The sequence below is a fragment of the Blastococcus sp. SYSU DS0541 genome, from assembly GCF_054050875.1.
Genome location: NZ_JBJHAD010000003.1, coordinates 112,531 through 227,873 on the forward strand (window position 1 = coordinate 112,531; position 115,343 = coordinate 227,873).

104 protein-coding genes and 3 tRNA genes (2 of these 107 only partly in view) are annotated in these 115,343 nt (G+C 74.5%); 47 read left to right on the forward strand and 60 right to left on the reverse strand.

Features of this window, described 5'->3' with window-relative positions:
* The 7 genes from eno to ACI794_RS05015 all read right to left on the reverse strand — a co-directional run.
* Positions 1–1,245, reverse strand: the 5' portion of a protein-coding gene (gene eno, locus ACI794_RS04985; RefSeq protein ID WP_456600978.1) for a phosphopyruvate hydratase. Its footprint begins 33 nt before the window's first position; only the first 1,245 of its 1,278 coding nucleotides appear in the window; it begins with the start codon at positions 1,243–1,245; its stop codon lies beyond the left edge, outside the window.
* A gap of 63 nt (positions 1,246–1,308) precedes the next feature.
* Positions 1,309–2,595 (reverse strand): mechanosensitive ion channel family protein, encoded by a 1,287-nt coding sequence (locus ACI794_RS04990; RefSeq protein WP_456579383.1) that lies wholly within the window; start codon positions 2,593–2,595, stop codon positions 1,309–1,311.
* Positions 2,596–2,721: 126 nt separating this feature from the next.
* Positions 2,722–3,654 (reverse strand): MazG family protein, encoded by a 933-nt coding sequence (locus ACI794_RS04995; protein WP_456600979.1) that lies wholly within the window; start codon positions 3,652–3,654, stop codon positions 2,722–2,724.
* 31 nt (positions 3,655–3,685) lie between these two features.
* Positions 3,686–4,654, reverse strand: coding sequence for a peptidylprolyl isomerase (locus ACI794_RS05000; RefSeq protein WP_456601167.1), 969 nt, complete (start codon positions 4,652–4,654; stop codon positions 3,686–3,688).
* A 57-nt stretch (positions 4,655–4,711) separates the two neighbouring features.
* Entirely contained in the window at positions 4,712–8,266 is a 3,555-nt protein-coding gene (mfd, locus tag ACI794_RS05005) for a transcription-repair coupling factor (RefSeq protein WP_456600980.1), read from the reverse strand.
* 187 nt (positions 8,267–8,453) lie between these two features.
* A complete protein-coding gene (locus ACI794_RS05010) occupies positions 8,454–13,220 on the reverse strand; it encodes a PKD domain-containing protein (RefSeq protein WP_456600981.1) in 4,767 nt (1,588 codons plus the stop codon).
* 205 nt (positions 13,221–13,425) lie between these two features.
* A complete protein-coding gene (locus tag ACI794_RS05015; RefSeq protein ID WP_456615784.1) occupies positions 13,426–14,373 on the reverse strand; it encodes a hypothetical protein in 948 nt (315 codons plus the stop codon).
* Positions 14,374–14,644: 271 nt separating this feature from the next.
* Here ACI794_RS05015 and ACI794_RS05020 point away from each other — a divergent pair, with 271 nt between their 5' ends.
* The 6 genes from ACI794_RS05020 (at position 14,645) to ACI794_RS05045 (ending at position 22,590) form a co-directional block, all read left to right on the forward strand.
* Complete coding sequence (locus ACI794_RS05020; RefSeq protein ID WP_456600983.1) at positions 14,645–15,679, forward strand: sulfite exporter TauE/SafE family protein; 1,035 nt, start codon at positions 14,645–14,647, stop codon at positions 15,677–15,679.
* 163 nt (positions 15,680–15,842) lie between these two features.
* The gene (locus tag ACI794_RS05025; RefSeq protein WP_456600984.1) at positions 15,843–17,489 is read left to right on the forward strand and encodes a Wzz/FepE/Etk N-terminal domain-containing protein; all 1,647 of its coding nucleotides are present in this window, start codon (positions 15,843–15,845) and stop codon (positions 17,487–17,489) included.
* Positions 17,490–17,590: 101 nt separating this feature from the next.
* Positions 17,591–18,895, forward strand: a complete 1,305-nt coding sequence (locus ACI794_RS05030) for a hypothetical protein (RefSeq protein ID WP_456600985.1) — start codon at positions 17,591–17,593, stop codon at positions 18,893–18,895.
* Complete coding sequence (locus ACI794_RS05035) at positions 18,892–20,124, forward strand: hypothetical protein (protein ID WP_456615785.1); 1,233 nt, start codon at positions 18,892–18,894, stop codon at positions 20,122–20,124. The genes ACI794_RS05030 and ACI794_RS05035 overlap by 4 nt, the downstream gene beginning before the upstream one ends.
* 86 nt (positions 20,125–20,210) lie before the next feature.
* Positions 20,211–21,008, forward strand: a complete 798-nt coding sequence (locus ACI794_RS05040; protein ID WP_456600987.1) for a sulfotransferase domain-containing protein — start codon at positions 20,211–20,213, stop codon at positions 21,006–21,008.
* Positions 20,989–22,590 (forward strand): lipopolysaccharide biosynthesis protein, encoded by a 1,602-nt coding sequence (locus tag ACI794_RS05045; RefSeq protein WP_456600988.1) that lies wholly within the window; start codon positions 20,989–20,991, stop codon positions 22,588–22,590. Before ACI794_RS05040 ends, ACI794_RS05045 begins: the two co-directional genes overlap by 20 nt.
* Before the next feature lie 54 nt (positions 22,591–22,644).
* Here the strand turns inward: ACI794_RS05045 and ACI794_RS05050 are convergent, their stop codons facing one another.
* On the reverse strand, positions 22,645–23,517 hold the full coding sequence (locus tag ACI794_RS05050) for a WecB/TagA/CpsF family glycosyltransferase (protein WP_456615786.1): 873 nt from the start codon (positions 23,515–23,517) through the stop codon (positions 22,645–22,647).
* A gap of 171 nt (positions 23,518–23,688) precedes the next feature.
* On the reverse strand, positions 23,689–24,477 hold the full coding sequence (locus tag ACI794_RS05055) for a hypothetical protein (protein ID WP_456600990.1): 789 nt from the start codon (positions 24,475–24,477) through the stop codon (positions 23,689–23,691).
* A gap of 138 nt (positions 24,478–24,615) precedes the next feature.
* On the opposite strand from ACI794_RS05055, the gene ACI794_RS05060 reads away from it, so the two are divergent.
* A complete protein-coding gene (locus tag ACI794_RS05060) occupies positions 24,616–25,611 on the forward strand; it encodes a sulfotransferase domain-containing protein (protein WP_456600991.1) in 996 nt (331 codons plus the stop codon).
* 5 nt (positions 25,612–25,616) lie between these two features.
* Positions 25,617–26,552: a glycosyltransferase family 2 protein gene (locus ACI794_RS05065; RefSeq protein WP_456600992.1), complete on the forward strand. Its 936-nt coding sequence runs from the start codon at positions 25,617–25,619 to the stop codon at positions 26,550–26,552.
* Positions 26,553–26,580: 28 nt separating this feature from the next.
* On the opposite strand, the gene ACI794_RS05070 is transcribed toward ACI794_RS05065, so the two are convergent.
* From ACI794_RS05070 to ACI794_RS05080, 3 genes are all read right to left on the reverse strand, one after another.
* Positions 26,581–28,086 (reverse strand): sugar transferase, encoded by a 1,506-nt coding sequence (locus ACI794_RS05070; RefSeq protein ID WP_456600993.1) that lies wholly within the window; start codon positions 28,084–28,086, stop codon positions 26,581–26,583.
* A gap of 180 nt (positions 28,087–28,266) precedes the next feature.
* A complete protein-coding gene (gene pth / locus ACI794_RS05075) occupies positions 28,267–28,836 on the reverse strand; it encodes an aminoacyl-tRNA hydrolase (RefSeq protein WP_456601168.1) in 570 nt (189 codons plus the stop codon).
* 86 nt (positions 28,837–28,922) lie between these two features.
* On the reverse strand, positions 28,923–29,636 hold the full coding sequence (locus tag ACI794_RS05080; protein WP_456600994.1) for a 50S ribosomal protein L25/general stress protein Ctc: 714 nt from the start codon (positions 29,634–29,636) through the stop codon (positions 28,923–28,925).
* Positions 29,637–29,876: 240 nt separating this feature from the next.
* Between ACI794_RS05080 and ACI794_RS05085 the strand changes: the two genes are divergently transcribed.
* Genes ACI794_RS05085 through ACI794_RS05095 form a run of 3 tightly spaced genes read left to right on the forward strand, consistent with a single transcriptional unit; the run spans position 29,877 to position 32,802 of the window.
* A complete protein-coding gene (locus tag ACI794_RS05085) occupies positions 29,877–30,653 on the forward strand; it encodes a 3'(2'),5'-bisphosphate nucleotidase CysQ (RefSeq protein ID WP_456600995.1) in 777 nt (258 codons plus the stop codon).
* Positions 30,650–31,561, forward strand: a complete 912-nt coding sequence (gene cysD, locus ACI794_RS05090) for a sulfate adenylyltransferase subunit CysD (RefSeq protein WP_456600996.1) — start codon at positions 30,650–30,652, stop codon at positions 31,559–31,561. Before ACI794_RS05085 ends, cysD begins: the two co-directional genes overlap by 4 nt.
* Positions 31,561–32,802, forward strand: a complete 1,242-nt coding sequence (locus tag ACI794_RS05095) for a sulfate adenylyltransferase subunit 1 (RefSeq protein WP_456615787.1) — start codon at positions 31,561–31,563, stop codon at positions 32,800–32,802. The genes cysD and ACI794_RS05095 overlap by 1 nt, the downstream gene beginning before the upstream one ends.
* 31 nt (positions 32,803–32,833) lie before the next feature.
* Here ACI794_RS05095 and cysC read toward each other — a convergent pair whose 3' ends face one another.
* The 4 genes from cysC to ACI794_RS05115 form a co-directional block, all read right to left on the reverse strand.
* Positions 32,834–33,871: an adenylyl-sulfate kinase gene (gene cysC / locus ACI794_RS05100; RefSeq protein WP_456615788.1), complete on the reverse strand. Its 1,038-nt coding sequence runs from the start codon at positions 33,869–33,871 to the stop codon at positions 32,834–32,836.
* A 62-nt stretch (positions 33,872–33,933) separates the two neighbouring features.
* Positions 33,934–34,914, reverse strand: a complete 981-nt coding sequence (locus ACI794_RS05105; protein ID WP_456600999.1) for a ribose-phosphate diphosphokinase — start codon at positions 34,912–34,914, stop codon at positions 33,934–33,936.
* 13 nt (positions 34,915–34,927) lie between these two features.
* On the reverse strand, positions 34,928–36,436 hold the full coding sequence (gene glmU / locus ACI794_RS05110) for a bifunctional UDP-N-acetylglucosamine diphosphorylase/glucosamine-1-phosphate N-acetyltransferase GlmU (RefSeq protein WP_456615789.1): 1,509 nt from the start codon (positions 36,434–36,436) through the stop codon (positions 34,928–34,930).
* Positions 36,437–36,467: 31 nt separating this feature from the next.
* Positions 36,468–36,540: transfer RNA gene (locus ACI794_RS05115), tRNA-Gln, on the reverse strand.
* Between the two features lie 205 nt (positions 36,541–36,745).
* Between ACI794_RS05115 and ACI794_RS05120 the strand changes: the two genes are divergently transcribed.
* Positions 36,746–37,738, forward strand: coding sequence for an acyl-CoA desaturase (locus ACI794_RS05120; protein WP_456601001.1), 993 nt, complete (start codon positions 36,746–36,748; stop codon positions 37,736–37,738).
* Between the two features lie 37 nt (positions 37,739–37,775).
* On the opposite strand, the gene ACI794_RS05125 is transcribed toward ACI794_RS05120, so the two are convergent.
* The 7 genes from ACI794_RS05125 to ACI794_RS05155 all read right to left on the reverse strand — a co-directional run bounded on the left by ACI794_RS05125 (position 37,776) and on the right by ACI794_RS05155 (position 45,309).
* Complete coding sequence (locus ACI794_RS05125; RefSeq protein WP_456615790.1) at positions 37,776–38,693, reverse strand: 4-(cytidine 5'-diphospho)-2-C-methyl-D-erythritol kinase; 918 nt, start codon at positions 38,691–38,693, stop codon at positions 37,776–37,778.
* The gene (rsmA, locus tag ACI794_RS05130) at positions 38,690–39,418 is read right to left on the reverse strand and encodes a 16S rRNA (adenine(1518)-N(6)/adenine(1519)-N(6))-dimethyltransferase RsmA (RefSeq protein ID WP_456615791.1); all 729 of its coding nucleotides are present in this window, start codon (positions 39,416–39,418) and stop codon (positions 38,690–38,692) included. The genes ACI794_RS05125 and rsmA overlap by 4 nt, the downstream gene beginning before the upstream one ends.
* Before the next feature lie 142 nt (positions 39,419–39,560).
* Positions 39,561–40,652 carry a ubiquitin-like domain-containing protein gene (locus ACI794_RS05135; RefSeq protein WP_456601004.1) on the reverse strand — a complete coding sequence of 364 codons (1,092 nt, stop codon included), beginning with the start codon at positions 40,650–40,652 and terminating at the stop codon, positions 39,561–39,563.
* Between the two features lie 346 nt (positions 40,653–40,998).
* Positions 40,999–41,838, reverse strand: a complete 840-nt coding sequence (locus tag ACI794_RS05140) for a hypothetical protein (RefSeq protein WP_456579398.1) — start codon at positions 41,836–41,838, stop codon at positions 40,999–41,001.
* An 81-nt stretch (positions 41,839–41,919) separates the two neighbouring features.
* Positions 41,920–42,801: a TatD family hydrolase gene (locus ACI794_RS05145; RefSeq protein ID WP_456601006.1), complete on the reverse strand. Its 882-nt coding sequence runs from the start codon at positions 42,799–42,801 to the stop codon at positions 41,920–41,922.
* Complete coding sequence (metG, locus tag ACI794_RS05150; protein WP_456615792.1) at positions 42,798–44,594, reverse strand: methionine--tRNA ligase; 1,797 nt, start codon at positions 44,592–44,594, stop codon at positions 42,798–42,800. The genes ACI794_RS05145 and metG overlap by 4 nt, the downstream gene beginning before the upstream one ends.
* Positions 44,595–44,640: 46 nt before the next feature.
* The gene (locus ACI794_RS05155; RefSeq protein WP_456615793.1) at positions 44,641–45,309 is read right to left on the reverse strand and encodes a hypothetical protein; all 669 of its coding nucleotides are present in this window, start codon (positions 45,307–45,309) and stop codon (positions 44,641–44,643) included.
* A gap of 181 nt (positions 45,310–45,490) precedes the next feature.
* Here ACI794_RS05155 and corA point away from each other — a divergent pair, with 181 nt between their 5' ends.
* The gene (corA, locus tag ACI794_RS05160) at positions 45,491–46,594 is read left to right on the forward strand and encodes a magnesium/cobalt transporter CorA (RefSeq protein ID WP_456615794.1); all 1,104 of its coding nucleotides are present in this window, start codon (positions 45,491–45,493) and stop codon (positions 46,592–46,594) included.
* A 113-nt stretch (positions 46,595–46,707) separates the two neighbouring features.
* Here the strand turns inward: corA and ACI794_RS05165 are convergent, their stop codons facing one another.
* Both ACI794_RS05165 and rsmI read right to left on the reverse strand, forming a co-directional pair.
* Positions 46,708–47,019, reverse strand: a complete 312-nt coding sequence (locus ACI794_RS05165) for a hypothetical protein (RefSeq protein ID WP_456615795.1) — start codon at positions 47,017–47,019, stop codon at positions 46,708–46,710.
* Between the two features lie 39 nt (positions 47,020–47,058).
* Entirely contained in the window at positions 47,059–47,898 is an 840-nt protein-coding gene (rsmI, locus tag ACI794_RS05170; RefSeq protein WP_456601010.1) for a 16S rRNA (cytidine(1402)-2'-O)-methyltransferase, read from the reverse strand.
* 103 nt (positions 47,899–48,001) lie between these two features.
* On the opposite strand from rsmI, the gene ACI794_RS05175 reads away from it, so the two are divergent.
* Positions 48,002–49,537, forward strand: a complete 1,536-nt coding sequence (locus ACI794_RS05175) for a dolichyl-phosphate-mannose--protein mannosyltransferase (protein ID WP_456615796.1) — start codon at positions 48,002–48,004, stop codon at positions 49,535–49,537.
* 71 nt (positions 49,538–49,608) lie between these two features.
* Here ACI794_RS05175 and ACI794_RS05180 read toward each other — a convergent pair whose 3' ends face one another.
* From ACI794_RS05180 to galU, 6 genes are all read right to left on the reverse strand, one after another.
* Positions 49,609–50,253, reverse strand: a complete 645-nt coding sequence (locus ACI794_RS05180) for a ScbR family autoregulator-binding transcription factor (RefSeq protein ID WP_456601012.1) — start codon at positions 50,251–50,253, stop codon at positions 49,609–49,611.
* 136 nt (positions 50,254–50,389) lie between these two features.
* A tRNA-Ala gene (locus ACI794_RS05185) sits at positions 50,390–50,463 on the reverse strand.
* A gap of 117 nt (positions 50,464–50,580) precedes the next feature.
* Positions 50,581–51,291 carry a hypothetical protein gene (locus tag ACI794_RS05190; protein WP_456601013.1) on the reverse strand — a complete coding sequence of 237 codons (711 nt, stop codon included), beginning with the start codon at positions 51,289–51,291 and terminating at the stop codon, positions 50,581–50,583.
* Positions 51,292–51,469: 178 nt separating this feature from the next.
* Entirely contained in the window at positions 51,470–52,102 is a 633-nt protein-coding gene (locus ACI794_RS05195; protein ID WP_456601014.1) for a GNAT family N-acetyltransferase, read from the reverse strand.
* Between the two features lie 11 nt (positions 52,103–52,113).
* Positions 52,114–53,544 carry a molybdotransferase-like divisome protein Glp gene (gene glp / locus ACI794_RS05200; protein ID WP_456615797.1) on the reverse strand — a complete coding sequence of 477 codons (1,431 nt, stop codon included), beginning with the start codon at positions 53,542–53,544 and terminating at the stop codon, positions 52,114–52,116.
* A 115-nt stretch (positions 53,545–53,659) separates the two neighbouring features.
* Entirely contained in the window at positions 53,660–54,580 is a 921-nt protein-coding gene (galU, locus tag ACI794_RS05205; protein ID WP_456601016.1) for a UTP--glucose-1-phosphate uridylyltransferase GalU, read from the reverse strand.
* A gap of 27 nt (positions 54,581–54,607) precedes the next feature.
* On the opposite strand from galU, the gene ACI794_RS05210 reads away from it, so the two are divergent.
* From ACI794_RS05210 to mscL, 17 genes are all read left to right on the forward strand, one after another.
* A complete protein-coding gene (locus ACI794_RS05210; protein WP_456601017.1) occupies positions 54,608–55,198 on the forward strand; it encodes a 5-formyltetrahydrofolate cyclo-ligase in 591 nt (196 codons plus the stop codon).
* A gap of 42 nt (positions 55,199–55,240) precedes the next feature.
* Entirely contained in the window at positions 55,241–56,578 is a 1,338-nt protein-coding gene (locus ACI794_RS05215) for an SLC13 family permease (RefSeq protein ID WP_456601018.1), read from the forward strand.
* A gap of 85 nt (positions 56,579–56,663) precedes the next feature.
* Positions 56,664–57,851 carry a CaiB/BaiF CoA transferase family protein gene (locus ACI794_RS05220; RefSeq protein ID WP_456615798.1) on the forward strand — a complete coding sequence of 396 codons (1,188 nt, stop codon included), beginning with the start codon at positions 56,664–56,666 and terminating at the stop codon, positions 57,849–57,851.
* On the forward strand, positions 57,848–59,368 hold the full coding sequence (locus tag ACI794_RS05225; protein WP_456601020.1) for a carboxyl transferase domain-containing protein: 1,521 nt from the start codon (positions 57,848–57,850) through the stop codon (positions 59,366–59,368). The genes ACI794_RS05220 and ACI794_RS05225 overlap by 4 nt, the downstream gene beginning before the upstream one ends.
* A 71-nt stretch (positions 59,369–59,439) precedes the next feature.
* Positions 59,440–59,910 carry a DUF5313 family protein gene (locus tag ACI794_RS05230; protein ID WP_456579415.1) on the forward strand — a complete coding sequence of 157 codons (471 nt, stop codon included), beginning with the start codon at positions 59,440–59,442 and terminating at the stop codon, positions 59,908–59,910.
* 32 nt (positions 59,911–59,942) lie between these two features.
* Positions 59,943–60,392, forward strand: a complete 450-nt coding sequence (locus tag ACI794_RS05235) for a helix-turn-helix transcriptional regulator (protein WP_456579416.1) — start codon at positions 59,943–59,945, stop codon at positions 60,390–60,392.
* Between the two features lie 5 nt (positions 60,393–60,397).
* A complete protein-coding gene (locus tag ACI794_RS05240) occupies positions 60,398–60,808 on the forward strand; it encodes a VOC family protein (RefSeq protein WP_456615799.1) in 411 nt (136 codons plus the stop codon).
* A 94-nt stretch (positions 60,809–60,902) separates the two neighbouring features.
* Positions 60,903–63,281 carry an ATP-binding cassette domain-containing protein gene (locus ACI794_RS05245; protein WP_456615800.1) on the forward strand — a complete coding sequence of 793 codons (2,379 nt, stop codon included), beginning with the start codon at positions 60,903–60,905 and terminating at the stop codon, positions 63,279–63,281.
* 35 nt (positions 63,282–63,316) lie between these two features.
* Positions 63,317–63,664: an ArsR/SmtB family transcription factor gene (locus tag ACI794_RS05250; protein ID WP_456601169.1), complete on the forward strand. Its 348-nt coding sequence runs from the start codon at positions 63,317–63,319 to the stop codon at positions 63,662–63,664.
* A complete protein-coding gene (locus ACI794_RS05255) occupies positions 63,661–64,359 on the forward strand; it encodes a cation diffusion facilitator family transporter (RefSeq protein ID WP_456601023.1) in 699 nt (232 codons plus the stop codon). Before ACI794_RS05250 ends, ACI794_RS05255 begins: the two co-directional genes overlap by 4 nt.
* Complete coding sequence (locus ACI794_RS05260; RefSeq protein ID WP_456579421.1) at positions 64,356–65,279, forward strand: cation diffusion facilitator family transporter; 924 nt, start codon at positions 64,356–64,358, stop codon at positions 65,277–65,279. Before ACI794_RS05255 ends, ACI794_RS05260 begins: the two co-directional genes overlap by 4 nt.
* A 42-nt stretch (positions 65,280–65,321) precedes the next feature.
* Positions 65,322–66,578: an APC family permease gene (locus tag ACI794_RS05265; RefSeq protein WP_456615801.1), complete on the forward strand. Its 1,257-nt coding sequence runs from the start codon at positions 65,322–65,324 to the stop codon at positions 66,576–66,578.
* A gap of 108 nt (positions 66,579–66,686) precedes the next feature.
* Positions 66,687–67,190, forward strand: a complete 504-nt coding sequence (locus ACI794_RS05270) for a DUF2243 domain-containing protein (protein WP_456615802.1) — start codon at positions 66,687–66,689, stop codon at positions 67,188–67,190.
* Positions 67,191–68,096, forward strand: a complete 906-nt coding sequence (locus tag ACI794_RS05275; protein WP_456615803.1) for a cytochrome c oxidase assembly protein — start codon at positions 67,191–67,193, stop codon at positions 68,094–68,096.
* Between the two features lie 112 nt (positions 68,097–68,208).
* Positions 68,209–68,535 carry an FmdB family zinc ribbon protein gene (locus ACI794_RS05280; protein ID WP_456601027.1) on the forward strand — a complete coding sequence of 109 codons (327 nt, stop codon included), beginning with the start codon at positions 68,209–68,211 and terminating at the stop codon, positions 68,533–68,535.
* A gap of 96 nt (positions 68,536–68,631) precedes the next feature.
* Positions 68,632–69,261, forward strand: a complete 630-nt coding sequence (gene cpaB / locus ACI794_RS05285) for a Flp pilus assembly protein CpaB (RefSeq protein WP_456615804.1) — start codon at positions 68,632–68,634, stop codon at positions 69,259–69,261.
* 23 nt (positions 69,262–69,284) lie between these two features.
* Entirely contained in the window at positions 69,285–69,734 is a 450-nt protein-coding gene (gene mscL / locus ACI794_RS05290) for a large conductance mechanosensitive channel protein MscL (RefSeq protein WP_456601029.1), read from the forward strand.
* On the opposite strand, the gene ACI794_RS05295 is transcribed toward mscL, so the two are convergent.
* Positions 69,731–70,426 carry a YbaK/EbsC family protein gene (locus ACI794_RS05295; protein WP_456615805.1) on the reverse strand — a complete coding sequence of 232 codons (696 nt, stop codon included), beginning with the start codon at positions 70,424–70,426 and terminating at the stop codon, positions 69,731–69,733. The two genes, mscL and ACI794_RS05295, sit on opposite strands and share 4 nt — an antisense overlap.
* A 107-nt stretch (positions 70,427–70,533) precedes the next feature.
* On the opposite strand from ACI794_RS05295, the gene ACI794_RS05300 reads away from it, so the two are divergent.
* Together ACI794_RS05300 and ACI794_RS05305 are read left to right on the forward strand one after the other, a co-directional pair.
* Positions 70,534–70,893 (forward strand): VOC family protein, encoded by a 360-nt coding sequence (locus ACI794_RS05300; RefSeq protein ID WP_456579428.1) that lies wholly within the window; start codon positions 70,534–70,536, stop codon positions 70,891–70,893.
* A complete protein-coding gene (locus ACI794_RS05305; RefSeq protein ID WP_456601031.1) occupies positions 70,890–71,297 on the forward strand; it encodes a PaaI family thioesterase in 408 nt (135 codons plus the stop codon). Before ACI794_RS05300 ends, ACI794_RS05305 begins: the two co-directional genes overlap by 4 nt.
* On the opposite strand, the gene ACI794_RS05310 is transcribed toward ACI794_RS05305, so the two are convergent.
* Together ACI794_RS05310 and ACI794_RS05315 are read right to left on the reverse strand one after the other, a co-directional pair.
* A complete protein-coding gene (locus tag ACI794_RS05310; protein ID WP_456601032.1) occupies positions 71,294–72,208 on the reverse strand; it encodes an MSMEG_6728 family protein in 915 nt (304 codons plus the stop codon). The two genes, ACI794_RS05305 and ACI794_RS05310, sit on opposite strands and share 4 nt — an antisense overlap.
* A gap of 225 nt (positions 72,209–72,433) precedes the next feature.
* The gene (locus tag ACI794_RS05315; RefSeq protein ID WP_456615806.1) at positions 72,434–73,279 is read right to left on the reverse strand and encodes an NAD-dependent protein deacetylase; all 846 of its coding nucleotides are present in this window, start codon (positions 73,277–73,279) and stop codon (positions 72,434–72,436) included.
* Between the two features lie 156 nt (positions 73,280–73,435).
* Here ACI794_RS05315 and ACI794_RS05320 point away from each other — a divergent pair, with 156 nt between their 5' ends.
* Positions 73,436–74,449, forward strand: coding sequence for an ion channel (locus tag ACI794_RS05320; RefSeq protein WP_456601034.1), 1,014 nt, complete (start codon positions 73,436–73,438; stop codon positions 74,447–74,449).
* Between the two features lie 7 nt (positions 74,450–74,456).
* Here ACI794_RS05320 and ACI794_RS05325 read toward each other — a convergent pair whose 3' ends face one another.
* From ACI794_RS05325 to ACI794_RS05360, 8 genes are all read right to left on the reverse strand, one after another.
* The gene (locus ACI794_RS05325; RefSeq protein ID WP_456601035.1) at positions 74,457–74,903 is read right to left on the reverse strand and encodes an SRPBCC family protein; all 447 of its coding nucleotides are present in this window, start codon (positions 74,901–74,903) and stop codon (positions 74,457–74,459) included.
* Between the two features lie 29 nt (positions 74,904–74,932).
* Positions 74,933–75,289: a hypothetical protein gene (locus ACI794_RS05330; protein ID WP_456601036.1), complete on the reverse strand. Its 357-nt coding sequence runs from the start codon at positions 75,287–75,289 to the stop codon at positions 74,933–74,935.
* Positions 75,290–75,341: 52 nt separating this feature from the next.
* Positions 75,342–76,040 (reverse strand): LuxR C-terminal-related transcriptional regulator, encoded by a 699-nt coding sequence (locus tag ACI794_RS05335; protein WP_456601037.1) that lies wholly within the window; start codon positions 76,038–76,040, stop codon positions 75,342–75,344.
* Positions 76,041–76,316: 276 nt separating this feature from the next.
* Entirely contained in the window at positions 76,317–76,931 is a 615-nt protein-coding gene (locus ACI794_RS05340; RefSeq protein ID WP_456615807.1) for a response regulator, read from the reverse strand.
* A complete protein-coding gene (locus tag ACI794_RS05345) occupies positions 76,928–78,949 on the reverse strand; it encodes a sensor histidine kinase (protein WP_456615808.1) in 2,022 nt (673 codons plus the stop codon). Before ACI794_RS05345 ends, ACI794_RS05340 begins: the two co-directional genes overlap by 4 nt.
* 25 nt (positions 78,950–78,974) lie before the next feature.
* Positions 78,975–79,691, reverse strand: coding sequence for a hypothetical protein (locus ACI794_RS05350; protein WP_456615809.1), 717 nt, complete (start codon positions 79,689–79,691; stop codon positions 78,975–78,977).
* A gap of 405 nt (positions 79,692–80,096) precedes the next feature.
* Positions 80,097–81,068, reverse strand: a complete 972-nt coding sequence (locus ACI794_RS05355; RefSeq protein WP_456579440.1) for a hypothetical protein — start codon at positions 81,066–81,068, stop codon at positions 80,097–80,099.
* A gap of 980 nt (positions 81,069–82,048) precedes the next feature.
* The gene (locus ACI794_RS05360) at positions 82,049–82,531 is read right to left on the reverse strand and encodes an AAA family ATPase (RefSeq protein ID WP_456601041.1); all 483 of its coding nucleotides are present in this window, start codon (positions 82,529–82,531) and stop codon (positions 82,049–82,051) included.
* A 13-nt stretch (positions 82,532–82,544) separates the two neighbouring features.
* Here ACI794_RS05360 and ACI794_RS05365 point away from each other — a divergent pair, with 13 nt between their 5' ends.
* On the forward strand, positions 82,545–84,530 hold the full coding sequence (locus tag ACI794_RS05365) for an anti-sigma factor RsbA family regulatory protein (protein ID WP_456615810.1): 1,986 nt from the start codon (positions 82,545–82,547) through the stop codon (positions 84,528–84,530).
* Between the two features lie 24 nt (positions 84,531–84,554).
* On the opposite strand, the gene ACI794_RS05370 is transcribed toward ACI794_RS05365, so the two are convergent.
* The 3 genes from ACI794_RS05370 to ACI794_RS05380 form a co-directional block, all read right to left on the reverse strand.
* Positions 84,555–87,167 (reverse strand): SpoIIE family protein phosphatase, encoded by a 2,613-nt coding sequence (locus tag ACI794_RS05370; RefSeq protein WP_456579443.1) that lies wholly within the window; start codon positions 87,165–87,167, stop codon positions 84,555–84,557.
* Positions 87,168–87,278: 111 nt separating this feature from the next.
* Positions 87,279–87,542 carry an ANTAR domain-containing protein gene (locus tag ACI794_RS05375; RefSeq protein WP_456601043.1) on the reverse strand — a complete coding sequence of 88 codons (264 nt, stop codon included), beginning with the start codon at positions 87,540–87,542 and terminating at the stop codon, positions 87,279–87,281.
* Between the two features lie 527 nt (positions 87,543–88,069).
* On the reverse strand, positions 88,070–88,480 hold the full coding sequence (locus tag ACI794_RS05380) for a DUF2511 domain-containing protein (protein ID WP_456579445.1): 411 nt from the start codon (positions 88,478–88,480) through the stop codon (positions 88,070–88,072).
* 75 nt (positions 88,481–88,555) lie between these two features.
* Here ACI794_RS05380 and ACI794_RS05385 point away from each other — a divergent pair, with 75 nt between their 5' ends.
* The gene (locus ACI794_RS05385) at positions 88,556–90,355 is read left to right on the forward strand and encodes a SpoIIE family protein phosphatase (RefSeq protein ID WP_456579446.1); all 1,800 of its coding nucleotides are present in this window, start codon (positions 88,556–88,558) and stop codon (positions 90,353–90,355) included.
* A 558-nt stretch (positions 90,356–90,913) separates the two neighbouring features.
* Here ACI794_RS05385 and ACI794_RS05390 read toward each other — a convergent pair.
* Together ACI794_RS05390 and ACI794_RS05395 are read right to left on the reverse strand one after the other, a co-directional pair.
* The gene (locus tag ACI794_RS05390) at positions 90,914–91,048 is read right to left on the reverse strand and encodes a hypothetical protein (RefSeq protein WP_456579447.1); all 135 of its coding nucleotides are present in this window, start codon (positions 91,046–91,048) and stop codon (positions 90,914–90,916) included.
* Positions 91,049–91,124: 76 nt separating this feature from the next.
* A complete protein-coding gene (locus tag ACI794_RS05395; RefSeq protein ID WP_456601044.1) occupies positions 91,125–91,517 on the reverse strand; it encodes an ATP-binding protein in 393 nt (130 codons plus the stop codon).
* Between the two features lie 421 nt (positions 91,518–91,938).
* On the opposite strand from ACI794_RS05395, the gene ACI794_RS05400 reads away from it, so the two are divergent.
* Complete coding sequence (locus ACI794_RS05400; RefSeq protein WP_456579449.1) at positions 91,939–92,694, forward strand: response regulator transcription factor; 756 nt, start codon at positions 91,939–91,941, stop codon at positions 92,692–92,694.
* A complete protein-coding gene (locus ACI794_RS05405; protein WP_456601045.1) occupies positions 92,691–94,445 on the forward strand; it encodes an ATP-binding protein in 1,755 nt (584 codons plus the stop codon). The genes ACI794_RS05400 and ACI794_RS05405 overlap by 4 nt, the downstream gene beginning before the upstream one ends.
* Before the next feature lie 49 nt (positions 94,446–94,494).
* Here the strand turns inward: ACI794_RS05405 and ACI794_RS05410 are convergent, their stop codons facing one another.
* Positions 94,495–94,617, reverse strand: coding sequence for a hypothetical protein (locus ACI794_RS05410; protein WP_456579451.1), 123 nt, complete (start codon positions 94,615–94,617; stop codon positions 94,495–94,497).
* Between the two features lie 360 nt (positions 94,618–94,977).
* Here ACI794_RS05410 and ACI794_RS05415 point away from each other — a divergent pair, with 360 nt between their 5' ends.
* Positions 94,978–95,574: a hypothetical protein gene (locus ACI794_RS05415; RefSeq protein ID WP_456615811.1), complete on the forward strand. Its 597-nt coding sequence runs from the start codon at positions 94,978–94,980 to the stop codon at positions 95,572–95,574.
* A gap of 54 nt (positions 95,575–95,628) precedes the next feature.
* Here ACI794_RS05415 and ACI794_RS05420 read toward each other — a convergent pair whose 3' ends face one another.
* The 7 genes from ACI794_RS05420 to ACI794_RS05450 all read right to left on the reverse strand — a co-directional run bounded on the left by ACI794_RS05420 (position 95,629) and on the right by ACI794_RS05450 (position 104,263).
* The gene (locus ACI794_RS05420) at positions 95,629–97,296 is read right to left on the reverse strand and encodes a 3'-5' exonuclease (protein WP_456615812.1); all 1,668 of its coding nucleotides are present in this window, start codon (positions 97,294–97,296) and stop codon (positions 95,629–95,631) included.
* Positions 97,293–98,816 (reverse strand): hypothetical protein, encoded by a 1,524-nt coding sequence (locus tag ACI794_RS05425; protein ID WP_456615813.1) that lies wholly within the window; start codon positions 98,814–98,816, stop codon positions 97,293–97,295. Before ACI794_RS05425 ends, ACI794_RS05420 begins: the two co-directional genes overlap by 4 nt.
* Positions 98,817–99,243: 427 nt before the next feature.
* Entirely contained in the window at positions 99,244–99,822 is a 579-nt protein-coding gene (locus tag ACI794_RS05430) for a hypothetical protein (RefSeq protein ID WP_456579452.1), read from the reverse strand.
* Positions 99,819–100,649 (reverse strand): ImmA/IrrE family metallo-endopeptidase, encoded by an 831-nt coding sequence (locus ACI794_RS05435; RefSeq protein WP_456579453.1) that lies wholly within the window; start codon positions 100,647–100,649, stop codon positions 99,819–99,821. The genes ACI794_RS05430 and ACI794_RS05435 overlap by 4 nt, the downstream gene beginning before the upstream one ends.
* Positions 100,646–101,002, reverse strand: coding sequence for a helix-turn-helix domain-containing protein (locus tag ACI794_RS05440; RefSeq protein WP_456579454.1), 357 nt, complete (start codon positions 101,000–101,002; stop codon positions 100,646–100,648). The genes ACI794_RS05435 and ACI794_RS05440 overlap by 4 nt, the downstream gene beginning before the upstream one ends.
* Before the next feature lie 188 nt (positions 101,003–101,190).
* Positions 101,191–101,439: a hypothetical protein gene (locus tag ACI794_RS05445; RefSeq protein WP_456579455.1), complete on the reverse strand. Its 249-nt coding sequence runs from the start codon at positions 101,437–101,439 to the stop codon at positions 101,191–101,193.
* 43 nt (positions 101,440–101,482) lie between these two features.
* Positions 101,483–104,263: a hypothetical protein gene (locus ACI794_RS05450; protein ID WP_456601046.1), complete on the reverse strand. Its 2,781-nt coding sequence runs from the start codon at positions 104,261–104,263 to the stop codon at positions 101,483–101,485.
* Between the two features lie 174 nt (positions 104,264–104,437).
* On the opposite strand from ACI794_RS05450, the gene ACI794_RS05455 reads away from it, so the two are divergent.
* Positions 104,438–104,914, forward strand: coding sequence for a hypothetical protein (locus tag ACI794_RS05455; protein WP_456579457.1), 477 nt, complete (start codon positions 104,438–104,440; stop codon positions 104,912–104,914).
* Between the two features lie 132 nt (positions 104,915–105,046).
* On the opposite strand, the gene ACI794_RS05460 is transcribed toward ACI794_RS05455, so the two are convergent.
* Positions 105,047–105,394 (reverse strand): helix-turn-helix domain-containing protein, encoded by a 348-nt coding sequence (locus tag ACI794_RS05460; protein WP_456579458.1) that lies wholly within the window; start codon positions 105,392–105,394, stop codon positions 105,047–105,049.
* A 125-nt stretch (positions 105,395–105,519) separates the two neighbouring features.
* Here ACI794_RS05460 and ACI794_RS05465 point away from each other — a divergent pair, with 125 nt between their 5' ends.
* The 3 genes from ACI794_RS05465 to ACI794_RS05475 all read left to right on the forward strand — a co-directional run bounded on the left by ACI794_RS05465 (position 105,520) and on the right by ACI794_RS05475 (position 109,097).
* The gene (locus ACI794_RS05465) at positions 105,520–105,747 is read left to right on the forward strand and encodes a hypothetical protein (RefSeq protein WP_456579459.1); all 228 of its coding nucleotides are present in this window, start codon (positions 105,520–105,522) and stop codon (positions 105,745–105,747) included.
* Between the two features lie 195 nt (positions 105,748–105,942).
* Positions 105,943–107,178, forward strand: a complete 1,236-nt coding sequence (locus ACI794_RS05470; protein WP_456579460.1) for a hypothetical protein — start codon at positions 105,943–105,945, stop codon at positions 107,176–107,178.
* Complete coding sequence (locus ACI794_RS05475; RefSeq protein ID WP_456579461.1) at positions 107,175–109,097, forward strand: hypothetical protein; 1,923 nt, start codon at positions 107,175–107,177, stop codon at positions 109,095–109,097. Before ACI794_RS05470 ends, ACI794_RS05475 begins: the two co-directional genes overlap by 4 nt.
* Positions 109,098–109,376: 279 nt before the next feature.
* Here ACI794_RS05475 and ACI794_RS05480 read toward each other — a convergent pair.
* Positions 109,377–109,449 (reverse strand) — tRNA-Arg (locus tag ACI794_RS05480).
* Positions 109,450–109,631: 182 nt separating this feature from the next.
* On the opposite strand from ACI794_RS05480, the gene ACI794_RS05485 reads away from it, so the two are divergent.
* From ACI794_RS05485 to ACI794_RS05495, 3 genes are read left to right on the forward strand one after another with little or no spacing between them, the layout of a single operon-like run.
* Complete coding sequence (locus tag ACI794_RS05485) at positions 109,632–109,952, forward strand: GNAT family N-acetyltransferase (RefSeq protein ID WP_456615814.1); 321 nt, start codon at positions 109,632–109,634, stop codon at positions 109,950–109,952.
* Between the two features lie 34 nt (positions 109,953–109,986).
* Positions 109,987–110,796 carry an Fpg/Nei family DNA glycosylase gene (locus ACI794_RS05490; RefSeq protein ID WP_456579463.1) on the forward strand — a complete coding sequence of 270 codons (810 nt, stop codon included), beginning with the start codon at positions 109,987–109,989 and terminating at the stop codon, positions 110,794–110,796.
* A 37-nt stretch (positions 110,797–110,833) separates the two neighbouring features.
* Positions 110,834–111,688, forward strand: coding sequence for a hypothetical protein (locus ACI794_RS05495; protein WP_456615815.1), 855 nt, complete (start codon positions 110,834–110,836; stop codon positions 111,686–111,688).
* On the opposite strand, the gene ACI794_RS05500 is transcribed toward ACI794_RS05495, so the two are convergent.
* The gene (locus tag ACI794_RS05500; protein ID WP_456615816.1) at positions 111,685–111,993 is read right to left on the reverse strand and encodes a putative quinol monooxygenase; all 309 of its coding nucleotides are present in this window, start codon (positions 111,991–111,993) and stop codon (positions 111,685–111,687) included. The two genes, ACI794_RS05495 and ACI794_RS05500, sit on opposite strands and share 4 nt — an antisense overlap.
* Positions 111,994–112,075: 82 nt before the next feature.
* On the opposite strand from ACI794_RS05500, the gene ACI794_RS05505 reads away from it, so the two are divergent.
* Positions 112,076–113,485 (forward strand): NADP oxidoreductase, encoded by a 1,410-nt coding sequence (locus ACI794_RS05505; protein WP_456615817.1) that lies wholly within the window; start codon positions 112,076–112,078, stop codon positions 113,483–113,485.
* Between the two features lies 1 nt (position 113,486).
* Here ACI794_RS05505 and ACI794_RS05510 read toward each other — a convergent pair whose 3' ends face one another.
* Entirely contained in the window at positions 113,487–114,560 is a 1,074-nt protein-coding gene (locus ACI794_RS05510) for an inositol monophosphatase family protein (protein WP_456615818.1), read from the reverse strand.
* Positions 114,553–115,343: the end of a phosphoenolpyruvate carboxylase gene (gene ppc, locus ACI794_RS05515; RefSeq protein WP_456615819.1), read on the reverse strand. The gene runs 2,032 nt beyond the window's last position; 791 of the gene's 2,823 nt are visible here — the last part of the coding sequence; its start codon lies off the right edge, out of view; the stop codon is at positions 114,553–114,555. The genes ACI794_RS05510 and ppc overlap by 8 nt, the downstream gene beginning before the upstream one ends.

A 115,343-nucleotide genomic window follows, 5' to 3' on the forward strand; every position in this document is an offset into this window, starting at 1 on the left:
GGCATAGCGGGCGGCGTCGTCGAGCTCCTCCTCGATGCGGAGCAGCTGGTTGTACTTGGCCACGCGCTCGCTGCGGGCCGGGGCACCGGTCTTGATCTGCCCGCAGTCGGTGGCGACGGCGAGGTCGGCGATCGTGGTGTCCTCGGTCTCGCCCGAGCGGTGGCTCATCATGCAGCGGTAGCCGTTGCGGTGGGCCAGGTTGACCGCGTCGAGGGTCTCGGTGAGCGTGCCGATCTGGTTGACCTTGACCAGCAGGGCGTTGGCCGCGCCGCGGGCGATGCCGTCGGCCAGCCGCGTCGGGTTGGTGACGAAGAGGTCGTCGCCGACGATCTGCACGCGGTCGCCGAGGGCGGCGGTCATCGCGATCCAGCCGTCCCAGTCCTCCTCGTCGAGCGGGTCCTCGATGGAGACGATGGGGTAGGCGTCGACCAGGCCGCGGTAGTAGTCCACCAGGTACTCCGCCGAGCGGGTCTGGCCCTCGAAGTCGTAGCCGCCCTCGGTGTGGAACTCGGTGGCGGCGACGTCGAGCGCGAAGGCGATGTCGGTCCCGACGGTGTAGCCGGCCTTGTCGACGGCCTCGGCGATGAGATCCAGGGCGTCGCGGTTGCTCGGCAGGTCGGGCGCGAAGCCGCCCTCGTCGCCCAGGCCGGTGGAGAGGCCGCGGCCCTTCAGCACCGCCTTGAGCGCGTGGTAGGTCTCGGTGCCCATCGCCAGCCCCTCGGCGAAGGTGGCCGCCCCGATGGGGGCGATCATGAACTCCTGCACGTCGACGTTGCTGTCGGCGTGCGCGCCGCCGTTGAGGATGTTCATCATCGGCACCGGCAGCATGTGCGCCGAGGGCCCGCCGACGTAGCGGAACAGCGACAGGCCGGTGGAGTCGGCGGCGGCCCGCGCGACGGCGAGGCTCACGCCGAGGATCGCGTTGGCGCCCAGGCGCGACTTGTCCGGCGTGCCGTCGAGGTCGAGCAGGCGCTGGTCGACCAGCCGCTGCTCGGTGGCCTCGTAGCCGACGAGCTCGGGGCCGATGACGTCGAGGACTCCGTCGACGGCCTTGGTGACACCCTTCCCGCCGTAGCGGTCACCCCCGTCCCGCAGCTCGACCGCCTCGAAGGCGCCCGTGGAGGCGCCGCTGGGCACGGCGGCCCGGGCGATCGTCCCGTCGTCGAGGGCGACCTCGACCTCCACGGTGGGGTTTCCGCGCGAGTCGAGGATCTCCCGCGCGCCTACGGCATCGATGCTCGGCACGGGGAGCAGCCTAGCCAGGCGAACCGCCCGGTGTGGTGCTCCCCCGGCTTCGCCCCGCCCGGATCAGCGCGCCGGCGGTACCGGCCGCTGCTCCGCGGTGCCGCCGTCGGCGGCCGCCCGGTCGTGGCGGGCCCGCTCGGCCTGGTCCTCCTCGCTCGGCCCGCTGAACGCCTGCGAGCGCTTCCGGGCCTCCAGGCTGCCGGTGAACAGCCCCTCGTTGGTGGTCGGCCCCCGGTCGGCCGGCCTCGCCGGCCGCGGGGCGGTGCGGGGGTCGGGCGCCGGCCGCGGTCCGCGCCGCTCCGGCGCCTCGTACCCGGCGGCGCCCTCGTTGCGGACCCGCGGCAGGGCGTGCGGCGCCTCCCGCTGCAGCCAGCCGACGAGCCCCTCGCGGACGGCGCAGCGCAGGTCGAACAGCGTCCCCGCGTCCTGTGCGCTGACCAGTACCCGCACCCGCACCAGCGAGCCGACGGCGTCCGTCACCTGCAGGACCTTGACCCGCTGGTCCCAGTTCTCGTCGTCGGCGACCAGCCGGTCGAGCTCCTCGCGCATCCGGTCGAACGGCGTCGTCCAGTCCACGTCGAGCTCGACGGCGCCGAGGACGGCGGACTCCTTGCGGGTCCAGTTCTCGAACGGCGTGGTGGTGAAGTACGTCGAGGGCAGCACCAGGCGCCGGTCGTCCCAGATGTGCACGACGACGTAGGTCAGGGTGATCTCCTCGATCCGCCCCCACTCGTCCTCCACGACGACGACGTCGTCGACCCGGATCGCGTCGGTGAAGGCCAGCTGCAGGCCGGCGAAGACGTTGGCCAGCGAGGTCTGGGCGGCCAGGCCGGCGACGATGGATATGACGCCCGCGCTGGCCAGGATGCTGGCCCCGGCGGCGCGGGCGCCGGGGAAGGTCAGCAGCATCGCCGCGACGGTGAGCACGGCGACGAGGACGGCGGCCAGCCGGCGCAGCAGCGAGATCTGCGTACGCACCCGCCGGGCGTGCCGGTTGTCCGCGACGTCGACGTCGTACCGGGCCAGCCAGGCGTCGGCCGCGACGAAGACGGCGACCGCGACCAGCCAGCCGATGGTCGCGATCACCGCGAGCACCAGCACGTGGACGACGACCTCCGACCAGTCGCCCAGCTCGTTCGCCGCCTCCAGCACGACGGTCACCGCGCCCAGCACCAGCAGCGCACGCAGCGGGGTGCGGCCCCGGCGGGAGAGGTCGGCGGTCACCGGCGAGCCGCGGCCCACGCGCCGGACCACCACGCCGATGAGGACGCCGAGCAGCCAGGCCACCAGGGCGGCGCCGGCGAGGACCAGCAGGACCTGCCAGGTCTCCGACGGCAGCAGGCCGGACACGCCCTCGACGGCCTCGTCGGGGCCGACGGGGTCGGTCGCGGGGGCGGACAGCGTGGCGGGCAGCGGACCGGCTCCTCTCGAGGCAACGGCGCAGGTGCACCACGCTAGCCAGCCGGGGGCCCTCCGTCAGGCCGGCGTCCCCGCATCGGGTCGGTCCGCGGCGGCGGCGTCCAGCTCCCCGGCGTACCGGCGCACCGCCTCCCGCAGCGCGTCCTCCACGTCCCACCCCCGGGCCTCGGCGGCGGCGACGACGCCCAGCAGCCGCTCGCCGAGCGCCTCCGGGCTCGTGTCCGGCAGCTCGGCCGGCTCCGGCGTGGGCAGACCCACCCGCCCGGCCCGGCGCACGAGGGCCGCGCCCCACGAGGCGGCGGGCTGCGAGCGGGAGACGCCCTCGGTGGGCGAGCGGCGCTGCTTCTCCGCCTTCTTGATCTCCTCCCAGCCGGCCTCGACCTGCGCGACATCGCGCGGCCCGGCGTCCCCGAACACGTGCGGGTGCCGGCGCACCAGCTTGTCGACCAGGTCGCCGGCGACGTCGTCGACGTCGAAGCCGCGCCCGTCGTCCTCCTGCGCCACCCGGGCGTGGAAGACGACCTGGAGCAGCACGTCGCCGAGCTCCTCCCGCATGGCCGGGTAGTCGTCGTCGACGATCGCGTCGTAGGCCTCGTGCGCCTCCTCCAGCAGGTAGCCGCGCAGTGAGGCGTGGGTCTGCTCGGCGTCCCACGGGCACCCGCCGGGCGAGCGCAGCCGGTCCATGACGGCGACGACGTCCAGCAGCCGCGCGCCGGGCGGCGCCGGCGCCCCGGCCACCGCGGGGACCCCGGGGAGCGCGGTCGCCTCGTCCGGCGACGCCAGGCAGACGACGTCGTCCTCGCGGGCGCTCGCGGCCTCGGCGCCGGGCAGCTCCTCGACCGCGACGCCGGCGGCCCGCAGCATCGCGGTCCCCGCGGCAGCGCCGGGCAGCGCGACGACGGGCCGGGGGCCGGTCACCGCCGTCCAGCCGTCCGCGCCCAGCAGCGCGGGGAGACGGGGGTCGACGGTGACGACGAGGGCGACGGGCACCCGCCCAGTCTCCGGGTACCGGACGCCGGGGCTACTCGACGGGGGTCGTCCCGTCCTCGAGGATCTCGACGACCCCCGTGCCGCCCGGCAGCAGCCGCCCGTCCTCGTAGACCGCGTAGCGGGGGTTGACCGTGATGTCGAGGTCGGCCCGCACCTCCTCGAGGAGCGGTGCGGCCGCCGCCTCCACCTCCTCGCCGGCCGCCTGGACCAGCTGCGGCCGGAGCTCCTCGAACGACGGGTAGACCGTGCCGGCGCGGAAGGCGACGACGACCCCGCCGGCCTGGGGCACCGGCACCGCGACCGCCGTCCCCGGCGCCGCAGAGGCCAGTGGCTCGGCGAGCGGGGCGGGCAGCTCGCCCGGTGCCGAGCGGGTGAGTTCCGGCAGCGTGAACTGGCCGGGGAACCGGGCGGCCACCGCGGGATAGCTCGCCGGATCGGCCGCCAGCTCCGCGCCGACCGCGTCGGCCGTCGCCTGGTCGGGCACGGTGACGACGCCGTACTCGACCTGGCCCACCTGCTCCCGGACCTCCTCGTAGCGGGCGCGCAGCGCGGCCTCGTCCACGGGTTCCGCCGCACCCTCGCCGATGGCGATCTCCTGGCGCACCAGCTGCTGGCGCACGCTCTCGCGGACGTCGGCCGGGGAGATGCCCTGCGGGGCGAGCCGGGCGTAGACGGCCTCGGGGTCGCCGAACAGCTCCTCGATCCGGCGGGTCAGCTCGGCGTCCGTGATCTGCACGTCGAACCGCTGCGCCGCGGCGTCGTGCACCTCGCCCTCGAGGAGCAGGCCGAGCACCTGGACGGTGAAGTCGTCCTCCCGGCCCGCGACGGCGGCGGCGATCTCGGGGTCCTCCAGGCGGTCGTCGACCTGGGCCTGCAGCTCGTCGACGGTGATCTGCTCGTCGCCCACGTAGGCCGCGACGTCCGGCGCCGACCGGCACCCGGCCAGGGCGAGGACGGCCAGGAGCGCGGCGGTGCCGGCACGAACGGCGCGGTGCTGCATCACGCGGCGAGACTGCCACACCGCATGTGACCTGGACCGCAGGCCGCCCCGGCCCGGCTACGCGGCGACGGGCTGTTCGAGCACGGCCCGCAGGACCGAGTGCAGGTTCTCCAGCAGGGCGACGTCCCGCAGCGGGGTCCGGCGGTCGGGGCCGACCGGCACCTTGAGCGAGATCATCCGCACGGCCGCCTTGTACGAGGCGCCGTCGGCCAGCCGGGCCAGCCGCATCTGCTTGGACTCCGGCAGGTCGACCGGGCCCACCCGGACCGTGCGGCCCTGCAGCGAGACCTCGGTGATGCCCAGCGCCCGCATCGCGACCCGGAACCGGGCGACCGCGAGCAGGTTCAGGACGGGTGCCGGCGGGGCGCCGTACCGGTCGGTGAGCTCGTCGAGCACCGCCTGCGCCTGATCCTCGTCCTGGATGGCGGCGACCTTGCGGTAGGCCTCCATGCGCAGCCGCTCGCCCGGCACGTAGTCGTGCGGCAGGTGCGCGTCCACCGGCAGGTCCACCCGCACCTCCACCGGCTCGGCGGGCGCCTCCTCGCCGGTCACCTGCGCCCGGTAGTCGGCCACCGCCTCCCCGACCAGCCGCACGTACAGGTCGAAGCCGACGCCGGCGATGTGCCCGGACTGCTCGCCGCCGAGCAGGTTGCCCGAGCCGCGGATCTCCAGGTCCTTCATCGCCACCGCCATGCCGGCGCCGAGGTCGGTGTTGTTCGCGATCGTGGTGAGCCGGTCCACCGAGGTCTCGGTCAGCGTGCGGGTGGGGTCGTACGTGAAGTACGCGTAGGCCCGCTCCCGCCCACGCCCGACCCGGCCGCGGATCTGGTGCAGCTGGGAGAGCCCGAAGGTGTCGGCGCGGTCGACGATCAGCGTGTTGGCGTTCGGGATGTCCAGGCCCGACTCGACGATCGTCGTCGCCACCAGGACGTCGTACTCCTTCTCCCAGAAGCCGACCATGATCCGCTCGAGCTCGTGCTCCTTCATCTGGCCGTGCCCGACGGCGATGCGGGCCTCGGGCACCAGGTGGCGGATCTTCGCCGCGGCCTTGTCGATCGACTGCACCCGGTTGTGGATGACGAACACCTGGCCGTCGCGCAGCAGCTCGCGGCGGATCGCCGCGGCCATCTGCTTGTCGCTCCACGCACCCACGTAGGTCAGCACCGGGTGCCGCTCCTCGGGCGGGGTGAGGATCGTCGACATCTCGCGGATGCCGGTGAGGCTCATCTCCAGGGTGCGCGGGATCGGGGTGGCCGACATCGACAGGACGTCGACCGCCGTCCGCATCGTCTTCAGGTACTCCTTGTGCTCGACGCCGAAGCGCTGCTCCTCGTCGACGACGACCAGGCCGAGGTCCTTCCACCGCGTGGTCGGCTGCAGCAGCCGGTGGGTGCCCACCAGGATGTCGATCTCGCCGGCGGCGAGCTGCCGGAGGATCTCGGTGGTCTCGCGGTCGGACTGGAACCGGGAGAGCACCTTCACCGTCACCGGGAACTGCGCGACCCGCTCGGAGAAGGTCTTGAAGTGCTGGTTGGCCAGCAGCGTCGTCGGCACCAGGACGGCGACCTGCTTGCCGTCCTGGACCGCCTTGAACGCGGCCCGGATGGCGATCTCGGTCTTCCCGTAGCCGACGTCGCCGCAGATGATCCGGTCCATCGGCACGGTCTGCTGCATGTCGGCCTTGACCTCGTCGATCGCGGCCAGCTGGTCGGGCGTCTCCTGGAACGGGAAGGCGTCCTCCAGCTCGCGCTGCCAGACGGTGTCGGGGCCGAAGGCGTGGCCCTGGGTGGCCATGCGCGCCGAGTACAGGCGGATGAGCTCACCGGCGATCTGCTTGACCGCCTTGCGGGCCGAGCTCTTCGTCTTCTGCCAGTCGGCGCCGCCGAGCTTGGACAGCGCCGGGGCCTCCCCGCCGACGTACCGGGTGAGCTGGTCGAGGGCGTCGGTGGGCACGAACAGCCGGTCCGGCGGCTGGTTCCGCCGCGACGGCGCGTACTCGACGATCAGGTAGTCCCGCTGCCCGCCGTTGACGGTGCGGCTGATCATCTCGATGTAGCGGCCGACGCCGTGCTGCTCGTGCACCACCAGGTCGCCCGGCTGCAGCTGCACCAGGTCGACGGCGTTGCGCCGGCGGGCGGGCATCTTCACCGCGTCGCGCATCGTCGTGCCGCGCTGGCCGGTCAGGTCGTGCTCGGTGACCAGCGCCAGCCCGACGCCCGGGAAGGCGAACCCCGCCTCGAGGTTGCCCTGGGTGACGTGGGTGAGCCCGGCGTCGGGGGCGGTGGCGAGATCGGGCACCAACCGGACGCCGAGCTCGGCCTCGGTGAGCTGGTCGGCGGCGCGCTCGGCGGGGCCGGGGCCGGCGAAGGTGACGACCACCCGCCACCCGTCGCGGTGCCAGCCGCGCATGCGCTCGACGGCGGCGCCCTGGTCGCCGTGGAAGCGCTCGACGGGCGTCGCGTCGAGGGTGACCTGCCGCTCGTCGGCCGTGTCCTCGTCCCCCAGGCCACCCCCGAGCGCGAACACCCCGGTGGTCCACCAGGGCAGCCCGCGCGTGCGGGCGGCGGTCTCCACGTCGGCGAGGTCGCGGAAGGAGGACGCCCCCAGGTCGAGCGGGGCCTCCCCCGCCTCCGCGGCGGTCGCCCACGAGGCGGCGAGGAACTCGTCCGCGGTGCGCACCAGGTCGGCCGCGCGGCTGCGCACCCGCTCGGGGTCGCAGACGAGGACGTGGGTGCCCGCGGGCACCAGGTCGGTGAGCAGCTGCATGGCGGCGTCCCCGATGAGGGCCGGGGTCAGCGACTCCATGCCCTCGACGGCGATGCCCTCGGCCAGCTTGCCCAGGACCTCGATCAGGCCGGGGTGCTCGACGGCGAGTGCAGCGGCGCGGGCCCGCACCTCCCCGGTGAGCAGCAGCTCGCGGCACGGCGGCGCCCACAGCCGGTCCGGCCGCTCGTCCAGCGAGCGCTGGTCGGCGGCGGAGAAGTACCGCAGCTCGTCGACCTCGTCACCCCAGAACTCCACGCGCACCGGGTGCGGCTCGGTCGGCGGGAAGACGTCGAGCAGCCCGCCGCGGACGGCGAACTCGCCGCGCTTCTCGACCAGCTCGACGCGGCTGTAGGCGGCGTCGGAGAGCGCCTGGGCGATGTCGTCCAGCCCGGCGGAGTCACCGGGCTTCAGCTCGACGGGCACCAGGTCGCCGAGCCCCGGCGCCAGCGGCTGCAGCACGCTCCGCACCGGGGCGACCAGCACGTCGATCGTGCCGTTCTGACCGGGGTGGGTGAGGTCGCGCAGGATCGCGAGGCGCCGGCCGACGGTGTCCGCCCGCGGGCTGAGCCGCTCGTGTGGCAGCGTCTCCCAGGCGGGGAAGGTCTCGACCCGGCGGTCGGGCAGGAAGCAGCGGAGCAGATCGGCCGCCGCGTCGGCGTCGCGCTCCCCCGCCGTCACCAGGAGGACGGGTACCCCCGCGCCGCCACGCGCGGCGAGCGCAGCGGCCACCAGCGGCTGCACGGGCGGCGGTGCGGTGACCGCCAGCTCGGCGTTCCCGGCCGCGGCCACGACGCGGGCCATGCCCGGGTCGGCGAGGACGACGTCGAGCACGCCGCGCAAGGTCACGTCTGTTCTCCCGGGGGTCCTTCGATCACGGAGGTCGGCCGCGTGCAGCACAGCGGTCCGCCACCGACCAGGCTAATCCGCCGAGGGATGTGTCCCGGCCCGCGGCCGGTGACCCCTGGAGACGCCGAACGGCCGGCCGGCGGGATCGATTCCCACCGGCCGGCCGCCCGAGCGCCGCGCCGCCCCGTCAGACCGCGGGGGCGAGCACCACGGTCAGCATCACCGCGCGGCTGCTGGGCGCCGACACGGTGGCCGTGAGCCCCCCGACCGGGCCACCGCCCACCGGAGCGCCGCTGTCGGCCACCAGCGTGGCGACGTCACCGTTGCCGGCACCGGCGATGTTGCTGCGCTCGCTCAGCTCCGCCGGCGGCGTGAACTGCCGCCCCTCTGGCCCCTTGTCCGACCAGATCGACAGCACCCAGCTACCCGCCGCCGCCTCGGCCACCGGCGTCGTGTGGGCCGTCCCCGGCGACCACCCGCCGGCGGCGCCCGCCACCGACGCCACCGGGCCCGTGGCGGCCGTCCCCGAGTAGGCCAGCAGCTGGAGCGTGACCGCCGACGACGTCCCCCCCAGACTCACCGTCACCACGGACCCGGCATCACCGGCCGCCGCCACCCGGGAGAAGACCTGGGTGGTCATCGCGGTGGCGTCGGCCTGCTGACCGCTCAGGGCCCAGCCGGCCGGAGGGGTCCCCGTCACCGCCGAGTTCGTCGACAGCACCAGGACCAGCCCGTCGCCGGGCCGCACCGCCGCAGGCACCTCCACCGCGACCTCCGTCACCGGACGTGCCGCGACACCGGCCGAACCACGCAAGCCGATGCCGGCGCCGACCGGGGCGGGGGCCACCGTCACGGTCGCCTCCGCCGTACCGATGCCCCCGGAGGCGTCGGTCACCGTCAAGGACACCAGGTAGTCCCCGGCCGCGGCGTACGCGTGCTCCACCACCGGGCCGGTCGCCGTGGTCCCGTCACCCAGGTCCCACGCCCACGAGGTCACCGGCCCGTCCGCGTCCGACGACGCCGACCCGTCGAACTCGCACGTCAACCCGGCACACGTGGAGGTGAGCACCGCCTCCGGCGCGGACCCGACCGGCTCGGCCGGATCGCCGGGGTCGGCCGGGTCGACCGGCTCGGCGGGCGGAGCCACCTCGTCCGCCGCCAGCACCACCGTCAGCATCACCGCGCGGCTGCTGGGCGCCGACACGGTGGCCGTCAGCCCCCCGACCGGCCCACCGCCCACCGGAGCGCCGCTGTCGGCCACCAGCGTGGCGACGTCACCGTTGCCGGCACCGGCGATGTTGCTGCGCTCGCTCAGCTCCGCCGGCGGCGTGAACTGCCGCCCCTCCGGCCCCTTGTCCGACCAGATCGACAGCACCCAGCTACCCGCCGCCGCCTCGGCCACCGGCGTGGTGTGCGCCGTGAGGCCCGCCCCGTCGGCCGCACCCGTGACCGAGGCCACCGGCCCCGAGACGGCGGTGCCCGAGTACGCCATCAGCTGCAGCGTGAGCGCCGACCAGGTGCCGACCGAGACCTCGACGGTGGAGCCGGCGTCGCTCGCCGTGGCCACGCGGGTGAAGACCTGCGTGGTCATGGCGGTGCCGGCGGCCTGGCCACCGGCCGGCGTCCAGCCCTCCGGCGCGGTCCCGGTCGCCGCGGAGTTGGTGGAGAGGACCAGCACCAGGCCGTCGCCGGCGCGCACGGAGTCCGGGACGTCCACCGACGCCGCCGTCACCGGCCGTGCCGCCACACCGGCCGAACCGCGCAGGCCGATGCCGGTGCCCACCGGAGCAGCCGTCACCGTGACCGTCGCCGTCCCGCCGTCGGCTGCACCCTGGGCGTCGGTGACCGTCAGGGCCACCGTGTACTCACCGGCCGCCGCGTAGGTGTGCACCGGCGCCGCCTCGGTGCTGGTGGCACCGTCCCCGAAGTCCCACGCGTAGGAGAGCGGTCCACCGTCCGGGTCGGTCGACTCCGCGGCGTCGAACGAGCAGGTGAGCTCGGCGCACGAGGAGGAGATGACCGCGGCCGGCGCCTGGTTCGCCGTGCCGGAGGCGGGCTGCAGCAGGAGCGTCAGCATGGTGGCGCGACTGCTCGACGTGGGCACGGTCGCGGTGACCCCGCCCACCGGGCCCGCCGGCACGGGAGCGCCGCTGTCGGCCACCAACGTGGCCACGTCGCCCCGGCCCCCGCCGGCGAGGTTGCTGCGCTCCGTCACGCTCTGCGGGGCCGTGAACTGCCGCGCCGAGGGCCCCTTGTCCGACCAGACCGACAGGACCGTCTGGCCCTCGGCAGCCATGGCCGTGGGAGTCGTGTGCGAGGTTCCTCCGAGGTTCGCGGCCCCCACCACGGTCGCCACCGGCCCGGAGGCGGCGGTACCCGAGTACGCGAGGACCTGCAGCGACACCGCCGACCACTCGGGCAGCGACACCGTCACCGTCGAACCGGCGTCCCCGGAAGCGGCGACCCGGGTGAAGACCTGGGTGTTCATCCCGGTGCCCGCTGACTGCGCGCCGACCTGCGTCCACCCCTCGGGGGCCGTGCCGGCCGCGGCCGAGTTCGTCGACAGGACCAGCACCAGCCCGTTCCCGGCCTCCACGGCGGCCGGCACGGTCACCGAGGCCGCCCGCACCGGCCGCGCCGTCGTGGCGGCAGCGTCCACGAACGCGATGCCCGGCTCCTCGGCCGGGGCCACGACGAGCTGCTGCGCCGCCGACCCGGTGGCACCGTCGTCGTCGGTCACGGTGAGCGTCACGGTGTACGTGCCGGCCTCGGCGTAGGTCTTGGCCGGAGCCACCCCCGTGCCGCTCGTCCCGTCCCCGAAGTCCCACCGGTGCTCGACCACCGTGCCGTCGGCGTCCGTGGAACCCGACGCGTCCAGCGCGCAGGCGAGGCCCAGGCAGTCCGTGGCGATCGCGGCGACCGGCGCCTGGTTCGGCGTCGGACCGAGGAAGAGGGCCTTCACCCGCCAGTCCGCCCCGTCCCGGGACGGGCCGCTGACGACCGTCGCCTCCCCTCCGGGCACCCCCCCGGTGAACGCCGTACGACGCAGCTCACCGTTCGACGAGCTCGCCACGTACAGCTGGTCACCGTCGACGAGGAGCCCGGAGACGGACGAGAAGCCGCTGCCGGCCGCCGAGAACCGGGTCTCGGAGACGACCCCGCTGTCCGGCGAGAAGTACCGGTAGAACAGCTGGCTGCTGTTGGTGCGCGTGTAGTACAGCCGGCCGCCCTGGTAGGCCATCGCCGTCACCGAGGACAGTTCGCTGTAGAAGCTGGGGCGCGCACCCTGGAACGTGGTGCCCGAGCCGGAGTCGACGCTGCTCCAGACCGGGTCGAAGTAGGGGTCGACCTGCGTCGCGGGGCCGAACGTGGTCCCGTCGAAGCTCCGGCGGAAGAGGGAGAACGAGCCCCCGCTCGAGGCGCCGTAGTAGAGGCTGCCGTCGACGAGGAACGAGCCCTTGACCGACCGCCAGTCCAGGCCGCCCGTCGGCATGGAGCGGTCGGGTCCAGCGGTCGTGCCGTCGAAGCTCCGGCTCCGCAGGTCGTTGGTGACCTGGAGCCCGAGCATGGAGACGCTGCCCCCGAGGTAGACGTTCCCGGGGAGGGCGCCGGTGTCCTCGAGCGGCAGGGCGGCGCCGCCGGCGAGCGGGAACCAGCCCAGCCGCGGGCGGTAGTGCTCGCGGGCGCCGAAGAACTCGGTGTCCGAACCCACGTAGAGACCGGTGTCGGTCGCCAGCAGCGACTCCGCACCGATGCCGCGGGGGTGCCGCCCCGGGTTCCAGGACAGCGGGAGGCCCGTGCGCGGGTCCAGCGCGGCGATCCCGGGGCGCGGGACCGCACCGGCGAGCGCCTGATCGGAGCCGTGGGGGTTGTTGAGCCAGCGCTGGTGGCCGCCGACGTACACGGCCGCGCCGGTGACCGCGGTCGAGTGGAGCGTGTCGCCCCCGGTCTCGGCGACCCAGGCCGGCTGGACGTCGTCCCCGGTGGTCCCGACGTCCCAGCGCGCCGCGGTGTCGCACAGCGTGCCGCTGTACTCCCCGCCCGTGGTGACGACGACGAAGTAGGAGCCGTCGGGCGCGAAGTCCACCTCCCGCACGTAGGAGTCCATGTAGTCCTTGGCGCAGGCCGGCTCGTAGCGGCGGGTACGCCACCCCGGGTCCACCGTGGCGCCCTGGTCCTGCAGCAGCACCGCGACCGCCTGGTCCCGCGGCAACCCGTCGGCGATCTTGAAGTTGCCGATCGCCACGAGCCGGGTGCCGTCCGGGGAGACGGCGAGGTCCTTCACGCCCACCGAACCGCGGCTCGCGCCGCTGGGCCAGTTGTGGTTGACCGCGACGTCCACGCCCAGGTACTCGTCGGTCGCCCCGGTGGCGGGGTCGAGGGTGGCCAGACCACCGTGCGGCACCCCGCCGATGGCGTTGAAGTAGCCGCCGACGTACAGCCGGCCGCCCGCCAGCACGAGGTCGGTCACCGCGCCGTTGATGCCGGCGGGGCGGAAGCCGTCCACTCGTGCGCCCGACGCCAGGGAGACCTGGACGAGGTTGCGGGTCCCGGTCGCGCCGTTGACGGTCGCGAACGTGCCGCCGAGGTAGACGGTGCCCTCCGGGCCCGCCTCCACCGCCTGGACCATGCCGTTCAGCGCGGGGGCGAACGCGCGGTCGATGGCCCCGGTCCGCGCGTCGAAGGCGAAGACGTAGGGCTGGTCCCACGCGCCGCTGCCGTTCGCCGGGGAGTCCCGGACCGCGGTGAAGTCGCCGACCACCACGATGCGGTCACCGACCTGCGCCATGTCGAGCACCCGGTTGTCGAGCACGTACGGCGTCGACGCACCCGGCTGTGCCGAGACGACCCCGCCCTGGGCGGTGGCGGCCGATGCCGGCCCGACCCCCGTGACGAACGTCGACATGATCGCGACGACGATCGCCGCCCACAGCCCGCGCCAGATCCTTGCCATATCGCCCGTGCGTCCCTCCGCGACGGAGGGGCTCCCCCCGTGAAACCGAGCCCCAAGCCCGCCGAGGATCACAGTGCGTAGTGTCGATCTTCCACGCCGAGGCCGGTTTCTCGCCCGGACGGGTGGCGACGACGGGCGACGACCTCGCCATGCGGAGCAGGTCGATCACGGAGAGTGGTGATGCGGCCCCGAGGCGGCGTGCCTCTCAGGGACGGCAGCCGCTCTCGGCGACCTCCCGCCATGCCTGCCGGGACGGCTCGTCGCGCAACTGCCAGTCCCCGGTGGGCCCGGGTCCCTGCCAGTACATCCACATGGCCACCTGCGGGTGGTGGGCGATCCAGGCGGCGTCCTGCCTGATCGCCCGGGCACGGGCCCGTTCCATCGCCGGGTCCGACACCTCCCCCGGCCTCAGCTCGTACTGGCCGTACTCCACGACGAAGAGCGGTAGGCCGGTCGGTGCCATGAAGTCGTACCAGTGCCGGAAGGAGGGACTGGTCGTCATGGCCACCGGCTCGAAGGCGTACCAGTCCACGCCCACGAAGTCGGCGTAGGCAGCTCCCGGCCACCACGCCCGCGGGTCGCCCACGTAGTGGTCGGGCTCGGCCGGGTCCCACCAGTAGGCCATGTACACCGGCCCCCACCGGATGGACGGATTCGCCCCGGTGACCACCTCGTGCAGATGGCGGTGCAGGGCCACGAACTCCTCGGCCGACATGTCGTTCTCCGGCTCGTGGAAGGCGGTGGCGAAGACGCCCTCGGGCACGGTCCGGGCCCAGGCCCGCACCTCGTCGTCGTAGCGTCCCGCCGCGGCTCCCCGGACGTCACGACCGGGCGGCTTCCACGAGACGAACGACCGCAGGCCCGCGCTCGGGTCCTCCGCGGCCGCGGAGCGCTCGAAGCTCTCCGGGAGCGACGGGTTGAACGACCGCCGGATCGTCAACGGCCCCAGCTCGTCCGCGCTGGCCCGGAAGGCCTCCAGCGCCGGACCGGGCGCCGTGTCCGCCGAGACGACGTAGGCACCGACCGCCAGGCAGCGGTGGGCGTAGTCGGGGACGTTCGTGCGTGCGGACGTCCCCGCCGCGGAACCGGACACCGGCGTCACCAGCAGGACGGCGGCGACCAGGCACCAGGAGCGACGCCCCGTCCTCAGCATGTCCACCACCCCTCGGTCCGCCGTGGCCGGCCCGGTCTCCTCGGGAACCGGCCCTCCGGCCGGCCGACGCTACGGCGGCACGCCGGCCCCGTCCGGCGGATGCCGGCCGTCCCGCCCCATCGGATGACCGGTCCCTCCTCCATGGGGGGAGGGACGCGACGTCCGCAGGCCCCGCCGCCCTCCCCCGCACCTAGGTTCGGGAATCCGGGCGGTGGCATTCCCGGTCACGCACGGGTGCGCGTCGCGCCGGGGACAGGAGGGGAGGGGGACCGTGGACCTGCAGTTCACGCTGGTGCTGGCGGGCCTCCTCATCGGTGTCGTCGTCGGGCTGACGGGCATGGGCGGAGGTGCGCTCATGACCCCCGCGCTCGTCCTCTTCTTCGGCGTGCCACCCCTGGCCGCCGTCTCCAGCGACCTGGTCGTGTCGGCGGTGACGAAGCCGGTCGGCGGCGCCGTCCACCTGCGGCGCGGCACCGTGGACCTGCGCCTGGTGGCGCTGCTGTGCATCGGTTCGGTACCGAGCGCCTTCTGCGGCGTCCTGGTCTCCCGAGCCCTCGGCTCCGGCAGCGGCGTCCAGGCGTGGACGAAGACGGCCCTGGGCGTCGCGCTGCTCCTGGCAGCCGCCGGCCTCATCGTGCGCGCCTACCAGTCGATGGTGGCGCGGGGCCGGCGAGCGGCCGAGCGCCGGGCCCGCGGTGCCTGCGGGCCGCTCCCGGCACCGGGTGATCCCGACCTCGCGGTGCCCCGGCTGCGGCCGGTCGCCACGATCGTCGTCGGCGCCATCGGCGGGCTCGTCGTCGGCATGACGTCGGTCGGGTCCGGCTCGCTGATCATCATCGCCCTGCTCTGGCTGTACCCCCGGCTGTCGGCCGCCGGCGTGGTCGGCACCGACCTGGTCCAGGCGGTCCCGCTGGTCACGTCCGCCGCACTGGGGCACCTGCTGTTCGGCGACTTCCGCCTCGACCTCACCACCTCCCTGCTGGTGGGCTGCCTGCCGGGCGTCTACCTGGGCGCCCGGCTCTCCTCCCGGGCGCCGGGGGGCCTGGTGCGGCGCGCGCTCGCCCTGGTCCTGCTCGCGTCCGCGCTGAAGCTGCTCGGACTGCCCGACCTGGCGATGGTGTCGACGCTCGCGGTGGTCGTCGTCGTCGCCCCCCTGCTGTGGATGGCGGCTCGCGCGCGGCACGGCCTGCCGCCGCGCGCCCGCATCCTCACCGCGCTCTGGGAGCAGTGGCGGGGCCGACGGCAGGAGGAGCTCCCGCAGCCCGCGATGGCGTCGACCGGGTCGGAGCGGCCGGCTCGTCACTGACGGCCGGCTACCGCCACGCCCTGCACCGCGGGCCGCCCGATCCGCGGTGCGCCACCTGCCCCCTACGGGTGGTGGCACCGGGTGGAGGGGTCGTTGCACGGACGCGCCGCTGGTACGACTGGCACACCGGTCGGACCACCTCGAGACGACGACAGGTACACGAGTGCCCAACCGGGTGCACCGGCTCCGGGAGCCGGTCGACGAGGGGACCAGGAGAACATTGTCCAGCCAGAGCACCCCGAACGCCGTGCGCCTGTCCGACTACTGGGTCCTGCTCCGCCGCGAGTGGGCCGCGGTCGTGATCTGCGGCGTCCTGGGACTCGCGGTCGCGGGCCTCTACCTCCTCGTCGTACCGCGGGAGTACACCTCGGCCACCTCGGTCCTGGTCACCGCCCCGACGCCGGTCTCGACGCAGTCGGCCGCCAGAGCGGCCGACATCAACCTCGACACCGAGGCGCGGCTGGTCACCTCGACCGCGACCGTCCTCGACGCGGCCGTGCTGCTCGACCTGCCCCAGGAGCAGGTCGACGACCTCGGCGACCGCGTGACCGTCACGGTCCCGCCGAACACCGACATCCTCACCATCTCCTTCGTGGCACCGACCGCGCAGGAGGCGCAGGAGGGGGCGCGCGCGTTCGCCGACGCCTACCTGCAGGCCCGTGAGAACTCGACCGAGGCAGCCCTCGACGCGGAGTACCAGGCCCTGCAGACCCGCATCGACCAGGTGAGCGAACGGCTCGGGGTGGTCACCGAGGCCGTCCGCACCCTGCCCGAGGGCTCGCCGGAGCGCGCCAGCCGCAGCGCCGAGGCCAGCTCGCTCAGCAACCAGCTGACCGGTCTGGGCGCCCAGCAGAACGAGGTCCGCGCCGCTGCGGTCCTGCCCGGCCGCGTCGTCACGGAGGCGGAGCTGCCGCCCTCGCCCAGCAGCCCGGACGTCGTCCTCTCCCTCCTCGCCGGTGGCCTGCTCGGGCTGCTGGTGGGCGTCGGTGCGGCAGCGCTCCGCCACCGGTCCGACGACCGGATCCGCACCGCCGACGACCTGCACCGGCGGTCCGGGGCGTCGGCCATGGCGACGCTGGTCGCCCCCCTGCGGGAGGGCGAGGTCTCCGTGGTCGCACCGACCTCCCCGGACGGGCGCACCTACGCCCGCCTGCGCAACCTGGTCATGGCCGAGCTCGGGCAGGGCCCGTCCCGGAAGGTGGTCCTCGTGGCGGGCGTCCACCGGGGCGGAGGCCCCGTGGCCGCGAACCTCGCCGCCGCGCTCGCCCGTGCCGGGGAGGACGTCTGCCTGGTCTGCGCCGACGTCTTCGCCGGCACCGCGGACGCCGTGCTCGGCTACTCCCGCGAGGCGGGCCTGGCCGACGTGCTGGACCGGCAGAAGACGCTGGAGGACGTCGCCGTCCGTTCCCGCAGCCTTCCCACGCTGCGGGTCCTGGGCGCCGGCTCGGATCCCGACCGCGCCGAGGCGCTGCTGCAGACCCGCGGCTTCCGCGACCTGGTCGACCAGCTGCTCGCCACCGTCTCCTACGTCGTCGTGGAGGCTCCGGCGACGCAGGGCGGCACCGGTGCGCAGACCCTCGTCGGTGCGGCCGAGCACGCCCTCCTGGTCGTGGAGACCGAGCAGACCACCGCCCGCCAGGTCGCCGACGCGCTCGACCAGCTGCAGGCCGTGCGCCGGCCAGTGCTGGGCGCCGTGCTGGCGCGGTACGAGCCGGCCGGACCGGGTCCGGAGCTCCCGCCGGCCGCTGCCGCCCCGCGCCGTCCGGATGCCGCGGAGGCGGCCGTCGGCAGCGGCGCCGCACGACGATGACCCTGGCGGCGCCCGCCGCCACACGGGCTGCCGGGAGCGTCCCCCCGGGGTCGCGGCAGCCGGTGTCCCGGCACCCGGGATGGCCGATCACGGCCCTCCTGGTGCTCTACCCGCTGTGGTGGATCCTCGGGCTCGGGACGCTCGTCGTCTTCGCCCTGGCCGTGCCGATGGTCGTGCACCTCTGGCGCCGGCGTCCGCTCCAGGCGCCACCGGGCTTCGGCCTGTGGTTGCTCTTCCTCCTCTGGGTGGCGCTCAGCACCACCATGCTGGGGGTCGATCCGCCCGGGACCCTGCCCGGTGAGGCGACCGACCGGCTGATCTCGGTCGCGTTCAACCTGGCGGGCTACCTCGTGGTGGCCGTCGCGCTGCTGTACGTCGGCAACCTGACCGAGGAGGAGTTCCCCCGCGAGCGCCTCGTGCGGCAGCTGTCCTGGCTGTTCCTGGTGGTCGTCGGCGGCGGCCTGCTCGGGACCTTCGCACCGACCTTCTCGGTCACCTCACCGGTCGAGGTGCTGCTGCCGGATGCGATCGCACGGAACCAGTTCGTGCAGAGCCTGGTCCACCCGGCGGCCGCCCAGTTGCACGAGGTGCTCGGTTACACCTCGGGCCGGCCCGCGGCGCCGTTCGGCTACACCAACACGTGGGGGATGGTCCTCACCCTGCTGCTCGGCTTCTTCGCCGTGCGCTGGCTGCGGACGCCCGGCCCCCGCCGCGTCGTGGGCCTGCTCGTGCTGGTCCTGGCCGTGGTCCCGGTGGTCGAGTCGCTGAACCGCGGGGTCTGGCTGGCGCTGGGGCTCACCGTCGCGTTCACCGCGCTGTGGCTGGCCCGCAGCGGCCGGTTCGCCGGCGTCGCCGCGCTGGCCCTCGGCCTGGTCGTGGCCGCCGTCCTGGTCGTCGCCTCGCCGCTGGGCACCGTCGTCCAGGGCCGGATCGACAACCCGCACAGCGACGGGGTCCGCGCCTTCACCATCACCGGGACGCTGGAAGCCACGAAGCACTCGCCGGTGCTCGGCTTCGGGTCCAGCCGGCGACCGCTGGGCAGCAACAACTCCATCGCGGTCGGGCGCGACGAGAACTGCCCGACGTGCGGCAACCCGCCGCTGGGCAGCACGGGCCAGCTGTGGCTGCTGCTCATCTCCCAGGGCGTCGTGGGCGCGGCGCTCTACCTGGGTTTCATGCTGCGGACCCTGTGGGCCTTCCGCCACGACCGGAGCCCGCTGGCCGGCGCAGCGGTGCTGGCGATCGGCCTGCCGTTCCTCTACATGCTCCTCTACAACGCGCTCGTCATCCCCCTGCTGATCACGTTCCTGGCCATCGCCCTGCTGTGGCGCAACGACCGGCACCGCGGGTCCGACACCGCAGCCGTGCCGCCCGGGGCGGTCGCGGCGCCGGGAGGTGCGCGGTGACCGACGACCGGCTCGCGCACCTGGCGGACGTGACCCCCCTGCTGTGGCCGACGTCGCGGACGCTGGTGCCGGGCTCCGCACCGCGCCGGGACCCCGGCGCCGGCACGGTGGAGGAGTACCTCCTCCTGCCCAGCCGCCGGCGGCCCCGGCTGCTGGCCCCGGCGGGCCGGCGAGCGGCGGCCGCCGTCGTCCGCCACCACGCCGAGGGGCGCGGTCGGGCCGACCGGCTCCGGGCCGGAGCGCTCGCCCTGGGCCTCCGGGCGGGGCTCGGGACGGCGCTGCGGCGGGAGCGGCTGCACGTCGTCTCCCCCGCGAACGCGGTCCCCGGCGACCTCCGGCAGCACCTCGCCGGCCTGCTCGGCTGCGACGTGCGGGTCGGCATGCACCTGGGGCCGCCGCGGGCCAACCGCAAGCCGGTCCTCCAGCTGGTGAGCCCTGCCGGGAAGACGCTCGCCTACGCCAAGGTGGGCGTGGACCGGCTGACCGACGGTCTGGTCCGCGCCGAGGCGGCGGCCCTCACCCGACTCGCGGGCGCCGTCACCGGGACGGTGCAGGTGCCCACGCTCCTGCACGCCGGGGACTGGGAGGGCCACGCCCTGCTGGCGCAGGCGGCACTCCCCGTGTGGTCGTCCCGCCGGTCGCTGACGGACGACCGCCTGGTGGCTGCCGTCGGGGAGATCGGCTCCGTGGACCGCGTCGACGGCATCGAGCTCTCCGCCGCGCCGTTCTGGCGCGACCTGCGGGCCCGGACGGCGGGCCTGCCCGCAGGGGAGGCGGCCGACCGGTTGGCCGGCCTGGTCCACCGCGTCGACGCCGCCGCCGGGCACACCCGGCTGTCGCTGGGTGGCGCCCACGGCGACTGCACGCCCTGGAACATGGCGTGCCTGCCCGACCGCATCCTGGTCTGGGACTGGGAGCGCTTCCGCCGGGGCGTTCCCGCGGGGCTCGACCTGCTCCACCACGTGCTGCAACGGGACCTGGTGACGCGCCGGCACGAACCCGCCCCCGCCGCGCACCGGCTCGTGGACGGTGCGGCACACCTCCTGGCTCCGCTGGGGCAGGACCGGAGGGCCGCACTGGCCACCGCGACGGTCTACCTCGCCGACCTCAGCCTCCGCTACCTGGCCGACCGCCAGGTGGACGCCGGCGCCCCGCTCGGCGATCCCCGCACCTACCTGCTGCCGGCCCTCGACCGAGGGCTGGGGCTCCTGGAAGAAGAGGAACGATGATCGAACGCCTGCGCCGCTCACCCACGGTCCACCGGGCACTCCAGACAGCCGCCCGCTCCGTCGGGCGACCGTTCAGCCGGGCGCGGATGCGGCCCGATTTCCTCATCATCGGAGGTCAGCGCTGCGGGACCACGTCGATGTACCGGACGCTGCGCTCGCACCCCAACGTCCTGCCGCCGGTGCTGCACAAGGGCGTGCACTACTTCGACACCGCGTACGGGCGCGGCATGAGCTGGTACCGCGCCCACTTCCCGCTGCGCTCCACCGCGGCAGCGATCGGCCGCCGGACCGGCAGCCGGGCGCTCACGTTCGAGTCGAGCCCGTACTACATGTTCCACCCGCTCGCCGCGGCCCGGATCGCGCGCGACCTCCCGGACGTCAAGCTGGTCGTCCTGCTGCGCGACCCGGTGGAGCGCGCCTACTCCGCGCACGCGCACGAGCTGGCGCGCGGCTTCGAGACGGAGGACTTCGAGACCGCCCTCGCCCTCGAGGAGTCCCGGCTGGCCGGTGAGGCCGACCGCATCCTCGCGGACGAGGGCTACAACAGCCCGAGCCACCAGCACCACGGCTACCTGCAGCGGGGCAGGTACGTCGAGCACCTCGAGCGGCTCGAGAGCATCTTCGGCAGGGAGCGCCTCCACGTCGTCGACAGCCACCGATTCTTCGCCGAGCCCGAGCCGGTCTACGACGACGTGCTCCGTTTCCTGGACCTGCCGCACACCGGCTACCCGGCGTTCGAGCGGCACAACGCCCGCCCGCGTTCCCCGATGGACCCGGGGCTGCGCGCGCGGCTGGAGGAGCACTTCGCGCCGTTCGACGCCGAGCTCGCCCGGTGGCTCGGCCGCCCGGTGAGCTGGCGCGAGCATGAGGTCCGGCCGCGCTGAGGCGGTCGGCCCGGCGGCGACGGCCGTCGGGCCGACCGGCGAGGGCGTGGCGGGCGGCGCACCCGGTGGCGACCCCCGGTCAGGCCTGGCCGGGCTGGCCCGGCGCGGCATGGCCAGCGTCGCCGGGTCGGCGGTCTCCGCGGCGGCGGGGATCGGCGTGGTCCTCGCCCTCACCCGCACCCTCCCGGCCGACCTGGCCGGCATCTTCTTCGCGCTGACCTCCGTCCACCTCGTCGCCGAGGCGACCGCCCGGCTCGGTGCCGGCACCGGCGTGGTCTGGGCCGTCTCCCGCGCCCGGGCGCTGGGCACGGCGGGGAAGGTGCCCCAGATCCTGCGGGTAGCGCTCACGCCCGTCGTCCTGCTGGCGGGTGCGCTGGCGCTGGTCCTGCTCCTGGGCGCCGGCAGCGTGGCGGAGCTGGCGACGGGCTCGCGGTCCGGCGAGACCGTCGACGCGATCCGGGTCCTCGCCCTGCTGCTGCCCGTGACCGCGGTCTCGGAGGTGCTGGTCGGCGCGACGCGCGGCCACGACGTCATCCTCCCCACCGTCGTCGTCGACCGCCTCGGCCGCTCGCTGCTGCAGCTGGGAGCGGTGGCGCTCGTCGCCGCGGCGGGCGGCTCCCTCCCCGCGCTCGCCCTGGCCTGGGGCGCCCCGTGGGCGCTCTCGGCCGTGCTGGCCGGGGCGTGGCTGGTCAGGCTCCAGCGCGCCGCCACCGCCGGCGCGCCGCGGGCGGCGCGGGACCCCGGCGTGCGGCGGGAGTTCTGGGCCTTCACGGCCCCGCGGGCGGTGACCGGCATCGTCCAGCTGGTGCTGCAGCGCCTGGACATCGTCCTGCTCGCGGTGCTCGCCGGACCGGTCCAGGCGGCGGTGTACACCGCCGCCACGAGGTTCCTGGTGATCGGCCAGTTCGTCAACCAGGCGCTGGCCGCGGTGGTCGAGCCTCGGGTGGGAGCGCTGTTCGCGGTCGCCGACCGGTCGGCCGCACGCACGGTCTACCGGACGGCGACCGGCTGGCTGGTGCTGCTCGTCTGGCCGTTCTACCTCGTCGTGGCCGCCGCCGCGGACCCGCTGCTCGGGCTGTTCGGCGCCGGGTACGACGCCGGTGTCACGGTCGTCCTCGTGCTGAGCGCGACCATGATGGTCGCCTCCGCGATCGGCATGGTCGACGTCGTCCTGATCATGGCCGGCCGGACCCGGTGGAACCTGGGCAACGCGCTCGCCGCGCTCGCCGTCAACGTCGTCGTGGACGTCGCCCTGATCCCGTCCCTCGGGCTGCTCGGCGCCGCCGTCGGCTGGTCCGCCGCCATCCTCGTCAAGAACCTGCTCGCCCTCGCCCAGGTCTGGCGGGCGCTCGGCATGAACCCGTTCGGCGCCGGGACCGGCATCGCGATGGGCGCGTCGCTGGTGTGCTTCGGGCTGGTGCCGCTGGTGGGGCGCGCCCTGCCGGTCGACGGCGCGGCGCCGACGTCGGCGGCGCTGCTGGTGGGCGGCCTGCTGTACGTCGCAGCGTGCCGGCGCTGGCGGCACCCGCTGGCGCTGGACGCGCTCCGTTCCGCACGACGGGGCGCGGCCGGGGCCGCCTGATCCCGGCGGCCCGGGCCGGCACCTCCGTGCGGCCGGGTCGGGCGCCTCCCGAGCTCAGACCGCGGGCGAGGGGTCGTCGGGGGTGGCGAAGAGCTCCCGCCGCGGTAGCGGCAGGACCAGCCCGTCGATCCGGCGGGCCGTCGCCGCACGAGCGGGCGCGGTGCCGCGGCCGCCGCCGGCGCCGCACAACCAGGCATGGGCGTCGACACCCGGGACGTCGCGCACCGCGCGGCGCCACCTCGCGCTGCAGGTGAGCGCGCGCACGGCCCCGACGGTGTACCGGCGCCACAGCCGCCGCGGTTCCCGCGCCAGCCGGACGAGCCAGTTCAGCCGCAGCGGATAGGCCCAGGCGGGGTAGTAGCCCGGCTGCAGCACCTGGTCGAGGAATCCGCCGCACGTCATCGCATAACCGCCGGCCATCGCGTCGGCCGCCTCGAGGAGGACCTGCTCCTGCAGGCCGGCCCCGAGCCCGATCAGGACCATCTCCGGCTCCACGGACCGCACCAGCCGCGCCAGCTCCGCCCCGCGCAGGAGACCGTCGAAGCCGTCCACGTGGACGACGCGCACCGGTCGCCCGGCGAGGCCGCTGAGGGCGGCCGACAGCCCCCCGGCCCGATCACCGTGCCCGCCGATGGCGAGCACGGTGCGAATGGTCCCGTCACGCTGCAGGACGCGCGGTACGACGAGGTCGGCACTGGTGCGGGTGGGATGACGCAGCAGCCATTTGAGGAATTGCCCGTCGATTCCGCAGACATCCATCCGGGCGAGTGCGGAGGCGGCGTCGGAGAGCACGATGCGGATCGTGTGGTGGTTCAGCCACGTCGCGCGCACGCAACGGCCGGTGGCGACCCGTTCGTCCTTCATGGCGACCAGGGCGTCGACCAGCAGGTCCGGTGCACGATCGACGTCCGGCGCGAGCAGCAACATGACGAACCCCTTGCTCCGAAATGGCCGCCGACAATGACTGGAATGGCGTCCGGGCAATTCCGGGCTTGCGACCGGCATTCATTGAATGGGTCGCGGGGATCCAATGCGAGCGAATGGGTGGTCAGTCGCCCCCATGGGGTGAGGCGGCCGGGGGCGCCTCACCCGCCGCGCTCAGCCGCGGGTGGCCGGCTCCGTGGGCGCGAGGCCGGCGACGACCGGCGCACCCGCCGGCGGGTCGGCGCGGCCGGTCCGGCGGAGCAGCACCGCGAACCACAGCTGGACGAGGAGGAGGCAGACGAACGCCTCGGTGATGCGCACGCCGTAGCGGACCGCCTCGCCCGCGACGCCCGGCAGTCCGACCTGCTGCAGGACGGTCAGGAGGACCGGGGTCACCACCAGGGCGCCGTACCACGCGGCGCGCCGGACGGCCGAGGTCCGCCCCGCCGGGTCGAGGATGCCGCGATCGACGACATCGAAGGCCACCGGGGCCAGGACCAGCACCCCGAGCGCCTCCGCCAGATCGGTCACGACGCCCGTGCGGTTGAACGCCACGACGAGCACCAGGACCCCGGCCGAGAGCCACCCCGCGAGCCGGGCCGGCAACGGCCGCCGCAGCTGCAGGTAGGGCACCAGCAGCGCCGCGGCGAGGAAGGTCTCGTTGAGCGTGCGGACCCGGCTCGGCAGGTCGCCGGCCAGCAGAGCCAGGCCGATCGCCACGCCGACGACGGCCGCGAGCGCGGTCAGGGGCCACTGCTGCCGGTGCCGGGCGAGTCGCGGCCGGGCGTACTGCACCCACAGCAGGAGGAGGAGCGCCAGGAGCACCCCCTCGCTGTTCCGAGCGACGCGGGAGGCGACGACGTCGGGCAGCACGGCCGGCAGCAGCTCCAGGAGGACACCGAGGAGCAGCACACCGAGGAGGACGCAGAAGACAGCCGTGAGCCGCCGGGCGGAGGATGGCACGCAGGCAGGCTGGCACCGGGGTGCGCCCCGACCAACCTCGCTCACCCCTCCGGGGTGGGCCACCCTCCACCGCACGCATCACCCCCATGGGGGTGACGCTGGGTAACGGGCCACGACTCCGGCTGGCATCCTCGCAGCGTGTCCACCAGCCGCGCACCCGCCCCCGGCACGCCCGCCTCGTCGACCCCTCCGGCAGCCACCCGGGTCCTCTTCCTGGGCGGCCTGGGGCGCAGCGGCACCACGGTGCTGGAGCGCGTCCTGGGCGAGCTGCCGGAGACCGCCCCCGCTGGTGAGCTGGTGCACCTGTGGCAGCGCGGCGTGCTCGACGACGAGATGTGTGGGTGCGGTGAGGCGTTCGGCCGGTGCCCCTTCTGGACCGCCGTCGGCGCGCGGGCGTTCGGCGGGTGGGACGAGGGCACCGCCAGGCGCATGCGGCACCTCCAGTCCCGGGTGGACCGCACCCGGCACGTGCCCCTCTGGGCGCTCGGCCGCCTTCCCCGCCGGCGCCGCGCCGAACTCGCCGAGTACGTCGGCACCTTCGCGCGGCTCTACCGGGCGATCGCCGACGTCTCGGGGCGCCCGGTGGTCATCGACTCGAGCAAGCACTCGTCGCTCGCGTTCTGCCTGCGCCACTCCCCCGGGGTCGACCTCCGGGTGGTGCACGTGGTCCGCGACAGCCGGGGGGTGGCCTACTCCTGGACCAAGGAGGTCCAGCGCCCGGAGGCGACCACGACCGGGGACCTCATGGCCCGCTACTCGCCCGCGCGCTCCTCGGCGCTCTGGCTGGGGCACAACCTGCTCTTCGCGCTGCTGCGCCGGCTCGGCACGGCCACCCTGGTGCTGCGGTACGAGGACTTCGTCGCACACCCGCGGGAGCGGGTCGCCGAGATCGCCGACTTCGCCGGCCTCTCGGTGGACGGTTCCGCGACCCCCTTCTCGGACGACAGGACGGTGCAGCTCACGCCGTCGCACACCGTGGCGGGCAACCCGGTCCGCTTCCGCAACGGGCCCCTGACGCTGCGGCGCGACGACGCCTGGCGGGCACGGCTCCCCTGGCGCGGACGCCTCGCGGTCACCCTCCTGACGCTGCCGCTGCTGGCTCACCACCGGTACCTGCGGCGGTCGGCCCGGTGACGGGCGTGGCCGACGGCACCGTCGGCGCCCGGCCCACCGTGGGCGTCGTCGTCCCGACGCACGACCGGCCGGCGATGCTCCGGGAGACCCTCCGGTCGATCCTCGACCAGGACGCACCCGTCGGGCTGGACGTGGTCGTGGTCTTCGACCGCAGCACTCCGGACCGCTCCCTGGAAGAGCTCGGCCGGGACGGCCGCCGGGTCCGCGTGATCGCCAACGAGCGCACACCCGGGCTGGCCGGCAACCGCAACACCGGGATCCTCGCCCTGGACAGCGAGTGGGTCGCCTTCTGCGACGACGACGACCTGTGGGCACCGGGCAAGCTGCGGGCCCAGCTCGAGCGCGTCGCGGAGCACCCCGGGGTGGACGTGGTCACGACCGCCATCCGGGTGTCCTACGAGGGCACCGAGGTCGACCGGCTGGCGCACCGGGAGGAGATCCGGCACGCCGACCTCCTGCGCAGCCGGATGGCGATGCTGCACAGCTCGACCCTGCTGCTGCGCCGCTCGGCCCTCCTGGGCCGGCTGGGGCTGGTCGACGAGCAGATCCCGGGCAGCCAGAACGAGGACTGGGACCTGCTGCTGCGCGCCTCCGCGGCCCAGCCACTGCAGCACGTCGACCAGCCGCTCGTGACCGTCCGGTGGGGCCGGTCCTCGCACTTCTCCCGCAGGTTCACGACGCTGGTCCGGTCGCTCGAGTACATGCTGCGGCGTCACCCGGGGATCACCGAGGACGATGCCGGTGCGGCCCGCGTCTACGGGCAGCTGGCATTCGGCACGGCTGCCCTGGGCGAGCGCCGGGCCGCACTGCGGTGGGCGTTCCGGGCGCTGCGTCGTCGGTGGCGGGAACCCCGCGCGGTGCTCGCCCTGGCGGTGGCGGGACGGCTGGTCTCGGCGGAGCGCGTGCTGTCGGTCCTGAACCGGCGAGGTCGCGGGGTCTGAGCCCCCCGGTCGGGGGACCGCGCCCGGCTCAGTAGGCGCCGGAGCGGCTCAGCACGGCGCGCACGGTCTTGGCCAGGATGAGCACGTCGGTCGCCAGCGACCAGTTCTCGACATAGCGCAGGTCCAGCCGCACGGACTCCTCCCACGACAGGTCGCTCCGCCCGGAGATCTGCCACAACCCCGTCAGCCCTGGCTTCACCAGCAGGCGGCGGCTGACCGAGGTGTCGTAGCGGGCGACCTCGGCGGGCAGCGGCGGTCGCGGGCCGACCAGCGACATGGAGCCGCCGAGCACGTTGAGCAGCTGGGGCAGCTCGTCGAGGGACAACCGGCGGAGCAGCCGCCCGACCGGCGTCACGCGGGGGTCGGCACGGAGCTTGAAGAGCGGGCCGTCGGAGATGTTCTCCGCGCGCAGCCGCTCCAGCTGCTGGTCGGCGTCGACCACCATGCTGCGGAACTTCAGCATCGTGAAGGTGCGCCCGGCGAGGCCCACCCGCTCCTGCCGGTAGAGGACCGGGCCGGGGCTGGTGCACCGGACGGCGAGGCCGATGACCAGCAGCAGCGGGGAGAGGACGAGCAGCGCCAGCGCCGCGACCGCCCGGTCCATGCCGCCCTTCACCACGCGCCGCCAGCCCTCGAAGCAGGGCTCCTCCACCGCCAGCAGCGGCAGCCCCTCGAAGGGGCGGATGCGCAGCCGGGGTCCGGCCACCTCGATCAGGCCGGGGGCCACCAGCAGCTCGATGCCGCTGCCCTCGAGCTGCCACGACAGCCGGCGCAGGTACTGCGCCGCCGTCTCGCTGGCCGAGGTGACGGCGATGGTGTCGGCGTCCCAGGTGTCGGCGAGGAGGAGCACGTCGTCGAGCCCGCCGACGGGCACGCCGGCGCGCTCGGCGACCCGCAGCCGGTCGTCCGGGGTCACGGCGGCGGCGACCACCTCCAGCCCGCCGAAGCGCTCGCGCTGCAGCCGGGTGACCAGCTCCAGCACCGCCCCGCCGCGGCCCACGACGACGACCTTCTTCGTGCACCGCCCCTGGGCCCGCAAGCCGCGCAGCCGGGTGCGCGCGGCGTACCGGCCGAGCAGCGTGGCGAGGCCGAGGGCCGGGATGGCCACGACGACGAGCGCGCGGCTGAGCTCGAGCGCGGCGGCGTAGGACAGGAAGCTGGTGATGCCCAGGAGGAGCAGCGCGGCACGGCCGACGCGGCGGTACTCGTCGCTGCCGGTGCCGTACACCCGCTCGGAGTAGGCGCCGGTGGACCCCAGCAGGACCGGCCAGGCCACCACGAGGGCGAGGGCGCCCCAGAAGAGGGGGGTGTCCGGGCCGGCCGGGACGTCCCGCCCGACCACCACGGTGCCGCCCGCGGCAGCGGCCAGCACGGTCTCCACCGCGACCAGCGTGCGGGTGTAGGACCCCACCCAGGCCGGTGCGGCGCGCCGGGCCATCGCCCGGGCGCGCGGCGCGGAGGCGGCGGCGGATCCGCCGGCGGCCCCCGGCTGGATCACCGCGCCCGAGCTCGCCTGGTGGCGATCCAGCAGCATGCGTCCCCCGAACGTTACGCACCGTAGCCGGCCCGGTGTCGCAAGCCCGGGCGACGGCGACCCCGGGCAGTGGCTCCCCCGGGCGGCACGGTGCTGATCACCGCCACACTCACAGCGCCCCGACCGAGGCGTCAACACGCAGCGTCACGCTTCACCCGATAGGGCCGTGCGGCGGCGCCGTCAGGTGCGGGGGTGCACCTGGTTCTGCGCGGCCTCCAGGCCGGAGGTGAGGAGGAGCTCGGTGGCGTCGGCGGCCTCGACCAGCAACAGGTCGAGCTCCTTGCGCTCGGTCGCCGAGAAGTCCTTGAGCACGTAATCGGCGGGGTCCTGCCGGCCCGGCGGGCGGCCGATGCCGACCCGCACCCGCAGGTAGTCCTTGGTCCCGGTCGAGCGGGTGACCGAGCGGAGCCCGTTGTGGCCGCCCTCCCCACCGCCGCGCTTGAGCCGCACGACGCCGAAGTCGATGTCCAGCTCGTCGTGGATCACGACCAGCTGCTCGGGCGGCAGCTTGTGGTAGTCCAGCAGGCCCCGCACCGGGCCGCCCGACTCGTTCATGTAGGTCGACGGCACGGCGAGCACGACCCGCCGCCCCGCCAGTCGGCCCTCCCCGGAGAGCGCGCGGGCGCGCGCGCCCTTGCCCGCCGCGAGCCGGATGCCGGCCCGGCGGGCCAGCTCCTCGAGGACCATCGCGCCGACGTTGTGCCGGTTGCCGGCGTAGGTCGGACCGGGGTTGCCCAGGCCGACGACCAGGTACGGGCCCTCGGGAGGCGGGGACGCCGCAGGGGCGCCGGCGGTGCCGGCGCCCCTGCGGTCCGTGCTCTCGGTCAGCGGATGCCTCAGTCGTTCTTGCTGTTCTCGGCGGCGTCCATCGACTCGCCGCTGCCCTGGTCGAGGGGCTCGGGGACGACGTCGCCCTCGCCGGCGCCCTCGGCCGCCTCGTCGGACTCCTCGCGCTCGATGCCGGCCTCGGCCTCGGCCTCGGCGAGCTCGGCCTCCAGGGCCTCGGCCGTGGGCGCGCCCAGGAAGCCGATGACGAGGGCCTCGGGGTCGGTGATCAGCGTGGAGCCCGCCGGCAGCGCGAGGTCACCGGCGGTGATGTTCTGCCCGGCGTCGCGGCCGGTGACGTCGACCTCGATGCTGTCGGGCAGCCTCGTGGCGTCGGCCTCGATCTGGACGGTGTTCAGCTGGTGGTTCGGGATGGCGTCCGGCGCCGGGGTGCCGACGACGACGATCGGCACGTCGACGGTGGTCTTCTCACCGCGGCGGACCAGCAGCAGGTCGACGTGCTCGTGCACGCGGGTCAGCGGGTCGCGCTGCACGGCCTTGGTCAGCGCCAGCTGCTCCTTGCCCTCCAGCACGATGGTCAGCAGGACGTTGCCGCCGCCGTTGCGCAGCGCCGCGGCGAACTCGCGCGCCGGCAGCGAGAGGTGGACGACGTCCTGGCCGTGCCCGTAGAGGACGGCGGGGACGCGGCCGGCGCGCCGGGTGCGGCGGGCGCTGCCCTTGCCGAACTCGGTGCGGGTCTCGGCCTCGAGACGGAAGTCAGCCACGGTGGTGTGCTCCTCGGGTGGTGGATCGGTCTGCGGTCCGGCGACCGGGCGCAGCACACCCCACGGGGCACACGCACGTCGATCACGGAGTACGGGTGGACCGTCTCCCTCGCCGGGCAACGGGAGACACGGTACCCCAGCGCGGTGGCGTGGCGGCGCCTGCCCCGGAGGGATGAGGGCAGGTGCCGCCGTGGCGACCGAGCGCCCAGTATCGGGAGACCGCCGGTGAACGGAGGAGACATGCACTCAGAATCCGACCACGCCCTCGCACACGCCCTGGCCACCTCGGCCGGCGAGGTGCTCCTCCGCGTCCGGGCCGGCTCCCACCCCGGCACGGAGGCGCTCAAGGACGCCGGCGACGCCGCCGCCCACGCGCACCTGGTGACCCGGCTGGGGGCGACGCGCCCGAGGGATGCGGTGCTCTCCGAGGAGGGCGCGGACGACCCCGCGCGGGCGGGCGCCGAGCGGGTCTGGATCGTCGACCCGCTGGACGGCACCCGGGAGTTCGCCGAGCTGGACCGCGCCGACTGGGCGGTGCACGTGGCGCTCTGGGAGCGCGGCGAGCTGGTGGCCGGCGCGGTCGCCCTGCCGGCCGAGGGCGTCACGCTCGGCACGGTCGCGCCCGCGACGCTGCCGGCGCGCGCCGAGGGGCCGGTGCGACTGGCCGTCAGCCGCAGCCGCCCGCCGGCGCTCGTGCAGGAGCTGGCGGCCGCGCTCGGGGCCGAGCTGGTGCCCATGGGCTCGGCCGGGGTCAAGGCGATGGCGGTGGTGCGCGGTCGGGCCGACGCCTACGTGCACGGCGGCGGCCAGTACGAGTGGGACTCCGCGGCGCCGGTCGCCGTCGCCCGCGCCGCCGGTGCGCACACGAGCCGGCTCGACGGCTCGCCGCTGGCCTACAACCAGGCCGACCCCTACCTGCCGGACCTGGTGGTCTGCCGCCCGGAGCTGACCGAGCGGCTGCTCGGCGCCCTGGCGGACCTGGGCCCGGCCCGCACCGCCGAGGGGGAGCGGGCATGACCACGCGCTACGAGCTGGGTCACCTCGACGCGCTCGAGGCCGAGGCGGTGCACGTCCTCCGGGAGGTCGCCGCCGAGTTCGAGCGCCCCGTGCTGCTGTTCTCCGGCGGCAAGGACTCGATCGTCATGCTGCACCTGGCCGAGAAGGCGTTCTGGCCGGCCCGCATCCCCTTCCCGGTGATGCACGTCGACACCGGGCACAACTTCCCCGAGGTCATCGAGCACCGCGACCGCCGGGTCGCCGAGGCCGGCGTCCACCTCGTCGTCGCCTCGGTGCAGGAGTCGATCGACGCCGGTCGGGTGCGGGAGCAGAGGGGCCCCCGGGCCAGCCGCAACCCGCTGCAGACGGTGACCCTGCTCCACGCGATCGAGCGACACGGATTCGACGCCGCCTTCGGCGGCGCCCGCCGCGACGAGGAGAAGGCCCGCGCCAAGGAGAGGGTGTTCTCCTTCCGCGACGAGTTCGGGCAGTGGGACCCGAAGAACCAGCGGCCGGAGCTGTGGTCGCTCTACAACGGCCGCCACCACCGCGGTGAGCACATCCGGGTGTTCCCGCTGTCGAACTGGACCGAGCTCGACATCTGGCAGTACATCGGCAGGGAGGGCATCGAGCTCCCGTCGATCTACTTCGCCCACCGCCGCGAGCTGTTCCTCCGCGACGGCATGCTGCTGTGGCCGAACGAGCACGTGACCCCGGCGGAGGGCGAGGACGTCTTCGAGGCGACGGTGCGCTACCGCACCGTCGGGGACGTCACCTGCACCGGCGCCGTGGCGTCCGCGGCGCGCACCGTCGAGGACATCGTCGAGGAGGTGGCCGCCACCCGGGTCACCGAGCGGGGGGCGACGCGCGCCGACGACCGGGCCAGCGAGGCCGCGATGGAAGACCGCAAGCGCGAGGGGTACTTCTGATGGAGATGCTGCGGGTCGCCACGGCCGGCTCGGTGGACGACGGCAAGTCGACGCTCATCGGTCGGCTGCTGTACGACACCAAGTCCATCTTCAGCGATCAGCTGGAGGCGGTGGAGCGCACCAGCGCCGCGCGCGGTGACGAGTACACCAACCTGGCGCTGCTCACCGACGGTCTGCGGGCCGAGCGGGAGCAGGGCATCACCATCGACGTGGCCTACCGCTACTTCGCGACTCCCAAGCGGAAGTTCGTCGTCGCCGACACCCCCGGGCACATCCAGTACACCCGCAACATGGTGACCGGTGCGTCGACGGCCAACGCGGCGCTGATCCTGGTCGACGCCCGCAAGGGCCTGCTCGAGCAGAGCCGCCGGCACGCGTTCCTGGCCAGCCTGCTGCGGGTGCCGCACCTGGTGCTGTGCGTCAACAAGATGGACCTCGTCGACTACGACCGTGGCGTCTTCGACGCGATCGCCGACGAGTTCCGCGCCTTCGCCGCGAAGCTCGACGTGGGCGACCTGACGGTCATCCCCGTGTCGGCGCTGGCCGGCGACAACGTCGTCACCCGGTCGGCGAACATGCCCTGGTACGAGGGCACCTCGCTGCTGCACCACCTGGAGGAGCTGCACATCGCCTCCGACCGGAACCTGATCGACGCCCGGTTCCCGGTGCAGTACGTCATCCGCCCGTTCTCCGCCGAGCACCCCGACTACCGGGGCTACGCCGGCCAGGTGGCCGGCGGCATCTTCAAGCCCGGTGACGACGTCGTCGTGCTGCCCTCGGGGCTGCCGTCGCGGATCGCCGCCATCGAGACCAGGGACGGACCCGTCGCCGAGGCCTTCCCGCCGATGTCGGTGACGATCCGGCTCGAGGACGAGATCGACGTCTCCCGCGGTGACATGATCTGCCGGCCCCACAACCAGCCCGCCGTCTCCCAGGACGTCGAGGCGATGGTCTGCTGGCTGCACGAGGAACCGATGCGGCCGGGCGGGAAGTACGCGGTCAAGCACACGACGCGGTCGGCCCGCGCTCTGGTGAAGGACCTGCGCTACCGGCTGGACGTCAACTCGCTGCACCGCGACGAGGGCGCCGCGACGCTGGCCCTCAACGAGATCGGCCGGCTGCGGCTGCGGGTCACCGCGCCGCTGTTCACCGACCCCTACCGGGTCAACCGGACGACGGGGAGCTTCATCCTCGTGGACGAGGGCAGCAACGCGACGGTCGGCGCGGGGATGGTGCTGTAACCCCTCCCGCGCGAGGAGCGCCTGCTGAGCGCTACGACCGTCGAGCGCCCTCCATCGCCGAGAGCACCAGGCGGGCGCATGCCTCGACGTCCGTGCCGCTGGTGTGGACGGTGACCTCCGCGTCGGTGGGCGCCTCGTAGGGATCGCTGATCCCGGTGAACGCCGGGATCTCGCCGCGGCGCGCCTTCGCGTACAGACCCTTGCGGTCCCGGGCCTCGCACTCGGCGAGCGGCGTGGCGACGTGCACCAGCACGAAGCTGCCCCGCCCTGCCTGCGCCTCCACCTCCCGCCGGACGTCGGCGCGCACCGCCGCGTACGGGGCGATCGGCGCGCAGACGGCGATCCCGCCGTGCTTGGCGATCTGCGCGGCCACCCAGCCGATCCGCCGGACGTTGGTGTCCCGGTCCTGCTGCGAGAAGCCGAGCCCCGCCGACAGGTGGTGGCGCACCTCGTCGCCGTCCAACAGGGTGACCGCCGAACCGGACTCGAGCAGCAGCTCGACCACGCGCCCGGCGATCGTCGACTTCCCCGCACCCGACAGCCCCGTGAAGAACAGCACCGTGCCACCCGTCCGGGCGGGCTCGGGGTCGGCCCGCTCCCCGAGCAGCGTCGCGCCGTACCGGGCGGCCAGCTCGCCCCAGGGCAGCTCCGGGTGGGCGGCGGTGACCGGTACCAGCACCAGCTCGACCTCGCGGCCGGTCGCGCGCACGCCCGCCCAGGCGGCGGCGCCGGTGGAGACCGAGGCGGAGTCCGCCGGCGCACCGGCCACCGGCAGCAGCGCGAGGACGCGGTCGGGCAGCTCCGCGGGGTCGGCCGGGGGCCGGCCGACCCAGGCGGCCGGCGCCACCCAGCCGAGGTCGGTCAGCCGCCGGGCCACCGCCGCGGGCGAGCGCCAGCGCGGGATCTCCGCCACCGCCAGCCCGTCGCCCTCGCGGACGGCGACCGGCACGCCCTGGGCGTCCTCGAAGGCGTCCCCGGGCGGCAGGTCGGGCACCGCGGCGCCCAGGCCGAAGTGGTAGCGGGCCACGGCGGCCACCTGGGCGTCGGTGAGTCGGGCGCGAGCGGGCACGCCGGCCATCCTCCCAGGGGACCGGCCGGGGACCACCCGGCCGCTCCCCCGGCGGGATGAGCTCAGCTGGCGCCGTCGAAGAGGCTGGTGACCGAGCCGTCCTCGAAGACCTCCTTGATGGCCCGCGCGAGCAGCGGGGCGATCGAGAGGACGGTGAGCTTGTCGAACTGGCGGGCCGGCTCGATGGGCAGCGTGTTGGTCACGATGACCTCGCTGATCTTGCTGTTGGACAGCCGCTCGACGGCGGCTCCGGACAGCACGCCGTGCGTGGCCGTGACGATGACGTCCGCCGCCCCGGCGTCGAAGAGGGTCTCGGCGGCCTTCACGATCGTGCCACCGGTGTCGATCATGTCGTCGACCAGGATGCAGACCCGGCCCTCCACCTCGCCGACGACGCGGTTGGCGACGACCTCGTTGGCCACCATCGGGTCGCGGGTCTTGTGGATGAAGGCCAGCGGGGTGCCGCCGAGCTTGTCGCTCCACCGCTCGGAGACGCGGACCCGGCCGGAGTCGGGCGAGACGACGGTGATGTCGCGGTCGCCCCAGCGCTGGCAGACGTGCTTGACCAGCAGGTCGAGGGCGAAGAGGTGGTCGACCGGGCCGTCGAAGAAGCCCTGGATCTGGGCGGTGTGCAGGTCGACGGTCATCAGCCGGTCGGCGCCCGCGGTCTTGAACATGTCGGCGACCAGGCGGGCCGAGATCGGCTCGCGGCCGCGGTGCTTCTTGTCCTGCCGGGCGTAGGGGAAGAAGGGCGCGACGACGGTGATCCGCTTGGCCGAGGCGCGCTTGAGCGCGTCGACCATGATCAGCTGCTCCATGAGCCAGGTGTTGATCGGCGCGGTGTGGCTCTGCACCACGAAGGCGTCGCAGCCGCGCACCGACTCCTCGAACCGCACGAACAGCTCGCCGTTGGCGAACTCGTAGGCGGCGGTGGGCGTCGGGGTGACCCCGAGGTGACCGGCGATCTCGTCGGCCAGCGCGGGGTAGGCCCGGCCGGAGAAGAGCATCATGCTCTTGTTCGTCGTCTGCCGGATCGCACTCATCGGCTCGCTGTCCCTAGCTGTCGTGGGCCGCACGGGAGGACTCGGACGGGTCCGTCCCGGGTGCCTCGGTCCGGCCCTCGGCCGCTGCCGCGGCCTCCGCAGCGGGCGTTCCGGACCGTCGGCGACGCACCCAGCCTGCCACATTCCGCTGGGGTGCCCGAGCGACGGCCATCGCCCCCGGGGGGACGTCGGAGGTGATGACCGACCCCGCGGCGGTGTAGGCGCCGTCCCCCACCGTGACCGGCGCCACGAACATGTTGTCGGCACCGGTGCGCGCGTGCTCCCCGATGGTGGTGCGGTGCTTGGCCACGCCGTCGTAGTTCACGAAGACCGTGGCCGCCCCGATGTTGGTGCCGCGGCCGATCGTCGCGTCGCCCACGTAGGAGAGGTGCGGGATCTTCGCCCCCTCCCCCACCTGCGCGTTCTTGGTCTCGACGAACGTGCCGACCTTCGCCCCGGCGCCGAGGTCGGTGCCCAGGCGCAGGTAGGCGAACGGACCCACCGAGACCCGCGCGCCGATCCGCGCCCCGACCGCGTGCGCCCGCACCACGGTGGCGCCCTCGCCGACCTCGGTGTCCTCCAGGGTGGTGTCCGGGCCGACGTGGGCAGCATCACCCACGGAGGTCACCCCGCGGAGGTGGGTGCCGGGCTCCAGGACCGCGTCCCGGCCGACGGTCGCGGTGACGTCGACCCACGTGGTGAGCGGGTCGACGACGGTGACGCCGCTGCGCATGAGCTCCTCGAGCAGGCGGTCGTTGAGGGTGCGGCGGCGGGCGGCGAGCTCCACGCGGTCGTTGCAGCCGAGGACGTCGTCGGGGTCCTCGGCCAGGACGGCGGCCGTGGGGGCCCCGCCGGCGACGAGCGGCGCGAGCGCGTCGGTGAGGTACTGCTCGCCCTGCGCGTTCGACGTCCCGAGGCCGGCCAGGACCCGCCGCAGCGTGGCGGCGTCCGCGACGTAGACGCCGGCGTTGACCTCCCGGATGGCGCGCTGCTCGTCGGTCGCGTCGCGCTCCTCGACGATGGCCTGCGGGGTCCCGCGGTCGTCGCGGACGATCCGGCCCAGACCGGTCGGGTCCTCGACCTCGGCGGTGAGGACGGTGAAGACGCTCCCGGCGGCGTCGTGGGCCGCCACCAGCCCGGTGAGCGTCCGGCCGGTCAGCAGGGGCGAGTCCCCGTTGACGACGAGGACGGAGCCCTCGAGGTCCGGGACGGCGGCCAGCGCCACACCTGCCGCGTGGCCCGAGCCGAGCTGCTCCTCCTGCACGACCGCCCGGGCGTCGGGCGCGATCTCCGCGAGGTGGGCCTCCACCTCCTCCCGGCCCGAGCCGACGACGACCACCGTCCGGCCCGCCGAGAGCGGCGCGGCCGCGGCGAGCACGTGCCCGAGCATGCTGCGGCCGCCGAGCGGGTGCAGCACCTTGGGGGTGGACGAGCGCATCCGGGTGCCCTGCCCGGCGGCCAGGACCACGACGGCGGCCACCGTCGGCGCATCGGGGGCGGGAACCGGCTGCGGGTGGGTCACGGAACTCCTCGGGAGGCGTCGGCGGGTTGCGCTGGGGGACTCGGACTCGAACCGAGACTTCCCGGCTCCAAAGGCCGGCGGGCTGCCGATTACCCCATCCCCCATCCCCGGGCCGGTGCGGGCCCGGGAGGCGCCGGCGGAGGGCGCCCGACGGCGAGCCTAGGGCCCCGCCGGTGCCGGGAGCACGCGCGCGGGGCCGCGGTCGCCCCGCGGTCCGGTCGCCGGGTCCCCCACGGTGGCGTACGTTACGGCCACGTAGCCGGGCCGCGCGCACCGGCCAACACCCCCCTCGGTCGCCTCGGAGGCCCCTTGTCCGCTCCTGCCCGCACCCGGCCCATGGCTCCCCCGCGCCCCGCGGACCCGCACGCCGGGCTCCCGGAGAACGCGATCGGGCGGCGCAAGAGCGTCCTGGAGATCGTCACCCTCTACGTCTTCGTGGTGGTGCCCTTCCTCGCTCTGGCCGCGGTCGTGCCGGCGGTGTGGGGCTGGGGGCTCTCCTGGCTGGATGTGGGGCTGGCGGTCGGCTTCTACTTCTTCACCCTGCTGGGTGTGACGGTGGGCTACCACCGCTACTTCACCCACGGCTCCTTCAAGGCGAAGCGGCCGCTGCGGCTGGGGCTGGCCGTCGCCGGCTCCATGGCGATCCAGGGGCCGGTCATCCAGTGGGTGGCCGACCACCGGCGCCACCACGCGTTCTCCGACCGCGAGGGCGACCCGCACTCGCCGTGGCGCTACGGCACGGGCGCCGGCGCGCTGCTGAAGGGCATGTTCCACGCCCACCTGGGCTGGCTGTTCGAGCGGCGCAAGACGAACGCCGAGCGCTACGCGCCCGACCTGCTCAAGGACTCCGCCCTGGTCACCACCGGTCGGCTGTTCGTGGTGTGGGCCGCTGTCAGCGTGTTCCTGCCCGCGCTCATCGGCGGCCTGGTCACCGGCACCTGGGCCGGCGCGTGGACCGCCTTCTTCTGGGCGGGACTGGTGCGCATCGCGCTGCTGCACCACGTGACCTGGTCGATCAACTCGGTCTGCCACGTGGTGGGCGACCGCCCGTTCGTCTCCCCCGGCCGTGACCGGGCGACCAACTTCTGGCCGCTGGCGGTCCTCAGCGCCGGCGAGTCGTGGCACAACCTGCACCACGCCGACCCGACCTGCGCCCGGCACGGCGTGCTGCGCGGGCAGATCGACATCAGCGCCCGGGTGATCTGGGCGTTCGAGAAGCTCGGCTGGGCCTGGAACGTCAAGTGGCCCGACCCGGTGCGGCTCGCCGCCAAGCGCCGCGTGCCGGCGACCACCGCCGCCTGACCACCGCTGCCTGAGCGCCCCGCCCGGTCCCGGCCGGTCAGCCGACGGGCCGGGCCCCCGGGACGGGGCCGCTGACGGCCCGGACGGTGCGGAAGACCCCGACGCCGCCCAGCTCGGCGGCGAGGCGGACGGCGGACCGCTCGTCGTCCGCCAGCGCGGCCACCGTGGGCCCCGAGCCGCTGACCAGCGCGGCGCGGGCGCCGGCGTCCTCGGCGGCGCGCAGCGCCCGGCTCAGCTCCGGCCGGAGGGCCAGGGCGGCCGGCTGCAGGTCGTTGGCCAGCGCCCCGGCGAGCTCGTCGACCGAGCCCGAGCGCAGCGCGGCGAGCACGGGCCCGGCCTGCGTCGGCTCGGTCACGTCCGGCGCCCGGCCGTCGGCGCGCATGCGGTCGAGCTCCCCGTAGACCGCCGGCGTCGAGAGCCCCTCCCCGGCGATGCCGAGCACCCAGTGCCACCGCCCGGCGGCGAGCACCGGGGAGACCTGCTCCCCCCGGCCGGTGCCGAGAGCCACCCCGCCGACGAGGCCGAACGGCACGTCGCTGCCGAGCCGGGCGGCGAGCCCGAGGAGCTCCTCCCGGCCGGCCCGGGTCCCCCAGAGGGCGTCCAGCGCGACCAGCGTCGCCGCGGCGTCGGCGCTCCCCCCGGCCAGCCCGGCGGCGACCGGGATGCCCTTGACCACCTCCAGGTCGGCGTCGGCGCGGACCCCCGCGTGCGCGGCGAGCAGCTCCGCCGCCCGCCAGACGAGGTTGGTGCGGTCGGCGGGCACCAGCCCGGGGCCGTCGGCGCCCTCGCCGCTCAGCCGCAGCGAGAGCCCCTCACCCGGCCGTGCCGTGACCGTGTCGTGCAGCGACACCGCGAGGTAGACGGTGTGCAGCGCGTGGAAACCGTCCTTGCGCAGCGGGCCGACGCCGAGGTGCACGTTGACCTTCGCCGGCGCCCGGACGACCACGGCGCTCACGGCTGCACCGCCTCGGTGGCGGCCAGGCGGGCGAAGTCGGTGACGGAGAGCTGCTCGCCGCGGGCGGTGGGCTCGAGGCCGGCCGCCCGCAGGCGCTGCTCGGCCGCGGCCGGGCTCCCCGCCCAGCGCGCCAGCGCCGCGCGCAGGCCCTTGCGGCGCATGCCGAAGGCCGCGTCGACGGCGGCGAAGGTCGCCACCCGGTCCCCCGGCGGCGGCGGACGGCGGACGAGGGCGACCAGGCCGGAGTCGACGTTCGGCTCGGGCCAGAAGACCCGCCGCCCCACGTTGCCCGCCCGGCGCACCTCGCCGTACCAGGCGGCCTTGACCGACGGGACGCCGTAGGCCGGCGTCCCCGGCGCGGCGGCCAGCCGCTCGGCGACCTCGGCCTGCACGAGCACCAGCGCCCGGTCGAGCGTGGGTAGCAGCTCGAGGAGGTGCAGCAGCACCGGGACGGCGATGTTGTAGGGCAGGTTGGCCACCAGCGCGGTGGGCGGGCGGCCGGGCAGCTCGCGGATCCGGAGCGCGTCGTCGCGCACCACGGTGAGCCGGTCGGCGAGGTCGGGCCGGCGGGCGGCGACGGTGCCGGGCAGCAGCTCGGCCAGCCGCGGGTCGATCTCCACCGCCGTCACGTGCGCGGCGGAGGGCAGCAGCCCGAGGGTGAGCGAGCCCAGCCCGGGCCCCACCTCGAGCACGACGTCGTCGGGCCGCAGGTCGGCGGTGCGCACGATCCGCCGGATGGTGTTCGCGTCGTGGAGGAAGTTCTGGCCGAGCGTCTTGGTGGGACGCAGGTCGAGCTGCTGGGCCAGGTCGCGGATCGCGGCCGGCCCCAGCAGCCCGTCGGTCGGCTCCGGTGCGGTGGTCAGCGGATCAGCTGAACAGGCGGGGCCCGCAGTGCGGCCACTGGCCGGCGCCGGAGCGCTGGTACAGCAGCTGCGCGCGGTAGGTCTGCTCGTCGGCCGAGGCGGCGGCGGGGTCGCCGGTGCCGCCGACCGAGTTCCAGGTGGCCTGCGAGAACTGGTACATGCCCCGGTACTTGCCCGTCGAGCTCACCGCGTCCGGGCGACCGCCGGACTCGCACCCGGCGAGCGCGGCCCAGTTGAGGCCGTCCGCGGCCGGGCGGTTGGTCGGGCGGGTCTTGGTGCCGACCGCGACCTGCTCGTCGACCGGCTGGCGGGTGACGCTGCTCGACAGCGTCTCGCGGCTGGTCTCGGCACCGTCGACGACGGTCACCCGGTAGGTGGTCACCTGCTCCCCGTCGACGCCCGGGACGGTCACCGTCTCCTCGCCCTGGAAGGCCTCGGCGTCCTGGGTCTCCACGCGTCCGTGCGCCACCGGGGTGGTCTCGCTGATCTCGGAGACCTGCACCCGGTACACCTGCAGGCGCATCCGGTTCAGCAGCGCCTGGGACAGCCGCAGGCTGGTGCGGTCGGTCCCGCTGAGGGCGATGCCCTGCTCGGCGAGCAGGTCACCGGCCGTGGCGGCGGTGGTGGTGACCACCCGCTCCTGGCCGTCGGCGACGAGCACGACCTCCTTGGGCGTGGTGATGCTCAGCCGCATCCCCTCCAGCGGAAGGCGCTCGCTGCGGCTGGCGGAGACCACCAGGCCGTCGGTGCGGAAGCCGAGCTGGTCGAGCGCCTCCTGGACCGACAGGGCGGTCACGAGCACCTCGCGGGAGACGCCGTCCACCGTGAGCTCGATCGGCCGCGCCCGGTTGAGGACGACGGTGTCGCCGTCGGCCACCACCTGGTCGGCGGCGGGCAGCACGACGTCGTGCGCCGCGAGGGAGAGCCCCTCCTCCTCGAGCACCTCGGCCACGGTGCCGGCGTAGGTGCCGACGTCCCGGCTCTGCCCGTCCACGGTCAGCGTGACGGACTTCTGGGCGAGGAAGAAGGCCAGCGTCCCGCCTACCAGTCCGAGGAGGACGAGGGCGAAGAGGCTGAACTGCAGGGAGCGGCGCACGACACTTCCAGGGGTCACAGAACCCGGGCAGGAGAGCGTCGGGACCGCCGGAGCGGCCCGGTCGCGTCGGCGGCTCGAACGGCAGCCGCCGGGTTGCCCCGGTGCGGCGCCGCCCGGGTCGTCGCTCCACCCCGGCTGTCGGTCACGACACGATAACGAACACTCTGCGGATGGCTCTGGTGCACGAGGAGTGAAGCAGAGGGCACCTGCTCCGCTGTGTCGACTCGCCGACACGCCGAGTCATCGCCACGCCGCGACGGGACGCCGGCTGGGCCGCCCCTCCGGCCGGCGACGGGTGACCAACCCCACGGGGTGGAGACCCCCGTCCGGGGGAACGGCGGGGTGCTCAGCCGGCCAGCGCGGGCGCGCTCGAGGGCACGGGCCGCAGCCAGCTCCAGAGGAACACGGCCACCGCGACCCCCGCGGCCAGCGCGGAGAACCCTCCGGCGACGAAGGCGACCGGCAGCACGTCGAACCCCTCGCCGACCTCGTCGCCCAGGTCGAGCCCCACCCGCAGCAGGAGGGCGCCGAGCGGCAGCAGCGCGCTCACGCTCGCGGCGGCGACCACCAGGTGCGCCGTCCAGGTGCGCAGCGCCTCGTCGACCGGCACGTCGGCCCCGTCAGCCGGCATCGGCCGGAGCAGGGCCCGCAGCAGCGCGACCTCGGCCAGCAGCCAGGCCGCCGCCGGCACCGCCACCAGGGCCCAGGCCACCGGACCGCCGAGGTCACCCGTGGACCACGACCAGCCGGCGAGGAACAGCTCCGCGGCGACCACCACGCGCATCGTCCACAGCAGCCAGGCCGAGATCTGCTCCCCCTGGCGCGGGCGGCGCGGCGGCGCGCTCAGCTGCCAGCGCGGTCGCGGCCGGGTCGCCTCGGCGAGCAGGACGCCCGCCAGCGAGCCGACGACGAGGATCGGCACCCACAGGAAGACCGACGCCTCGGCGAGCACGACGACGCTCGCCACCACCCCGGCGATGCCCAGGAGCAGGCCCAGCCACCGCCAGCGGCGACCGTGCGCCGCCTGGCGCTGCAGCGTCGCCGTCCCCTCCCGGCTGGGGTCGGCCAGCTCGACGGCGCCACCGGCGACGGCGCGACGCCCGCTCGCCAGCGCCCATGCGCGAGCCAGCAGCACACCGGGCACCAGCACGGCGATGAACACCACGACGGCGATGAGACGACCCACGAGTGCCAGTGTCCCCCGGAATGCCGGGCGTGGGGCAGGCGCCGGTCACGCTCCGGTAACACCGGCGTCCCGGCGGCGGCGCTAGTGCCAGGTGCCGAAGACGCGTTCGGCGGTGGCGGTGAGCGCGTCGCAGAACTGCGCCAGGTCGGTCCCGGTCACCTCGGCGAGGGCGCGCACCGTGTGCGGCACCAGCCGCGAGGCGTTCGGCCGGCCCCGGAGCGGCACCGGGGTGAGGAACGGCGAGTCGGTCTCCACGAGCAGCTGCTCCAGCGGGGTCAGCGCCGCGGCCTCGCGCAGGTAGCCCGCGCTGCCGAACGTCACCGTGCCGGCGAAGGAGAGCACGAACCCGCGCTCGACGCAGGCCCGGGCGAACGCCGCGTCGCCGGAGAAGCAGTGCATGACGACGTGCTGGGGCGCCCCCTCGTCGTCGACCACCCGCAGCACCTCGTCGTGCGCGTCGCGGTCGTGGACGACCAGCGCCAGCCCGTGCCGCTTGGCGATGCGGATGTGCTCGCGGAAGGACGCCTCCTGCGCCGCCCAGCCCTCGGGGCCGGTGCGGTAGCGGTCCAGGCCGGTCTCCCCCACCGCCCGCACCCGCGGCAGCGCGGCGAGGCGGTCGATCTCGGCGAGGGCGTCGTCGTCGGCCTCCCCGGCACCGGCTTCGTTGGGGTGCACGGCGACCGCGGCGAGGACGTTCGGGTGCCGTGCGGCCAGCTCCGCCGACCACCGGGAGGAGGCGACGTCGACCCCGACCTGCACCAGACGCGGGACGCCCACCGCCACGGCGGCCGCGATCTCGGCGTCGACGTCGGCGTCCGTCGCCGTCGGCCCCCCCTCGGGACGGAAGCCGTCCAGGACGATGTCCAGGTGCGTGTGGCTGTCCACCGCCGGTGCCGGCAACGGCTCCGGGGACGGCGGCGGCTCGTCCCGCCGGTTCGCGCGGGACGCGGCGCTCCGGCTCACTCTCCTTCTTCCAGCCGCCGGAGCTCCTCCTCGACGACCGATTCGTCGAGCTTGGTGAAGATCGGCGTCGGCGGCGCCAGCGGCGTGCCCGGCGCGGCGAGCGGGGTGGACGCCCACACCGCCTGCCCCTGGTCGTAGGCCCCGGTGATGATCGGGTACGGCGAGCCGTCGTCGAGGTCGGTGACCTCCTGGATCTCCGGCGCCACCGACCACGTGCCCTCGCCCCCGAGCAGCTCGTGCACCTTCTGCGCCGAGTGCGGGAGGAACGGGGTGAGCAGGGCGTTGCAGTCCTTGATCGCCTGCAGCGCGGTGTGCAGGACGGTGTCCCGGCGGGCCGGGTCCTCCTTGAGCTTCCACGGTGCCTGGTCCGACAGGTACTTGTTCGCCTCGCCGACCACCCGCATCGCCTCGCCGATGGCGGCCTTCTGGCGGTTGCGCGACAGCAGGTCGCCGACCGTGCCGAAGGCTCCGGAGGTGGTGCCCAGCAGCGCCCGGTCGTCGTCGGTGAGCTCACCCGGCATCGGCACCGCACCGACGTTCTTCGCCGCCATCGAGACGCTGCGGTTGACCAGGTTGCCCCAGCCCGCGACGAGCTCCTCGTTGTTGCGCCGGCGGAACTGCTCCCAGGTGAAGTCGGTGTCCTGGTTCTCCGGGCCCGCGACGGCGATGAAGTAGCGCAGCGCGTCGGCGTCGTACCGGGCCAGGAAGTCGCGCACGTAGATGACGACCTGGCGGCTGCTCGAGAACTTGCGGCCCTCCATGGTGAGGAACTCGCTGGAGACGACCTCGGTGGGCAGGTTCAGCCGGCCGAGCGGCCCCGGCGTCCCGCCCTTGTCGCCCTCGCCGTTGTAGCCGAGCAGCTGGGCGGGCCAGATCTCGGAGTGGAAGACGATGTTGTCCTTGCCCATGAAGTAGTAGGCGTCGGAGTCCGGCGTCTGCCACCACTGCCGCCACGCGTCGGGGTCACCGGAGCGGCGGGCCCACTCGATGGACGCCGACAGGTACCCGACGACGGCGTCGAACCAGACGTAGATGCGCTTGTCGGGCCGGTCGCGCCAGCCGTCGAGGGGGACGGGCACGCCCCAGTCGATGTCGCGGGTGTAGCTGCGGGGCTTGAGGTCCTCGAGCAGGTTCACGCTGAAGTTGAGGACGTTGGGGCGCCAGCTCTTGCGGGTGCCCAGCCAGTCGCCCAGCGCCCGGGTGAACGCCGGCAGGTCGAGGAAGTAGTGCTCGCTCTCGACGAACTTCGGCGTCTCGCCGTTGATCTTGCTGACCGGGTTGATCAGGTCGATCGGGTCGAGCTGGTTGCCGCAGTTGTCGCACTGGTCGCCGCGGGCGCCGTCGTAGCCGCAGATCGGGCAGGTGCCCTCGATGTAGCGGTCGGGCAGGGTGCGGCCGGTGGAGGGGCTGATCGCGCCGAGTGTCGTCTTCGGGAAGACGTAGCCGTTCTTCAGCAGGCCCAGGAAGATCTCCTGGCTGATCTGCGCGTGGTTGGCCGTCGACGTCCGGGTGAACAGGTCGTAGCTGAGCCCGAGCGACTGCAGGTCCCCGACGATGATCCGGTTGTTGCGGTCGGCGATCTCGCGGGGCGTGATGCCCTCGGCGTCGGCGGCGACCGTGATCGGGGTCCCGTGCTCGTCGGTGCCGCTCACCATCAGCACCCGGTCCCCGGCCATCCGGTGGTAGCGGCTGAAGACGTCGGAGGGGACGCCGAAGCCGGAGACGTGGCCGATGTGCCGCGGGCCGTTGGCGTAGGGCCACGCGACGGCGGTCAGGATGTGCCGATCACTCACGCGTTGAGACTAGGCGGACCCCGCGGCCGGTCGCCGGGGAACCCGCTCAGGGCTGGGAGACCACGCTGCCGACCGGGCCGGGCGGGCCGGCCTCGACCGGGCTGAGCACGGCGAAGCCGCCCAGGACGAGGGCGATGCAGCCGAGGGTGAGGGCGCACAGCGAGCGGTGCACGACCACCGGGTCGGGGCGGCGCACGCGGACCCGCGGGCCCTGGAGCACCCACTCCCGGGCCGACGGCGCGTCCACGAGCAGCAGCTTGCCGATCGTGAGCCCGAAGGCGCCGGCGAACAGCAGCGGGAGCGGCAGGCCACCGGTGAGCGCGGTCGGCAACGGCAGGAGGACCGCCATGCCGCCGAGCACCGACACCGCCGCCAGCTCGGCCACCGAGGTGACGACGAGCAGGGTGCGGGTGGAGCCGTCGACCAGCGCCGCCCCGGCGCCGGCGGTGAGGACGACCCAGGCGGCGAGCACGACCAGGGCCAGTCCGACGACCCAGCCCGACGGCCGGACCGGGGAGGCCAGGACGACGTCGGCCCGGGCGAGCCCGAACGCGAGGAGACCGACGGCCTCGATGACCGAGAGCGCAGCGGCCGCGAGCGCCGGCACCGGGATGCGTCGCAGCCCGCCGCCGACCGCGACGTCGGGGGCCGGCCGCTCCGGGCGGAGGTGGGACGACCCGACGGTGCTGCGGACGTCGAGGACGGTGCTCGCCACGAGGGTTCTCTCCCTGACCGGTCGGAGGTGTCTCGTGACTCGACGGCCGGTCGGGGCGGTGGCTGGAGCACCGGTCCCGGCCGCCTCACCCCTCGGGGTGGGACACCCGCCCGATCCGGGAGCTGCGCGCGCTTAGGCTGCTGATCCCGGACGACGACCCGCGAGGAAGGCGGCACCCGCGATGACCACCCGGGACGAGCACCCCGCCACCCGCCTCGGGCCGAGCGACCCGCCGACGCTGCGCCCGCAGCCGGCCGGCCCGCAGCACCGCCGCCCCACCCGCCGGCCGGACGAGGGCGCCGTCGTCGACTGCGCGGTCTACGTCGGCGGGGAGCGGCAGGAGCCGGTGACCCCGCACGAGGCGCTGCGCGTCGCCGAGGAGCGCGACGGCTTCGTGTGGCTGGGCCTGTTCGCGCCCACCGAGGAGGAGCTGGGCGCGATCGCCGAGCGGTACGACCTGCACCCGCTCGCCGTCGAGGACGCCGTCTACGCCCACCAGCGCCCCAAGCTCGAGCCCTACGACGACGCGCTCTTCATGGTGCTCAAGACCGCGACGTACGTGGAGCACGAGGAGCTGACCGCCACCAGCGAGGTCGTGGACACCGGTGAGGTGATGGTGTTCCTCGGCCCCCGGTACGTGATCACGGTGCGGCACGGCGAGCACGGCGGGCTGACCGGCCTGCGGGAACGGCTGGAGGAGCAGCGCGACCTGCTGTGCCTGGGCCCCTCCGCAGTGCTCTACGCGGTCGCCGACCTCGTCGTCGACACCTTCGTGGAGGTCACCGCGGCCGTCGAGCAGGACGTCGAGGAGCTCGAGGCGTCGGTCTTCAGCCCGGAGCGCACCGACGACATCGGCCGGCTCTACCAGCTCAAGCGCGAGCTGCTGTCGCTGCGCCGGGCCGTCTCACCGCTGGAGGTGCCGCTGCAGAAGCTCGCGGAGCGGCCGATCGACGTCGTCCCCGAGGCGATGCGCTCCTACTTCCGCGACGTGCTCGACCACGCCATCCGGGTGCGGGACCAGGTCGGCGGGCTGGACGAGCTGCTCACCTCGATCCTGCAGGCGTCGCTGGCCCGCACGACCATGGCCGACAACGAGGACATGCGGAAGATCTCGGCCTACGCGGGCATCATCGCCGTGCCCACCGCGATCGCCGGCATCTACGGCATGAACTTCGAGCACATGCCCGAGCTCGAGTGGCGGTTCGGCTACCCGCTGGTGCTGCTGGTGATCCTCGGCGCGATCGTGCTGCTCTACCGCGGCTTCAAGCGCAACGGCTGGCTGTAGGCGGCGCCGACTGTGCGCTCGTCGGGGTCACCGACGGCCGGGTTGACCCGGGAACTGCACGACGGCGGCCAAGCGGGCGAGGAGTTCGGCCGGACGGTGGAGATCGGCGGCGGTCACGAAGACCACGCGCCGTCGTCCGGCGGCAGGGCGGCGGCCACCCGGACGGCGGTCGCCTCGGGCAGGGTCACCCGCGCGCCGAAGCAGGGTCGGACGTCGTCCCGCGCGAGCGCCGCCCGGCGCACCCCGATGCCCGCGACGCGGACCGGCCGCCGGGACGGAGGAACGGTCAGCTCCACGTCGTCACCCGGACCGGCGAGCTCCACTCCCCACAGCACGGCGGCGCTGCACCCGGTGACGACGGCGTCCGCGAAGACGAGCGACGCGGCGGCCAGCGCGCGCAGCCGGTGTGCACTCCCCGGGGTCACCTGCCGCCCGGAGACCCCGGGAAGCGCAGAGGCGAGGGCTCAGGGGCGCTTGCCGGCGACCACGGCGTCGTAGACGGTCCGCTTGGGCAGCCCGGTGCGCTCCATGACAGCCCGGATCGCGTCCTTGCGGGTCGCGCCGGCTGCCTCCTCGTCGGCGACTGCGGCGGCGAGCTCAGGCGCGGTCAGCTCCACGGCGCGCGCCGGCGCCCCGGCGACCACCAGCGTGATCTCGCCCTTGACCCCGTCGGCCGCCCACGCGGCCAGCTCGCCCAACCCGCCGCGCCGGATCTCCTCGTAGGTCTTGGTCAGCTCGCGGCACACCGCGGCCGGCCGGTCCTCGCCCAGCACCCCCGCGGCGTCGGCCAGCGCGTCGGCCAGCCGGTGCGGCGACTCGAAGAAGACCATCGTCCGCCGCTCGTCGGCCAGCGCGGTGAAGGTCGACCGCCGCTCGCCCGCCTTGCGCGGCAGGAAGCCCTCGAAGCAGAAGCGGTCCACGGGCAGGCCCGAGACCGCGAGCGCCGTCGTCACCGCCGAGGGCCCGGGCACGGAGGTGACCTCGATCCCGGCGTCGATGGCCGCCCGCACGAGCGAGTACCCCGGGTCGGAGACCGACGGCATCCCGGCGTCGGTGAGCAGCAGCACCGTGGCACCCGAGGAGAGCGCATCGAGCAGCCCGGGCAGGCGCGCCCGCTCCACCGACTCGTGGAAGGTGACCACCCGGCCGGTCAGCGTCACCTCGAGGTCGGCGGCCAGCCGGTGCAGGCGGCGGGTGTCCTCGCACGCCAGGACGTCGGCGCCGGCCATCGCCGCCCGCAGCCGCGGGCCGACGTCCCCGGGCTGCCCGAGGGGCGCCCCACCCAGCACCAGCCGTCCGCTCACCCGCCGAGCCTGTCACGCCCCGCCTCCGCGGCACGCCTGCAGGGGCCCGGCGCGAGCCTGCACGTGCCCGAAAGCAGGCGGGTCCTGTGTCTACCCTGACCGCATGGCGGTGCTGGCACCCGGGCGGGCGGAGCACGACCCGCAGGGGCCCCCGCGGCCGGCCGGGCCCCGGCTGCGCCGCCCGCCGTTCCCCGCCCGCCGCCGCGACGTCGTCCCGCCGCTGCCGGACGACCGGCGGACGGCGTGGACGATCGCCGCCGTCCTCGGCGCCGTGGCGCTGACCCTCCGGCTCTGGGGCATCGGCTACCCCCGCGAACTCGTCTTCGACGAGGCGTACTACCCGCCCGAGGCCCGCGAGCTGCTCGTCTGGGGCTTCGAGTACAACCGCGGCTACTCGTTCATCGTGCACCCGCCGCTGGGCAAGTGGCTGATCGCGCTCGGCGAGCAGCTGTTCGGCTACGACTCCTTCGGCTGGCGCTTCCCCTCGGCCGTGGCGGGCTCGATCGCCGTCGTCCTGCTCTTCCGGCTCACCCGGCGGCTCACCGGCTCCACCGTGATCGGCCTCTTCGCCGGGGTGCTGCTGCTCGTCGACGGCTTCCAGTTCACGCTGTCGCGGATCGGGCTCCTCGACATCTTCCTGCAGGTCTTCGTGCTCGCCGCCGTCTCCTGCCTCGTCGTCGACCGGGACGTCGTCCGCGCGCGGGTGCGGGCGGCCGCGGACGTCGGCGCGACCGGTTTCCGGCTCGGCCGGCGGGGCTGGCGGATCGCCGCCGGCGTCCTCTTCGGCTGCGCCTGCGCGGTGAAGTGGAGCGGCGTCTGGTTCCTCGCCTTCTTCGCCGTCCTCTCGCTGTTCTGGGACCGCTCCGCGTGGCGCGCGGCGGGCGTCCCCCGGCCGACCCGGACGGCGGCCCGCCGCGGGCTGCCCGGCGCGCTGTGGGCACTGGCCGCCGTGCCGGTGCTGACCTACCTGGCCAGCTTCACCGGCTGGTTCCTCGGTGAGACCTCGCAGGGCAAGGCGTGGGCCCAGCAGAACCCTGAGACGGCGTTCCCGTGGGTGCCCGACGCCCTGCGGTCGCTCTGGCACGAGCACGCCGAGTGGCTGCGCTTCCACAACGGCCTGTCCAGCCCGCACCCGTGGGAGTCCGGGCCGTGGTCGTGGCTGGTGACCGGCCGGCCGATCCTGCTGTGGAACCCCCAGGGGCTCGTCGACGCCGAGGGCGAGCAGGTCATCCGCTACATCCTCATGGTGGGGACGCCGACCCTCTGGTTCCTCTTCGCCCCCGCCACGCTCTGGCTCGCCTGGCGGATCGTCGCCCGGCGGGACCCGGCCGCGGTCCCCGTGGCCGTCGGCATCGCGGCGGGCTGGCTCACCTGGTTCCTCAACCTCGAGCGCACGATGTTCCTCTTCTACATGGCGCCGGTGCTGCCGTTCTTCGTGCTCGCGGTCGCCCTGCTGCTCCAGGACGTCGTCGGCCGCCCGGGCTCCGGCGAGTGGCGCCGGCGCGCGGGGCTGGCCACCGCCTGCGGGTACATCGCGATCGTCGCGGCCACCTTCGCCTTCTTCTGGCCCGTGCTCACCGGGCAGCCGCTCTCCCACCCCGAGTGGGCGCAGCGGATGTGGTTCCCGTCCTGGTTCTGAGCGCTCACCGCCTGCCCGCAGCCGGCACGGTGACGACGACGGCGTCACCGATCGCGCAGCCGGCGGCCGGGTCAGACGACCGGTTCGGGACGCAGCTGCGGGAGGACCAGCGCCCAGAACGAGTCCAGCCGGCCCTCCAGGTCGCGCCGCGCGCTGAGCTCCTGGGAGACCTGCTGCATGCCGAAGAAGCTCGCCACGATGACCTGGGCGGTGCCGACCGGGTCGGCGCGCTGGTCGATCTGCCCGCGGGCCTGGCCCTGGGTGATCAGCTGCGCGAGCGCGTGCTGCCAGCCGACGTAGGGCTGCGGCAGCCTCGCCAGCGCCTCGGGGGGCAGCTCCGCCATGAGGCGCTTGGCGGCGCGGGTGACCGGGTCGGTCGCGAACTGCCGCCCCGCCACGTAGGTGACCGCCACGAGGGCGTCGAGCGCGTCGTCGTGGGAGTCGATGACGCCGCGCAGCAGTACCGGCCAGGTCTCGAACATCTGGTGGACGACCGCGACCGCCACGCTCTCCTTGGACTCGAAGTGCCAGTAGAGCGCGCCCTTGGTCATGCCGGTGCCCGCGACGATGTCGTTCAGCGAGGTGGCCGCGTAGCCGCGCTCGCCGAACTCCCGGGCGGCGACGTCGAGGATGAGCTGCCGGGTGGCGGCGCTGTCGCCGGCCCGCCCGCGGGCGCGCCGCGGCGCCGGGGAGGCCCCGACCGGTGACCCAACCATCGCAGCGCCTCCCGTGGGGGCCGTCCCGCCCCGTGTCGCCGGGCAGCGTAGCGGTCTGGGCGGCGGATCGGGCCCCGTCGGAACGACGACGGCGCCGCCGGGGAGGAGTCCCCGGCGGCGCCGACCACCGTGTGGGTGGAGCTGAGGGGATTTGAACCCCTGACCCCCTCGATGCGAACGAGGTGCGCTACCGGTCTGCGCCACAGCCCCCAGTGCTGGGTCGAAGAGTACCGCCCGCCCGCTCCGGCCCCGCCACCGGGGGCGGGGCCGGCCCCGTGCAGGCCCCGCCGCGAGCGCGCGAGCGGCGGGGGGGCGGGGGGTGCTTCCTCAGCCGTTGGCCGCCCGGGCGGGGCGGTACTCCTCGATGTCGGCGAAACCGATGTCGTCGTCGTCCAGCCCGACCACCGCGCTGTTCTGCCAGCCGGCCGGCGCGGGGGTGCGCGCGGCGACCACGCGCCCGGGGCGCAGGGCGTGCACGGGGGCGAGCGGGACGCTGGGGTGCGGCAGGACGGGCAGCGCCTCCTGGGCGACGGTCTCGTGCACCTCCGGCGACGTGCGCTGGGCCGGTGCCGGCCGGGCGGCCGGGCGGGCCGGCGCCCGGAGGGACTCCCGCGCCGCGGCACGGGCGGCGCGGCGCGCGGCCAGCCGCTCACGCCGGGCGACCTTGCGCAGCACCAGCACGTAGCCCGCGGTCGCGACGGTGGCTATCGCCTGGAGGATCCACAGCCACGGCGTCAGCAGCAGCGCGCCGGCCAGCGACGCCAGGGTGAGCAGCACCAGGCCGCCCAGCACCCGGCGGCGCAGCGCGTGCACGTCCACCTTCAGCTCCCCCGTGGTGCGCAGGACCTCGCGGTCGATGGACACCCGCTCGGTCGCCGCGTGACGCACGGGGTCCACCGCGCGACGCCGCTGCAGGGTCCGCCCCGAGTCGGCAGGTTCGAGCCGGCCGTCCTGCCCGTCGCCGCGGGTCACCACCATGGGCACCAGCACGACGAACCACAGCACGACCAGAGCGGCCAGCAGCACACCCGATCCCATACGACACCACCTGTCACATCAGTCACTCGCCGGGCGAGGTTATGCAGGCCGGAGGTCGGTGTCCGGGAGGCGCGCGGGTGTGTCGCCGATGTGTTGTGGGACCGGTGTGACGGGAGACGGCGTGTCACCCGCGGCCACCTCCGCACCGGCCACCGTGCGTGCTATGCCGACGAGCCGATCAGTCGACGGGTCGACCCGGGGCGGACCGCTCCCAGCGCTCCAGCACCCCGCGCGGCAGGTCCTCGGCGAGCAGGGCGTAGCTGAGGTGGTCGCGCCAGTCGCCGTCGATGTCGAGGTAGCGGCGCAGCAGCCCTTCGCGCTGGAACCCCAGCCGCTCCACCAGCCGCTGGCTGGGCCCGTTCTCCGGGCGGATGTCGGCCTGCAGCCGGTGCAGCCCCGCCGGCCCGAAGGCGTGGTCGCACACCAGCGCCACCGCCAGCGAGGCGACGCCGCGGCCGGCCACCGAGCGGTCGATCCAGTAGCCCAGGTACCCGGTGCGCAACGCGCCCCGGACGATGTTGTCGACCGTCACCTGACCGGCCAGCCGCCCCTCGACCCGGATGGCGAAGGGCAGCGAGGTGCCCGCGCGGGCGCGGCGGGCCATGACCCGCCGCATCGCCCGGTAGGCCGCCGGGCTGTGCCGGGCCTGCCAGGAGACGGCGGCGGTCGGCTCCCAGGGGCGCAGCCAGTCCTCGTTGGCCAGCCGCAGGGCGCTCCACTCCGCGGCGTCGCGGCGGCGCAGCGGGTGCAGCTCCACCGGCCCCCGGGCGAGCTGCGCCGGCCAGCCGGGGTGCAGCAGCGGATCGGTCACGGCGGGCGCGGTCAGCCGCCGAGCAGCAGCGGCATGACGGTGACCAGCCCGCCGGCGGCCACCTCGGTGACGTCCTCGTCGATGACGATCAGGCAGTTGGCGCGCGCCATCCGCGCCAGCAGGGCGTCGGTGGCCTCGCCCACGGGTTCGACGACGTAGCCGCCGTCGGGGTGGCGCATGACGCTGCCGTGCAGGTACTGGCGGTAGCCCAGCGGCGAGAGCAGCTGCTGGCCGGAGATGGCCTGCACCGTGCGCCGGAACAGCTGCCGCTTGCCGAGCATCAGGCGGATGGCGGGGCGGACGAAGACCTCGAAGGAGACCAGCGCCGCGACCGGCTCCCCGGGGATGCAGATGACCGGCACCTCGTCGCGCCCCAGCCGGCCGAAGCCCTGCGCGGGGCCGGGGTGCATGGCCACCTGGCGGAAGCGCATGTCCCCGAGCGCGCCCAGCGCCTCCTGCACCATGTCGAACCCCGAGCCGGTGAAGGTGCCCGAGACGAGCACCAGGTCGCTGCGCAGCAGCTGGCTCTCGAGCACCTCGGCCAGCCGCCGCTGGTCGCCCGGCAGGATCCCCCACCGGTAGGCGTCGGCGCCGGCGTCGCGGGCGGCCGCCGCCAGTGCGTAGCTGTTGACGTCCACCACCTGGCCCGGCGCCAGCGGAGAGCTGATGTCCACCAGCTCCGTGCCGGCGCTCAGCACCGCGACCCGGGGTCGGGGACGGACGAGGACGCGGTCGCGCCCGACGGCGGCCAGCAGGCTGATCTGCGCGGGCCCGATCGGGGTGCCGACGTGCACGGCCGGGTCCCCCGGGGCGACGTCGTCACCGGTGAGCCGCACGTAGCTGCCCACCGGCGGCCCGGCCTGGACGGCGACCCGCGCCGCGCCGTTGTCGGTCCACACCGCCGGGACGACGACGTCGGCCCCGGACGGCAGCATCGCTCCCGCGGCGACCCGCATCGCCAGCCCCGGGCCGATCGACGACGGCCCGCTGGCCCCCGCCACGCTCTCCCCCACGACGGGCAGCTCCGCCGGGCGGGCGACGGTCGCGTCGGCGACGTCCTCGGCGCGCACGGCGTAGCCGTCGAGGGCCGCCTGGTCGAAGGCCGGCAGCGCCCGCTGGCTGACGACGTCCTCGGCGCAGAGCAGGCCCTGCGCGTCGAGGACGGCGAGCTCGATCGGGTCCGGCTGCGGCACCGCGGCGAGGATCTCGTCGAGGTGGCGCTCGACGGTGCGCACGTGGGGGGAGGCGTCGGAGCGGCCGTCCGCCGGCAGCGGCACCGGTCCGGTGAGCGCCCGCTGCGCCGGCACCGGCTCGGCGGCGGCCGGCGCGCCGGCGACCGGGCCGGTCCGCCGGGGCGGGGCCATGGGCATGTCGACCTGCGCGGTGTCCCGGTGCCCCCGGAACTCCCCGCCGCTGCTGCCGTCGTCGCTCTGCCCGAGCATCCTCACCACCGTCGTCCCGCCGTGCCGTCTCCCGGCACCGGCCCCCGCGGCAGCGCCGGCCCCGGACGGGGCCGGCGTCGTGCCACGGGTCCGATCGTGCCCTCGCGGGCGCCGGTCAGGACGACGACGCGCCCTCGGCGGGCAGCTCGGTGACGAACTCGCGCAGCCAGCCGCGGAGCGACGGACCCAGGTCCTCGCGCTCGCTGGCCAGCCGGATGACCGCCTTGAGGTAGTCCAGCTTGTCGCCGGTGTCGTAGCGGCGGCCACCGAAGACGACGCCGTGGACCGGCTCACCGCGCTCGACGAGGGTGGCCAGGGCGTCGGTCAGCTGGATCTCGCCACCCCGCCCGGGCGCGGTCTCGCGGAGCACGTCGAAGATCTCCGGCGCGAGCACGTAGCGCCCGATGATCGCCAGGCTGCTGGGGGCCTCGTCGACGGGTGGCTTCTCGACCAGGCCCGTGACGGCGACGACGTCGGTGCCGTCGACGGTCGGCTCGACGGCCACGGCGCCGTACTTGTCGATGTTCTCCCGGCCGACGTCGAGCAGGGCGATCACCGAGCCGCCGTGCTCGGCCTGGACGGCCAGCATCTGCTCCAGCAGGTGGTCACGGGCATCGATCAGGTCGTCGCCGAGGAGCACGGCGAACGGCTCGTCGCCGACGAAGGCGGCCGCCTGCAGCACGGCGTGACCCAGCCCGCGAGCCTCGCCCTGGCGCACGAAGTGCACCTGCGCGACCTCGGTGGACTCGTGCACGGCGGCGAGGCGACCGGCGTCGCCCTTCTTCTCCAGCGCGGTCTCGAGCTCGGGGGTGCGGTCGAAGAAGTCCTCGATGGCCGCCTTGCCGCGGCCGGTGACCATGAGCACCTCGGGCAGCCCGGCGCGGGCGGCCTCCTCGACGATGTACTGGAGGGCCGGCCGGTCGACGACCGGGAGCAGCTCCTTCGGGACGGCCTTGGTGGCCGGCAGGAAGCGGGTGCCCATTCCTGCGACGGGGATGACCGCCTTCCGGGCCGTACGGGTGAGGGGCATCGACATGTGGGGCAGCCTATCTAGGCTGCGCCGGTGAGCACCTCGCCCGCGGAGGCCGCCGCCAAGGCCGCGCTCCGCGCCGAGCTGCTGGGACGCCGCGCGGCCCGCCCCGCCGACGAGCGGGCGGCGGCCGCGCGGGCGGTCGCCGCCACGCTGGCCGACCGGCTCGCCGGGGTTCCCACCGTCGCCGCGTTCGTGCCCGACCCGGCCGAGCCCGGGCACGGCCTGCTCCCGGCCGCGCTGGCCGGCCGCGACCGCCTGCTGCTCCCCGTCGTGCCCGCCCGCGGCCGGGAGCTGGACTGGGCGGTGCACACCGGCGAGCTCGCGCCGGGCCGGTTCGGGCTGCTGGAGCCGGTCGGGCCGCGGCTGGGCCCGGCCGCGCTCGCCGCGGCCGGCGCCGTCGTCGTCCCCGCGACGGCGGTCGCCCGGGACGGGACCCGGCTGGGCCGCGGCGGCGGGTACTACGACCGCGCCCTGCGGCATGCCCGGCCCGGGGCGGTCCTGGTGGCGGTCGTGTTCGACGACGAGGTGGTCGACCGGCTGCCGGGCGAGCCGCACGACCTGCGGGTGACGGCGGTGGTCACGCCGTCCGGTGGATGGCAGGCGCTACCGGCGAGTCACTGACACAGTGAGCGAGCCGCAGCCCCGGACCTGGTGGGAGTGACCGTGTCGCCCGAGATCGTCACCATCCTGGCGCTGGTCGTGATCTTCGCGATCGCGACCTTCCTGCCGATCAACATGGGGGCGCTGGCGTTCGTCGCCGCCTTCGTCGTGGGCACCCTCTCGGTGGGGTTGACCACCGACGACATCATCAGCGGGTTCCCCGCCGGCCTGGTGCTGACCCTGATCGGGGTCACCTACCTGTTCGCCATCGCGCAGAACAACGGCACGGTGGACCTGCTGGTCCGGGGCGCGGTGAGGATGGTCGGCGGCCACGTGGCGGCCATCCCGTGGATCATGTTCGCCGTCACCGCCGTCCTCACGGGCATCGGCGCGCTGTCGCCGGCGGCGGTCGCGATCATCGCCCCGATCGCGCTCACCTTCGCCGCCCGGCACGAGATCAGCCCGCTGCTGATGGGGATGATGGTCATCCACGGCGCCCAGGGGGGCGGCTTCTCCCCCATCAGCGTCTACGGCGTCACGGTGAACACCATCGTCGAGGACGAAGGGCTGCCGGGCAGCCCCCTGGCGGTGTTCCTCGGGGCGCTGCTCTTCAACATCGCGATCGCCCTGGTCCTGTTCTTCGCGCTCGGCGGCCGGAAGCTGCTGGGCCGCAAGGTCGCCGCCGAACCGATCCCGCACGGCGAGCACGCCCACGGCACGGTGGTGCGCGGCCACGGCGCCGCGCCCGGGCCCGCCGTCGGCGGGGACGACGACGAGCACATCCACCCCGACCGCCCGTCGCCGGTGCGCTTCGAGCAGGTGCTCACGCTGGTCGGGCTGGTCGTCGTCGCCGTCCTGGCGCTCGCCTTCGACCTGGACATCGGCTTCGTCGCGATCACCGTCGCCGTCGTCCTGGCGCTGTTCTCCGCCCAGCAGCACAAGGGCGCGGTCACCCAGATCAGCTGGTCGACGATCCTCCTGATCGCCGGCGTCCTGACCTTCGTGTTCGTCCTCGAGGAGGCCGGCACCATCGACTACGTCGGCGACGCGGTCATCGGCCTCGGGGTCCCGCTGCTCATCGCGCTGCTGCTGGCCTACATCGGCGGCGTCGTCTCGGCCTTCGCGTCGTCGACGGCGATCATCGGCGTCGCCATCCTCCTCGCGGTGCCGTTCCTCGAGGCCGGGGCCATCAGCGCGATCGGCGTGGTGGTCGCCCTGTCGGTGGCCTCCACGATCGTCGACGTGAGCCCGTTCTCGACCAACGGCGCGCTCGTGCTGGCCAACGCGCAGGACGTCGACCGCGACCGCTTCTACAAGCAGATCCTGGCCTACGCCGCGATCGTGGTGGCCGTCGGACCGCTGCTGTCGTGGCTGGTCTTCGTGGTGCCCGGCTGGTTGTGACCCGGCCGGCCACCGATGTCTCAGCGCTGAGACACTTCCGGGGCGCAGCCATCGGAGCCGCACCCCCCGAGCGAGGGAGCACACCATGCCCGGACCGCTGGACGGCGTCCTCGTCGTCGACCTCACCCGCGCCCTCGCCGGGCCGCACGCCGCGATGATGCTCGGCGACCTCGGCGCCCGCGTGATCAAGGTCGAGACGCCGGGGACCGGTGACGACACCCGCAGCTGGGGGCCGCCCTTCGTGACCCCCGAGAGCGGGGACCGGGAGTCCACCTACTTCCTCTCGACCAACCGCAACAAGGAGTCGATCACCCTCGACCTCAAGGACGAGGGCGACAAGACCGTGCTCACCGGGCTGCTCCAGCGCGCCGACGTGCTGCTGGAGAACTTCCGCCCGGGCACGCTGGCCCGCCTGGGCTTCGGCACCGACGTGCTGGCCGAGCTGAACCCGCGGCTGGTGACGCTGGCGATCAGCGGGTTCGGCCACGACGGCCCCGAGGGCGGTCGCGCGGGGTACGACCAGATCGCCCAGGGAGAGGGTGGGCTGATGTCGCTCACGGGCTCGGGGCCCGACGACCCGCAGCGGGTCGGCGTGCCCATCGGCGACCTGCTGGCCGGCATGTACGGCGCCTACGGCGTCCTCGCCGCGCTGATCGAGCGGGGCCGCACCGGCCGCGGGCAGGTGGTGCGCACCTCGCTGCTCGCCGCGATCGTCGGCGTGCACGCCTTCCAGGGGACGGCGTGGACCGTGGCCGGCAAGGTCGGTGCCGCGCAGGGCAACCACCACCCCTCGATCGCCCCCTACGGGCTCTTCCACTGCCAGGGCGGCAGCGTCCAGGTGGCGTGCGCCAACGACTCCCTCTGGCGGAAGCTCTGCGCCGAGTTCGGCTTCGACCCCGAGGCTCCCGGGATGGCGACGAACGGCGACCGGGTGGAGCACCGCGAGGAGGTGATCGCCCTCCTCGAGGGCGCGTTCGCCGACATCCCCGCCGAGGACCTGCTGGCCCGGTTGGCCAAGGTCGGCATCCCGTCGGGCAAGGTCCGCACGATCGACGAGGTCTACCGCTGGGACCAGGCGCTGTCGCAGGGGCTGCTGGTCGACGTCGACCACGCCACCCTGGGCCGGCTGCAGCTGCCCGGCCCGCCGCTGCGCTTCTTCGCCGCCGGGGCCGACGGCGAGACCGAGACCACGCGCCGGGAGCACTCGGCTCCCCCTGTGCTGGGCGCCGACGGCGAGGCCATCCGCGCCTGGCTGAACGGCCCCGCCACGTGACCGCGCGGCCGGACGCCCGGACGCTGCGCGACCTCGTCCTCGACCCGGGGTCGTGGCAGTCGTGGGACTCCCCCGTCCCGCCCCGCGACGTGGCGGACGACTACGCCGCCGAGCTGGCCCGCGCCGCGGAGAAGTCACGGCAGGACGAGTCGGTCATCACCGGCGAGGGCAGGCTGCGCGGCCGCCGCGTCGCCGTCGTCGCCGGCGAGTTCGGCTTCCTCGCCGGCTCCATCGGGGTGGCCGCCGCCGAGCGGCTGATCGCGGCGGTGGAGCGGGCCACCGACGAGGGGCTGCCGCTGCTGGCGGCGCCGGTCTCCGGGGGCACCCGCATGCAGGAGGGCACGGTCGCCTTCCTGCAGATGATCGGGATCACCGCCGCGATCGCCCGGCACAAGGAGGCGGGGTTGCCCTACCTGGTCTACCTCCGCCACCCGACCTTCGGGGGCGTGCTGGCCTCCTGGGGGTCGCTCGGTCACGTGACCATCGCCGAGCCCGGCGCCGCCATCGGGTTCCTCGGGCCGCGGGTCTACGAGGCGCTCTACGGCGAGCCCTTCCCCGAGGGCGTGCAGACCGCGGAGAACCTGGCCGCCCGCGGTCTCATCGACGCCGTGGTCCCGCACGACCAGATCGCCGACGTCGCCGACCGCGCGCTGCGGGTGCTCTCGGCCCGGCAGACCTGGCACCTCGACGTCCGGGACGCCGAGCGGCCGACCGCCGAGGACGGCACCGACGCCGACGACCCGGAGGACGGGCGCAGCGCGTGGGAGGTCGTGACCGCGTCGCGGAGGGAGGACCGCCCTGGCGTCCGGCGGCTGCTGCGGACCGCGGCCACCGACGTCGTCGGTCTCTCCGGCACCGGCGCCGGCGAGAAGGACCCCGGGCTGCTGCTGGCGCTGGCCCGCTTCGGCGGGGCGCCCTGCGTCGTTCTGGGGCAGGACCGGCGCGGCCAGTCGCTGTCGGCGCCGCTGGGGCCGGCGGCGCTGCGCGAGGCGCGCCGCGGGATGCACCTGGCCGAGGAGCTGCGGCTGCCGCTCGTCACGCTCATCGACACCCCCGGCGCGGCGCTGTCCCGCGAGGCCGAGGAGGGCGGGCTCGCCGGGGAGATCGCCCGCTGCCTGCACGACCTGGTGGTGCTCAAGGCACCCACCCTCGCGGTGCTGCTGGGCCAGGGCACCGGCGGCGGCGCGCTGGCGCTGGTGCCGGCCGACCGCGTCCTCGCCGCGGCGAACGGCTGGCTGGGCCCGCTGCCGCCGGAGGGCGCGAGCGCCATCGTGCACCGCACGGTGGACCGCGCCGACGAGATGGCCGCGCACCAGGGCGTGCGCGCCACCGATCTGTGGCGCGCCGGGATCGTCGACCGGGTGGTGCCCGAGCGGCCCGACGCGGCCGACGAGCCGGTCGAGTTCTGCCTGCGGCTGGGCCGGGTGCTGGGCGAGGAGCTGGCCGGGCTGCTCGGCCGCGACGACACCGAGCGGTTCCGCACCCGGCTGCACCGCTACCGCCACCTGGGCCGTTGACCTCCCGGGAGCTGAGCCAGGACGGCGCGGGGGGCGACCACCGGCGCCGGTGACCCTGGGACGATGGCGGGGTGAGCGACGGCGACGCGGGTCCGAGGACGCCCGGGGACGACGGCCGCGCCCCCGTCGTCCGCCCGGCTCCCCACCGGTGGTTCTGGTACGCACTGGGCGGCCGCCTGCCCGAGCGCCACCGGGGCTGGGTCCTGCACGACACCACGACCGGGACGTGGTGGGCCCGGCACGTCCTCCGGACCCTGGTCCAGCTGGCCGTCCCCATCGCGCTCGTCGTGGCGTTCCTGCCCGCGCCGCTGGGGCTGCGGCTGGCGGTCGCGGGCGGTGGGATCTTCCTGGGCCTGATCTTCTCGCTGGCCTACATGCCCGAGACCACCGAGAACCGCGTGGTGAAGGCGGGCTACCCCGCCGGCACCGCGACCGCCGCCCGGGAGCGCGCCGGGCTGGTCGCCCAGCAGCGCGAGACGGAGCGGAAGCGGGCGGCGGCGGCCCGGCGGGCCGCCCGCTACCGGGAGCGCCAGGACCGCTGACGCGGCGGCGAACGCGTGGCACGATCCGGCCCGTGACCAGCGGACCGGCCGCCGACCCGCACCTGCGCGACCTCGTGCGGCTGCGCCGGGTCAAGGACCGGATCGACCGCGAGTACGCCCGGCCGCTGGACGTCGCCTCGCTCGCCCGTGGGGCCCACATGTCGGCCGGCCACCTCAGCCGGGAGTTCAAGCGCGCCTACGGCGAGTCCCCGTACGCCTACCTGATGACGCGGCGCATCGAGCGCGCGATGGCGCTGCTGCGGCGCGGCGACCTGACCGTCACCGAGGTCTGCTTCGCGGTGGGCTGCTCGTCGCTGGGCACCTTCAGCACCCGGTTCACCGAACTGGTCGGCGTACCGCCGAGCACCTACCGGCGGGAGGCGGCGGAGGCGACCTCCGGCATCCCGTCGTGCACGGCGAAGCAGGTCACCAGACCGGTCAGGAATCGAGAAGCGCCGGCACCCGCCGCGTCCCTAGCGTGATCGCCATGGATCTCACCGTGCACCACGCCTTCCTCCCCCACGACGACCCCGAGGCCTCGCTGGCCTTCTACCGCGACGCCCTCGGCTTCGAGCTGCGCAACGACGTCGGCTACGAGGGCATGCGCTGGCTCACCGTCGGCCCGGCCGACGAGTCGGCGACCTCGATCGTGCTCCACCCGCCAACCGCCGACCCCGGGATCACCGAGGACGAGCAGCGGACCATCGCCGAGATGATGGCCAAGGGCACCTACGCCTCCGTCGTCCTGGCCACCAAGGACCTCGACGCCGCCTTCGACCGGATCCAGGCCACCGGCGCCGAGGTGATGCAGGAGCCGACCGAGAAGCCCTACGGCATCCGCGACTGCGCGTTCCGCGACCCGGCCGGCAACACCGTCCGCATCCAGCAGCTCCGCTGAGAAGCGGGCGTGCCCGCAGTCATCCCTGTCGGACATCGTTGGTAGACACCGGGCCCTCGCCACATCGGCGGGGGCCCGGACGGACGGAGGCACGATGAGCACGGTGACCGAGCCGGATGCGGTGCGCGCCGCCGCCGACAGCCACGACCTGATCCGGGTGGTCGGGGCGCGGCAGAACAACCTCAAGGACGTCAGCGTCGAGATCCCCAAGCGGCGGCTCACGGTGTTCACCGGCGTCTCCGGGTCGGGCAAGAGCTCGCTGGTGTTCGGCACCATCGCCGCCGAGTCGCAGCGGATGATCAACGAGACCTACAGCGCGTTCGTGCAGGGCTTCATGCCCTCGCTCGCCCGGCCCGACGTCGACGTCCTCGAGGGGCTGACGACGGCGATCATCGTCGACCAGGAACGGATGGGTGCCAACCCGCGCTCCACCGTGGGCACGGCCACCGACGTCAACGCGATGCTGCGGATCCTCTTCAGCCGGCGCGGGGAGCCCAGCCTGGGCTCGCCGAACGCCTACTCCTTCAACATGCCGTCGGTCTCGGCCAGCGGGGCGATCACCGTCGAACGCGGGGCAGGCAGCAAGGCGGAGAAGGTGACCTTCACCCGCCTCGGCGGCATGTGCCCCCGCTGCGAGGGCATGGGGTCGGTCAACGACATCGACCTGACCGCGCTGTACGACGACTCGAAGTCGCTCGCCGACGGCGCCCTGACCGTGCCCGGGTTCAGCATGGACGGCTGGTACGGCCGCATCTTCGCCGGCGCCGGGCTGCCCATGGACAAGCCGATCGCGAGGTTCACGAAGAAGGAGCTGCACACGCTGCTCCACGCCGAGCCGACCAAGGTCAAGGTGGAGGGGGTCAACCTCACCTACGAGGGCCTGATCCCCAAGATCCAGAAGTCGATGCTCAGCAAGGACGTCGACGCGATGCAGCCGCACGTCCGCCGGTTCGTCGAGCGCGCGGTGACCTTCGAGACCTGCCCCGACTGCGACGGCACGCGGCTGAGCGCCGAGGCCCTGTCGTCGAAGATCCGCGGCAAGAACATCGCCGACCTCTGCCGCATGCAGATCAGCGACCTCGCCGCCTGGCTGCGCGAGCTGGACGACCCGGGGGTGGCGCCGCTGCTGGCCGGGCTGCAGCACACCCTCGACTCCTTCGTCGAGATCGGGCTGGGCTACCTCTCCCTGGACCGCCCGGCGGGCACCCTCTCCGGCGGCGAGGCCCAGCGCACCAAGATGATCCGCCACCTCGGGTCCTCGCTCACCGACGTCACCTACGTCTTCGACGAGCCGACCATCGGCCTGCACCCGCACGACATCCGGCGGATGAACGACCTGCTCCTGCGGCTCCGCGACAAGGGCAACACCGTGCTGGTGGTCGAGCACAAGCCGGAGACGATCGCGATCGCCGACCACGTCGTCGACCTCGGCCCGGGCGCCGGCACCGCGGGCGGCGAGGTGGTGTTCGAGGGCAGCGTCGAGGAGCTGCACCGCAGCGGCACCCTGACCGGCCGCCACCTCGGTGACCGGGTGCGGCTCAAGCCGGAGGTGCGCACCTCCACCGGCGCGCTGGAGATCCGGGGGGCGCGGCAGAACAACCTGCGCGGCGTCGACGTCGACATCCCCACCGGGGTGCTGACCGTCGTCACCGGCGTGGCCGGGTCGGGCAAGAGCTCCCTCATCCACGGCAACCTCGCCGGGCGGGAGGGCGTGGTGGTCGTCGACCAGTCGGCGATCCGGGGGTCGCGCCGGTCCAACCCGGCCACCTACACCGGCCTGCTCGAGCCGATCCGCAAGGCGTTCGCCAAGGCCAACGGCGTGAAGCCCGCGCTGTTCAGCGCCAACTCCGAGGGCGCCTGCCCGACCTGCAACGGCGCCGGCGTCATCTACACCGACCTCGGGGTCATGGCCACGGTCGAGTCGACCTGCGAGGAGTGCGAGGGCAAGCGCTTCCAGGCCGCCGTGCTCGAGTACCGCCTGGGCGGCCGGAACATCGCCGAGGTGCTCGCGATGAGCGTGGCCGAGGCCGAGGAGTTCTTCGGCGGCGGGGACGCCCGCACGCCCGCCGCGCACGCGATCCTCGACCGGCTGGCCGACGTCGGGCTGGGCTACCTCACCCTCGGCCAGCCGCTCACCACCCTCTCCGGGGGTGAGCGCCAGCGGCTGAAGCTGGCCACCCGCATGGCGGAGAAGGGCGGGGTCTACGTCCTGGACGAGCCGACGACCGGCCTGCACCTGGCCGACGTCGAGAACCTGCTCGGCCTCCTCGACCGGCTGGTGGACTCCGGGACGACCGTGATCGTCATCGAGCACCACCAGGCGGTCATGGCGCATGCCGACTGGATCGTCGACCTCGGCCCGGGCGCCGGATCCGAGGGCGGCCTGGTGGTGTTCGAGGGGGCCCCGGCCGACCTGGTCGCCGCCCGGTCCACGCTCACGGGGGAGCACCTCGCCGAGTACGTCCCCGCTTGACGACCGACCTTGAGCGCTATCATCGCCGAGTGACGATGATCGAGGTCGACGAGGCGGCGGCGCTGTCCGCCGCCTCGTGCCTGTTCCGGAGCCTCGGGGACCCCAACCGGCTGGCGATCGTGCGCCATCTGGCCCTCGGAGAGCACAAGGTGGTCGAGCTGACCCGCCACCTGGGGTTGGCGCAGTCGACCGTGTCGGCGCACCTGGCGTGCCTGCGGGACTGCGGCCTGGTCACCTCGCGGCCGCAGGGGCGTGCCTCGCTGTGGTCGCTGGCCGCCACCACCGAGGTCCTCGGCCTGCTCGCCGCCGCTGAACGGCTGCTCGCCGGCACCGGCGATGCGGTCACCCTCTGCCCCGCCTACGGCGAGGTGGCGGCCCGGTGAGCGCGACGACCACCACTCCACCGAGCGCGGCCGACCGCGCCCGACTCGGGCGCCGGGCGCAACTCCTCGCCGGCACCGCCGTCGCCTACAACGTCGTCGAGGCGGTGATCGCCATCGCCGCCGGGCTGGCCGCCGGGTCGGTCGCGCTGATCGGGTTCGGCCTGGACTCGGTGGTCGAGGTCTCCAGCGGCCTGATCATCCTGTGGCAGTTCCGGCACCACCTGCCGGAGAGCCGGGAGCGGCAGGCGCTGCGGCTGATGGCCTGCTCCTTCTTCGCCCTGGCCGGCTACGTCACGTTCGAGTCGGTGCGCGCGCTCGTCGCCGGCGGCGACCCGGACGCCTCGCCCGTGGGCATCGCGCTGGCCGCGGTCTCCCTGGTGGTCATGCCCTTCCTCTCCTGGGCGCAGCGCCGCACCGGCCGGGCGCTGGGCTCCGGTGCCGTCGTCGCCGACTCCACCCAGACGCTGCTGTGCACCTACCTGAGCGCCGCCGTCCTCGTCGGGCTGGTGCTCAACGCCTGGCTCGGCTGGAGCTGGGCCGACCCGGTCGCGGGCCTGGTGATCGCCGCCGTCGCCCTCCGCGAGGGGGTCGAGGCGTGGCGCGGCGAGGGCTGCTGCGCGCCCGGCCGCCCGGGCCCGGACGCCGCGGTGGACACGTGCTGCGGAGCCGCTCCCGGGCCGCAGGACGACCGGTGAGCGGCGGGCACGACCACGGCCACGCCGCGGCGTCCGGGAACCGGCGCCGCCTGGCCGTGGTGCTGGCCCTGACTGCGGGCGTGCTGGTCGTCCAGCTCGTCGGCGCGCTCGTCTCGGGATCGCTGGCCCTGCTCGCCGACGCCGCACATGCCGCCACCGACGCCGCGGGCCTGGCGATCGCGCTGGTCGCGGCCACCCTGGCGGCGCGGCCCGCGACGGCGCAGCGCACGTGGGGCTACCGGCGCGCCGAGGTGCTCGGGGCCACGCTGCAGGCCGCCGTGCTGCTGGCCGTCGGCGGTTGGATCGCGGTCGAGGCGATCGGCCGGCTGGCCGATCCGCCGGAGATCGCCACCACCGCCGTGCTGGTCTTCGGCGCGATCGGACTGGCCGCCAACCTCGCCGGCATCGTGGTGCTCACCCGGGGCGGGCACGGCGGGAACGTGAACATGCGCGCCGCGACGCTCGAGGTGGTCAACGACGCCCTCGGCTCGGTCGCCGTCCTGGTGGCCGCCGCCGTCGTGGCCCTGACCGGTTGGCTGCAGGCGGACGCGATCGCCTCGCTGGTGATCGTGGCGCTGATCGTGCCCCGCACCGTCCGGCTGCTGCGGGAGACGGTGTCGGTGCTCCTGGAGAGCACGCCGCCGGGGGTCGACCTCGACGCCGTCCGGGCGCACCTGCTGGCGCTGCCGCACGTCATCGGGGTGCACGACCTGCACGCCTCGCAGATCACCAGCGGGCTGCCCGTGCTCTCGGCGCACGTCGTCGTCGAGGACGGCTGCTTCCACGACGGGCACGCCCCGCAGGTGCTGGACCAGCTCCAGGCCTGCCTCGCCGAGCACTTCCCGGTCGGCATCGAGCACTCCACCTTCCAGCTCGAGACCGCCGCGCACGCCCACCACGAGCCCGCCGCGCACCGCTGAGCAGCCCCGCTATCGTCGGCCGACGCCGCCGCGAGGAGCACCGTGAGCACAGGCCCTGCACTGGCCCGCCGGCTGGGCACCACCGACGCCGTGGTCCTCGGGCTCGGCTCGATGGTCGGGGCCGGGGTCTTCGCCGCCTTCTCCCCCGCCGCACAGGCCGCCGGCGCAGGGCTGCTCATCGGGCTGGCGATCGCGGCGGCGGTCGCCTACTGCAACGCGACGGCCTCGGCACAGCTGGCCGCGGAGTACCCCACCTCCGGGGGCACCTACGTCTACGGCCGCGAGCGGCTGGGCCCGTGGTGGGGGTTCCTCGCGGGGTGGGGCTACGTCGTCGGGAAGACGGCGAGCTGCGCGGCGATGGCGCTGACCTTCGCCGCCTACGCGGCACCGGCCGGGTGGCAGCGACCGGTGGCCGTCGCCGCGGTGCTGGCCCTGACGGCGGTGAACTACCGCGGCGTGACCCGCACCGCCGGGCTGACCCGCGTCGTCGTCACCGTCGTGCTCGCCGCGCTCGCCGTGGCGGTGACCGCGAGCCTGCTCGGGAGCGGGGCGAGCCGGGACGGGCTGGCGACCTGGACGTTCACCGACGGCGGCGTGCACGGGGTCCTGCAGTCGGCCGGCCTGCTGTTCTTCGCCTTCGCCGGGTTCGCGCGCATCGCGACGATGGGCGAGGAGGTCCGCGACCCGGCCCGGACCATCCCGCGGGCCATCCCCCTGGCCCTCGGTATCGCCGTCGCCGTCTACGCGGTGGTCGCCGTCGCCGTGCTGGTGGCCCTCGGGCCGGACGGCGTCGCCGCCACCTCGGCGCCGCTGGCCGCGGCGGTGGACGCCGGCGGGTGGGCGTGGGCGGAGCCGGTGGTGCGCGTCGGCGCCGCCGCGGCCTCCCTGGGCGCGCTGCTGGCGCTCGTCGCCGGCATCGGCCGCACCGGGCTGGCGATGGCCCGGCACGGTGACCTGCCCGGGTTCCTGGCCGCGGTGCACCCGCGGTTCTCCGTGCCGCACCACGCCGAGCTCGCCCTCGCCGCCGTGGTCTGCCTGCTGGTGCTCACCGTCGACCTGCGCGGGGCGGTCGGCTTCTCCTCCTTCGGCGTGCTGCTCTACTACTTCGTGGCCAACACCGCGGCCTTCACGCAGGACCGCGCGCACCGCCGCTTCCCCCGCCCCCTGCAGGTGCTCGGCGCGGTCGGCTGCCTGGTCCTGGTCGTCGCGCTACCGGTCGAGGCGGTGGTCGGCGGAGTGGTCGTCTTCGCCGTCGGCATCACCTACCGGGCCATCCGCCTCCGGCCCACCCGGAGGTAGGCGGGACGGACGGGGCCGGCGGGTGCGCCCTGCGGCCGGTCCGTGCCCGGTACAGGATGGACCGGGCAGCAGGGCGGAGCGGGTCCGGCGGCCGAGGAGGCAGGCAGCATGGCGGTGAACCCGGGCCGGACGCGCACGGACGTGGCCGGTCCGGACCGCCGACGGTCGATGCTGGTGGCAGCGGTCATCGGCGTCGGGCTGATGGCGGCGATCGACGAGATCGTCTTCCACCAGCTGCTCGCCTGGCACCACTTCTACGACCGCTCCAGCGGCAGCGTGGCCCTGATGTCCGACGGGCTGCTGCACGCCGCCGAGCTGATCCTGCTGGTCGCCGGTTTCTTCCTCTTCGCCGACCTGCGACGACGTCAGGCGCTCGCACCCCGCTCCGCCTGGGCCGGGCTGTTCCTGGGTCTCGGCGGGTTCCAGCTGTTCGACGGCCTGGTCGACCACAAGGTCCTGCGTGTGCACCAGATCCGCTACGGCGTCGACCTGCTGCCCTACGACCTCGCCTGGAACGTCGGCGGCGGCGTGCTGGTCCTGATCGGCGTCGTGCTGGCCGTGCGCAGCCGGGACGAGGGCCGTGCGGTGCGAGCCGCCGGCCCGGTCGGCTGAGTGCCGCACCAGCACGCCCCGGCGGCCACCGACGCCACCGGGCACTGGATCGCCACCGTGCTCCTCGCGGGTGCGGCGATCGCGGTCTACCTGGTCGCGACCGGCCGTGCCCGGCACCGGCTGCAGCGGCCGTGGCCCGTCGCGCGGACGGCCGGCTGGACGGTGGGCGTCGTCCTCCTCGCCGCCGCCGTCTCCCCGCCCCTGGCGGCGTTCGCGCACCAGGAGCCGGCCGGGCACGTGGTGCAGCACCTGCTCCTGGGCATGTTCGCGCCGCTCGGGCTGGTCCTGGCCGCGCCGGTCACGCTCCTCCTGGGTGCGTCCTCGACGCCGGTGCGCCGGCGCATCGGCACGGTGCTCGGCAGCCGGTACCTGCACGTGCTCGGCCACCCGTTCACCGCGGCCCTGCTGGCCACCGGCACCCTCTACCTGCTGTACCTCACGCCCCTGTACGCAGCGGCGCTTGGGGACGCCCTGCTGCACACCCTGCTGAACGTCCACTTCCTGCTCGCCGGCTGCCTGTTCGTCTGGGCCATCGCGGGCCCCGACCCGGCGCCGGGGCGGCCGGGCATGGGAACGCGGCTGGCGGCCCTCTTCGCGTCCACCGCGGCGCACGGCTACCTCGCCAAGCTCCTCTACGCCCACGCCGCCCCCCTCCCGCCCGGAGCGGAGCAGGGAGTGGCGGGCAAGGAGCTGGCGGCCCGGTGGATGTACTACGGGGGGGACCTCGCCGAACTGCTCCTGGCGATCGCCCTCTTCGTCGCCTGGTACCGGGGCCGCGTTCCCGCCGGGCGGGTCGTGGCGCGACCGGCGCCCGCGCCCCGGCCGGCCGGCCGTGCAGGACGGCGGAGGCCTCCTCCCGCGCCCGGGTGGCCGCACCGACTCCTCGGCCTCGCGCTCCGGGAGTGACGTTGAGCGGCAGACGTGGACGACCGGTCCTCGCATGGCGCATCATTGGCAGTCTCCGGGTGCGAGTGCCAACCCGGGCCCCTACCTCCGCTCGACCAGGGAGAGCCACGCCGTGCCCACGTACCAGTACGCCTGCACCAACGCCGAGGGCAAGCACGAGTTCGAGGTCGTGCAGTCCTTCACCGACGCCCCGGTGACCGAGTGCCCCGAGTGCGGCGCCGCGGTGCGCAAGGTCTACGGCTCGGTCGGCGTGGTCTTCAAGGGCTCGGGCTTCTACCGCACCGACAGCCGCTCGGGCGGCAAGACGTCCGAGACCGCGGGCAGCAGCAACGGCTCCTCGTCGGGCACCTCCTCCACGCCGGCCAAGGAGAGCTCCACCTCCGCCCCCGCCTCGACGCCGGCGGCGACCTCCGGCAGCGGGGCCAAGGCCGCCAACTGAGGAGAGGCGGCCGGGCCTCGTCCACAGGCTCGCCGCCCCTCCACAGCTCCGCCCGACCGCTTTCCGGCCCGGCCCGACCCGGGAAGGGTCGGCGCCGTGCTCCGACTGCGCCGACCCCCCTTCCCGCTGCTGACCGCCCGCCGACTGGCCGCCGCGCTGCTGACCGCGCTCGCCGTGGGGCTCGCGCTGCGCCCCGGCCCCGCTCCCGCCGAGCGCACGTCACCGCGCGACGTCGCCGTGGTCGTCGCCGCCGCCGACCTGCCCGCCGGCACCGTCCTGGCGCGCGGCGACCTGGCGCTCGTCCGGCTCCCGGCCGGTGCGGTGCCCGGCGGCGTGGTGGCCGCCCCGGAGGAACTGGAGCGCCGCGTGCTCGCCGGGCCCGTCCGCCGCGGCGAGCCGCTCACCGACGGCCGGCTGGTCGGCGCCGGGCTGACCGCCCTGCTGCCGGCCGGCCAGGTGGCGGCCCCCGTGCGGCTGGCCGATCTGGCGGTCGCGGCGCTGCTGCGCGCCGGCGACCGGGTGGACGTGCTGGCCGCCGAGCCGGGCGGCGGCCCCGCCGAGCGGGTGGCAGCGGGGGCCCTGGTGCTCGCGGCCCCCACCGGGGACGACGGCGACGCGGGCGCCGGGCTGCTCGTTCTCGCCGTCGACGCGGAGACCGCGGCGCGGCTCGCGGCCGCCGCGGCCGCCGCCACGCTCACCGTCAGCCTTCCCCCACCCCCGGCCTGACGCGCGGACCGCGGTGTGGCTGGATGGTCCCCGTGCTCAGGGGCTTCAAGGACTTCCTCTTCCGCGGCAACGTCGTCGACCTCGCCATCGCGGTGGTCATCGGCGCGGCCTTCACCGCCGTGGTCAACACGTTCGCCGAGTCGTTCCTCACCCCGCTGATCGGCCTGGTCGGCGGCGGTGGCGAGCTGGGCGGGACCTTCGAGGTGGACGGCCAGATCTTCACCTGGGGTGCCTTCCTCAGCCAGGTGATCACCTTCGTGCTGACGGCGGCGATCCTGTACTTCGTGGTGGTGCTCCCCATGCGGCGGCTGTTCGACCGGCGGGCTGCCGGTGAGGAGCCCGGCCCGGTGGCACCGACCCAGGTCGAGCTCCTCGTCGAGATCCGCGACCTGCTCCGCGCCCAGCAGCAGACGGACCCTCGTGCCCCCCACCACCCGCAAGCTCGCGGCGGGACCCTGCACGAGGGCCGTTAGTCGCTGCCCCAGTGCGGCGGCCGGTCCTCGTAGTAGCGCCGGTCGTCGTCGGCGCCGTCGGCGGGCCGCTCCCCCCAGCCGACGTCGGTGTCGTCCGGCGCCCGGCCCAGCCGCAGCGGCGGCGGTGCGGGTGGCTCCGCGGGCAGCGGCTGCCCCAGCCCCTCGAGCACCTGCGCGGCGGGGAGCCCGGCGAGCACCGCGCCGGGGACGGCGAGCTTGCTCCCGCGGGTGCCCGAGCCGATGACCACCAGGTCCGCCGCGGCGACGGCGGCGTCGACGAGCACCGGCCAGGCGGCGGGCAGGCCGACCGGGGTGATGCCCCCGAAGGCCATGCCGCTCTCGGCGACGGCGACGTCCTGCGGCGCGAACGACGCCTTGCGGGCGCCCAGGTGCCGCCGCACCAGGCCGTTGACGTCGGCGCGGGTGGTGGCGAGCACGAGGCACGCGGCGAGCGTCGTCTCCCCCGCCCGGCGGGCGGCGACGACGACGCAGTTGGCCGAGGCGGCGAGCGGCACCCCGTAGGCGTCGGTGAAGGCGGCGGTGTCGGCGAGGTCGTCGGCGATCTCCGCGACCCACGCCGGCCCGGCCAGCACCGGCAGCGCAGCGGCGACCGGCGGGGCCAGCAGCTCGGGCCGGTCGGCGGCGGGCGACCAGGTCAGCGAACCGAGGACGGGTGCAGCGGGGTCGGGCATGCCCCCGATCCTGCGGCACGGGTCCCGGCGGCGCCGTGGCGGGATCCTGGCGGGAGCCGACCGGGATCCGGCTGTCGGCCCGCCCGGCCGCGCGCCAGGATGGCCCCATGATCGGTCAACTCCACTCCGTCGTGCTCGACGCACCGGACGCGCACGCCCTCGCCGGGTTCTACGCCGACCTCCTCGGCATGGAGATCAGCCGGGGCGAGCCCGGGGACGACTGGGTCGTCGTCACCGGCGCCGGCTACCGGCTGGCCTTCCAGCAGGCCCCGGACCTGCGGCCGCCGGACTGGCCCGATCCCGAGCGCCCGCAGCAGTTCCACCTGGACGTCCGGGTCGCCGACATCGAGGAGGCGGAGCCGAAGGTGCTGGCGCTGGGCGCCCGGAAGCTCCCCGGCGGCGGGGGCGACTTCCGCGTCTACGCCGACCCGGTGGGCCACCCGTTCTGCCTGGTGTGGGACGCGTGAGCGACGGGCCGGTGGACCCGGCGACGGCCAGCCGCTTCGTGGCGGCGGCGGGCTTCCAGGTCACCGAGGCCACCGGCACCCGGGTGGCCGGCCACGTGGAGCTCGGCCCCGACCAGCACACCCCCTGGGGCGTGGTGCACGGCGGGCTGTACTGCACCGTCGTCGAGTCCGCGGCCAGCATCGGGGCCAGCCTCGCGGTGCGCGAGCTCGGCCAGTTCGCCGTCGGCGTCAACAACAGCACCGACTTCCTCCGCAGCGTCACCGCCGGGCGGGTCGACGTCGTCGCCGAGCCGGTGCAGCAGGGGCGGACCCAGCAGCTGTGGCAGGTCGCGCTCACGCGGGAAGACGGCAAGCTGGTCGCCCGCGGGCAGGTGCGGCTGCAGAACGTGCCGCTGCCCGGCTAACGCAGGACGGCGGGGTCCAACGTCACCTGGAACAGCGCGCGCGGGTCCTGCAGGGTCGCGGGCGGCCGGGCGGCCGCCCGCGGCACCACCCGGTCCCAGCGCGCCGGCCGGCGGTGCGGCAGCAGCTCCCGCCCCTGGAACAGGTAGTCCCCCACCACCTCGCCGAGCAGCAGCCCGGCCCCGTGCTCGACCGGCAGGGCGACCGGGTCGCCCGGCCGCACCTGGTCGAGGAAGGCCGACAGCTGGCGCAGGTCCTTGGCCGGGCGCCGGCCGGAGATCTCCTTGGACAGCGCCCGCAGCTCGGCGGGCTCCATCCCGGTCGCGTCGACGTCGATGCCCGACTGGGTGCCCAGGCCCACGACCCCGGCCGCCAGGCAGGCGCCGAGCTCGTTGTGCGCCCGCGGCCGCACCACCCACACCCGCACGCCGTCGGGCTCCGGCGCCGGCGGGAGGTCGTCCGGCCCCGGCCAGAGGTAGGGCAGGTCGTCGGGCTCGGGGCCGAAGCGTTCGGTGAAGCGGCCGCGGTAGAACTCCGGGTCCTTGGCGATCAGGTTCGACCGGTGCGAGCGGTGCAGCGCCTCGTCGCCGAGCCAGGAGGGCAGCAGGCCGGCCGCGGCGAGCTCGGCCTGCGACCGGCCGACGACGTCGGGGGCGAACTCCCCGATCAGTGCCTCGGTCGTGTCCGCGAAGCCGCGCTCCCGCCAGACCCGCACCATGGCCAGCCCGTAGCTCACCAGCGCCGGGGTGCGCCCGCGCCACATCGCGACCGCCGGGTGGCTGGCCCAGCCGTAGTCGGGCAGCTCCAGCGCGCGCAGAATCTGCAGGGTCTCCACGCGCTGCTTGCCCAGCCGCGGGGAGTCGAGCAGCCGGGCGCTCTCCTCGAAGTCCGCCACCGGCACGAAGGTCTGCATCGCGGGGCTACCTGCCCCTGCGGGCATACGGTGAATCTTCCGATCTGGTCGGCCTCCCGGCACGGTCCCGCTGAGAGCCTGCGCGCAGCGGGGGCCGGGAGGTCCTTCTCAACCACCCAGCGCCCGCAGCGCCGCCTCCCAGCGCTCGCGCCGCGCGTCGTCGTCCTGCTCCCACCAGGGCGCCCCGCGCTCGCCCAGGCCGGTCGGTGCCCCCGACCCCCTCCGTCACGACAGCCGGCGGGCCAGCTCGGGCAGGACGACCCCCAGCGGGGCGTCGACCTTGAGCGACGCCTTGGCGTCCCCGCGGGTCGCACCGGAGTTGACGATCATGACCGGGATGCCCCGCTTGGCGGCGTGGATGACGAACCGGTAGCCGCTCATCACGGTCAACGACGAGCCGAGCACCAGCAGGGCCCGGGCGTCGTCGACGAGCGCGAAGGAGGCGTCGACCCGATCCCGCGGCACCGTCTCGCCGAAGAAGACCACGTCGGGCTTGAGGGGACCGCGGCCGCAGGCCAGGCAGTCGACCATGACGAACCCGTCGAGCTCCTCGTCGGGCAGCTCGACGTCGCCGTCGGGGTTGACCTCGTCGGTCGGCTCCGGCCGGAAACCCGGGTTGGCCGCCCGCAGCCGCACGTCCAGGTCCGCGCGCGAGGCGACGTCACCGCAGGCCAGGCAGACGGTCCGGTCCAGCCCGCCGTGCAGCTCCAGGACGTCGCGCGCCCCGCCCGCCTGGTGGAGCCCGTCGACGTTCTGGGTGATCACGTGGGTCACCGCGCCGGCCTGCTGCAGCGCGGCGACGGCCCGGTGCCCGTCGTTGGGCCGGGCCTCGGCGATCTGGCGCCAGCCGACGAAGCTGCGCGCCCAGTACCGGTGCCGGCCCCGTGGGTCGCGGGTGAACGTCTGGTACGTCATCGGGGTGTGCCGGCGCAGCGAGCCGGTGGCACCCCGGTAGTCGGGGATGCCTGAGTCGGTGGACAGCCCCGCCCCGGAGAGGACCAGCGTCCCGCCGGCGGCGAGCAGTCCGGTCAGCTCGGTCAGTCCCTGGACGGCGGGTGGCGCTGCGGTCACCGGCCCATGGTCCCTGCCCGACGGCGCGCGCGCCGTCGGCGGCGGTGTGTACTGCACAGCCTTCCCGGTCACCCTCTGCGGGACCGCCCGTCCCCGGGCCCGATCGAGGAGGCCGACCGTCGACCGCCGCGCGCACGCACGATGCCGGATCACCCCGTGACCGGGGGGTGGTGGTGGGACGTCATCGGCCTGGCGATCGTGTCCTTCGCCGTGGTGGACGAGGTGCGGACGACGCTCGCCGTCGCCAGCGGTCCCGGCCCGCTGACCCGGCTGGTCACCGACGCCGTGTGGCGGCTGGCCCGGCGGCCCGCCATCGCCGACGCCGCACCGGTGCGCGCGGTGGGAGGCCCGGGGGTCATCGTCATCGGGCTGACCGTCGGCGCCTGGTTCACCCTGCTCTGGCTGGGGTGGTCCCTCGTCTTCCTCGGCGACGAGGAGGCGGTCGTCGGCTCGTCGAGCGGGGCAGCGGCGTCGGTCTGGGAGCGCTTCTACTTCGCCGGGTACAGCATCGCCACCCTGGGCAACGGCGGCTTCCAGCCGGCCGGCCCCGGCTTCCAGCTGGCCACCATGGCGGCCTCGCTGAGCGGGATGCTCCTCATCACCCTCGGGGTCTCGTACCTCACCTCGGTGATCTCCGCGGTGGTCGTCAAGCGGAGCTTCGCGTCCCAGGTCACCGGGTTCGGCAGCACCGGCGCAGAGGCGGCGGCCGGCCTGGCCACGCCCGGCTCGGTGGTCCCGGCGGTGGTGCCCCTGTCGTCGCTGTCGTCCACCTTGTCGACGCTCGCCCAGCAGCACCGCGCGTATCCGCTGCTGCACGCCTACCGGCCCCGGGCGCCGGAGCTCGGCACCGCCCCAGCGGTGGCGGTCCTGCTGGACGCGACGCTGCTGCTGTCGTCGTCGGCCGACCCTGCCTCCCGGCTCCCTGCCGGGGTCCGCCGATCGGTCGTCTCCGCCGTCCAGCAGTACGTCGCGCACGCCCCCGCGACCGGTGGTGCGCACGCTGGAGGGGCGCCCGCGCTGGTGCCCGCCGACATCGAGCGCACGGGGCTCCCCGTGGACCCGGCGCAGCTCGCCGAGCGGACCGCGGAGTGCGCGGACCTGCGGGACGAGCTGTCCCGGCGGATCCGGGCGGCCGGCTACCGCTGGCCGGGTGACGAGCGCGCGTCCTGACAGCCGGTCAGGCCGGGGTGAGGGTCTCCTCGAGCCGGGCCAGCATCGCGTCCTGGATGCGGCTCAGGCCCTTGGGTGCGAAGGTGCGCTCGAAGAACCCGCCGATGCCGGTGGCACCCGTCCAGGTGGTGCGCGCCCGCACCGTGCAGACCCCGGCGTCCGCGGGCGTGACGGTCCAGGTGGTCACCATGCTGGAGTTGGTGTCGGTCTCCACGAGCGCCCCGTCCGGGGTCTCGGTGACGACCACGTCCTGCTCGCGCACCCGCTTGGAGGTGGCCTGCAGCCGCCAGTGCACCTTCGTGCCGGCGCCCTGCCCGCCGGCGTCGACGCGGTAGTCGCTGTACTGCTCGGGGAGCACCCGTGGCCGCGTGACGGCGTAGTCGGCGAGCGCGGCGCGGACGACGTCCGCCGGTGCGCGCAGGACTCGTTCGGTGGTGGCGACGACCTGACCCATGCCGCCCATCCTGCCCTCCGGCGGATCGGCTACGCCTGCCCCTCCTCGTTGTTGAGGTAGGAGCAGCGGAAGCGGGCACCGGCCATCGCCTCGGTGAAGCGGGCCTCCCACATCGGGTCGTCGGCCGGGAAGGTCTCGAACACCCGCTCCTCGAGCACTTCCGGGTGCCCGTCGAGCCCGGGGCAGCTGCGCCGCAGCAGGACCCGCGTCGTCCCGTCGACCTCGTCGTGCGCGGCGCCCCAGCGGGCCGCGGCGACCGCCCGCTCCCGCAGCACCCGCTCCCGGGCGGGCAGCGCCCGGCCGGCCGGCTGCGGCACCGAGACCCACCAGACGACGATCCCGGCCAGCAGCACGACCAGCAGCACAGCCGTCAGGACGCCGACCATGCCCAGCACGGTAACCCCGCGTGGGGCCACCGGGCCGGGCCCGCCGGCCGGGTCAGACCTCGGCGGGGGCGGAGGTCAGGTCGTGCGCGCCGCAGGTGCAGCCGTTGCGGGCCGAGAGCACCATCGAGACGGCGTGCGCGCGGTCGCGGGCGCCGAGCTTGCGCAGGATCGCCTTGACGTGCGACTTCACCGTGTCCTCGGAGATGAACAGGTTCTCGCCGATGCGCCGGTTGGACTGGCCCTGGACCAGCTCGTCCAGCACGTCGGACTCCCGGCGGGTCAGCGGCACCTCGGGGGTCAGCTCGCGGGCGACCGGCGCGGCGGACCCGGGCTGGACCCGGCGGATCTGGGGGTCGACGACGGTGCGCCCGGCGCGGGCGGCCAGCACGGCCCAGCCCAGCAGCGTGGCGGAGGCGTTCATGAGCAGGTAGCCGCGGATGCCGGCGGCGAGCGCCTCGTTGACCACGGCCGGGTCCTCGGAGGTCGCCACGGCGACGATGGCGGTGCGCGGGAAGCGGCGGCGCAGGTCCCGGATGGCGGTGAGGGTCGCGCTGCGGCCGGAGCCGAGCTCCACGATCACCGCGTCGGGTCGGGCGGACTCGGCCAGCACCAGGGCACGACGCGGCTCACCGGGTGCGCCCACGGCCTGCAGGCCGGCGGTCTCGTCGACCATGCCGACGAGGCCGCGACGCAGGACCGGGGCGTCGGCGAGGACGAGGACCCGGGTGACGCCGGCAGTGGAGATGGACACGCTGGTTGCTCCGCTCACGTTCGGTGACGACCTGACCTGCATTCCATCGGTCGGGTGAACCGAGTGCTTGAGCAGCCCGTTCGAGGTCGTGTCCCAGCGCTCCGCAATCGGCGGCGGAGCGATCCGGGGAGGGGGGCATCCAGCCCGGCCACTCACCGGCAGACGCCTGCCACGTCCGGAGCACCGGGCCCAGTGCCCGCCGACGGCCCCGCTCGGGCGCAATGGCCTCGGACGCCTCGGGCGGTAGCCGTCGTCGTCGCACCTGCGCGAACGTTCTCACAGGCCCCGCATGCGCAGAGCGGCCTGGGTGCGGTCGCGGACCTGCAACTTGGTCAGCACCCGCGAGACATGGTTCTGCACGGTCTTGAGACTGACCTGCAGTTCGCGGGCGATCTCGGCGTTGCTCTGGCCGTCGGCGATGAGGGCGAGCACCTCGGCCTCGCGGTCGGTGAGCTGTTCTCGACCACCGAGCGCGGCCGGACCGCGGGAGAGCAGGCGGGCGGCCACTCCGGCGCCGAATACCGCGCCCCCTGCAGCCACGGTGCGGATCGCGCCGAGCACATCGTCCTGCCCGGCTCCCTTGAGCACGTAGCCGCGGGCCCCCATGCGCATCGCGGCGGTCACCGCGTCGTCGTCGTCCACCATCGTCAGCACCAGGACGGCGGTCCCGGGCAGCTCGCGGACGATCCGGCGGGTCGCCTCCAGTCCCGGGACGCCAGGCAGGTTCAGGTCCATCAGGACGACGTCCGGCCGGTGCTCGCTGGCCAGCAGGACCGCGCTCGCGCCGTCTCCTGCCGTGGCCAGCAGGCGCACGTCCGGGACGGTCGCCAGCAGGGCGGCGAGCCCGTCCCGGAACAGCGGGTGGTCGTCGACGACGAGGACGCCGATCACAGCAGGGCTCCGTCCGAGCGTGGTGCCGCGGCTTGGGCGCGGGGAATCGGCAGCCGTAGGCGCACCGTGGTACCCCTTCCGGGACGGGCATCGATGGCCAGGCTTCCGCCGAGGTCGGATGCGCGCTCCCGCATGCCCGGCAGCCCGGAGCCCCCGGCGCGAGGTCGGACCATGCCGGAGCCGTCGTCGGCGATCTCGGCGCAGAGCTCCTCGCCGTCGGTTCGGAGGGTCACCCGGCAGGTGGACGCCCCGGAGTGGCGCACGGCGTTGGTGAGGGCCTCCTGGATCACGCGGTAGCAGGCCACCTCGGCCGCCGCGGGCAGCGCAGGCAGTTCGTCGTCCGCGTCGACGTCCGTGCCGTCGGGCAGCTCTGCTTGCAGCCGTTCGGCCAGCTCGCGCACCGCGCCCACCAGGCCGAGCTCGTCGAGGGACGGTGGACGGAGTCCCTCCACCACGCGGCGCACGTCCTGCACCGTGTTCTGGATGCCGGCCCGCAGGTCGAGCAGCGCTGCGTCGGCCGCCGTGGGGTCGTCGAGGAGGTTGCGGGCGGCGTCGGCCTTCAGCGTCAGCCCGGCGAGCGCGGAGCCGAGCCCGTCGTGCAGGTCGCGGCGGAGCCGTCGGCGCTCGTCCTCGCGGGCGAGGATCAGGCGCTCGTGGGCAGCACGCAGCCCGGTGAGGAGGGACGAGGCGTGCACCAGTGCTCCGAGCTGGCCGCTGATGTCGTCGAGGAGTCGGAGGTCGCGGTCCCGCAGCGGCCGCGGGGGCATCGTCCAGCGCAGCACTCCCACGGCGCGGCCGTAGCCGGTCAGCGTGGTCTCCCGGTCGGCAAGGTCAGCGGCGCCGTGCACGGCGAGTGGCCGGCCTGCTCCGTCGAGCACGACGATCGCCGGCAACTCGAGCACCTCGGCCAGTTCCCGGACCAGGTCCTGGAGCAGCCCGTCGACGTCCGTCGCATCGGCGACCCGGCGTCGCACGGCGGCCAGCACCTCCTCCGGCTGCGCCCACTGCCCGTAGGTCAGCCGGTTCGCCGCTCGCTGCAGCGCCTGACGCAGGGGTGAGAAGGACAGTGCCACCAGGCCGGTGGCCAGCCACGGCAGCCACCGCTCCCGTCGTGCGTCCAGCAATGCCCCGACCCCCGCGACGGCCAGCACGTACACGGCGGCGAGGGCGGCGGACAACCCCACGGAGGCGATCGTGCGGCTCACCGCCGGCTGCACGTCGTACAGCCGGTGCTGCAGCACCGCCACACCGATGGCGACCGGCAGTGGGAGCACGGCGACTCCGAAGACCAAGGTCTCCGCTGCGCCGACGAGGATCAGCGGCAGGACCGCCGCCGGCACGGCGGCCGCCCAGGTCAACCACAGCAGCTGTTGACGCAGCAGCGGTCCACCCCCGCGCCACCGCGAGACGAGGCTGCCCACCGCCCCCGCCACCGCCGCTGCCACCGCGCCCAGGGCGAGCACGGCCAGACCGTCGACGACTCCGCCGAGACCGGCAGACAGGCCCACGGGGCTGTCGATCGCGGCCAGCCGCTCGTCCATGGGGGCAGGGGCGAGGACCGACGTCGCCGTGAACAGGAACAGCGCCGTTGCCGACGCCGCGATCGCCCATCGCCATGGCCGCCCTGGCAGGCGCCCATCGGGGAAGACCAGCGGGACCAGCAGGACCAGCACCAGCCAGCCGAGCCCCCGCAACACCGTGCCGGCCACGGCCAGCAAGGCCGCGGCCGACCCGGTCATCGGGGTCGTGACCAGTCCCTGGACACCCACCGCCAGGATGGCCTCGCCGAGCCCCCACACCGCTGCTCCGCCCAGCAGCACGAGTCCGACCCGGTGCCCCGGGCGGGCCAGGCAGATCAGCACGCCCACCCCGGCGTACACGACGATCACCAGCGCCACGACCCATGCGCCGGCAGGGAACTCGCCGACCTGCGCGGCCGTCAGGACCGCCGACGTCGCCGCGCCACCTACCGCCACCGCGGCGGCGCCCGAGACCACGCTGTGCCGAGGCGTCCTCATGCTGCATCGTCCTGGTGTGCGACGGTCAGGTACCGGCCCCGGGGCGAGGCGTCGTGGTCAGCGGGTCGCCCGACGCCCCGGAGAAGACCGGTGGCGCTGCCGCATCCGGTCCGCCGGGTCGGTACCTGAGCATGACGGTCGCAAGGGCGAGGAACCAGACCATCCACGCCACGGTGGCCCAGTCGACGGCGCCCAGCCGCGCGGCGGGCACCGAGGCCACCAGGACGAGCCCCGTTCCGAGGCCGGCCCAGCCGAGCCACGGGGGCAGCTCCCCGTCGGCCAGCACGGCGATCCCGACGCCGGCGGCGTGCACCCCCAGCAGCAGGACGCTCAGGAAGAAGGTGAAGTTCCGGACGTCGTTGACGAGCGACACCGTGACCATGTCGGCACCGTGCTGAGCGCCGTACAGGGCGGCCGCGCCCGCGGCGAGCCCCGGAGCCAGGCTGAGCGCCACGTAGGCGATGCCTGCCGCGAAGGCGGTCTGCGACGCCCAGCCGCCGGTCTCGGAGCGGCTCAGCGCCCGGGCCAGGAAGGCGAGCACCGGGAGCAGCAGCAGGAAACCGACGGACTCGACGTAGCCGCCGGCCATGATCCGGGCCAGGTCGCCGTCGACGTACTCGGCGGCGACCGCTTCGGCGCCGTCCCCGAGCCGCGGGGACCGCTGCTGGCTGATGCCGACGAGGATGAGCACCACATGCGCGAGCGCGAGGCTTCCCGCCACCCGCCATGCCGTCCGGGACATGGCGTCCTCCGTTCGTTCGAGACCGGGCTCTCCGATCCCCGGACCCAACGGTCCTGCGTCGACACGGAGTTGCCATCAGGCGCCTTCCCGCGACCGCCGGGAAGATCTCCCACCCGACCGCGTCGGGGCTCCCCTTCCCCCCGACAGGGGGATGCGAGTGGTGCGCCCCTCGGCCCAGATGCCCGTCAGGCGGCTCGCTGCAGAGGCCGATGAGCCGTCCACCTGCAGATCTATGGGTGGGGTGCTAACCGTTGCTCTGACCAGCAGCGAAGCCGGTCGGCCGGCGAAGTTCTTACACGATTTCGGCCGACTTCTTACACACTCGCCGCCGGGCGCGAGCTGACCCGGCCCGGCAGCGGCCCGCCGCCGGCCAGTACCGGCGTCCGGGCCACCCCGCGAGGCCGGCTAGGCCGCCAGCGGCTCTTCGTCACCGGCCACGACCCGAGGCAGCAGAACGGCGGGCACCGCGGGACAGGCCCGGCACCGAGGTCGGAGCCCGACCACGTGGACGGAGACGTGCCGCGGGTGCCCGCAGCGGGCGCAGGCGATCCGCCAGCGGTCCGTCGATCGGCCCGGGTAGGCCTCCTGGGGCACCCAGCCTGCGGCGGTGAGCCGGTCCATGGCCACCTCGGCGCTCAGGCTTCGCTTCCGCGCGCTCTCCCGGGCGCCGCACGGCACGCAGCCGCCCTTGCCGTCACGCAGGTTGGCCAGCATCGGCGCACCCTCGGTTCGGCAGGTGTCGCAGCGGGCGCGCCAGGGGTCGGTGACACGGCCCGGATAGGGCTCCAGCGGGGTCATCCCGTGCTCCCTGAGCTTCTGTTCCGCGGTCTCTGAACTGAGCGCGCGCGGCCACCGGCTCGGGTCCCGGCGGCGCACGTACGCGTCCAGGTCGGCCCGGTCGGGCGGCAGCGACGCCACCTCCTGCTCCACGCGGGCCCAGATGGTTCGGGCGGAGACCGTCGCCGCGTCGACAGTCTCCGTCGCGCCGTCCTCACCGTCCAGAGCTGCCGGAAGACCCCGGTCCTCGCGCAGCCAGCGGAGCACGGCCCGCTCGACCTCGAGCGCGTGCGCGCCGGTCGGCACCGCGACGGTGTGCAACACCGTCCAGCCGCGGCGCCGGTGCAGGGCCAACCGGGTGCTGTCGGCCGCGGTCACGCCGATCTTGTGCGCCCCCCGGCGGGGATCGGTGAGCAGGTACACCACCGCCGGTGCCGCCGGGTTGAAGCCGCTGACCGCACATGCCGAGCAGCCGGCATGGCCTTTGCGCACGTCCGAGTGCCGGATCGGCTTCACGAAGTCGCAGGCGGTGCACCGGCACAGCCACGGTTTGTCGGATCCGGGATAGGGCTCCTGGGGTTCCAGCCCGGCGTCGCGCATGACGGCCTCCGCCGCCGCAGCGTGCGCGGCGAGACGGCGGCGGGCTCTATCGCGGTGGAAGCAGGCCCTGCAGCGCTTACCTTCCCGGAGGCGGCGCAGGGTCTTGACCGCGGCCGCACCGCAGGCCCTGCAGGTCACCTTCCACGGGTCCAGAGCGGAGCCGGGGTACGGCTCGGCCGGGTCGAATCCGACGCTCCGGCACTCCGCGGCCGCAGTTTCCGGGTCCAGGCGGCGGGCCTGCCCAGTGGCCTGGTCGGTGCACTTCCGGCAGCCAGAGCCCTTGCGGTGCTTCCCCGCAGCGACCGTGACCTCTGCGGCACAGCCGGCGCACGTGACCGTCCATTGCTCGTGGAACGGCGGCGGCAGCGGCTCGGTCGGGATCAGTCCGGCGGCACGCAGCCGCTCGGCGGTCTGGACGGGATCGGCAAGGCTCGGCACCCGAGGGGACCGTCCGATGGATCTCGATAGCGGCAATCACGCCGGTCGGTGTAGAGAGGCCGGGTAATACGCTTGCTGACCTGCGGTGTAAGACGATGCCGGATTTCGTGTAAGAGGTCGGAAACGTCAGAAGCGCCGACCAACGGTCGGCGCTTCTGGGAGCAATGGTTAGCTCCTGGTGGTGGGGTGCTAACCGTTGCTCTGACCAGCAGCGGAGCACCGGCATCGGTGGAGTTCTTACACGTTTCCGGCGGAGTTCTTACACAGCCCCGTCCTCGGTCAGCGCCAGCCTTCCAACAGCTGCGCCGGGCTCAGGACGTGCGCACCCTCGATGGAGCTTCCGGAGCGGGACACGACGAGCAGCGGGGTGTCGGACGATGCGCCGGGCAGCTGCCCGCGGTGGGTCACGAGAGCGGCGAAGTCGCGGTCGTCGAAGGGCTGGTTCTCCAGCCATTTGATGCGCGCTGGCCGCTGACCACCAGCGCCGAGGTGGAGTGCGACAGCGCCTCCTCCAGGTAATCCCACATCGGCAGGCCGCGGGGTCACTCCTCGCAGACCAGCGGCAGGCCGCCGGTGACCAGGTAGGCGTCGAAGGTGTCGGCCGGGTCGAGGTCGAGCATGGCGCCGAGCTCGAGCGGGCTCAGCGGTGGCACGATCATCTCCACGGCGCGCTGGTGAAAGGGGCGCCCGTAGGCGTTGAGCGCTTCCATCATCGCCAGGTCTGACCCGACGCCGATGAGCAGCACCGGGTGGCGAGCGATGACCCGGTCGAACACCTTCTGCAGAGCGCCCTCGAAGGCGTTGTCGGGGCCGGTCAGGTACGGCAGCTCGTCGATCACCACGATGCTGGGGCCGTCGGTGGGCAGGGCGGTGGCCAGCAGCCGCAGTGCGGCCTCCCACGTCGCCGGGGTGATGCCGGCGGATGTGGTCGCGTCGGACAGGTCGGAGGCGGCGACCTCCTCGGCGAACAGCCGCAGCTCCTCCGCCGGCTGCTGCATCGACGCGGTGAAGAACACGTGCGGCACGCCGGCACGCTCGATGAACTCCTCGATCAGGCGCGACTTCCCGACCCGTCGACGAACGCGAACGATTTCGGAGTTCAGCACCACCACTGACCGTGGTTCCCTGCGGCAGTCCTTGGTGTCGGCCATCCGCTCGGCGGCGAGCCCCGGCGTCTGGGCCGACGCTGTCGCCATGACCTTCGGCGTGTTGCGTGGCAGGGCGCTGCACCGCGTCGTGCGAGAGTCCGGCGGTGTGCCCCTCGCCGTTGCCACCCTGACGGTCGGGGGTGCGGTTCTCGCGGCTGACAGTCTGCGCACCGAGCTCCGGCCGGGGGCGCCGATCGTTGCGGCCAAGGTCGGTCAGCGCGGCAACTGCGCTGTGCTGCTCACCGGGTTGGCGACCGTGGAGGGCAATGATCTGCTCGACGACGTCCTGGCCGCCCTCGACCTGCGGCACGACGTCGAGTCGGCGATGCGGGCGGTCAGTGACGTGCTGCTTTGGGCCTGCAGTCCACTGCTGCCCCACGTGCCTGAGCTGCTGGCGGTCAACGACTCCCTGTGGGACGTCGTGCTGGCGGTCCAGACACGGCACGGGAGGTGGCAGTACGCGCGCTTGCGTGGGTTCCGCGGCACGGATGACTTCGCGTTCGAGACGCAGATGCTGCAGCCGAGGGCGGATGAAGTTCTGACCGTGGTTCTCGGGGCGTGGCATCCGGAGCTGGGCCGGCTTGACTCCGCGTACGCCGAGGGCTACGCGGACATGGTGTTCACCGCACGCGCGGTTCGCATGCCTGCCCCGCCGCCACCGCAGGCGCTGCCCGTGACCGACGTGGTGGCGGCCGTGGCGGCCGAGCTTGACGCGGCGATCGCCACCGAGGAGCTCGCGCGGCGGCCTGTGGGCTGGCCGGCGCGGGTGAAGTGCGCGCCGAGGCCGGCGCCGGGTGGCCAGATTCGGGACCGCGGCTACCGTGGGACGGACCGCCCCTACCCGAACGTGAGCGGCACGACATGGGGGTTGGACGCGTTGGGCCAGCAGATCCCGAGGTGCACGGACGGCCACGGCGGCCCGGCTGGCACCGTGTCGGGCGGCTGCGCGGGGCCGGGTTTCCGGCATGACGCCCTGTTCTACGACTCGGTCGAGGAGTTGGCCGACCTCGCCGCTCCGTTCCTGCTCGAGGGCCTGGCAGCTGGAGACGGCGCGGTGATCGCCGCCGGCCCGGCAGTCACCGCCGCCCTGCACGACGCGGTTGAGAACCACTCGCTGGTGCTGGTGCTCGAGCGGCACGCGCTCTACCGGTCCCGCACGCCGACGGCGATCACCACCTTCCGCGGACTGGGTGAGCAGGCAGGCCCAGGCCGGCGGGTCCGGGTCGTCGGCGAGGTCGACTTCGGCACCACCGCCGCGGACTGGACCGAGTGGCAGCGCTACGAGGCGGTGATCAACGCCGCGTTCGCGTCGTCACCGCTGTGGGGGCTGTGCGTGTTCAGTACCGCCCTGCCCGAGCCGCTGCTGACTGCTGCCCGGCGCACCCACCCGCAGCTGGTAAGCCGTGACGGCCGGGCGACGAACGCTGACTACGTCGACCCGGCGACCTACCTGGCCGGTCTCTCGGTCCCCGACGAGCCGCTGGAGCGCACGCCGCCCGCGCTGGTCGCCGACGACGTCACCGACTTCATCGGGCTCCGGCGGACCATCCGCCGCCATCTGAGCAACCTCGCCGGACCGGCCGACCTGCTGGAGGACTTCCAGCTGGCTGTGGACGAGATGACCTCCAACGCTGTCCGGCACGGCCACCGGCCGGTCAGCCTGCGGCTGTGGACCGCGCCGGGTCAGCTGGTGTGCACCATCGGCGACGCCGGAACCGGCCCGGCCGACCCCTTCGCCGGGTACGGGCCGGCGCACGGCGAGGACCTGTCGGCCGGCGGGATGGGGCTGTGGCTGGCCCGCCAGCTGTGCGACCACGTGGCCCTGCGCCGCGACGCGCACGGCAGCAGCGTCCGGCTCACTACCCGCTGGGTCTGAGCCGACCCCCGCGCTGTCCTGGGGTCAGTCCCTCGGGAAGCCCGGCGGCACCCGGTGCGGGCCGGCCTCCGGCGGGCGCGGCCGGTCCTGCGGGTGCAGCCGGACGGCGACCAGGGCGACGTCGTCGTCGGGCGCGTCGGGCAGCATCCTCGCCAGCAGCTCATCGCACAGCTCGTTCAGCTCCCGGCCGGCGAGCTCGGCCAGCACAGCCTTCAGCCGAGCCGTTCCCGCGTCGAGGTCGGAGTTCCGGCGCTCGACGAGCCCGTCGGTGTACAGGAGGACGACCACGTCCCGCTCCAGCGTCACCTGAGACTCTCGCCGGAGCGCGTGGGCATCCACACCGAGCAGCAGGTCGGTGCGCTCGGTGGTCAGCGCGGTCACCGTGCCGTCAGCGGCGATCGTCATCGGCGGCGGATGGCCGGCGTTCGACCAGCGCAACCGGGTCAGCCCGGCCTCCCGCTCGTCGTCGGTCTGCTCCAGCCGCGCGATCAGCGTCGTGGCCAGGATTCGCGACTGCAGGGTCTCCATCACCTGGCCCACCTGGCGCAGCACCGCAGCCGGCCCATTCTGGTCCAGGGCGCCGATGGTGCGCACGATGCTGCGGATCTGCCCCATCGCCGCTGCGGCAGCCACGTCGTGCCCGACGACGTCGCCGATGACCAGCTGGGTCGCGCCGCCGGGCTGCATGAACGCGTCGTACCAGTCGCCGCCGACCTCCGCCGACTGAGCTGCGGGCACGTACCGGACGGCGATCTGCAGGTGGTCGGGTTCGGGCGGAGCGGTGAGCAGCGACCGCTGGAAGCCCTCGGCCAGCCCACGCTGCTGCCGGAACAGCCGGGCGTTGTCCAGCACCAGCCCGGCGCGGGCGGCGACGTGCCGGGCGGTGACCAGATCCTCGGCGCTGAACGCGCCCCGGTCGGTGCCGTTGGCCAGGGTGAGCATCCCGACCGAGCCGTCCCGCCCAGGTAGTGGGAGCACCACCACCGCTTCGGGTGCCAGCGCCCGGAGCGCATCGTGCATCGGCCCGGGGGGGAGCCTCGTGAGGGCTCGCGCGGTCGCGTCGGCGTCGAGGAGCTGCAGTTGACCTGTCCGCATGGCCCGCTTCAGCACGGCGTCGTTGGAGAGGGCAGCCAACCGGACCCGGGCGTAGTCATCCAGGACCTCCTGCATCGCGGGGTCGACGTGCTGGGCGGCGGCGTGGCGCAGGCCGCGCCGGACGCCCGCGGCCTGGTCGTCCACGCTCAAGGTGACGATGCACCAGTCGGTCAGCGCGGGGACGAGCAGCCGGACCAGCCGGTCGGCGGCCTCGTCGGGGTCCAGGGTGCCGACCAGCTCCTCGGTGATCCGGCCCAGCAGCCGCTCCCGGCCGGCCGCCCGCTCCGCCTGCTGCTGCGCCACGGCGCGGGCGGTGACGTCGACGAAGTGCAGCGCCACCCCGGTCGGGTTCGGCACGGCGCGCACCTCGACCCAGACGTCCAGCGGCTGGGGGTAGTACGCGTCGAAGGACACCGGCTGCCCGGTGTCGGCGGCGCGGCGGTAGTGGTCCTCGAACTCGGTGCCGACGGCGGCCGGGAACGCCTCCCACAGCGGGCGGCCCAGCACCTTCTCCCGGGGGAAGCCGGTGATCCGCTCGACCTCGGCGTTGACGTGCGTGATCACCCAGTCGGTGTCCACCGCGAGGAAGCCGACCGCCATCGACTCGACCGCCTGAGCTGCCAGGGCCAGCGGCTCCCGTTGGGCGGTGGTGTCGTGCACCACGCCCACGAGACGCGAACCGGCGCCGTCGCCACCGCCGATCACCTGCCCCCGGGCGGCAAGCCAGCGGTGCGCGCCGTCGGCATGCACGATTCGGTACTCGGCGTCGTAGGTCGCGCCGGTGTCGACGGCGTACTGCACCGCCGCGACGACATCGGCGAGGTCGTCGGGGTGCACGTGGGCGTACACGTCGTCGGGGCTGCCGGAGAAGCCTGCCCGATCCATGCCCGACAGCCCCAGCAGGCGGTCATCTACGGTCAGCGCGCCGGTGTCCAGATCCAGGTCGAAGGTGCCCACCTGCCCGGCAGCCAGCGCCAGCGACCACCGGGACCGGTCGAACTCGCGTTCGACGAGCAGCTGCCGGGCGTGCGCCGCGGACTCCTCCGCCCAGGCCACGGCGGCGTCGGCGCGCAGCTGGGCCGCCCGCATCCGCAGCTCCGAGCCGCACGCACCGGCCAGGTCGGTCAGCACCGCCACGTCTTCGTCCGACCACTCCCGTGGCCGGCTGTCGATGGCACACACCGACCCCACGACCTTGCCGTCGGCGTCGGTGATCGGAACGCCGGCGTAGGCGATGACATGCAGGTCGGGGATGGCCAGGTTGTCGGCGACCAGCGGATCGGTGCGCGCGTCGGTGATGACCAGCGGCGCGGCCGAGCGCACCACGTGCTGGCAGAACGAGTGGCTCAGCGGTGTCTTGCGCGTGGACTGCCACGGCTCGGGCAGCCCCAGCGCGCCGGGGAACACCTGCTCGTCGTCCGACACCATCGTCACCAGCGCCACCGGGACGTTCAGCTGGCGGCGCACCAGGCGGGCGAAGCGCTCGAACGCCGCATCCGACTGCGCCGGCAGCGCGGTGCCCGCAGGTAGCGAGCCAGTCACAGAGACCCCCTTGGACAGGGACGCGGACGTGAGGTCCCACGGAGTCGGCCCACCGATGGTACCGGTCCGCGCTACGCCCACCGTTCCTTCGATCCCGTGCGGGGGCCGTTGCTAGTCGTCGAGTGAGCCGCTCACGGTCATCCGGTCAGCCAGTTCGCGCAGCTTCAGGTTCTGGCGCTGGCTTGCGTCGACCAGGAGCGCGAACGCCTGGTCGGAAGTCAGCCGGTGGCGCTCCATGAGGATGCCGACCGCCATCCCGATGCGGCGGTTGGACTCGAGGCCCGCTTCTAGGCTTGCAGCCTGCGCGCGCGCAGTCTCAAGGTCAGACAGCGCCCTGCGCAGCTGCTCGTCGACCGACCGGCGAGGCTCGAGCATGTGGGCAGTGTCCCAGCGCGAACCGCTGCGGCAGAACGAGGGCCGGACGCCGCCGCAGACCAGGCGGCCGGCCGTAGCCCGTCGTCCTGCGGGGCCGGTGTCTCGGCGGTGGCCCGCAAGCGCCGGTGGGTCAGCTCCACGTCCATCAGCCGCCGCATCAGGCTGTGCTCGGCCAGGTTGAACGGGCTGTCCCTGCTGTAGACCGCCCGCAGGTCGTTGCCGAGCCGTCCCAGGCCGGTGGTGTCCTCGGCAGCCTCCGCCAGATCCAGCTGCACCGCCTCGACCTCCTTCACGAACCGGGCCATCGCCTGCTGCGTACCGGCGACGTCCTGGCGGTACCGCTGCCGCACCGCCTCGAGCACCCAGTCCCGAGCCGGGATGTCGTCGGGGTGGAGGTACCAGTGGCCGCGTTCACCCCTGCGTGCCAGACCTTCCCCGCCTCGCACAGCTCGCGCAGCACGTCGGTCGGCACGCCGGCGAGCTTGGCCGCCTGCCCGACCGTCACCTCGGTCATGCCCGGTCCCGGCTCAGTCGCACAGCGCCAAGCCAGCCTCGATGAGGTCACCGATGCTCACCTTGAGGTCCAGACCGCTGCCATCGTCGGCCCAGATCGGGTCGATGTCGGCCCACTCGCCGGAGCCCTTCGCGGTGCCGTTGACGGCGTACGTCGTGCCGTCGGCGGTGAACGTGACCCGGCTGCCGGGTTCGCAGTCGAGCGTGCCGCGGTCGACGGTCAGCGGCCAGGTCCGGCCCTCGCCCTCGAACTCGGCGCGGGACACCTCGCCGACCTCGCCGGCCGACGAGCCGCTGGAGTCCCCGCCTCCGATCCGGGTGCAGCCGTACACGACGGCCGCGACGACCAGCAGGAGGATGAGGAAGCCGCTGCACGAGTCCCCGGCGACGGAGGGGTGCCGGGGAGTGCGATTCCCCGGGCGCATTCCTTCACCGGGTGGGCTGGGACAATCGGGCCGGAGCTTCGCCGCGACCCCGTGGTGGGCGGGAGACGGGACCAGATGAGCACGCACGACGGCGATGGCACCGAGCCTGAACTGTCACGCCTGATCAGCGGCGACGAGGCACGCCGCTCGCTGCTGGACATGGCCGTGGCGGCGGCCGGCATCGGCACCTTCGACTGGGACCTGACCACCGGGATTCTCACCTGGGACGACCGGCTGCTCGAGCTGTTCGGGTACGGGCCGACCGAGTTCGACCAGACGATCGAGGCGTTCAACGACCGGCTGCATCCCGAGGACGTCGGCCCCGTCGGCGTGCAGATGCAGAAGGCGATCGACGGGTGTGGCGACTACGCCGCGGAGTTCCGGGTGCTGCTGCCCGACGGCGGGCTGCGCTGGGTCGCCGCGCGCGGGCGGGCGCTGTGCGACGAGGGCAACGCCGCGGTCCGCCTGCTGGGTTCCGCGTGGGACATCACCGGTCGCCGCGCCGTGCAGGAGCAGGGTGAGCAGGCAGCGGCGCGGGAACGGCTGCTCAGCCGCATCACCGAGGACCTCGCCGCCGACCTGGACGCGGAGACGGCCGTCGGCCGCCTCGCGCGGCTGGTGATTCCCGCGGTCGCGGATCTGGCCATAGTCACCCTGATCGGCGACGACCGCGCCGCCGGGTCCCGGCGCGGTCTGCGCACCTCGGAGTCCTGGCACGCCAATCCGGAACTGCGGCCGGCGACCGAGGCCTACGCGCAGGCGCGGCTGGCCGCGCTCCGCGACGACGCCCTCATCGTCGGCGCCCTGCGGACCGGGCAGCCGCAGCTGCTCAACGGCAACGCGACCGCTCAGGCGCTGTCGATGGTGCAGCCCGGCCCGACCCGCGAGCTGCTCACCACCCTGGCGCCCGAGGCGGTGGCGGTGCTGCCGCTGCCCGGCCGGACCGGCCCGGTGGGCATGCTCACGCTGGCCAACGGCCTCGAACGCGGCACGTTCAGTCCCGAGGATCTGGTCACCATGCGGATCGTCGCCTCCCGGGCCGGGCTGGTGCTGGACAACTCGCGGCTCTACCGACAGCAGCGGAATCTCGCCGAGGGGTTCCAGCGGTCCCTGCTGACCCCGCCGCCGGAGCCCGACCACCTGCAGATCGCTGTCCGCTACGTGCCCGCCGGGCAGTCCGCGCAGGTCGGCGGAGACTGGTACGACGCGCTGATGCAGCCCGCCGGGGCCACGGTGCTGGTCATCGGTGACGTCGTCGGCCACGACGTCGAGGCCGCCGCCGCGATGGGGCAGCTCCGCAGCATCGTGCGCACGCTCGGCGCGATCGACGGGGACGGGCCGGCCGCGATCCTGCGACAGGCCGATGAGGTCATGCAGACCCTGCAGTCGGGAATCCTCGCGACCGTGGTCGTCGCCCGCCTCGAGCAGAGCGCCGCCGACCGCGACCTCGGCGTGACCCGGCTGCGCTGGTCCAACGCCGGCCATCCGGCGCCGGCCGTCATCGCTCCCGACGGCACGGTGACGCTGCTGACTGCCGGCCACACCGACCTGATGCTCGGCGTCGACCCCGGGACCCGGCGCCGCGACGCGCAGGTGACCCTGGACCGCGGCGCCGTCGTCATCCTCTACAGCGACGGGCTGATCGAACGGCGCGGCTCCGACCTCGACCACGGCGCCGCCCGGCTACAGGCCGCGCTGGCCGACCTCGCCGGCCACGACCTCGACGAGCTGTGCGACGAGCTGCTGGCCCGGATGCTGCCCGACCAGCCCGATGACGACGTCGCGCTCGTCGCGGTGCGGCTACACCCCCAGGACCGGCCGCGGCCGCCGGAGGCCGGCCCGAACCGGGTGCCACCTACCGTCCCCGCCGACTGACGTTCAAGCAGCACATGGGGGGCCAGGGCCGCGGTGGCGTGTGCGGCCAACGCCGCAGCTCACGCGGCCCGGCCCGGGGCCGGGGCGACGATCACCGCCATGTGAGCACGTGACCCGCACCGAGTCGGGAACGGCCAGCGGCCTGGCGCGCCATGGAACCTCCAGTCCGGGCGGTCCGGCGGTGCGGTCGGCCACGTCGTGGTTGCCGCCGCGGCAGTCAGCACATGCAAGAGAGTGCCCCGGCAGTTCGGGCAGCGGCTGCCCGCCGGCCGCCCGCCGGCCGGAGCCGATGCCGCCTCGCAGGTGCGAATCAGGTGCTCGACGAGGCGCGACCGGGGTCCCGTTGGCGCAGCTGGTGGCGGAAGCACAGGCCTCCCCGCCGCGCGGCGGCGCTCAGGCTGCCGACGAGTTCCCCAGCACGCTGCTGGGGATCTCCCGCAAACCTGTGGGGGCAGTCGCCAACAGGCTGTTGGACAACTCGGGCAGCGGCGTTCGCACAAGGAGCTCCCTGGACACCGCGGACTACGCCCCCGAACTGCTCCCGCAGCCGCTCGGCAATCATCGCGATGCCCACGGGGTACGGGGGCCGCCCCGCAGGACCAGCTTCCCCGTCGACTTCGGTCCCTCCAGCCGGACGTCCTCGATCTGGTCGGGCGGGAACAGCGGCCAGTCGGCGTCGAAGAACGCGAGCACCCCCGGTCACCGGGACGTCGGCAGGCAGCCACGGATCGCCGGGGAGCGCGTTCACGGACGAGCTGAACTCCGGGGTTCAGGACAGCGAAGGGGGCGCCTCCTCGCGCGTGTAGTCCACACGCGCCCACACCGTCTTGCTCCCGCTCCCGAGTGGCTCCCAACCGTGGGCACCGCTGATCTCGGCGACCAGGGCCAGACCCAGTCCTCCGAGCGCGGCGTCCCGGCCCGGGTCGGGAGTCGGCGGCACGTCGCCGGCGGCGTCGACAACCTCGAGCAGCCAGCACTGGCCGTGGTCGGTCACCATCACCTCGACCGGCGACCGGCCATGCCGCACGGCGTTGCTGACCAGTTCCTCGAACGCCAGGAGGAGCCGCTCGACGCCTCCCTCGGTCGCCCCCCGGGGGCGCACGCCGTCGTGCAGAGCGGCACCGAGCTGCCTGCGGGCGGCCGTGACGTCCGACGGCCGCATCGGGCGCCAGCGCCCCAGGATGCGGCCGTCGGACCGAGGCGCCGGGCGCGGGCTGAGCACCCAGGGCGTCCCCGCCACAGGGGCGGGAGCCGTCACCGTGGCGAGCACAGGATCACCGCTGCCGGTCATCCCCGCCGCCGCGTTCTCGGCGACCCGCGGGGCCGAGCCCGTCAAACCCGGCGGGGCCTCATCGGCAGGCGCGGGGAGGCCGAGGTCAGCTCGGGGTGGGGGGACACGATCGTCTGGCACGGGGATTTCCTGTCGTCCTGACCGGTTGTTTTCAGTCACGGCTGCGGGCCACTCTTTGACCGCGCGTTGAGACAATGTTGAGGCTAGGTCCAGGTGGTGACGTCCCGCCGCCACGCGACGGTGTGCCCTGCGCCACATTCGCCGACAGTAGTTCCCTTGGTAGGTTCGAGACATGGTTGAGACCCGACTTCCGGATCAACGGGGGGTCAAGGATCCGGCCGTCGAAGGGACGTCGCACCGGCCGCTCCCGCGCCCGGTCGTCCTGCTGATCGACGACGAGGTGGACTTGGTCGCGATGGCCGGCAACTACCTCACCCGGAGCGGCTTCGAGGTGCTCACCGCCGGCGACACGCGGACCGGGGCGGCGCAGCTGCGGGAGCGCCCGGTCGACCTGGTGGTCCTCGACCTCGGGCTGCCCGACGGCAACGGCCTGGAACTGCTCCGCACCCTGCGCCAGGACGACCACCCGGTGCCCGTCGTCGTCCTGAGCGGCCGCGGGCTGGAGGGCGACCGGCTGCTCGGCCTCGAGCTCGGCGCCGACGACTACATCGTCAAGCCGTTCTCCCTGCCCGAACTGGCCGCGCGCATCCGAGCGGTGCTGCGCCGCTCCGCCCCCCCGTCCGCCGGCCCGCTCGTACCGGTGGGCGAGCTCGTCATCGACACGTCCGCGCACGAGGTGAGCGTGCACGGCACCCCCTTGGCGCTCAGGCCCCTGGAGTACGACCTGCTCACCCTGCTCGCCCTGTCCCCGCGGCAGGTCCACTCCACCGCCCAACTGCTCGAGCAGGTGTGGGGCTCCGCCGCCGGGCGGGCCGACGCCACCGTGTCCGAGCACGTCTACCGGATCCGGCAGAAGCTGACCCACGCCGGCGCCGCCAGCCCGCGGATCGTGACCGTGCGCGGCGTGGGGTACCGACTGGACCCATGAGGCGCACCATGACTCCCGACGAGGTCGACTACACGGCGGTGTTCGACGCGCTGCCGGCCCCATTCCTGGTTCTCACGCCGGAGCTGGTGATCGTCGGGATGAACCGAGCGCGGGAGCGGGTCACCGGGACGCGTCGAGCCGACCTGGTCGGGCGCCATCTGTTCGAGGCATTCCCCGACAACCCGGAGAACCCGCGAGCCAGTGGGGTGCGCCACCTGCGGGCCTCGCTGGAGCGGGTGCTGTCCACGGGGGAACCGCACACGATGGCGGTGCAGCCCTACGACATCCTCGACCAGTCGACGGGCGAGTTCGTGGAGCGGTACTGGAGCCCGGTCAACGTCCCGGTGCTCGATGAGCACGGCCGCGTAGTGCTGCTGCTGCACCGGGTGGAGGACGTCACGGACTTCATCCGGGAACGGCAGCTGCGGCAGGTCGAGCAGGAGCGGGGCGAGGAAGCGCTGCAGACTCGTCTGGAGGATCTGGAGGTCGACCTGTTCAACCGCGCCGGCGAGATCCAGGAGGCCGACCGCAACCTGCGGGAGGTCATCGCCCGGCTGGAGACCACCACCGCGCAGCTGCAGGCCCAGCACCAGGAGAAAGACCGGTTCATCGCCACGCTCTCGCACGAGCTGCGCAACCCGCTCGCCGCCGTCCGAGCCGCCCTCGACGTCCTCGCCCTCGACATCGCCGGGAACCCGGTCCTGGCGGTGCTCGACCGCCAGACCGCGGCCCTGACCCGCATGACCGACGACCTGCTCGACGCCGCCCGCGGAATCGCCGGACGGCTCACCGTGCAGCGTCACCCCCTGGACCTGCGGACGCTGGTGGAGCAGGTCGTGGCCGACGTCGGATCCGCACACGGAGGGCGGGCCCGCACCATCGACCTGGTGCTACCAGAGACGCCCGTGCCAGTCGACGGCGACGCGGTCCGCCTGGGCCAGGCCGTGACCAACCTGATCGACAACGCCTGCAAGTACACCCCGGCCGACGCCGCGGTCGGCGTCCGGCTCACTGCCGACGACGGCAACGCCGAGCTACAGGTGCACGACGACGGGCCCGGGTTCGACCCCGCCGTCGCCGAGCGGTTGTTCGAACCCTTCCACCGCGAGCCGGATCCCCGGAGGCAGGCACCCAGCGGCCTGGGTCTGGGGCTGGCCGTCGTCCGCGGCATCACCCAGCTGCACGACGGCACGGTCACCGCGCACAGCAACGGCCCCGGCACCGGCGCCACGTTCACCATGCGGCTGCCGCTCCGCGTCGAGCTGCCCGACGCCGCGCCGGCTACGGAACCGGCAAGGGAACCGGCCTCAACCGGCAGCCAGGGGCCTCCCGCGGAATCGACACCGTCCGCGCCGCCGACGCCGCTGCGCATCCTGATCATCGACGACAACGAGGACCTCGCCCGCGCCTACCAAACGGCGTTGACCCTCCGCGGCCACGAAGTCACCGCCGCCTTCACCGCCCGCGACGGGCTCGCCCAGGCCCAGAATGCCTTCGACGTCGTCCTCTGCGACATCGCCCTCGGCGAGGACGTCGACGGCTACGAGGTCGCTCGCCGGCTGCGCGGTACCACACAACACCGCCGGACGCGGTTCGTCGCCATCTCCGGATTCGGCCGCGACAGGGACAAGTCCCGGGCCCTGGAGTCCGGATTCGACGCCCACCTCACCAAGCCCCTTGACCCCGGCGACCTGGAGCAGCTGCTGCGCCGGTGGAGTGCGGACGAAGCCACCGACCCGGACCGGGACTGAGCTCCACCGCCTGCAGGCCGTCGCCGACCGGGTCGCCGGCGGCGAGCTGTTAGGCGAGGGCGACAAGTACGTCCTGCACCAGCACGCACGCCGCACGCAGCCCGGTGTCCTTGACGTCGATGAAGGTCATGTGCGGCCACTGCCCACGACCATGCGCTGCAGGACCGGGCACGGCGTGACGTTAGCCGGGGCGTCTGGACGGGCGCACGCACCAGCGCTACGAGTCTGCGTCCCCGCTCACCGGCGCACCGTAGGTCCGCGTCCTGACGGGGCGGGATGATTCGGCCAGTACGGCAACACGTGGGGGGAAATGTGGGACATCTCTGCGTCCCTCGACGGGCCTCGGTGACCGCTGCGCTCGGCCGGCCCGGGCGGTCTGAGCCTGGCCGTGTGCGGCGGCCAGCTGTGGCAGCGACACGCGGTTCTGCACGGGGCGATCAGCGGCCCGCTGGCGCGCAGCAACGTCTCCCTTGCGTCACGCTTCGGGTGGAGCTGCTGGACTCCGAGGTGGTAGGGCCGCACGATGCGAGCTGTGAACGGACCCCGGCCGGTGTGGCCCCTGCTGGCGATGGCGGCGCTGCTGGCCGCCACGCCTGCGCTGGCCGCCTGCGGCGCCGGCGGGCCGGGCAGTTCGCCCTACGTCGCGGAGTTCGGCCTCGGAGCTGATACGCCCGAAGCGCGGGAGTTCGTGCTCACGCCGATGCCTGGACCACGTGTTGAGGTGCTCCCCGCGCCGTCCCCTGCGCCGCGAATCACGCTGCCCGACCCAGGGGAGGGCTTCGAGCTGACCTACACGCCGTCGCCGGCGCCTCCGCCCGACTCGGGTGGCCAGTCGCCCCTCGAGTCGGCCTTCCAGCCCTCGATCGCCTGGGTCAACGACGGCCAGTACCTCGGGGTGGTCACCTTCGGCAGTTCCAGCTGTCCCAGCGGACCGCTTGGTACCGAGGTGGTCGCCGAGCAGGAGATCGAGATCCTCCTGGGACCGCTGTTCCCCGACCGGGACGTCTGCTCTGCGGACATGAGCGGGCACGTCACGGTGGTGGAGCTGCCGTCGGGGGTCACGCCGACGAAGCCTTTGGTGGCCCGCTTCGGGGACCACGAGGTGACCATCGAGGCCACGGGTCGCTGACCCGGTCCCGCCGTACCGACTCGCTTGCCTGCGTCCGGTCGCGGACCGGCTGTGTCAGCTGGCGGGCGGTAAGCGGTGCAGCTGGTAGCGGTACGTGTGGGTGCTCTGCGGCGGGCGCAGTTCGATGTCGGCCGGTGTGCGCACCGGGTCGGCCTTCCGCTGCCGGGTGATCCGGCCCGCGGCGGCCTGGCGGGCTGCGGCGGCGCGGCGGAACGACCCGTGGAACCACACCTCGAGGTCGAGGTAGCCGGGGTTGCTGGTGGCCTTCGCCAGCACGGCGGTGACGAGCTCCTCCACGTCGCCGTCGCGGTCGGGGCTGCGGGCCCAGTGCCGGGCGACTTCGAGCGCGAGGTGCGGGTCGGCCAGGTGCAGGCCGCGCTCGACCGCCGAGGCGAGCAGCTTGCTGACGGTGGTGTGCTGGTGCTTGGCGCGGGCCTCCTGCACGACGACCCACAACATGTGCGCGGCCATGTCGGACAGGCCCTGCGCCGGCCAGGTGTCGATCTTGCGGGCGCTCTTGCCGTAGTACAGGTCCTTCTTCACCTGCTTGGACAGCAGGCTGACCGGGACGCCGGCCGCGGTGGTGCCGTAGTCGAGGGCGCGGCGGGTGAGCAGCTGGTAGATGACGTCCCGCGGGCAGGGGCGTCCGGCGACGCAGGCCGGGCAGGCGGCGTGCGGCTCGCACGGTTTGGCGTCGCAGATCTGCTGATGGTTGACCTTGTACCAGGCCCGCGCCGCCGGCCGGTCGAGGCGTTCCAGCAGTGGTTCCAGGCCCAGGAGCAGGGTGCCCACGTCGCCGGGGTCGCGCGTGGTGGCCAGCAGCGCGGTGAGCCGGTCGAGCAGCCGGGGCGCGTGACGCTCGTCGTAGAGCACCTTGTCCGCGATCGTCGGGCAGTGCAGCCGCACGCAGGCGGCGATCTGCGCGGTCCAGGCGTCGAGCGCGGCCTCGGTCGGGCGGGCCGGCAGCCGGGTGCGGCCGTGGCAGGCCCGGACGTGGCCGGCCGGGATCTGCGGAGCCCGCATCCGCCGTCGGCGGCGGACAGTAGCGGCGATGTCGCCGCTGCGCTTGGGCTTGGCGACGCGGCAGAACTCGTCCCAGCTGGCGATGTCCAGCAGCGCGGCCTCGGCCAGCAGACAGTCGAGCACCTCGGCGGTGTCCTGCGCGTCCTTGAGCGCCTTGTGCAGCCGGGCCTGGGCGCGCGGCACGGCGAGGGTGGTGTTGATGCCGTACCGGGTGGCAAGGTCGGTGAGCTTGGCGAAGTTGGCGACGCCGGGCAGCTTGAGCCGGACGCCGAGGAACTCGGTGTCGAAGACGAGCCGGTCGAACGGGGTCATCCCGGCGCGGGCGTAGGCGGCGGCCAGGTGGCCGACATCGAACAGGGCGTTGTGGCAGACCAGCGCGGCGTCCGGGTGCCCGGCGAGGAAGGCGTCCAACTCGGCGAGCACCGTGGCGACGTCGGGGTGGCCGGCGAGGTCGGCGGTGCGGATGCCGTTGTAGGCGCTGCTGTCCTTGTCCACCGGCACACCGGGGTTGGCCAGCCGGTGGAACGTCTCCCGGCGGGTGCCGTTGAGCAGCACCACGGCCCCGACCGAGATCGGGTGGAAGGCGGCCTCGGCGGTCTTGGTGGCCTTCGTGTGCGTGGTCTCGATGTCGAGAACGACGAACTCGCGGCCGGCGACCAGCTCCTGGTACGCCGCGCCCTTCTCCGGCGCGGTGCTCACGAGGAGTGCCGTTCGAGCAGCTCGGTGACGGAGAACGCGTCGCGCAGGCCGAGCACGCCCGCGGGCTCGGTCAGGGCGCGCGGCGGCGGCGCCCAGCCCCGGGTGCGCTTGGACGCCTCGCGCAGGGTGCGGGCAACCTCGTGCTGGTCGAGCAGCGCGCCGTTGGCGGCGGCGACGATGAGGTCACCGAGCAGGTTGGTCCGGGCCAGGTTGGAGAACATCGCGCCGCGGCGGGTGGTCAGCCGCTTGACCCACAACCGGATCTGCGACTCGACCGCCGAGTTGCTGACCTGCACCTCCGGGTCGTTGTGCCGCTGCGCGACCAGCGCGGTGCGGCGCAGCAGCGGCTCGTAGCGGCGGCGCTGGGCGGCCACCAGGTCGGCCGGCAGGTCCGCGGCCGCCGCGGCGTCCTCCAGCTCGTCGAACCAGGTGCTGACGGCCTTCGCGCCGCCGTCGCGCATCAGGTCGCGGCTGAGCCGGAACATGTGGTCGCGCACCTTGTCGGCCAGCCGCCCGCGGGGCGGGGTCAGCTTGCCCTCGATGTTGCGGGTCGCGTGGAACATGCACGGCACGAACGTGGTCTTCTTGCCCCACACGGCGGTCGCGGCCTTCTCGATCGCCGCCGCGCCGTCGGCGACGAGGAAGTCCGGCGCGTCGAGCTCGGCCAGGACCAGCCGCCATGCCTCGGTAGACGCGTTGGGCAGCGCCCGGACCCGCACCAGCCGGCTCGACCGGCCGGTGACCTTGCGGTCCTTGTCTCGCTCCCAACTGGTCCGGGTGACCACCAGCGCGGTCCACACGACCGGGGCGTTCGTCAGCGTGGCCGACCGGGCGTAGTCCCGCTTCACCGCCACTTCGTCGGCGAAGTACACCACCGGCAGGCCCTCGGCCCGGTAGGCCGTCTCCTCCACCTGCATCGCCGCGAGCGCCGGCTCGGTGATGAACGGCGCGAACCGCTCGAGGACGTCGGCCGAGAGGTGCCAGTGCGCCTTCAGCTCCCGGCGCGGACCGAACTGGCCGGCCTCGTGCAGCTCCTCGGGAGTCTTGCCGCCGACCGTACGTACCCGCCCGGTCGGGCGCTTCATCTGCTCCAACGCACGCCTGGACACCGCCGTGTAGGCGTGCCCGTCGGCCAGATCGCGCAGCACCGACACGACCACCGGCGTCGGCACGTTCAGCCGCCGGCTGACCGCTTCCTCGCCGGCGTGCCTCGGGGTGAGCACCTCGCAGTCCGGGCAGCAGGTGTCGTCCTCCACCGCCGCGCGCGGCAGCGGAGCGGAGAAGGTGTGGGCGTCGCCGTCGTCGGTCCGACTCACGCAGCGGTATCGCTGCCGCTCGCCGGCGGCGGTCTTGTAGGTGCCGTGGGGCCACACGTAGCGCCCGCCGTGCCCCGGCCTGGGGCACTCCGGCGCACTCACCACCTGGTCGATCAGCAGCCGCGCGTCGGCCTTCGGCCGGGTGAGCACCGTGAAGTAGTGGACGCTGGCCTGGCCGCCCTGCTCGAACCGGCAGCGGAACACGCGCGTCGCTCCGCGCCTCGACTGCCTGGCCTCGTGAGCATGGACCTGCGCGCCCGCGTGCCCGTCCGGGCACGCGGGCGCAGGCACAGACCGGCGAGCGGCCACCGTGTGCACCTCCGACGCCGAGGGCACGGCCGGCCCTTACGCAGCGTCAAGATCAAACCACACAGTGCGGACAGAGTCCCACATTTCCCCCCACGTGTTGCCGTACTGGTGATTCGGGGGGGGGGCTCCGGTGATTCCTGGTGCGGCCGTGCTGGTCCGCGCCGGTTTCGGCGGGCGCCCTATGCAGAGGTGGCGCTCACCCGACGGCGAGAACACGGGTCCAGGCGGCAGCACGTGGGCGACACGGTGGTCGTCGACCAGAGGGTCGGCATTGCAGGGCGCGCCTCCGGATGCTCCCCGCTCCGCCGGCCCACCTTGGACGTCAGAGTGGGAGCAGGCCGTCGTCGAACGGACGCATCTGGCTGTAGACCTTCGCCCAGGAGTGACCCCCGACGAACCAGCTCGGGTCTGCGTTCTTCAGCACCTGCTTCGTGCTCCAGAGGTGCAGCTGACCGGGCGCGCCTTTGGCCGACAGCCACCGCCGCTCGCGGTCGGCTCGCCGGCGGCCGTCGCGCTCGTCGATCAGCACGAAGACGTCGGTGCCCGCCTGTGCCAGCACCGAGGCGTGCGCCAGAACCAAGATCTCGCCCAGGCTGCTGGTGTCGGTGATGCGCTTCTCCGCGGGCATTCCGCTGACGCGGGAGATGGCGGTAGAGAAGGGCTCGGTGGTCAGGTCGTCGGAGAGGACCACCACCCGCTCGGAACTTCGAAGCGCAGCCCAGGTGCGCACGACCCCCGTGCGGCGGAACCGGGCGCTGCTGCCCTTGCCGGCCACCTCGGCGTCCACGCGCTCGGGCACGGTCAGCTGCAGGCCGCCGTGCTCGGCGGTCTGCAGCAGCACGTTCTGCTGACCGACCGCGAGGAAGTTCAGGGTCGGGCCGGCGTCGAGCAGGACGCTCACGAGGTCGACGACGCCCGACTGGCGAAACCAGGCGGGAACAGCGGAGCGTCGTCGTCGTCGACGTCGTCGGGTCCGGCCACGTCGTCCAGGGTGTGCCGTGCCGCTCCGAGCTGCTCGGCCAACTCCTCCGGCGCCTGCTCGTACCAGGCGGCGACCTCAGCGATCCCGACGGCGCCCTGGTGGTAGCCCTCGACCGCGCGGCGCATCAGCTGCTGCGGCGCACGCGGCCGCATCGACCCCAGCGCCAGAGCCTGGTACTGGCTGAGCCAGCCGTAGCGGGCGGCCAGAGACGGAGCGGACAGCGCCATCCATGCCGCGCAGGTGTCCGGGTCGATCAGGCGCGCCTGCTTGAACTGGATGGCCGCCATCGCCGGGGAGGCCTCGAACTCCTGGACGACGGCGGCCAGATCGCCATCGCCGATACCTGCCTTGCGTGCCGCGGTGCCGAACCGGTCGCGCAGCGCGGCGACTGGCAGCAGCAGGTGCCGGGCGAACGCGTCGGCCTGGATCTCCGCGGGCGTGCGGGCACCAGGCACGGGTGCGTCGGCGGCATTCAGGTCGCCGCCGACCACGTGGCCCATCTCGTGAGCCAGCGACGACCGCTGCCGCATCGGGTGCCGGGTGGTGGCCACGACGATGACGACGCGATCGGTGACCGGGTCCAGCATCGACAGTCCGTGCTCGGCGTCCCCGGCGTCCATCGCCAGCGCGTCAGAGTCCAGAGCGGTGTGGGCGAGCTCGAACAGGTCGCCGAGGGGGCGCGTCCCGAGGTCGTGCTTGAGCCGGAACGCCTCCGCCCGCTCCCGGGCGATCTGTTCGTTGCTCACGTCTGCTCGATGCCCTGGTCGGTGAGGTAGGCGTCAAGCTCCAGGTAGGCGTGCAGCTTCTCCCGCATCGCCACCATCTGCGGCTGGGACCCGTCCGTTCGGGCGGCGTAGCGCACCCGGTCGCGCAGCGCGGCCACACCCGTGATGGCTCCCGCGCGCACCCCGAAGCGGTCGGCCAGCAAGATCAGCTCGTGGCCCTTGAGGGGCCGACTACCGGTCTCGATGCGCGAGTACGTCGGCTGCGACACGTCGATCACCTCGCACGCCTCCTCCTGCGAGACGCCCGCCGCTTCGCGGACCTCCCGCAGCCGGTTGCCGAGCGCTTCCTGGTTGATGAGCACCGGGGAAGTCATGATGAATAGCACCTCCTGAGCTATTCATTGTGCCGGAGGGGCGGCCCCGGTGCAATGAGGTTGCGGACCAACCACCCCGGTGGCGTGAGCGGTGGTCCAGCTCGACACTCAGCCGGGGCGGACTCCGGGACGCCTGACTCGACCGCCGATCTGTCATGAGCCGCACCCGATCGCACCGATTGGAACCGTCAGCCGCGATCCCGGCGTGCCTGCGTACGCTGAGCGGCCAACTCCTCCAGGGGGCGCAAGGCTGCGCGCGCCGTGTCCCCGAGGTCGTACCCGGCGACGAGGCCGCCCCCACCCCTGCTGACGAGGTACCCGACGTGCCAACCCTCGGCGTCCGGCTCGAAGGTCACGCCGATGCCGTGCTGCTCGCCGGCGGCCAGCAGCTCTCCGATCGCCTGCAGGGTGTCGGGCTCGAAGACGTTGTCGCTCACGGTGCGCAGCGTGCCATGGCGGCGCACACCGGACGGCCGCTGGCTAGGCAGGTTCAGCCGCGCCTCGCTGTGCGCTGTCGTGCATGTCCTTGATCCAGCCCGCCGTGATGTCGCGGAGCAGCACCTTGGCGGCGACCAGGTCGTCGGGCATGAAGCGAGGCGGGGTGGTGGTGCCGATGGGGGACGGGTGGGCGGCACGCTTCCTGCGCAGCGCTGCCACAGCCGTGAACCAGGTGAACTGCTGAACGCTCTGCTGCTGGGTCACCAGTGCGCCGACATCCAGGCGGTTCGCCGCGTTGGCGCGCAGCGCGTCCACCTGGTCCGCCTTGAGCACGACGCGCTGCCCGGCATCGTGACGAGCGATGAGGGCGAGGTCGACCATCTGGTCGGCGACGTTGATGGCTGCCTCGATGAAGGCCCCCGGGTCGTGGCGGTTGGCTGAGCGGGCCCGCGCCTTGTCCACCCATTCCGAGAACCGGTCGCGGTGCTGTTCGTCCGGGATGAGTACGTTCGGGTCGAGGCCGGTGGTCGACAGGTCGAGCAGCTCGGCCAGATTGCGGAGTGCCTCGCCGGTGTCGCCGGAGGTGAGCCGGTGCAGCGCCGCGTCCAACAGCTCGGCGACCTCGGCGTGGTCCTCCATCGCGGCGAGGTTGACCAGGGTCTGATGCTCGTCCGGGGAGCCCTGGGTCTCGGCGAGGACGCGGGCGGCCGCCAGGCGGATCCCGGTCGCCGAAGACCCCGCCAGGGGCACAGCGGCTTCGCGGGCCTTGGCAGCGTCGAGGTCGACTGCCGTGCGCAGGTGCGCGATCCGCCGCTCGCTGTCGAGCGCCAGGTTCTGTGCCAGCTGCGCGTGCCGCGTTGCGAGCTCGCCGCGCAGAGCGCGGAGGTCGGGCTGACGGCCACCGCGGCTGCTGTCGGCGGTGAGGACCAGCTGCGCCCGGTCGAGGTCGGCGCCGTCGGCGTCCAGGTCCAGCCGGCGGATCCACTGGCAGGCGGCGCGGAGCACGTCGATGTCACGCTGCTTGGTGAGAAGTCGGCGGATGTGGTCGGTGGTGTCCTCGCCCAGCTGGTCGGCGAGGTCGTGAGCCGCCGCGTGCTCGAGGACCGCTCGCAGGACCACGGCGTTGGGGTGCCGTGCCTCGGGTTCGTCGAGTGCGGCCAGCGCCCGCGAGAGGACGCCGAACACGACCTCGGGCCACGCGCTTACCACCTCGAGGATCCGCAGGTACGTCTCCGTGTCGGCCGTCGTCCAGTCCACGCCCGCCGGCGACTCCTCCGCGGGCGGGTCCAGCGGGCGCCGCCGCTCCTGCCGGGCGGGCTGAGCCCCGAGCAGGGTGTTGGCCGCCTGAGCGGAGAGATCCTCCCGCGCCGCGAGCAGCACCGCTGCGGCCTCATTGGGGGTGCGCGCTGCGTGAGCGGTGAGGGCGGCCAACCCACCTTCAGCGGCGAACGCGGTGATGGCGGCTGGGTGCTCGAGCACCGCGTCCAGAAGTGCGGCGCGCAGCTGCTGGCTCGCCGTCGTGCCGACGGCGGTCCGCATCAGCCCTGCGAAGAAGTCAGCGACCAAGTTGGACCTCAGCGCGCGGGCCGCGCCCGCGGCGGCATCGACGAGTTGGGCGGTGCGCGCAGCATCGGCGGTGCGGGGGTCGATGGCGAGCATCTTGGCTGCGGCGGCGCCGAGCTGGCGTGCGGCACCCTTCGTCCTCACGTCAGCAGCGCGGGCAGCCAGCTCGGCTGGGTCGACGGCGTCGATGAGCTCGTCGGCGACGGCGTCGGCGTCGTGACCAGCGAGCGCGCTGGCCCACAGCCCGTCGAGGGCTTCGCGGCGGCGCTCCTCACGGCGCGAGAAGTGACCCTGCAGGCCTTCGGCGAGCCGCCGCCGGAAGCCGGCGCACGCTGCCGCGGTGTAGCGCGCGTGGGCCCATACCGAGAAGGCGGCCACGTCCTCCAGCCGGAGGTCGGCTGCCGCGCGGTGCAGCAGCTCTTCGGCAACGGCCGGCTGATCGAGTGCCGTCAGCACTTCCCGCAGCCCCGCGGCGCCGAGCTTGGAGATCAGCCCCGCCTCGAGCAGCGTCCGACGTCCTGTCCCGCCGAACGGCCCGGTGAGGAACTCCGTCGTGGTCTTCACCGGGAGTCGGCCGAGCAGCCGCGCGACGGGCTCCCAGTCGGTGCGGTCGCCGCCGCCGCGCCGCTGCATCTCTGCGAGGGATGCGACGATCCGGCGCGCCTCCTCGGCCTCGATCGGGTCGCGGAGCCGGGCGAGGACCGCGCCGCGCTTCGAGTAGGGCTGCTGGTTCGCGAGGTCGAAGACCGCCGCGCGATCCTCCGGGCGCTCTGACGCGCCCAGGATGTCGAGAGCAGCATTGAGCACCTCCGGGAACCGGTCCGCCGGATCCCGCACCACGTCGTGCGCCAGGGACACCACCCAGGGCGCGGTGTCGTCGAGGCGCCGGAGGATCTCCGCGCGGCTCGCAGTGGCAGCCGAGATGAGCTGGCGGTCGCGCTGCGTCATCTCCTCGAGGACATGGTCGGTGACCGCGTCAGTGAGGCTCTCCGGCACTGCCAGCTGGGATGCCAGCTGCTTCGCGCTGGCGAACCGCTCAGGGCTCTGGGCCGCCAGCGTCCACCACCAGGTGAAGGCCGCCGCGTCGTCGCCATGCTCTGCGAGCAGCTGCAGTGCACGGTCGCCGCCCTGGCGGGCAGCGACAGCGGCGAGCGCGGTGTACTCGCCGGCGGCGGCCAGGCCGTCGTCGCGGAGCCGGCCGAGTTCTCCGGGCTCGATGGGCGTACTCGTCCGCGATCGGTCCCCGTCAGCCGCTGCCACTTGCGCTTCCCTTCCTCGGTTGTCTGCTGCCCGGCGGACGGTACCGACGCCGTCGACATCGTCTTGTGTTCCGCAGGGACGTCGGCCTGTGGGTGCGCCGCGGCGGGGATCGACGATCTACGGCGGCGCGCGGCACACTGACCCGGTGCACACCGTGTACCGGGTAGGTCGCCGGTGAGCGCGCCGGCCGCCGACGCGCTGGCCGAGCTGCTGAGCGCCCACCTCGACCCCGACCTCCCGGATGCGGGCCGGCTGCTGGACGTGCCGCCACCCACCGCCGCCCGAGCCCTCGAGCTCCTGCCGGGCGACCTGCCTGCCGCCCGGCTCAACGGCGTCCGGCCGCCGATGACCTGGCTGGTCGAGTACGCCACGCTGCTGGGCGGGCGGCTGGTCGGAGCCCTGACCGCCGGCCGCGGGCTGGTGACCTTCGACGGCATCCAGGTCGACGCGGCCGTCGCACCTGAGCTGGCTGCGCGGGTCGCCGCCGACTGGCCTGCGGCCGGAGACCTGCACGGCGCGCTCGCCGCAGCCACGGCCGAGATCTGGACCTCGTGGACCGCCGGGTGGCCGACGTGGCGCGGGCCTGGGACCGACCTGCTCGCCCGGCCGCTGCCGGCCCGCGCAGCGGTGGTCGGCCTGTGGTGGGACTGACCCTCCAGCCGAGACGGACCGGCAGTGTCCTAGGGCTGGGTGGGCGGGCCAGCCCAGTCGCGGCCGTCCCAGTACTGGGGCACGTAGTGCGGCTGAACGGAGGCCAGGCGGGCACACCGCCCGAGAGTCGGATCAGCCTTCTGCGGCCGGGCGCGGGTACGGGCGCGCCTGCGGGTCGTCTCGTACCTCACTGTCGAACCCCAGGGCGATCGCGATGCGATGCACTGTCACCGCGTCCGGCCAGCTCTGCCCGCTCTCCAGCTCACTGACGGTCTGGCGGCGCATCTTCCCGGCCCGTCGCCCGACGGTCTCGAACGACCAGTCGAGGGCTTTCCTGCGCTCGCGGATCGTCTTCGCGGTGCGGTTGTACCGCTGCAGCGCCTCATCGAAGACGGCGTCACCGGTGTCGAAGACCGCAGTGCCGTCGTCCCAGCTGCCCGAGATCACGTAGGAGATCGGGGAGCGTTCGCGCGGCGGCACGCAGCGACCGTCACACGGCATGCGCGTCGTCCGTGGCTCCGCACCGAAACTGTCCGCGTAAGCAGACCGATCCCGTCTGTGCCGAACGACAGCGACCGTCTGCGGGCGTTCGAACGGTCTCCGACATGGCTAACAACCCGACTGGTCAGGACCCTGACCGCCGCCCGCACGGCTGGCGACTGCGCGAACCGCGGTTCATGTCGCTGGGCAACCTGCTCCTGCCCAGCTACGAAGAAGCGCTCGCCTCTGACCCGAACGCCACGCCGGCCAAGGCCGTAGCGGACGCCATCGGGAACACGCTCGCGGGCGAGCTGGAGTGGTTTCTCTCCGAGTCCCGGCGGGGGCAGCGGTGACCGCCTTCCCCTCCGACCGCCCGGTGCTGTCGCGCGCCGTGCTGCGTGTGCGCGCTACCGCACCGGATCGGTTCGCTGCGGGGTTGCCTGTGGCCGCGCGGCCCTGCAACATGCACCCGGGGGATCTTGGACATACGTTCGAATCCACGGAGCGTGGCATGGCGGCGACCCCCGGGCCGGTTCGCGGTGTCCGCCGTGGCTGACCCGGCGTTCACCCGCAGCGGCGCCGCGGCCCGCAAGCCGGCGGCGGCTGCGCCGCGAGCGCCGCGCCGCCACCGCCCGGGGCCGGCACCCGCCCCCACAGCGGTCCCGCCGGCCGAGACGAACCCGGCGCCGGCGGAGGACGAGGTGGCAGTGCGGCTGGCGATCGCGCTGGCCGAGCTGCCCACCGAGGCCACCGACGCGATCACCGGCTACCGCAACCGCTCGTTGTCCGACGAGCAGTGGGCCCTGGTCGCCGACCTGGTCCGCCTCGGCATGGCCGTCGGCTGGCCGGCCGGCGCCCGCCGCGGCGGCGGCAACATTGGCTGGGCGATGGGCCTGCACGCCCGGGTCCACCTACTGCTGGGCACCAACCGCACCGTCGCCGGCTGGTACGGCCCCGACGCGGTCGCCACCACCCTCGCCGGCGGGCGCGTCGGCCACGGAGCCGACGCGTTTACCGTGCCGCCGCAGTTCGCCTCCGCCTACAACGCCCGGCTGCGGACCATCGGCCGCGTCCTGGTGCCCTCCACTCCGCCGCCGGCGCGGAAGTTCACCGCCGGCGAGCCCGCCGCCCCGCTCACCGCGGCCGAGCTGGAGGAGGTCCTCGACTTCTGCGCCGCGCACCGCAGCCCCCGCTTCGGCGGGCGCGTCGGCGAGCGCCTGGCCCGGATGGTCTGGCTGATCTGCGGCACCGGCGCCCGCAACGAGGACCTGGTCTCCGTCGTCGACGGCAAGCCGGTGCACGTCACCGGCGAGGCGGTCACCCGCACCGCGGACGCGGTCGCGTTCACGACCGCCGGCCCGTCGCCGCGGCGGATCCCCGTGCTCGCCACGTGTGAGGGCGCCGTCCTCGACGCCGCGGCCGCCGCCGGCGAGCGGCCGCTGCTGGAGCGGCTGCCGCGCGCCACCCAGGTCACCGACCGGGTCATCGACTCCTCCGGCTGGGCGGCCGAGCAGCGGTTCACGCTCAACGCGCTGCGCCTGCGGCACACCTGGCTGGCCGCGGTCTTGGCCGGCGGCGTGCCCTACCCGGCGCTGCTGCGCGCCGCCGGCATCGGCGGCGAGCGCATCCTCGGATCGCTGTCCGCCCGGCTGCCTGCGCTCGACGACGCTGCCTACGAGGCCGCGCTGCGCTGCAGCACCGGTCCGCTGCCCACCGCCGGGCAGCTGCTGCTGCCCGGGCTCACCCACCCCGCCCCGCGACCGCCCCTGCAGGAGCAGCCGTGAGGATCGACCCGCACACCGGCGAGGTCCTGCCCGACGACCCCGCCGACGGCCCCGGCGGCGCGGACGGGGACGTGGAGGTCACGCTGCCGGTCCGCGGGCGGCCCGGTGGCTGGGCTGCGCTCGCCGCCGCCTCGGCCGACGCGCCACTGGTCGGCCCGGACAAGGTGACCGTCGTGCGGGTGCCGCGCGCACTGGTCGCTCTGGCCGAGGCCACTGTCGACCGCGGCCCGCTGGTGGGCTACCTCGAGTCGCTGCTGCCCGCCCAGGAAAGGCGCCCCACCGGCGGCCGCGTCCGGGTGCTGCGCGTCCGCACCCTGCTTGTCGGGTTGCTGCTGCTCGCCCTGGCCGAGCAGGCGATGATCGTCCGCGACGCGGTCGCGCTGCTCAACGCCCTGCACCCGTCGGACAAGCACCGCCTCGGCGTGCCCGAGCGGCTCACCGAGCGGATGGTGTCCCGGCTGTTCAACCAGGTCGCGCATGCCCTGGATCCGTCGCCGCACTCACCGCACAACCTCGCCGCCCGCCGCGCCGGCCACGAGGCCATCCGCGAGCAGCACCCCGGCGAGGACAACCGGGCGCTGCGCCGCGACCTGCACCGCGAGCTCGAGGCCGCGCATGCCGAGGCCCTGGCGGTCAACCTGAACCGGCTGCGGTACGTGCTCGACCGCGGCCTGGACGCCACCCTGCCCGAGACCGTGCACACCGGCTCCTACGCCGTGGACGCCTCCGAGGTGGCCAGCTGGGCCCACCAGTTCCACAAGCAGCCCCGCCGCCCGGAGATGATCAGCGACCCCGACGCCCGGTGGAACGGCAAGGGCAGCGGCTGGTTCGGCTACTGGCTGCACGGCGTGGTCCGCGTCGGCGAGGTCGGCGGCCCCGACACCCCGTGCCTGACCGAGCGGCTCGAGCTGACCGCGGCCAACGCCGACTCCCGCGTCGCCGGGCTGGAGCTGCTCACCCGGATGGTCGCCGACCACGAGCGCGCCGACGAGGCCGCCGGCCGCGAGCACCGGCCCCGCCGCGACATCCTCGCCGACCGCTTCTACACCTCCGAGGTCGAGCGGGCCGACGACTGGATCTGGCCGGTGTTCGCCCTCGGCTTCGACTCGGTGCACTACCTCACCGCCCACCAGATCGGGCAGGGCCGCTGGCCGCTGCTCAACGGCGCGATCGTCGTCGACGGGCAGCCCTACAGCCCGCGGCTGCCCGAGCACCTGCGCGACCTCACCCCGCCGAAGGTCGGCGCAACCAAGGCCGAGATCCTCGCGTACCAAGCCCAGATCGCCCAGCGGGCCCCGTACGCGCTGCACGCCGTCGGCGGCCGCCGCGACGACGGTTCTTGGGACTTCGGCTGTAAGGCGATGAAGCTGCTCGGGTCGCTGCGCTGCGACCTCAAGCCGCACTCGATGGGCAAGGCCCCGAGCGCGCGCCGGCCGACGACCGACCCGACGGTGTTCACCCCGCGCGCGCTGCCCAAGATCTGCGGGCAGGAGAAGTCCCGGGTGCAGATGACCGAGCTGCCGTTCTGGCAGCCGCTGCCGCACGGGTCGGCCGAGTGGTGGGACAGCATCAACCGGCGCAACCGCGTCGAGGGCATCTTCGGCAACGTCAAGAACGACGCCGCGCAGAACGTCACCCGCGGCCGGTTCCGCGTCATGGGCCTGGCCCGGGTCAGCCTGATGACGCTGTTCCTGGTGATGGCGGCCAACCTGCGCCTGATGCAGACCTTCACCGCCCGCCAGGACAAGGCCGCCGCCGCGGCCGCCCTGGCCGTTGCCGGCCACCGCCCGGCCCCGCGGGCCACCCGCAAGCCGCGCATGCACAACCGGCTGCGCCACGAGATGCGCGAGCGCATCGACGCCCGCCGCGAGCTCGCCGCCGCCGGCGACGCCCGCGCCGGCGCACCACCGGGCGCCTAGCCACCGGCCGCACCACCCCGCACCGCACCACCCACGCTCCGGCGCGCCCACGACGGGCGCGCCGGGGCCTCGGCATGCCCGCAGAGGGCCCCGGACGCCCCCACGGCGGCGGCACGGCAGCCACGGAACCGCGACCGCGGCCGCGACCACCCCGCACACACGACGACGGCCCCGCCGGACCCCCTCATCGGGGCCGGCGGGGCCGTTCAGCGTCCCCCGGGAGGCCGACCGGTGACCAACGGTCAGCCCGACCGGGGGTCAACGGTTAGCACTCGTGGGTGCCCCCGGCAGGATTCGAACCTGCGACACACGGTTTAGGAAACCGATGCTCTATCCCCTGAGCTACGGGGGCCACGGCGCGATCTCTCGCCCCGGACCGACGCCCAGAGGCTATCGGTTGGCCCGGCGGAACCCGGTGAGCACCCGACTCGTCGGTACGGGAGAGAGAGCGCACGCTTCCAGCGGGTTACGGTGCTGGGGTCCGAGCCGAGCTCCGGCAGCGTGGCCGGGGGTCAGGGAAGGTGGGTCACAACCATGGAGACCACGGTGGTCGACGTCCCCGAGCGGGGACGGTTCGAGGTCCGGCAGGGCGAGCGCGTCGTCGGACTGGCCAGCTACCACGTCGAGAACGGGCAGATGACCCTCCCGCACACCGAGGTGGACCCCGCCATGGGCGGGCAGGGCCTCGGCAAGGTGCTGGTCGCCGGGGTGCTCTCCGCGGCTCGGGAGCGGGGGCTCACGGTGCTGCCGTACTGCTCGTTCGTCCGGCACTACATCCAGCAGCACCCCGAGACGGCGGACCTGGTGGCCCCGGCGGACCGGCCGCACTTCGGCCTGGTGACCGCCGACCGCTGAGCAGGCGGCGCGGGCCGCGACCTAGGCTGCGCGGGTGCCCGAAGGCCACACCCTCTTCCGCCTGGCGCAGCACCTGCAGCTCCCCTTCGCCGGCCGCCCGGTGCACGTGACCAGCCCGCAGGGGCGGTTCGAGGCCGGTGCCGCGCTGCTGGACGGCCGGGTGCTCGACGAGGTCTTCTCCTACGGCAAGCACCTGTTCGCCCGCTTCGGCGGCGACCACCTGCACGTGCACCTGGGCCTCTACGGCACGTTCCTCACCGGCGTCGGCACGCCGCCGGTGGCCAAGGGCGCCCTGCGCATGCGCTGGGTGGGCGACGGGCCGGACGGCGCCGGGGTCTGGGGCGACCTGCGCGGCCCCACCGCCTGCGAGGTGCTGACCACGCCGGAGGTCGACCGGATCCTGGGCAGGCTCGGCCCCGACCCGCTGCGGCCCCGCGCCGACGGCGCGCTCGCCCACCGGCGCATCGCGGGCAGCCGCACGGCGGTCGGTGCGCTCCTCATGGACCAGTCGGTGCTGGCCGGCGTCGGCAACGTCTACCGCGCCGAGCTGCTGTTCCGGCACCGGGTCTCGCCGTTCCGCCCCGGCCGCGAGATCGGCGCCGACCTGTGGGCCGCCATGTGGCGGGACCTGGTGACCCTCATGCGGTCCGGCGTCCGGATGGGCCGCATCGTGACCACCCGCCCCGATGACCGGTCCCGCCGCGGCGGGGCGGTGACGCGCGAGGACGCCCACTACGTCTACCGGCGCACCGACCTGCCCTGCCGGGTCTGCGGCACGGAGATCCGCACCCAGGTCATGGTGGGGCGCAACCTCTACTGGTGCCCGGTCTGCCAGGCCGTCTGAACCGGGACCGCTCGCGGCGCGTGTACCGTCGAGGTGGATGAGACACCGGTCACGTTGGGCGATCACGTTGACCGCGGTGGCCGCCCTGGTGGGACCGCCCGCCGCGGCCTCGGCCGCGCCCGTCGAGCGGGAGCCCGAGCGGAGCAGCGTCGGCTACGACGTCTCCCACCCCCAGTGCGGCACCGAGCTCCCCCACGACGCCGCCTTCGCCGTCGTCGGCGTGAACGGCGGCCTGGCGACCCGCACCAACCCGTGCCTCGCGGAACAGCTGGAGTGGGCCGCCGGCTCGTCGGGCGAGGTGCCCGGCCAGGAACCGCTGCAGCTCTACCTCAACACCGCCAACCCCGGGCAGGTGCGCCACCTGGTCACGACCTGGCCCGACGACGGCGACACGCCCTACGGCGACTGCGACGGCAGCAACTCGACCGCGTGTTCGTGGCAGTACGGCTGGGAGCGGGCGCGCACCAGCGTGGAGTCCTTCTTCCGCCCCGCCGCCCGCTCGGTGCAGCTGGACAGCCGGCCCGGGCGCTACACGTGGTGGCTCGACGTCGAGACGATGAACACCTGGCAGCTCGGGTCCTCCGACGCGCTCGAGCGCAACCGGGCGGCGCTCGAGGGCATGACCCGGTACCTGACCGAGCGGGACGGCCGGGTGGGGCTGTACTCGACCGGCTACCAGTGGGGCCGGATCGTCGGTGAGGTGCCGGAGGACAGCGACCTGGCCGGCCTCGACAGCTGGCTCGCCGGCGCCGACGACCGCGCGGACGCCCGGCAGCGCTGCGACGAGGACCCGCTGGTCGCCGGCGGCCGGGTGGCGATGGTCCAGTACATCGAGGACGACCTGGACCACAACCACGCCTGCCGCGCGACCGCGACCGCGACCAGGGGCTAGAGCGCGCCCTTGCCCGGCTCCCCCGCCGGGACGGCGCTGAGCCGGCGCACCTCCGGCGGGGCGGCGAGCTTGCCCGCCAGCGCGCCGCCCAGGGTGGTGAGCGCCTCGGCCTTGCCGTGGGTGCGGAGCGCCTCCGGGCTCTCCCACCGTTCCACCATGACGAAGACGCCGTCACCCTCGTGCAGCGCGTAGAGCTCGCAGCCGGGCTCGGCGTGCACCTGCGGTACGGCGGCGAGGATCGCCTCCCGGACGGCGTCCACCTCCTCCGGCTTCGGGGCGATGGTGGCGACGACGACGACGGACACGGGGCCTCCTGGGGACGACGCGGATCGAACGGCCCGGACGATTGCCCTGGTGGCGCAGCCCCGGCCGGGTCAGGATGCCAGGGTGGTCGACGACGGCGTTCCCCCTCCCCCGACCGCTGACCACCCGCTGCGCGTGGCGGTCGTCGGCGCCGGTCCGGCCGGCATCTACGCCGCCGACGCACTCACCCGGCAGAGCGAGATCCCGGTCGCCGTCGACCTGGTCGACCGGCTCCCCACCCCCTTCGGTCTCGTCCGCCACGGCATCGCCCCCGACCACCCGAAGATGCGGGCGATCCGCGACACGCTGCACCGCAGCCTCGACCACCCCCTGGTGCGCTTCGTGGGGAACGTGGAGGTCGGCACCGACCTCTCGCTGGACGAGCTCCGCGCCCACGTGGACGCCGTCCTCTACACCTACGGCGCGGCCCTCGACCGGCACCTGGGCATCGAGGGCGAGGAGCTGCCCGGCAGCCTCGCCGCGACCGACCTCGTCGCCTGGTACACCGGTCACCCCGACGCCGACCGCGCGAGGGTGGAGGCGGCCCTGGCCGGCGTCCGGAGCGCCGTGGTCGTCGGGGTGGGCAACGTCGCGCTCGACGTCGGACGCATCCTCGCCCGCACCGCCGAGGAGCTCGAGCCCACGGACATGCCGCAGCACGTCATCGACGTGCTGGCGGCCGCGCCCGTCGAGGAGGTGACGGTGCTCGGCCGCCGCGGTCCGGCGCAGGCCACCTTCACCACCCAGGAGCTGCGCGAGCTCGGCGGGCTCGCCGCGGCGACCGTGCTCGTCGACCCCGCCGACCTGGAGCTCGACGCGGAGACCGAGGAGCGCGCGGCGGCCGACCGCAACGCCACCCGCAACCTCGCCGTCCTGCGCGAGTGGGCGGCCCACGAGCCGGAGCCCGGCCGCACGCGGCTGCGGCTGCGCTTCTACTCCCGCCCGGTGCGGCTGCTCGGGACCGAGCGGGTCACCGGCGTCGAGGTGGAGCGCACCGCCGTCGACGGCGACGGCCGCGCGATCGGCACCGGCGAGTTCGAGGTGCTCCCGGCCGACCTCGTGGTGCGCTCGGTGGGCTATCTCGGCACCCCGCTGCCCGGCCTGCCGGTCGACCGGCGCACCGGCACCGTCGCCCACGACGGCGTGGGCCGGGTGCTCCGCGACGGCGCGCCCTCGGCCGGCGAGTACGTGGCCGGCTGGATCAAGCGCGGCCCCACCGGGGTGGTCGGGCACAACAAGCACGACGCCCGCGAGACCGTCGCGGCGCTGCTCGCGGACGCCGCGGACGGCGCGCTGCGGGTGCGCGGCCCGGCCGACGACCTGGTGCGCACCCTGCAGGCGCGCGGGGCCGAGCCGGTGCTGCTCGACGACTGGCGGGCCATCGACGCCGCCGAGCAGGCCCTCGGCGCGAGCCGGGGCCGGGCCCGCACGACCCTGCACGAGCGCGAGTCCCTGCTGGCCGCCGTGCGGGAGGCCGCCGCCCGGGGGCGCTGAGTCAGCGCAGCGCGGCCAGCAGCTCCCGCGCCGCCGCCTCGTCGGCGGCGGCCACGAAGCGGATCAGCGCGCCGGTGTCGGGCAGCAGCCGGAGCGGCTCCCCGCGGTCGGTGAGGACCGCGCCCCCGGCCGCCAGCAGCACCGCCAGCCCGCCGGCGACGTCGTGCACGTGGGTGCCGCCGCGGTCGAGGTCGTGCCAGGCCGCCGCCGCACCGTCGGCGACCAGGCAGAGGTCGACGGCGGTGCAGCCGGTGATCCGCACCCGGCGGGCCGTCGCGGGCACCGCCACCGCCCCGCCCCGCGGCCCGCTGGGGACGACGACGGTGCCGCCGGCCCGGGTGTGCACCGGCACCCCGTCGCGCACCGCGCCGTGCCCCTCGACCGCGGCCCACCGCCGCCCCGAGGAGAGGTCGGCGACCAGCCCGGCCACCGGCCGGCCCTCGTGCACCAGCGCGGCGGAGAACGCCCACGGCGGCAGGCCGGCGGCGAAGTTCCCCGTGCCGTCGAGCGGGTCGAGCACGACCCAGGGCCGCCCGGCGGCGACCACGGTGTCGCGGCTCTCCTCGCTGAGCACCGGCACGCCCAGGTTCCCCAGGACGGCGGCGGCAGCAGCGTGGGCGGCGTCGTCGGCGGCGACCGCGGGGCTGCCGTCGTGCTTGGTCCGCGCCTCCCCGGTGCCGTGGGCGAGCGCGACCGCGGTCTCCACACGGGTGGCCGCCAGCGCGGCCAGGTGGGCGAAGCGCAGCGGGAGGGGCGCGTCGGCGGGGGGCGCCGGCACCTCGACGGACCGGCCGGTCGCGAGGTGCCGCACCCGGTCGCAGCCCCACGCGGCCGCGGCGGCGAGCACGACCGGGTGGTCCAGCGGCACCCCCGCCCGGCGGATGACCACGGCGACCGCGGTGGCGTCCTCGGTCCACTGCCGGCGGACCAGCGCCACCTGGCCCTCGTCGCCGACCAGCACCCGCGCCCAGGGGTCGAGCACCGCCGGGGCCAGCGCGGCCGGCGACAGCCCCAGCGCCTCCGCCGCGGCCGGGAGGTCGCAGCGGGTCGCGGTGCGCAGCCCCGGCTCAGCCACTGTTGCGCAGCGCGGTCGCGATGCCGTTGATGGTCAGCTGGATGTTGCGGCTGGTGAGCTCGTCGTCCTCCCCGCCGCGCCGCCGCCGCAGCATCTCGACCTGCAGGTGGTGCAGCGGCTCGAGGTAGGGGAACCGGTTGCGGATCGAGCGGGCCAGCGACGGGTTGTCGGCCAGCAGGTCGTCGTCGCCGGTGACCGCCAGCGCCATCCGGCAGGTGCGCTCGTGCTCGGCGACGATCGTGTCGAAGACCCGGGAGCGCAGCTCCTCGTCCGGCACGAGCTCGGCGTAGCGGGCCGCGAGCCCGAGGTCGGTCTTGGCCAGCACCATGCCCATGTTGGACAGCACCGTGCGGAAGAACGGCCACCGCCGGTGCAGCTCGCGCAGGCGCTCCAGCCGCTCCGCGGAGTCCCCGACCCACTCCTCGAGCGCGGAGCCGGTGCCGTACCAGCCGGGCAGCATGATCCGCGTCTGCGACCAGCTGAACACCCACGGGATCGCCCGGAGGTCGGCGATGGAGTCCCCGGCCTTCCGCGAGGGCGGGCGGCTGCCGATGTTGAGCTCGGCCAGCTCGCCGATCGGCGTGGCCGCGCGGAACCACTGCACGAACCCGGGGGTGTCGTGCACCAGCTCCCGGTACGCGCGCTGAGCGCGGGCGGCGAGGTCGTCGAGCAGGGCGTAGGCCTCCTCCGCGTCGGCGCCGAGCCCCTCGACGTCGAGCAGCGTCGACTCCAGGGTGGCGGCGACGAGCGCCTCGAGGTTCCGCCGGGCGAGGTCGGGGTCGG

Bases quoted from the DNA above. Each gene is read 5' to 3' on its own strand.
- ACI794_RS05000 (WP_456601167.1), bottom strand. From the start codon at position 4,654: ATGCAGCACCGCGCCGTTCGTGCCGGCACCGCCGCGCTCCTGGCCGTC.
- ACI794_RS05010 (WP_456600981.1), bottom strand. From the start codon at position 13,220: ATGGCAAGGATCTGGCGCGGGCTGTGGGCGGCGATCGTCGTCGCGATC.
- ACI794_RS05015 (WP_456615784.1), bottom strand. From the start codon at position 14,373: ATGCTGAGGACGGGGCGTCGCTCCTGGTGCCTGGTCGCCGCCGTCCTG.
- ACI794_RS05040 (WP_456600987.1), top strand. From the start codon at position 20,211: ATGCGGCCCGATTTCCTCATCATCGGAGGTCAGCGCTGCGGGACCACG.
- ACI794_RS05045 (WP_456600988.1), top strand. From the start codon at position 20,989: ATGAGGTCCGGCCGCGCTGAGGCGGTCGGCCCGGCGGCGACGGCCGTC.
- ACI794_RS05050 (WP_456615786.1), bottom strand. From the start codon at position 23,517: ATGTTGCTGCTCGCGCCGGACGTCGATCGTGCACCGGACCTGCTGGTC.
- ACI794_RS05070 (WP_456600993.1), bottom strand. From the start codon at position 28,086: ATGCTGCTGGATCGCCACCAGGCGAGCTCGGGCGCGGTGATCCAGCCG.
- ACI794_RS05085 (WP_456600995.1), top strand. From the start codon at position 29,877: ATGCACTCAGAATCCGACCACGCCCTCGCACACGCCCTGGCCACCTCG.
- cysD (WP_456600996.1), top strand. From the start codon at position 30,650: ATGACCACGCGCTACGAGCTGGGTCACCTCGACGCGCTCGAGGCCGAG.
- ACI794_RS05095 (WP_456615787.1), top strand. From the start codon at position 31,561: ATGGAGATGCTGCGGGTCGCCACGGCCGGCTCGGTGGACGACGGCAAG.
- ACI794_RS05105 (WP_456600999.1), bottom strand. From the start codon at position 34,914: ATGAGTGCGATCCGGCAGACGACGAACAAGAGCATGATGCTCTTCTCC.
- corA (WP_456615794.1), top strand. From the start codon at position 45,491: ATGACCACCCGGGACGAGCACCCCGCCACCCGCCTCGGGCCGAGCGAC.
- ACI794_RS05175 (WP_456615796.1), top strand. From the start codon at position 48,002: ATGGCGGTGCTGGCACCCGGGCGGGCGGAGCACGACCCGCAGGGGCCC.
- ACI794_RS05180 (WP_456601012.1), bottom strand. From the start codon at position 50,253: ATGGTTGGGTCACCGGTCGGGGCCTCCCCGGCGCCGCGGCGCGCCCGC.
- ACI794_RS05190 (WP_456601013.1), bottom strand. From the start codon at position 51,291: ATGGGATCGGGTGTGCTGCTGGCCGCTCTGGTCGTGCTGTGGTTCGTC.
- glp (WP_456615797.1), bottom strand. From the start codon at position 53,544: ATGCTCGGGCAGAGCGACGACGGCAGCAGCGGCGGGGAGTTCCGGGGG.
- galU (WP_456601016.1), bottom strand. From the start codon at position 54,580: ATGTCGATGCCCCTCACCCGTACGGCCCGGAAGGCGGTCATCCCCGTC.
- ACI794_RS05220 (WP_456615798.1), top strand. From the start codon at position 56,664: ATGCCCGGACCGCTGGACGGCGTCCTCGTCGTCGACCTCACCCGCGCC.
- ACI794_RS05240 (WP_456615799.1), top strand. From the start codon at position 60,398: ATGGATCTCACCGTGCACCACGCCTTCCTCCCCCACGACGACCCCGAG.
- ACI794_RS05245 (WP_456615800.1), top strand. From the start codon at position 60,903: ATGAGCACGGTGACCGAGCCGGATGCGGTGCGCGCCGCCGCCGACAGC.
- ACI794_RS05250 (WP_456601169.1), top strand. From the start codon at position 63,317: ATGATCGAGGTCGACGAGGCGGCGGCGCTGTCCGCCGCCTCGTGCCTG.
- ACI794_RS05270 (WP_456615802.1), top strand. From the start codon at position 66,687: ATGGCGGTGAACCCGGGCCGGACGCGCACGGACGTGGCCGGTCCGGAC.
- mscL (WP_456601029.1), top strand. From the start codon at position 69,285: ATGGTCCCCGTGCTCAGGGGCTTCAAGGACTTCCTCTTCCGCGGCAAC.
- ACI794_RS05295 (WP_456615805.1), bottom strand. From the start codon at position 70,426: ATGCCCGACCCCGCTGCACCCGTCCTCGGTTCGCTGACCTGGTCGCCC.
- ACI794_RS05300 (WP_456579428.1), top strand. From the start codon at position 70,534: ATGATCGGTCAACTCCACTCCGTCGTGCTCGACGCACCGGACGCGCAC.
- ACI794_RS05310 (WP_456601032.1), bottom strand. From the start codon at position 72,208: ATGCAGACCTTCGTGCCGGTGGCGGACTTCGAGGAGAGCGCCCGGCTG.
- ACI794_RS05325 (WP_456601035.1), bottom strand. From the start codon at position 74,903: ATGGGTCAGGTCGTCGCCACCACCGAACGAGTCCTGCGCGCACCGGCG.
- ACI794_RS05330 (WP_456601036.1), bottom strand. From the start codon at position 75,289: ATGGTCGGCGTCCTGACGGCTGTGCTGCTGGTCGTGCTGCTGGCCGGG.
- ACI794_RS05345 (WP_456615808.1), bottom strand. From the start codon at position 78,949: ATGAGGACGCCTCGGCACAGCGTGGTCTCGGGCGCCGCCGCGGTGGCG.
- ACI794_RS05350 (WP_456615809.1), bottom strand. From the start codon at position 79,691: ATGTCCCGGACGGCATGGCGGGTGGCGGGAAGCCTCGCGCTCGCGCAT.
- ACI794_RS05355 (WP_456579440.1), bottom strand. From the start codon at position 81,068: ATGCGCGACGCCGGGCTGGAACCCCAGGAGCCCTATCCCGGATCCGAC.
- ACI794_RS05365 (WP_456615810.1), top strand. From the start codon at position 82,545: ATGAACTCCTCGATCAGGCGCGACTTCCCGACCCGTCGACGAACGCGA.
- ACI794_RS05375 (WP_456601043.1), bottom strand. From the start codon at position 87,542: ATGCTCGAGCCTCGCCGGTCGGTCGACGAGCAGCTGCGCAGGGCGCTG.
- ACI794_RS05380 (WP_456579445.1), bottom strand. From the start codon at position 88,480: ATGCGCCCGGGGAATCGCACTCCCCGGCACCCCTCCGTCGCCGGGGAC.
- ACI794_RS05385 (WP_456579446.1), top strand. From the start codon at position 88,556: ATGAGCACGCACGACGGCGATGGCACCGAGCCTGAACTGTCACGCCTG.
- ACI794_RS05395 (WP_456601044.1), bottom strand. From the start codon at position 91,517: ATGCGGCCGTCGGACGTCACGGCCGCCCGCAGGCAGCTCGGTGCCGCT.
- ACI794_RS05400 (WP_456579449.1), top strand. From the start codon at position 91,939: ATGGTTGAGACCCGACTTCCGGATCAACGGGGGGTCAAGGATCCGGCC.
- ACI794_RS05405 (WP_456601045.1), top strand. From the start codon at position 92,691: ATGAGGCGCACCATGACTCCCGACGAGGTCGACTACACGGCGGTGTTC.
- ACI794_RS05440 (WP_456579454.1), bottom strand. From the start codon at position 101,002: ATGACTTCCCCGGTGCTCATCAACCAGGAAGCGCTCGGCAACCGGCTG.
- ACI794_RS05465 (WP_456579459.1), top strand. From the start codon at position 105,520: ATGGCTAACAACCCGACTGGTCAGGACCCTGACCGCCGCCCGCACGGC.
- ACI794_RS05485 (WP_456615814.1), top strand. From the start codon at position 109,632: ATGGAGACCACGGTGGTCGACGTCCCCGAGCGGGGACGGTTCGAGGTC.
- ACI794_RS05495 (WP_456615815.1), top strand. From the start codon at position 110,834: ATGAGACACCGGTCACGTTGGGCGATCACGTTGACCGCGGTGGCCGCC.